This window comes from Xanthomonas sp. NCPPB 2632 (assembly GCF_041228075.2).
Lineage (GTDB): Bacteria > Pseudomonadota > Gammaproteobacteria > Xanthomonadales > Rhodanobacteraceae > Luteibacter.
The window spans coordinates 1,714,841-1,829,551 of the sequence record NZ_CM192979.1 but is presented as its reverse complement, the minus strand read 5'-3'; the positions used below and the strand labels follow the sequence as shown (position 1 = coordinate 1,829,551).

The window sequence follows — 114,711 nt, the reverse complement described above, 5'->3', positions numbered from 1 at the left end:
TCAGCGAGGCGGATGTGGAACCCACCGCGAGCGTTGCCCCATAGCTGTGTCGCCAACCGCCATCGAGGCCGTTGTAGTAACGATGGAACGCGAGCTCGCCATCCTGGTCCTCGAAGTCTGTTTCCAGTTCGAACTTGTTGCCGATGGCGGCATTGACCGGATTGCCCTGGCAATCGTTGGGGTCGTTGTTCGGGTTGTCGTTGGGGTCACCCATCTGCCGGCGGCGATTGAAGTCATCGATTGACTCGCACTGACCGGCAACAAGGTCGTAAACCAGTCCACTCGGGCATGCGTCACCCTGGCGCGTGATGAGGTGCGGAAGATAGTCGAGCGTCCAACTCGAACCATCGATGGTGTATTGCCAGTTCTGGTTGCAGTTGTACAGCGGCGCGTTCGCGCTGCCCTGCTCAAACGTTGGCGGCACATAGGCCAGCAACTCCTGGGACTGACGACCTTCGAAATAGGCCTTGTCTGCCGCGTAGGCGGCCTTACAAGCCGCTTCGACGGTCGTGTAGTGCACGGTGTCAGCAGGCGGCGGGTCCGAACTGGTATCGAGGGCAAACCAGAAATCAACCGCCTCGGCGGTGGGCGCAACCAGAAGGGCAAGCGCGGCTGTCCAAAGCTGTGTCTTCATACCTGTCCATGGCCTCAAATTGTGTGGGCACTGTGCCCGTTTGCCGCCGTTCAAATTGCGACGTGGCGCACACTACCACATGCGGGTGCCATGTCGTAAATAGGTAAAAGGGCCTGGCCCAGAAGGAGGCGGAGGCGTCTCCAAAGCTGTTGTGAAGCTGCGTACCTTACGGCCCGTTGTCACTCTTCTGTCATCCCGTTCGAGCCTGAATCAATTCGCGGATGGACGAGTGCGCGGACTTCTCCAGAACCGCTCGCACTTGACTGCGCACGGTGCTGATTTTCACGCCTCGTCGTTCCGCATGCTCGGCAGGACTCATTCCTGCCATCAAAGCCCGGACCAGTGCTTCTTCGGCCGGCGTGAGACCCCACGCCCTGGCCTGCATGCCAATGTCCGCTTTGCGGGTGGCGGCTTTGTCTTGGACCATAAGTACGACGCTGGCCCTGTGATGCATCCCCGACAACGCCCCGGTTGACCCCGCAATCCTGCCCAAGCCGCCCAACGCACCCGTGGGGGCACGCGGAAGCGGAGACAGGGTCAGCATGAGGTCTCGCCCCCGGTGCCGGACAGACAACGAGACCGGTAAGCGGGTGAGAGCCACGGCCTTCGCATGGGCATCAATGCTCGACCCCGCACGGGTCCCCGACAGGCCCAGATTGACCCGGCCCATCCGGTCGCCCAGAAGCCGAACAGCCGCCGGGTTGGCATGGAGGACCCGCCCCGCTTCATCAAGGAAGACGAGACCCTCCGATAGGTCAATGGCCGCCTGCGAACCCGCCGCTGCTTCCCGCAGCCAGTCGACGCGAACCATCATCTGCATCCACCTGGCGAAGTGAACCATCATCCCGCCAAGGGCCTCGCGTTTTGCTCCCTGAAACCGGTCTCGACCGACAAGATGGTTGAACGCGATATGCACGTTCCGACCTTGTTCCCGGAAGATGTTCCCGCCAGCAACGTATCGGGGGCCATGGGGAATCAAGAAATCCTGATAGAACTCCGACCCGGACACGTAGCGGTCATCGAGCTCATCGTGACAGGCGACCACAATGCCGGTCGGTGATTTCAACCCCATCTTTCGTCTCGGGTCGATGGCCTGGTAATGAGACAGGTAGGCGACTTCCGCACCCTGGATGTGGGAGCCGACAACAAGGCTCGCCAGCACTTCGTTCTTTGACTCATCCCATCCGATGAGATGGACGCCATCGCAGTCGAGAAAGCTGTTGAGGCGTCCGATGACGTGCGGAACGTCGCCTGGTGAGAGGGCCGATTCATAAAGGTCCGCAATCAAGCCATCCCGCACACCTGCTCTTTCCCGCCATCCCTGCCTCATACGACGTCCTCTGTCATCCACAAAAGTGAGGATGAGGAACCTAGTCCCGCGCCCTAGCCTTTGGCAAGCACTATTCCACGGCCACAGGGGGCTTTTCCATGCGCATCTCTTCCACCATCGCTACCGCAGTGCTTTGTCTGGCAGCGCTTCCGGTCGAGGCTACAAACCCGACTCCGACCCTGACGCTCTTCAACAACGCCGCCAGCCCGATGACGGATGTGGCCTATGCCCCGACGGGGACCAACCGGTGGTTTGCCATGGACGGGGGCGCGATTGCGGCGCACGACAAGGCAACGGTGGCCCTGTCCGGGGCCGCCTGTGTCTATGATTTGCGATTTCGCTTCGAGGACCGGGTAACCATGACCGTCAAAGCGTGGAACGCCTGCAACAACCCGGTCATGGAGATTGGCCGACATGTCGCACCCGCAGGCAGTCTCCCCGCAAAGGCGGGTTAGCCCGGGCGCTTCTTGTCCCGGCGCACGATGCGGGGTGCCGCCTTGGCCTTGCGCCCCAGCGCTTTCTTGAACGCAGCCACGAAGTCCTCAAGGGGCACGTCGTAGAGCCGGCAGGCGTCGAAGACGAACAAGAAATCGATGCCCCGCTCGCCAATTTCGACGTCCGACAAGCCCGTCTGGGAAATGCCGAGCCCTTCAGCTGCCTCAACCTGCGTCAGGCCTGCTTCCAGGCGCAGCTCCCTGAACATCGCAGCCAGAATCTTGTGTTCGGGACGGTGGACGGACGTGGCTTTCATGGATGGACCCGGTCAATCGAGTCCACCGAGTCTTAACCCGGATTTCGTTTACCCACATTTCACTTTAGAGCCCACTATTGGAGTAGGATCGCGCCGACCGCCGGAAGGTCATCCCGGGCGGTCAGGGACCGGACTAGTGGGGAACAGGCACACCATGCGGAGCGCAGCAATGGCAAACAAAAGCTTCTCCCACGCAACACTGCTGGCCATGCTGTTGGCCTTGCCGCCGCTGTCGAGTGCCCAGGAGACGCCCGCACCGACAGCACCCACGCCGTCGTTCTGGCACCGTCTCGGCAATGCGGCCAAAGACACCGGACACCGCATCGGACAGGAGATCCGGAACCCCGGTTCGAGTCGGGGCGAAGCCTTCCGACCACTTTCGCCGGGTGCCAACGAACTTGTCGGCCTGTTTACGCCGGAGACCTCCGGGGTTGACGGTGCGGGGAAGATCCTCTGGCCGCGTGTGGCCCTGACCGCCGAAGTCTGGGGCGAGCATCAGGAGTGCTGGACGTTCCGGGCGAAGATCTGGACGAACGAGACGACCAACCACACCGAGCGGTTCGAAATCTGCAAGTCATCCCCGGTCAAGGTCACCAACGACATCGGCCAGACCGGATATGCCGAACCCAACCGGATGATGTTTGCGACCATCAACGGCGCCATGGCTGTCTATACCCATCCGACGACGGGCTCACAGGGCACAGAAGGACCGAACCCGCCGGACATGTTGTTCGTGCGACGTGTGCCCGAATCCCTCCAGCAGGCCCAGGTGCCCTTCCTCGGCCGCCTGCTGATGGTCACGGGGTTTGAATCCCACATCTCCGGCGCAAACCATTCGGCGCGCATGTGGCTGGCGGGCTATGAGCCGTCGGGAAACAGGGGCTGAGCTTCCCTTCCACACGGTCCGCGTTGAGACCACTTCTTCCATCGTCAGAAGGATTCCGCGATGCATCCTTACCTTGTCTACACCGCATGGGGCGCCGCTGCACTGTTTTTGCTGTTTGCCATCCAACTCTGGCGCATGCTTGTCACGCTGCCGAACCGCCCCGCCTTCAACGGCAAGACGGTCCATGCATGGCTCGACCTCAATGCCCGCGCACTCCACCTCCAGCGCGAGAACGACCTGTCCGTGCTCGCCATTCCCTTCGGTCAACTGGCCATGACCTTCAACGGGCAGTCCATTGTCCAGTCTCGGAAAATCCATCACGGCGGTGGCGGTGGAAAATTCTCTGCAACAACCATCGGCGGGTTGACCAGTGGCGGCTACATTCCTCCGTCGGAGACCTGGACTGAGACGGTGTATGAAAACAGAGCGACCGGGAGGACGAACGTCAGGCTGTCGACCATTGAAGTGCCGGCCTCCCTCCATCGCCTCTGGTGCAAGGAAGATCTGAAGGGCACGACGGTCCCTGTCCTCGAAGTCACCATGGCGCAAGGTGAGGCGGAAGCGTTCGAGCGCTGGCTTTATCGTCACGCAAAAGTCCTCCGACCGGATGTCGATCGCCTGCGAAAGGCCTGGGCCACGACCTGCCAGGGGTGGCTTGCCGCCTGCCGGCGCCAGCGTCAGGCCTCGGCAAAGCCGGCAGTGGAAGTGCACTGGTTTTCCAGCGAAGGCATCCGGTACCTCGTTGTTGAAGACAACGGAACGGTCCTTGCCGCGCGGGGTGAGGCCCCTTTGCTGACCGATGTCCACGGGCTGGTGGGCTGGGAGAGTCACACCCTTGTTGCCTTCAAGGGCGGACAGGACGAAACGCGCTTTACGCTGTCCGACGTCGACATCCGACGCCTCCAGTCACTGGTCCGGACAGGCAAGCTCCGCCTCAGCTGAGACCACTCAGCCCACCCTTGCCCGTCTGGGGGACAAAGGTAGTGCCGGATGCGAAGGAGGCCCTGACTTGCCCTCGCTCTCCTCACTCTCCGCCTTGCCGGTTTGTCCCAAGGGTTTGGCAGGGACGTCCATGCAGGCTTTCAGCTGAGCCCGCTGGGCGTCATCAACGATGCCCGTCAGGTGCGTGAGCACCCTTGGGTCATTGCCAGCAAGAGACCGGATGGAAAACCTGAGTCTCGCCCGGGATTCTGTGAGTTGAGTCTCCCGCGCTGTGTTCTCGCCTTGCGCCCTTTGGATCTGTTGTTGCAATCGGTGGATGGCGGCCTTCAATTCCCTGACATGGGTCTTTGCACGGTCCACCTCTTTTGCTTTTCCGGCCCGGGCGAGGACGGCTGCATGGAACTGTCCACGGAAAAACAGCAACAAGCCCTTTTGCCTGCCGAGCTCCTGAAGTTCGGCGACAGATCTGCTCCGTCGCCGCCGTGCCTCGTCGAGCAAGTAGCGGTGATCGAGAACGTGCGTTTGCAGCCGCTCATCGCTCGCTGTCCGGATGATGTGCTCGCGCTCCTGGTCTGTGACGTCCCGCAAGGCGTCCTCGACTTCGACGGAGAGATCCATCGCGTGTTCAAAATCGCGAAGCTCCATCTCGCGGCGAAGGCGGGTCACCAGTGGATAGCGGGCCGGGTCGTTTGGAGGAGACGGCTGGGCGGATTCGAGTGGCACCAGCGCCACCCCCACCCGCTTGCGTGCACGAGCGACGGACAGCAGGTCGTCTCGGTCTGGACTCAACTCCCTTTTTTGGCCGGCTCCACCCACGGGCAAGAGGGGCGATGAGGGAACCGGTGGCAGTGGCGGCGAGGGCAGCCTGCCGAGCCGCATGACCTCGGTGGTCAGCGTTCGAACGAAGTTCCTGGCAAGAGGATGGTTCATCACCATCGGGAGGCGCCCACCAAACCCGGAGCCAACCCCCGAGCGATCGAGCACGCCGTCGGGGGAGTCCGGACCCGCCAGAGCCCGGGTCGGAAAGCACAACCGGACGTGCCGCCGTTCCTCCTCGCCCCGCATCAGCCATGGACCACTTCCGGGCAAAACCACCACGCTCACTGGCACCCGGAGGTGGTCTGCCACGAAGCCGGCAACGGCAGCTCCGAACCTCAACGCTTCCTCATTGGTCAGTGCCGATGGCACCGGCACCCGGGCCTCAAAGAGCACCGGCGCAGTGCCAGCCCGCTCGGTCCACTCAATGCGGTTCCACAATTGCTCAGTATTTGTCGCCCATTGGGGTGCACCATCAGGGGCGATGGTCTGGACCGGATGGCGACAACCCTCCCCCGGCCGGTGGTCATGAGTGATGGCGTTCCGGTCTGACTTCAGGCAGATCCTGAGACGGGTGGCTGCAAGCCCGACAGCAGAACCCGTGTCAGGCCGACGATGCAGTTCGAGTTCAATGTCGAAATCCATTTCCCGACTTCCCTCAGAGCCGCTTTGTGGTGCTTCGGAAGGGCGCTTCCGAGCGTGACAGGGTGACGGGATGCGTAAGAATGACCCCCAGCTTGCCCGCAACCGATTCCACTTCGAGTTTCTGCGCGTCGGTCAAGTGGGGACCAATCACGCGCACGACGTGCGGCATGTCGAGGCGGTAAGGCGACATGGCGTTAATAAGCCGGTCGATCTTCTGTGCTGATTGATGCCCGAGAGCGTCGAGGTGTCGCTCGAGTTTCGATACCTGCTGTCGGTGGCGAGCAACGGCGTCGTGGCCACGGCGGACCTGTCCACTCGCCACTGTCTGACTTACCACCAAGCCGTTGTGTTCGTCGTGCAAGGACTTGAACCGGGCACGGATGGCGCCGGCATGCAGCCATTGGTCGAGCGAGGCATTTGCGCGCTTGAGGTCCTGGTCAAGTGCGTGTTGCTTGTCTTTGGCATCTTCGAGCTTCATGCGCTCCCGCATGAGTTGCATCCTGAATTCGGCCTGTGCCTGCCGGGCATGTTCCATGAAAAACAGCAACGACTCGATGATATCGGCCAGCAGCATGGCGCGTTCCATTGCCGCATGGTCCGCGTCGGTCCTCGGTGCGCTGCCCGCGTGCTTGACCGCCTCGGACAATCGCAGGTGATGGTCGATACGGATGGTCCGGCCGGCAACAAACGCCAGACGGCTGAGTAACGGTGCGCGCCCTTCGGCTCCCTTCCGAGCGCGCGCGCTGGCGCGGCGCACCGCGCGCTGAACCCTCTGCCCTCCATTTTCCCGCCGCTCGGCCAGGCGGGACGACACCGCCCGGGCTCCAAGGTCAACCAAGAGCGAGTCCGACGGACCGGGGACGCCGGGCCTTGCGCCCGTCACCACCATTCGACCTTGCCCTTCTTGCAAGCAATGCGATGGACTCGAGTCGGTCCGGGACGGAGCAGGCGGGTGAGGTTGACGACGCATCCAATGGGCTGCCTTCCCAAACCGTCGCGCCCGCTCCGGACGCGGTGTCTTGTCGAGGCCAAGGCGAACGTAGCTTTTCGAGGCATAAATGGCAGGCACACCTGCCCGCTCGGCATACCGGTTGGCGAGCACGGCCCATTTTTCGTTCATGGCGTCGACCAGACCGCCGGACGTGGACTTGTTCGAGAGTTCAGCGAGCTTGGCACCCAGGCGCCAAGTGGCACCCTCCCCGCTTCCCTCCCGCTCCAGACGGCGAGTGGGGAAATACAGATGGGCATGGAATCCGACTTTCTCGGCAGGCTTGGCGTTACCGTCGAGGTCGACCGCATTGTCGCGGTGCACGCCGATGGAGACCGGCACGTTGAAGCGGGAGACGATGTAGCGGGCCATGGCAATACTCATGGCCACCGCGCCTTTCTCGTCGATGCCGAGGGGAACGGGGATGCGGTAATCCCGCGCCAGCTGCGAGTTGGTGCGGAGTTCGTGCTTTTCGACCGCGTTCCACAGTTGGGCGGGGTCGGTCAGCCAGGCGGGAGCACCGGGTGGCGCGATGGTCTGGGCGTGGACGACAGCGTTGCCAGCGCGCTTGCTGTAGTCATGCCACTTGCCGGAGTGCTCATCGAAGAGCTTGAGACCCAGGCGGTAGGCGACGCCGGCAACGGCGCTGTGATTCGACGATCGGTGATGCGTGTGGAGGTGGGGGCGTGCGTGTTCGGGCATGGACATCCTAGTCAGGTAATGGAGCCGTCATGGCCCCTGAAGAAAGCAGAGAGCGACACTTTGCCGCGCAGCTGCCCTATACACCTACCGCCGAATTTGCATACGTCAAGGGGGCGTCCAAACTATTTTTCGTAATGGGCAAGGCGCAACGCGACCGGCACAGTAACTGGTCAGATGATGACCAGAATATCTGTGGACCCAGACACGGCCGGCCAGGGCTTGTCGCATTTTCTTGCGACAGGACGGATGAACCGAGTTGCCTCAACCGATGCAGCCGCCCGGGTCTAGCATCACCCGTCGACATCTGCAGGCTGCATGCAACGTGTGGGAAGCCTGCAGGCCTCCCGCATAAGCCGTGCACGGGCCGTTGCTGACCGGATGTGCGGGCGTTGGCGGTAGGCCGTTGCCCGATGGGCAGCTGTACATCGGGGGCTCTTGCAGGAGCGCAGCGGAGGCGTTGCAAGCGGAGCTTGCTAAGACGTGCTCTCGGTTCTTCTGCATCGGGCTTTCTTCCCCGAGCATGACCGCACTGTGCCAATTGAGGTAGGCCAAAACCTGTCATCTCCAATGCCGATTTCGTGCACGACCAAGCGCGTCATGGCTCTCTAGCTGTAAGGGGAGTCAACAATCAGGGGAATCCGTCGTGTGCTACGCAATGTCTGCGTTGGTCGGCGCCTGCGTGCTATGCGGCCGCACGGTCGTATCCATACCGTGATGCACTCCATCACTGTCGAGTTTCGACAAAACTGCATCCCTCCGTCGCTTGAGGTTGCGATTTCCAATCCCAATGTTGGTTGCTTGCACGCCTAGGGGTGGACGACATCGTGTTGTCCCGCGCGTGCGTGGGGAGGGTGCATGTACAGGGGATTCAATCTGTCGCTTGGTGCGGACAATGCGGTCATCAGGGGCTATGCTGAACGTGGCGCAGCAGTGCTTGATGCCCGATGGCCCAGGGTTGAAAAGGACCTGTCAGCGCTCCTCGACGCTGACAGCATTGATGGAGAAGAGGTCATGAAGGCGTGGTTCAAGCAGGTCAGCGCGGATGTGTTCATCTCCCACTCGCACAGGGACCTTGCCCTTGCTCGCGGCCTCGCTGGCTATCTGCACGACGAGCTTGGCCTAGTCGCCTTCGTTGACTCGCAGGTTTGGCTGAGTGCCGACGGGCTGCTGGAAGCCATCGACAAACGCTATTGCCGCTCGGACGGTGAGGAAGCGGACAAACCGGTCAAGTCCTACAACTACAAAAAGCGAAACTACTCGACCAGCCATGTGCACATGATGCTGGCGGCTTCCATCTCCGAAGCCATCGACCGCAGCGAGTGCATCATCTTTCTCAATACGCCTCAGTCTATCAAGGCAAGCGACGCAGAAGCCGACGGGAAGGCGAAGACCGGGTCGCCCTGGATCTATCACGAGCTCAACACCTCCCGTCTCATCCGCCGCCAGGAGCCAACGCGCAAGCGCCTCGTGAGGAAGGGCTACGTCATGGAGCACTATGCTTTTGACGAAGCAAGCGCGCCCGTGCCGCTGGAGTTGCCAGCCCCGGTCGCCCACCTCGCACGGATTGATGGCGAAGATGTCTTCAATTGGCGACGGACAGTCAAGCAAAAGGACGCCACGGCCCTTGATGCGCTCTACTGGATGGTGCCCGACCCACAGCCGGAACTCATTAGATCACCACGCGCGCCGACCCGCAGCTCATAATTGCCGCCCTACCCGCCATCCTCGACCACACCACCGGCCGGAACGCAGGCCTGGTGCTGGTCGAGCTGCCCCCCTTCGATATCAGCGGGGACGGTGAGGACTCGCCCGTGCGCCAGCCCATGCCCGCTGTGTCTGCAATAGCGATCCTGGAAGGCCACTACTGCTGCGGCAGCTACTCGGATGAGGGGGCGACCCCTCGTGTGATGGAAACGCTGGCGCAAACGACCCGGCCCCGGATTGCGCAGAAGGTTGTCGTGGCCGGTGGCGAGGACATGAGGGTGCCTGAAACCTGCGCCACCTTGATGTCGGGTGCCGCACTCACCGCTCGCCAGTGAACCGCACTTGGGGACATAATCTTCCTCGACGGAGGACTTCGCCAGCGCATCGAGGCCAATCCACTCATCGAGCCGCTGAAGGTGACGCGCCGCATCAGGGAAGACCTAGCCTAACGATGGGGCCGCCAGTCGCGTCACGGCCGCGTGCCCTGCGCGCTCAATCCATTTGCCGATGTGCGCCCGGCCACCCTAGTCGAGAAAATGGTACGTCGCCAAGTAACGCGACAGCGGGACCACCTCGGCAGAGGCGGGCTGCGGGAACCAGAGCGCGTCTTTCAGCACAAGCAGGTTGTGGTCGCGGAGGCCGGTCCATCGCCCCCTTAGTTCGGCGAAGTACGCATTCCCGTTGATGGCATAAAGGTTGATGGCATAAAGGCCGATGTGACCAAAGGGGTCCTGACCCGCCTGGCCAGGCTCACCCTTGCTGTCGGCCATGCCCTCCACAGCAATGCCGGGAAGGCCGTTACCCTTTATGAGACTCCGCGCGATCTTGTAGCTCACCCAGCGCCTGGACGCCATCGCCTAACCGGTGATGACACAGGTCTCTGTGCGCAACAAGGCTTCGCGAGGGAAATATCTGAACCCGTCGTCGCCAAGCTTCGCCGCGTGCGAAGCTGCGCGATGGTCAAACAACCCTGAAGCCTCGCGGCTCCTGCCTGTGAGTTCCCACGCCGTCCGCCCCCCCCCTGGGCATCGGAAGGCGGTCAAGGATGAGGACGATGCCTTCAGGCAGCGGCGCATGGCCAGCCATCCACGCGCTGATGGCCTCCTACCCCTCATGCACGCCGTCAACCTGGTGCCCGGCAATCACCCTTGCCCGCGCACGGAGCAGCACGAGATGCCGGTAACACTGCTCCCGGAACATGGCCACCTGACCGAGGTAATCGAACGGGCAAGCGACGCCGGATGTCTCGGACGACACGCGCCACCGCGATCGCTCGGCGGGCCCGTCCTGGCCGCGCCTGACCAGCACCCATCCAGCACAGAAAACACTTCGGCCAGTCCCCTCTCGCTTGCCTCGCCCCTTGCATATTCCCGATCGAAAGTGGCCCGTTATCCCTTGAGAACATCGCCGCCAAGACGCATTCTGACACTGGGCGTGCGACAACCTGCCCTTCCACCCCCGCTCTGGCGTCGGAAGGGCCGGTGCCGTGCTTGAAGGGATGACGTGCCCGGGGGCCGTCATGGACAACAGTCATGCGTCATTGCCCGTGCACTGTGCGCGGCCAGACAGGGTGGGGATTGAATGGGATGGTTCACGGAGGCGGAAACATTCGTCCGCCGGATAGTCTGGAAGCCGGTGAGGACGTTGTTTGCCGCCTATGGCGTGCTCTTTACCCTGAGCAAGACCGTCACCTTCGCCCTTCCCGGGGCAAAGGTTTTTCTTGACGGGGACACCGGGACACGGTCCGTCCTGCTTGCAGGTCTTGCGATTTTCCTTTACGACTTCATCAAGCCGCGCCGCGTCAAGTGGAAAGTTCCTGGTTCGAACACCACGCTCGAAGTGCGCCTCGGCGACCTGTTTGAGCAAGACGGCCTTCGCATCATCCCGGCAAACGAATACTTCGACAGCAAACTTGGCAAGGCCGTGTCACCGAATACGCTGCACGGCATGCTTATCAAGGAGCATTTCGTCGGCGGGGAAGCCGCCTTCGCGCGCGAGGTAAAAAAAGCGCTCCTCGGCAAACCGTTCGTTGCTACGCAACGGCAGCAGGGACCCGGGAAAGCCTATCCCATCGGGACCACCGTGCAGATTTCCGACACGAACGGCGACTATCTCCTATTTGCGCTTTCGCGGTCGAACCTTGCGGCAAGCAAGGCCGAAACGGACCTGCCCCAGCTGTGGGAAGCGCTCGCCGGCGCCTGGGACGGCGCCCGCAATGAATGCGGGGGATCGGATGTCAACATGCCCCTTGCGGGCACCGGTCAGTCCGGCGCAGGCCTCAACACGCGAGATGCGCTCAAAATCGTCATCCACTCGGCAACGATCGCCACGACGAAGACACGCGTCACAGGAAAAATCCGCATTGTCCTCCACAAGGACTCATGGTCAGAGGTCGACCTTCGGGACGTCCGCGCTTACTGGAGCAGCTACTGATGACCTATCGCAACGGCACCTACATCGCCTTCCACGCCGACGGCAACAACATCCCCGGCGGCCGGTCCGACATCGACTTTTACCAGCTCATGCGCGCCTGGGCCGAGAAGGACAATGCGTTCCCCCTGGTCAACAGCCACGAGAAGACGGGCCAGGTCAGAGACACCAGCTCCAGGGAAACACTCCGCCGCACACTCCTCGAGCGGTTGCGAAACTCAAAAAACATGGTCCTCATCCTTGGTGACACGACGAAGTTCGATGCCGACTGGGTGCCTTTCGAGATTGCCAAGGCCGTTGACGAGTACAAGCTGCCCATCATCGCGGCCTACACCAAGGTGACGGTGCCCATCGTCGTGCCGTCCGCCTTCAGCAACTACTGGCCCCCTGCGCTGTCATCCCGCATCCAGGGCAAAACCGCGCACGTCATCCACATCCCCTTCAACAAGAAGGCGCTGCTCGATGCCATCGGGCAGTTCAGCCACGACCAGCTCCCCCTGGGAGGCGGCGAGGGGATCTACAGCGACGCGGCGTATCGCCAGTTCGGTCTCGGCTGAAACGGCACCATGCCTCTACCTCCAGGCGAAGGACGCATTATGGGCACTTCGGGTATTGCCATACCGACAGCGGTTTTCAACACCGATCCTCCCGACCCCGACTTCAAGGTCGAGGAAATCGGTTTTTTCGCCTTTGCCGGTGACCCACGGCAGCCCACTGGATGGCGGGAAACCCGCGCAAGGGAATACGTCATCCGGGCCCGTGGCGGCAGCCGGCACTATTTCCCGGTCCCGTCGAAAACAGCGCAAAGGGCACTGGCGCGCCTGCAAGCCCTCCGGCAACGCATCAGCGCGGGATTCGTCGGGTCGTCTTTGGTCAACGCGACGCTCGATACGGTCGTGTCGCGCTACAAGGCGCGTTTGGCGAGCCCAACGGAGGCTGGATTGATCGGGGCGATGCTGGCCGCGCCCCGGCCCCGGCCGGGAAGACGGCGGCACCCCTACCGCCTGCCGCCGCCGGCAGCCGGGCAAGGCACCCGCGCGCGGCCTCGTCGATGACCTCAAGGGCCACGTCCCGAGCCCTCAATGTGCCCCACCCCATGTCCTGCTCGGCGCGCCACCGCGCTGCTCTCCGGCGCCACTCCCCGGGCGTCCGGGGCAGCGGCGCCGACGCATCGTGAGGTGGTCTAATCTTTCTGGACAGTCCGATAGGATTCACAGGCAGAAGGAGGTGAGCTATGGGACGTAAAGAGATATCGCAATCGCAGCGAGACGACGCCGTACATCTGGTGGTGGCCGAGGGGCATACGGTACGACAGGTATGCCAGCTGATGGATGTAGGCCCGACAGCGTTGAGGCGCTGGCTGGCGATACATGAAGAGGCTAAGTCGACCGGGGTTCATGCCCCCACGGCGGCGGATGATCGGCGGCGTATCGTCGAGCTTGAGTCGCAGGTACTTCAGCTAAAGGAGGAGCGCGAACTTTTAAAAAAATCCATCGCCTTCTTCGTTCGGGAGAGCGATCGCCCACGGCGGTGATCGACGAGCTGAAGGAGGCCTACCCGGTATCGCGGCTGTGCGAGGCGATGGAATACCCCCGTAGCAGCTATTACGCCAAGCGGGCAGACGAGGTACAGCCGGCGGTTGCCGATCCGGCGCTAGTAGCAAGGGTCAAGCAGATTCATCGCCAGAGCCGAGGCAGTTACGGCACCCGTCGCATGGCGGCTGAGTTGGGTCGCCAAGGCATGCCGACAGGGCGATATCGGGCGCGCACGTTGATGAGGCAGGCCGGTCTATGGGCCGAGCGGGTGCGTCGTCACGTGTACCGGACGGCGAGCAAGGCGGCTGTGCCGGCCCCCAATCGCCTCGAACGGCAATTCAACGTCGCCCGGCCCGACCAGGTTTGGGTCGGTGACATTACCTTTGTGCCTACCCGACAGGGTTGGCTCTATCTGGCCGTTGTCGTGGATCTTTATGCACGCCGGATCGTGGGCTGGGCCTTTTCAACCCGGCCGAATGCACAGCTGGCCGTTGCCGCCCTGGACATGGCAATCAGAGAGAGGAAACCGTCGGGGAATCTCATGTTCCACTCCGATCAAGGTGCGCAGTACAACAGTTTTGACTTTCTCGGACGCCTCAAGGCCCTGGGGATTACCCAAAGTATGAGCAGGCGCGGCAACTGTTGGGATAACGCGGTTGCCGAGCGCGTCTTCGCCACGTTGAAAACCGAATGGGTGACATCGACTTACAGCAACCGCGATGAAGCCCAAAGCGACATCACTGTTTTCTTGACGTCGTACTACAACTACCGGCGCCTACATGCGGCCAACGGGCAGGTGCCGCCAGCCATTTACGAGATGATGGCGGCCCGAAAATAACGCCCTATCGGGTGTCCAGAAATACTTGACCACGACATCGCTCCAGCGGGCCCTCGGCGCCCCGGGGCCCTCGCGCTGGAGAACCGGGGGCACCATCGCCCGGTCGACCCCACGTGGGGCCGCTAGCCATGCGCGCGCCGCATCGAGCGCCCCGGCGTCGAGGCCCACGAATTCACGCCGCAGGACCGTCCGGAATGCTTCCCGCGCGAGCGCGTCAGCGATGGGGGGCCGAACATGGCCAGACACTCGGCGAGGTCGTCGACCAGCGTGAAGCAGCCAGGGCCCCAGACAAGCTCGAACGGACAGTCCGCCGGCCAGATCATCCATTCGGAACCCGGTTAATGCCCGCGCACCTCGTCGGTGCACGGGGCAAGACGGTAGCCCAGCGCCAGCAGCCAGTCGGCAACCTCCACGGGCGTCTGTCCGCTGCCGTAGGGCACGCCGTCGGTCATGGCGGTGGTTGGGGGCGGGTCGACGACGGCCGGCGTGTCCCTCTGGGAACCGTCGTGGGCATCGGTGTAAAAAAAGCGGTCAGTCATGGACGGAGGCCGGGAACCCCATCCTGGCAAGGGACCGGCCGTTGTCAAGGCCGCCGCTTCCTTGCATCTAGCTCTGCCCTGGCGGCGGGCAGGGGCGGCCCGAGGTGCAATTCAGGCGGACACATGCTCGGCGCGGACGTTGAGTCGCCAGCGTATCGCCCCTTGGGCGACCGTGTGCTGGTGGTGGTTCTGCGGCGGAAAAGGGTCGCCCTTGTTGCAGCAGTCTTCGCGCCCGCACCCGACGCAGCGGAAGATTCCGGAAACCGGCACGGTGTTCCCGGGGTGATAGGTTGTCCGCCACCACTCGTTCTTCGGCTCCACGTTTCTCAGCACCGACTGACCTTCCACATACCCACTCATTGGTCTTCTCCGTACAACATAAGGATGGATGCAAATCCCGGCATCGATTCGCAATGCTGGCCGCCGCCCGCGACGTGGTCTGCCTCAGGCCACGTCGAGGTGCGGCCGCAACTGCCGGGCAATGGCGTCGGTCTCGTCAACCGACAACTCCTCGACGTCCCCCCACGCGGTCCCTCCCCCCCTGACCGTCCCGGCCACGTGGAAGTGTGCGTGGGCAATGGTCTGGTGCGCAGGGGTGCCGTTGTTTTGCCAGACGGCGATGCCAGGCCGGTCAAACGCGGCATCGATGGCCCGCGCCATCCGCTTGACTAGTACGCCAAGGTCCGCCGCCTCGGCGTCGGTGACCTCGAGGATGGTCTCCCGGTGGGCCAGCGGCACGACAAGCACGTGGGCCACGCCGCGTTGCTCGCGGGTGACCAGCACTGCCGAAAGCGCCGTGGTCAGAAGCACTGTGTAGGGACGGATGCCCCCAAGGTAGTCACAAAACGCGCAGCGCTGGTTGTCGGGCATATCGATGGGCATTTCACGACCCCTTGAGCGAGGAGAGGAACGCCTGGAGCTCAAGCCGGTCGAGCTTGTCGTAGGCATCGGGCTGGACGACGATTCGCAACTCGTTGCAGACCGGTGTCTGCCTCGACGCGAACATGAACGACAGGATGGTCAGGCGGATGGCGTCCTGGGCCGGCAGCACATTGGTGATACGCGCCTTGCCGCCACCGATGACAGGCACTGACACACTCTTTTCGTTGGCATCGCGAGACACCGCCGTCCATAGCGCCAACAACGCCTTCCAGACGCCGTCGACCGTCGCCCGCGCGTTGCTGTGGACATCCATCGTGCAATAGGCAAGGAAAAAGAGGTACCGGCCATTGTGCTTGACGGGGGCGACAGTGCCGATATCGAACGTTGCCCGCTTGCCTTTCTTGCCTTCCGGCAGCTCTCCTGAGGCGACGTTTGCATGCAGCGCCTTCGCGAGCTCGGCATCGAGGTCACCCACCTCGTTGCCGTAGAACCGGTCGATAAGCTGTCCCAGCAGGCTCTCGGGCGCGATGATGTTGAATCGCGTCTCAGTGTCGAACGTGTCACACATACCGATGACGAGATGGTCTTCTTCCTTGAGCATGTCGCCATTGACGATGCGGATGGTCGTCTTGGGCGTGTCGTAGGTCTGCGCGATGGGCCGGGGCCACGACAACGCAACTCCGGCCACGAGCGGCACGATGACGAACAGCGCCATTACCCAGTCGCCGTGCAGCCACGCCATTTCCCCTTTCCACGTCACCAGGGCCTTGTACATGGCTTGGAGAACGCCGAACGCCGCAAACGCCTTGACTAGAAAATGCTTCCAGAACCGCCGGGTGCCCATGTCAGAAACGAGCGCGTACATTACAATCCCAGCTTGGTGTAGACGTCGACCGGATACTGGTGCGCACCCTCGCCTTTCTTTGACGAATAAGACGCCACGTAATTGTCGAGTGCGTACTGGATGATTTTCGGCTGAAACGATACCGAGACCGTGTAGTGATTGGCATCGAGCAGCGGCTGGGGGATGAAAGTGCGCTTTACCGTGCGGTCGCCATCGAGGTTTGCCACGACGACCGGCAGCCCGAACTCGAGAATGACGTCGATTTCGTGCGCAAGAAACGAGTAGTCGTCGCCACCCTTGCGCTTGGCATGCCCGCTGCAGAGCAAGACTACCTGCTTTGCGTTTTTCAGCCGCTCGCGCAGGTTGCGCTTGATGGTCTCTCGCGAACTCGAATCGCGGGACACGTACAAATCGTGCGCATCGAAGAAATCGAACTCTATCTTGGCGTTTTCCCGCCACGCTTCCATCAGGCGGTAGTTATGGATGTCTTCGCTGGCAAATGCCACGTAGGTCTTGTTGCGGTAGCTCATGAACTCTCCCCAGGTCGACCCGGCCCCTTGCCGGTCAGCGGGACCTGGAGCTTGACGGCAATTCCAACAGCCGGTCGCGGATGTCTAGGTCCCGGCGCAATTATCAATCCAGCCGGGCTCCATTGTCTGTAGGACAACGCTTACAAATTCGGCACGACCATGCCGGAAAAATCCCCCAGTTGGTGCACGAAATCCGGTGCCCCGCCTAGTCCGGACCCGTCCATGCAAAACAGGAATGGATGGTATTCCGGGCAAGGAGAGACCCCGCCCTCAAGTTCCTGCGCCATCCCGCCGATAACGCTGCTGACCGCGCAGGGCAGACAGGGATGCCATGACGACCATCACCGCACGCTTTGATCCTGGACTTTACACCCGCGCCCCCGACGCGTCCCTACCCGTGGGGAGGTCGAACACGTCGCCCACGTCGAATCCCGCGATAACTGGCAGGCAGTCGCCGACGATTGGGAATGTCCTGGTTGCGGCCGCGCGAAGGTGGATGTAATCCGCCCGACGTCAAAATCGAACGCCCGATGACTGCTGACTCCGAGAGGAAGTTTTCTTGCAGCATTTTCAAAGGCTATACGTCACCTTAGCCCCGTCCATAACCAGATGTCCTGCCTTCGCGAGGCCAACAAGGATGGCCTTGATATCGTCCTCCCCCAGCTGTTTCTGAAATAAGGAACTGATGGTGCTGGACAGGGTATTGACGGTTCGCGGGCGTGACGCCCCCCGCTGCCGCAGATTTGCCAGGACGACGTCAACCTTCTCGGACAAGGTTTTTGAGTTGGCTGCCTTCAGCAGCGGAATGTCCGTGACATCCTTGTGCCGCGCAGCCAGAATTTTCTTCGTTTTCAGATGGGCAACGAGCGGGTCGAACCCCGTGTCCTTGCTGATGATATGGAAGAACGCTGTCGGGTCCTCGCAGGAAACCCGGCCGATGTAGTAGGCCACGTGGAAATCCAGGGCATTGGATCCGTTCCCGCTGATTTTGATATAGCTCGCGTTACTGCCAAGTGCCTGCATGGACTCAGCCACCTCAAACGTCACTTTCGCCTGACTGGCCCCGACAAAGAGAAGCACCTTGAAAGGCTGGTCGCCGGCAAGCGCAACGAGGGATTTGGGCTGAACGTTTTCATAGTCTACGAGGACGTAGTTGGTGCGCATCATTGCTTAATCCCCCATGCGAGCCCGGACACCTGCGCAAGAAGCTCGGTCATCGTCGGCTTCCGGCTGTAGGCTCCGTGGTGTTCATCCCCCAGCTCATGCCCCACTTACGCGGCACGCAGTTCGGAGGGCACACCAACCGTCTGCAACCCTTGAACCACAGACTTTCGCAGACTGTGGAAACCGAACTTGCCCTTTTCCGGCAACCTGAGATGAGCCGTCACATGCCGGGTAAAGGCCTTGCTCAACCAGTTCCCCGCGCCGTTGACGCCGTCCATCTTCACCCTCGGGAAGAGCCGCAGCTCTCCAGCAGCCCGGAGCTCCTCGACCCGATCCAGCAGCCCCAGTGCCAAGAGCGCGGGATGGATAGGAATGGTCCGGAGACTTGCGTGATTCTTGACGCTCTGACCCAGGCCTTCGTTGGTGATGCGGATGGACGGAATGCCGTCCTGGGTCACGAAGTCGTTCAGGGCCAGTTGGCCCACCTCAGCCACGCGGGCACCGGTGTATAGCCCAATCCAGGCGCCCCACCGTGCGGCCTCGGACAGACCCTCCAGTGATTCGGGGGAGTACAGAATCCGGATGTGGTCAGGCGAGAATGCCTTGAAGCCATGCACACGCCGCGCCCGCTTCTCTTTTTTCCGGAAGAGAATCTGACCGGCGGCGGGGTTGTCGTCTTTTGAGAAATCCGGGTAGTAGCCCCGGGCCTTCGACCAGTCGAAAAAGCCTTTGAGGTAAACGACCTTGTTGACGATGGTCGGCGTGGCCAAGCCCTTGGCCCGAAGCACCTCAATCCAGCGTCCGACCTCCAGCCGCCCCGCTTCGGTCAGAGGCCTTTTCTCGCCATGGTGCCGGGCAAAGCCCTCGATCGCCGCCGCCTTGATTTTGAGGGTCTTGGGCAGAGTGCTTGAAGCAATGTCGGCCAGCCACCGGGTGACCACCTTGCCGATGGGCAGTACCGGAATCCCGGTCGCGGCATCGGGCTTGGCCGCCGGCTTTTCAACCAGCCGGGCGACTGCTTCCGTTACGAGCCGTTGGACGTAAGACTCGACCATCAAAGAACCGATGCGGTCGACGCCATTCTTGGAGCGTGTGCCCGCTCTCCCGCCCTCGACCTTCATCTCCACGGTCCCGTCGGGCCTCATGATGAGGGTGTAGCCCTCACCGCTCAGAGCTGTTGTGGGTACTGGCCCAGGCGAAGGGCTGCCGCCCATCGCCATGTCCAATCCTCTGGCCTGTCGAATCAGCTGGGCTTGCTGCTGGGCCATCCGGCGCGCAAGGCACTTCGCCTCATTGGGATCGCGCGTCCTCAACGACCGCTTGACGACCCTCCGACCCAAGGTCGCCTGGAGGTCAACCGGAACACGTTGGCGAAAATGCCAGACACCGGAAGGGGAGCGTTGGAGGTAGTGGGGTGTGCGCATAAGGGTCCTTGAGCGAGACGGCTGGGCCGGAAGGCTGAAGGAAACAAATGTGGTCGCAACGTCCGCCCCCCCACCCGAAGGACAGCGGTCGAGCAGAAAAGCTGGGGAACCGGGACAGCCGCCGGGGGCCTCAGGGGATGCCAGCGGTTGTCAGGCGGCCGGAAACGATCAAAACTGAGGTCACAGCCCAGGTACCACGGCTGGAACAGCTTCGAGGCAGTGGCCGTTGGCCAATGCAGGAAAATCAGGCACTTGCCTGAATCCGCCGGATTTGTCCCGCCACCTCCACCAACACCTGCGGCGAGACAACGTAAATCGTTGTTTCGCCGTTTCTTTATGCGGCAAGGCCACGCCCGAAACGCCTTTTTCCTGGTGTCGTTTTCGGTGTCTCCCATGCCCAAACCGCTGTTTGTTCAACGCCCTTCGGGACTCCACGTCCGGTTTCTCGTCCCGGTCCATGCCCGCGAGGTGTGGGGCGCCCGCGTGGTCATGAAGTCGCTGGGAGGCCGACGCGGGGATGCCGCCCGCCTGGCTGCGGCGCGCCTCGGCTATGCTCTGTCGGTCTTTTTTGACGACCTGAAACTCATGGGGAAGGCGCTGATGTCGGAACTGCTCGTCAAGGTGCAGCGGGACGCGCAAGGACGGCGCATTCGACGTCGGATCACCGAGCACCCAGGCAAGTTCATTCACGCGAACTACCAGGTCGAGGAACGTCTGGACGGGAGCTGGGTGATCATCGCCGAGGGCCCCGAGGACCACGAAAACGCGATGGACATGGTGCGGCTGCTACGAAGCATCCCGCCGGATCCTGCCTTCGTCCGAACCCGCTTGGCCCCTCCTCCGGTCACCGGGCCGATGTTGGAGCAACGCGTCGAACTGTTCCTCGAACAGTTCAACCAGAAACAGCGGGCCGAGGCCAATAAATTGGACACGGCGTTCACCATGCGCTTGTTCGTCGGGATCATTGGTGACAAGGCGCTGGCAAGCGTCGACGCGGAGGACATGGACCGCTGGCTGGATGCCCTCGCGCACTGGCCGCCGAATGCGACGAAGCGAGAACCTTACAAGGACCTTTCGCCCGTGAAGTGGTGATCGTGTCCAAACGCAAGTGGCGCACACTCGCACTCTCCGCTCGTCAGCCAACTCATGAGATCGGCGAGACCACCAGCCCACACTGGCGCCGAGCGTCAACCCCTTTCTTCACCACAGGTGGCAGCTAGTCAAGTAACCGGGTGTCTACGCTCGTTCTGTCCAGGTGATAGGCCTGTCATCGCAGATGACGTTTGGACCTTTTTAGCGCGTATGCGCACGGGCCGAGGATGCAAAGAGGGCACGGATCGCCATCCACACCCCAATCAGGATGATCGACACCAGCAGTGAGTTCAAAATGATTGCCGCGATGATGACGATTGCGGGGTTTGCGCTGACGCGCTCTAGCGGAAGCAACGTCAATGGGAAGCTGAACACGTCATTTAATCGATTTTTCCAAGTGCATCCGGCATAGCAACTCACCGAATTCAGACCCGTGATCACCGACCCAGCCAAATGCCCCAGAAAGATGGCAAACCACGTCAGTGTTAGCTTTCGTGTACTCACAGTTCTCCCAACATTCGAGTGTAGAACCTCGCACTCAGATAATAGTTCGGTCCCGCCGTAGACGTATACTCGGCAAATCAGCAACGCTTCTTCGACCGTGCGTAACCGGGCGAGTCATCTTGGCTTGGAGGGCGATGAGACGCTGCCCCTTTCAGCCTCTTAAGCAATTCGCCGATGCTGTCACCTGCGCGATCCACTCTGCTTGTCTGCCTCAGTCAGCCAGGCGCCCATGAGTTCGCTTTGATCGGCTAACAACCGCGTGGTTGCCAGCGATGCCAGAGGTTGAAGTTTGTTAGCCGCCTCGAGCGGCAACGAACGCATGGACTGGGTGGCGGCCTCTGAAACGCTGACATCCAACGGATGTCCATCTGAGACACAGGCTACAATGGATGCAGATGAATACGTCGCGTGTCCCTGGCCAACGTAAATGAATTCCCGCCCATAGCAGTTGATTACTCCTACTCAATCCCGCGTTTTGTCAGAGGGGACGGGTCTGCTCGATGTAGTCGCGATGGAGGTCACGTGAAAACGAAACGGTATATTCGCCAACAGACAGAAGGTTACGGCCACGCTCAGGCCAAGAAGACCACCCGCGAGGGCTTGTTGGAACATGTGTGTCGGCGCGGATAGGCTCACCAGCCAGAGCAGCATGACGAAAACGATGGCACCTAAGACAATGCCGCCGCCGCTCACCGTGAAAGCATTCAATGAGTTTTTGCGACGCAAGTAGAGCACAAGCGGTAGACCAAGCAGCCAGGTAGCCAGCAGGGAGATGGGCGCTCCGATCAGAAAGATAGGCCCAGCGCTCAGGCTAAGGACGCCGCCCGTCAACAAGGAACTGGCCGCCTGCCAAATGATGACCGCAAATGGCGCAGCGAATGAGCCCACGGTCGCCGCCCATGCCATGCTCAATCCGGGATTCTTAGACATAGGTTTAGACCTACTTGACCCAACAGGCGGGAGACGGGCACCAATCATAGTTGGTAAGAACGTCGCCGTGGAGCGCGTCCCACTTATCGCCACCGAATGCAGATCCTGACGCGCCGTTTTGCTGGAACACCTGATGGTGAAAGCCACTGAAGACGCTCCTGGGAAGCGACAGCGGGCGCGATGGCGTCGCTCCCTCTATACTGTTCATCCGGGCCAATGCTAGCCCCTTCCGAACGTTTTCCATTCTGTCATCAATGTAGGGCTGAATTTTTTCGCAGCCCATAGGTGGCAGATTCGAATAGATCGAACTCCGAAGGTTAGTGTTGGTGATACTTGTAATAGCTGGTTTGAGCAGTCCTTCGGGCGCGGAGTTGGCCGCAACCTCACCCGCTCGGCAGGCGTAAGGGTCTCCCCCTGAACATGCTGCTTGGTAGTAAAGGCTGTAATTACCCGCTTTCGCATACCCGCGCTCGGCGTCCGTGTTCCAGCAACCAATACCGTGACAAGCTGGCAGGGTCTTTCATGGCAGCAAGTTCGTCAGCCGCAAGCTCAGGAACTTTGGCGGCTTCGAAGATGGCGGGTGCGATGGCTTCAAACCGATTCATCAATCGTTCCTTCGCGTCATTCGCCATGAGGCGTGCCTTGAGATCACCGCCCTAGTCGCTGTTGAATAGCGTTTGATGGCCGTGGATATCCATGGGGTCTTTTCGGAAAGTGAATCGCTGATTTATCAGTCCGTCGAGTCGTAGACATCCAAGGCCAACTCGATTCCACGTTTGCCTAGAGCCTGTAAGCACCCCGGCGACAGGGATATTCCATCGTTGCCTGATCCCATAAAGAGTCCACAGAACAAATCCACGCAGAAGCTCCGACGAACCTCCGCCCAAACTTCCCAGTCATTTGTCAATTTGCCCAATATCTCATCGATCTGTCCACATAGATCTTCTGGTTCGCGAGTCTTCGCCTCCAGTCTCCATATACCTGTGCGGGCGATCCGGGGTTGGCCGGTAGACTTGCCAATAATCTCATCTCCCTTTTGCCAAGAATTAGTGGGCTCACTGCCCAGCATTAAGCTAATCTTGTCTGGCACGAGTAAGTCACCAGAAATACGCAACGTGGCGCGTGAACGTTCAAAGGACGGCATATTTATTTCCTTTCATTGTCAGAGTAAGTCTGGGTTTCCCGGCCAGCTATACAATTCGACTTATCACTTGGACTTTACATCATCCAAGTTGCCGACCACCTCTCCCGAAGGATCGATCACATCCCCTGTTTTCGGGTCGACGCCGAAGACGTCCGTCGCCTTGCTGCCTGGACAGTCCTGCTTAATTCCATGGAACCGTCCCTTCCCTTCCCTTCCCTAGCGCCAACGCCGTTGCGCCGCCCCCATTCCGCCGCGCCGGTATCAGCAGGCCAATACCCAGGAGGCAGCCCGCTTGACTGTTGGGTGTTACTTGTTGCCCAGTCCAGCGCGCTGCCAAGTACATAACCGATGCCGCCCCCGACTGCTGAGCCGACAGCAATCTCGGTAGGCGTGGCCAGGATGTTCACGCCGCTTGTTAAAGCGTCAACGACAACAGACCCACCAGCTGTAACGGTTCCCCCTACCACGGCTCCGCCGGCGGCCCATGACTCCGCGTATCGCAGGCCCAGCGGATCGACGTAGAGAAGAGGGTTACTCCGCCGGTATGCGAATGAGTTCATTCCGCCATTGATACCGACGGGATCGCTTTGAATGTAGCGCCCCGTGTCCGGGTGGTAGTAGCGGTGGACGTTGTAGAGAAGCCCGGTCTCTGCATCGAAAAATTGGCCGGGGAAACGAAGGTTGAACGCGTAGCTACCGGTAAAGGATCGCTCACCGAAGGGATTGCCGGTGGGCAGCCATTGCCAGTAGCGACTACTTCCGTCGCCTAGGTCGACACGGCGAGGGGTGCCCAGGCCGTCGGCGATGACATACGCCGCGCCCTGCTGCGGGTCGAGAGCCCCGACCGGCAATCCGTCCATCCAGATGTATTCACGCGGCAAGAATCCGTAGTTGCCCAGGAGCTGGCCCGCTTCGTCGTAGACGAAGCGCGAGACCTGTCCCGAGCTCGACCTGTTGAGGGAGACGCGCTGGCTCATCGCGTTGTAGGCGAACGTCGCCTCCGCATAGCCGTTATAGTCTTCCTCAGCCAACCGTCCGCGACCATCGTAGGCATAGCTTTTCGTCGTGCCCTGGACTTGTCGCTGGGTCATCGAGCCGTTGGCATCGAACGTCGACGGCCCCCCGTTGACGTCGACGAGCCGATGGGTGCCCGGCTGGTAGGTGTAGGGCCCCTGTCCTCCCGCCACCGGGTCGCTGGACGCCTTGCTGAGCCGGTCGCCGGTCTTGGAGTAGGTATACGACTCGTTGAACGACGCCGACTGCACGGCCGTCAGGCGATGCAACGGATCGTAAGCATACGTTTCGACATTGCCGCTGGTGGGCGAGGTGCCGAACCCGACCATCTGACCTGCCACGTCGCGCTGGTAGTGCGCGTTGAAGTGGGCACTGTTGACGTCCGTGACCGCGCCGTTGGCATCGTAGGTGCGGGTTACCGCCTGGCCACTGCCCAGGGTGTAACCGGTCACGGGACCGAACGGCCGGTAGCTCACCGCGCTGACGATAGAGAGGACCTTGCCCCCAGCGGGCGTAGCGGTGATGCCCGTGATCTGACCCAAGGCATTGCGCGTATACGCCACGACGGCCCCGCTGGGCATCGCCGTGCCGGCCAACCGCCCTGCGCGCGTATAGGCATAATCGGTGGTGTCCGTGGTCCCACCCTGCGTCTGCCGCTTCTCTGTGACCCGTCCTTCGTTGTCGTAACAGTAGGTGGTGGTAACCGCCGTTTCGACCATGCGGGTCAGCCGACCGATCGGGAACGAACTCGCGCATCCGGTGACACTGTTGGTCTCGTCGTAGCGATAGGCCGCGTTGAGCGTGGCATCGGTGTAGGTGTCGGCGGTCTTGCGACCCAGCGCATCGAATGTCTGGGTCACCACCGTGCCCTTCGCATCGGTGTGGATCACCGGGTTGCCCGCCGCATCGAAGGTCGACGACTGCGTGCCCGTGTCGGGACTGACCTGACCGCTGAGGTTACCCAGGCCGTCGAAGGTGTAGGTCGTCACGAGTCCGTCGGGATCGGTCACCGACGTGATCCGATCCAGGGCATCGAGGGCGAGCATGGTGGTCGTGGCCTTGGTCGCGTCGGTGCCGTTGACGTTGGCGATGTGGGTCACCCGCCGGTCGAGCGCATCGTAGGTATCTTGACCCGTCGCGCCCAACGCATCCTTGACCGCCACCCGATTGCCGTTGGCGTCGTAACTGCCCGTGGCCGTCGCATCGAAGACGACATGGCCCAGGCCGTCGGTCACGCTGACGAGCTGCCCCAGCGTGTTGAAGGTGCGGCTCAACACGCGGCGGGACACACCGCCTGCGTCGAAGGTTTCTTCCCTGGTGCGGTTGCCCGCGACATCGAGCGTGTAGTGGATGCGGTTACCGTTGGCGTCGGTCACTTCGGTCAGCCGATGCGCCGTGTCGTAGGTGTATTTAAGAAGCGTGCCGTCGGGGTCGGTGCTTTGATAGATCAGACCGCGCTGGTCGAAAACGACCGTGGTGGTGGCGTCCAAGGTCGAAGACGCGCTGCCATCGGCGTTGGCACGCACCGTTCGTGCGACAGGATGGCCCACCGAATCGTAGGCGAAGTCGGTGATCACGCCGTTCGCATCCACCATTCGGCTGACGCGCCCGGCCAGGTCGTAAGACGAGAACGTGGTGACGTGCCCCAGCGCATCGGTGATCGTTTGAAGATCGCCCGCCTTCCAGGCGGTCCCCGCGCTGGGGTAATACCGGTAGGTCGTCGTTTCCGGAAGGTCCCGGCGAGGCCCGGTCTGCGACAGCAGCAAGCCGACCCGCGGGCACTGCGTCGTGTCCACGGCCGTGCAATAGGTGTAGGTCCAGCGACGCACGCCGGCCGGTGCGTTGCCGGCGGCCGTGCAGGCGTAGGCGGTGGCGCCCGCTATGGCCGGATCCACTTCGCACCGGGCGACGACCTGGCCCATGGCGTTGTAGGCCCAGGTGGACGTCTTGATGGGATTGCCCGTCGCACTCAGGAGGGTTTGTTTCAGCGGTTGACGCAGCGATGTATCCCACGTGGTGGTGGTCGTGCGCTGACTGTCAGTGCCCTGCGCCTCGATCGTCTGTTCCAGCAGGCCATACGCGTTGTATCGCGTGCGCTGGACGGTGCCCTTGAAATCGACCGCCGTTTCCGGAAAGCCAAGCGCGTCGTAAGTGCGCGAACGCCAGGGCTGCCCGCAGTCCGGCGCGCACGGGGCACTCAGGGTGCTCACCCGGCCCAGTCCGGCGGGACTCGAGAAGCCCATGTGGACCGTGTTGCCCAAGGGGTAGGTGATGTCCGAGGAGCCGTCCGCGTTGTAAGCAATCTTCGTCGTTCCCACGCCGCCGATAAACGAGGACGAGGTGGCCCGGCCCAGGTCGTCATAGGTGATGCTTTCGTAGCGGTTGGTGGTCCCGTCGGTCAGACGGGTCAGCGCGCGCGGCAACGCCGTCGCACCGACATACCCGGTTTCACCATAACCGTAGTTGTGAATGGCGCCGTCGGCATACACCACGCCACTCAGGGTTCCGTCCTTGGCGAAATACGAAAAGGAGGCGTAGCCGTTATCCGGGAACTTCACCAAGCTCAACCGGTAGGTGTAGTTGTCGTAATAGAAGAGCAGTTTCCGGCCGGCCGAATCAGTAACGGCATTCAGAAGGGCAATCGGGTTGGGCGCGGTGTAAGTCAGGGTGACGCCTTGGCCATCCTGCCCCATGACGGAAAGGAGTTTGCCATCGAGGGCATAGGTCTCGGTATGCCGGCGCCCGCCGATGAAGACCTGGTAGCCGGTCACAGCGCCTTGCGCGTTGGTGATCTCCGAAAGCACGTCGACGGGGAGATCCGTGGACCAGCCGTTCGCGGTCTTGGTGAAGGTCTCCTGCTTCCCGTCGGGTCGCAGCATGACGATGCTGGACACCGGATTGCCGAAGAACTGAAGGGACCGGTCGTAGGTGTGGCGCCAGTTGAAGCCCAGGGAGGCCGGCGCCACCCCGTCGGCACTGTTGTAGAAGCGGCTGAAAGACAGCCATTCGCTGCCGGCGAAGTCGTCCTCCTGCAGGTAGAAATTACCCGTGGAGGCATCGATCGGATCGCCGACGCGGGGCGCGCCCATTTTCTCCGCGCAGGAAGAGCCATTCGCATTACCGCTGGCGGTGCCACCGCTGCCACCGCCGGCCAGGAGGGCCGACCCTTCGCCGCCATCGCACGGGGCTCCGCTACCCAGGCGCTTGGCGGACGCGCCTCCATATCGAGTGGCGCTGATCGTGCCGCCCTTGCAGCCCGATTGGGTCGGGGCCGCCCACGTGCCCGAGAAGCTTGACCCGTCAGCCGAGACCGTCAGGGTGAGCGTCGACTTGCAGGGGTCGGTCGAACCCATCTGACTGATGAGCGTGGTGTCGTTGAGCGTCAGCTGGGTGCCTGAGACGGTGCCGATTTGCGACCACACGAACTGATTGGACGCGCCGAGCGAGACGGTCTTGCGCGACCCCGTGATGGCGCCGGCGGCGTCCTGGTTGAGGACAAACTCCTGGGCCCATTGCGCCGCACTGGAATCCCCCGGAGCGGACAGGTTTCCATACCAGGTGCCGGTGACATTCACTGCGGGGACATTGGCCGCGTGGATCACCGCGCTTTGCGGGCGGACCGCTGCACGCCCTGCAACCGCCGGTGGCTCGGTGCCGACCTGAGCGTGGGCGCCGGCCACGAACAGAAGCCCCAGTAGTGTCAGTCGGTGCCACCACCGGTGGGCAGTCGACCGTTCGCTAGATATCTTGGCCGGGAGCGCGCGAGGCGCCCCTCCGAAGTTTCCACCCAACCTGTCCATGGTGCATCCCTGGTATTTCCGCCCAAGCGGAGTCGGCAGATCCTACGAATTTCCGCAGCGTTTCACTGTAGGCGTGCACCTACACGCTTTCGGCAAAGAGATTTTCATGGACTAGCGCCCATGCCGAGCATGGCCAGCCTTCGAGACATACTCCCGAAATCAAACGATGGACCGAGGCGATCCGTCAGGCACAGGGGGCACGACCATGCTGGAGAAGCTTATGCAGGAGTCCGACGACTTTCATGCGGCCATGGAAACGTTGCGGCAATCGGGACCGCCCATCGCTGAGGGAGAGCTTCGCTTCGTCGTCAGCGCGGTCAGCGCGACCCTGTCCATCGAGCACTCGGCCGCGGCCCGTCTCTGTTTTGCCGGCGAGCTGGCCTCATCGGCGACCGCCATGGTCCGCCTTCAATACGAGGCGACGGTTCGATCCGCGTGGCTGCTTCACGTGGCCACCGATGAGGAGATTCGTCTCATCGACGGCCCTCTGGATACCGAAAGCGACAGCCTGGCGCGCAAGATCCCGGGCGCCACGACGATGCTGAAAGCGGTGACGGGTCGAGCGCCCGATGGGCTGACGGTTCCCCTCCAACAGTTCCACGACGTGACGTGGCACCGACTCAACTCGTTCGTCCGCGCAGGGATCCATCCCATCCGTCGGCAGAGCGAAGGTTGCCCGGTTCTCCTGGCCTGCCAGATGCTTCGAAACGCCAACGCGATCCTTCACGTGACTTACCGGATGCTGGCCGCCCTGACGGGGTCAGCGGCCGCCATGAGCGCCGTGACGAATCTTTGGAAAACGCATGGGCACTGCCTGCCGATCGACCCTGACCTGGCGGTTTGAGGCCTCCCTGCCCCTCTGCCTCAGCACCTCATCGCGGACGCCAACGTTGATTGCCGATGGGGAACTCCTTCGCCGCCGACGATGCTATTCTCAGCCCGCTGTCGTTTCGAGTGTCCTTTTTGCCGCACCATCGCGAAAAAATCGCGTTGTGAAACAAGGTATTGACGTGGTGTCCGGACTTTGATTCCCGCCACCTCCACCAAGACCTGCGGCGAGACAACGATAAATCGTTGTTTCGCCGCTTCTTTTTGCGGAAAGACATAGCGCGAAGCAATAGCTTAGTTGTCCAGGCAGCACTCAGCAACTTGAACCCGGCCCGCTATTAAAGCATCCTTTAATAGCGGGCCGTCGTTTTAAAAATGCCTTTAACGGCCCTTTCAATCTCCGTTCGGAGCGCGCCTATGCCACGTACCACTGGCACCTGTATGAGCTTGCCCGGATTTGATGGACGCCCATCGTGAACCGTAAGGTTCGTCCAGAGGTGTCCCATGTCAAAAAGAATTCGTCGTCAGTTCACACCCGATTTCAAGGCCTGCGCGGTTGCCCTGGTCCTTGAGCGAGGTCAGCCGGTATCGCGGGTTTGCCGCGACCTGGATCTGGTCGAGAGCGTCTTCAGGCGCTGGATCGAGAAGGCTCAAGCCGTTTCTGGAGCGCCTTCGCGATCGCCCCCCGCCGTTCCGCTGACGGCCGAGCAGGCCGAGATACAGCAGCTTCGACGCGAGAACGAGATCCTGCGGATGGAGCGTGACATCCTAAAAAAAGCGACGGCGTTCTTCGCCAAGGAATCGAGCTGAAATGCCGGTTTATCGAAGCGGAGAGCGCGTCGTACTCCATCGTGGTCCTCTGCCGGCTGCTCGAGGTGGGTCGACGTCCCCCGCCTTCAGTAGCGGTCCGATTTGAGTCCGGGATTAATGTAACTGTTTCGCGTAAGCGGCGGGAGTCAGCCCGCCGAGTGCCTTCTTCGGTCGCTCTTCGTTGTATTCCCGTCGCCAGTTTTCGATCTCGGTTCGGGCATGCAGCAGGCTGGGAAACCAGTGTTCGTTGAGACACTCATCGCGAAGCCTTCCGTTGAATGATTCGATGTAGGCGTTCTGATTCGGCTTGCCAGGCTCGATCAGGCGCAGCTGCACGCCGCGCTCGTGTGCCCATGCGACCATGGCCTTGCCACAGAACTCCTTTCCGTTGTCGCTGCGAATGATTTTCGGCAGGCCCCGAGTGACGGCCAGGCGGTCCATGACGCGCGTTACGCCGATGCCTGAGATCGCCCGCTCGATCTCGATGGCGACTGCCTCATGCGTGGCGTCATCGACGATCGTCAGGCACTTCAATACGCGCCCTTCGGCGGTGCGATCGAAGACGAAATCGATGGACCAGACCTCGTTTGCGGCCGCGGGCCGGAGCAGTGGCTGCCTGTCGGTCGGAGGCACCTTTTTCCGTTTCCGTCGGCGCACCTGCAGGTTCGCCTCCTGGTACAGGCGCTCGACTCGTTTGTAATTGACCATCTGACCGGCCTGGCGGCGCTTCAGGTAGATCATGCCGACGCCGTAGCGTTTATGGCGATTGGCCAGCGCGCAGATGATCTCGCGCAGATCGACGTTGGGATCGGGCCGCGGTTCGTATCGGTAAGCGCTTGCGCTCATGCCGGCGATCGCCAGCGACCGGCGCTCACTCAGTTCCTGGCCGATCAGATAGCGCACCAGCTCGCGCCGGTCCGGTGCGCTCACCATTTTTTTCGCAGAGTTTCCTTGATGACCTCGTTCTCCAGAAGCTGCTCGGCAAGCAGCTTTTTAAGGCGTCCGTTCTCCGACTCCAGGTCCTTCAGCCGCTTGGCCTCGGGCACGCTCATGCCGCCGAACTTGCTTCGCCACAGGTAGTAAGAGGCTTCACTGAAGCCGTGCTTGCGACATAGGTCCTGGACCGGCATGCCTGCCTCGGCCTCGCGCAGGAAGCCGATGATCTGCTCTTCGGAAAAACGCTTCTTCACGTCCAATCTCCTTCTTGTGGGGGATTGAACTCGAAACCGGGGCGCTACTCAAATTTGGGGGGACGTCGTGGCGTCAGGCAGTTTGGTTGAGCACCAGGCGGTCCGGACGATAACCGGAGCCTCTTCGCTGCGCCAGACAACATCGTAACTTTTTACGATCTGGAAATCTTTCTGGCAGTGCCGCAATGAGCACGCTCTGGTTCCCTTTACGCAGTTCCATCGCGCTTTTGCTGGGTTTATCCTCCCTTTTTTCCCACCTGGAGTTGGCAATGGCAAGGATTTTCCGATTGGCAGCGGTGGTGGCACTGATGGTCACTTCCGCGCCGGCGTTTGCCACTTCACCGTCGAAAGCCCCGCCGCCAGCCCCGGCCGAGGTCACTGCCGCAGCACCGAAAGGCACCACCTTGCTGTCCTTCGCCGCGAGTGGTGACCAGCCCAACGCCGAGGCAGTGGCCGTCTTCGAGACCGCACCGGACAAAGACGATGTCCGACACCGGACACTGGTGATGTTCGGCAAGAAAGGCGGCAAGTTCGTCCCGGACTTTTCCAGTGAAAAAATCATCGCCTGCTCAAAATGCAGCCAGTTCCACGATGACCCGTTCTACCCCGCGCACGTCAAGGTGTCCCCCGGGCACGTCCTCATCGAGCAGTTCGATGCCGGTGAGAAGTCGTCCCAGACCCTGCTGGACCTTGTCCGCAAAAGCGACGGTTGGCACGTGGCGAGCGCAACACGGGAGACCTTCGTGGCCGGCGAGGGAGAGGGCCGGAACGAGAAGTTGGTGCTGCCCCCTTCAGGCCTGGCCAAGGACCTGGACGCAAAGTGGAGTGTGCCGGTGTTTCTCAACGCCATCCTTATCAACCACAGCAAGGGAAACAAGTTCTCCTTCGAGCATGGAAACGCCTCGACTGACGCCATGTGGAAGAGCGAGTCGGGTGACTGCAATCCCAAAGACTGCACCGTCCTGGTTCAAGCACAGGACGGCTGCATTGCCCTGGTACGGGATGCATCCTCGCGCCCGTTCGGTGCAGCTACGCCCGACCCGAAAGACGAGGACGCTGCAACGGCCAAGGCGATGAGCGCTTGCAATGCCGCTGGCGGAAAGGCTTGCGAGAAGGTACGGACGGATTGTTCGACCGGTATTCGCTGAACAATCCTTGATGGCCGACCGGCCTATGAAACGGAGAGAATATGGACGTTATTTCGGACAAGAAAGTAGACCGCCTGGTCGTCAGCCATGGCGCCACCCGGATTTACGAGCTCGAAGACAAGACCTGGTTATCAGCCGAGCAAGGAACGGTGTCCTGGCGCAATAACAACCCCGGAAACCTGAAGCTCGAATTTGCTGGCAGTGAGGAAAACTCACACGCCCACCGTACCAAGGAGGAAGCGCTCGAGACAGCCAAACATGCCTACAAGGGTGTCGTGGACCTCGACCAGCACGGGAACGTCGTCTTCGAGAACTACGATGCCGGTCGGGCGGCGCAGATGGCCCATATTCTGAAAGCCCACCCCGGACACACCGTTGAGGAAATGATTCGGGGCTACTCGACACCGGATTATAGCGGACCGGTTCGCTACGACGCACAGGCTAAGGACATCCACAAGGTCGCCGCCTCTGAAGGCCAGGACCTGCATGGCAAGAAAATTAAGGACATGACCGAGAAGGAGCTCGGGGCACTTGTCGATGGCATCTCCCATTTCGAAGGCTGGAAAGCCGGCTCCGTCACACCAACGCCCGTAATGACAGACGAACAGGTAGCTGCACTCAAGGCCTCCCATCCATCGGCCCACCTCGAATCACCCGCACACGCCCCCAGTCATGCCGCAGCATCCCATGCCCTCAGACAGGGCGGGCACGGCGCTGCCGTTGGCGCGCTCCAGACCGACCTTGCAGCCCTTGGCTTTACCGCAAACGACGGCAGCACGATTCACCCGGACAAGCACTTCGGTGCAAAGACCAAGGAAGCCGTCGAGGCCTTCCAGGCGGCGCACCATCTGAAACCGGATGGCGTGGTCGGTTCGACGACCATGGCGGCCATTGCCGAGGCCAAGGCCCACGCCCAGGCAGCACCTCCCGTTCCGAGCCTTCTCGATGCCCGCCATCCCGCCAACGGGATGTATGAGCAGGCGCATGCCTGCGTCGCCGGCATTGACGAGAGCCAGGGTCGCGCGCCTGGTCCGCACACGCAGAACTTCGCCGGCACATTGACTACGTCGGCCTTGGCGTTGGGCATGCATCGCATCGACCACGTAGTCCTGAGTGACGATGCAAGCAGGGCATGGGCTGTCCAGGGGCAGCTCAACTCTCCCTTCAAGCAACTGTCCGAGGTCAATGTGATGCAGGCCATCCAGACCCCGCTTTCGCAGAGTAGTCAGGAAGCGGCGATGCATGTGCAAAACAATGCGCAGCAACAGCTGCAGGCCCAGCAACAGCAACAAAGCCAGCAGCAGGACCACGCGCAGCAGGCTGGGCCGACGCTAGGCAGATAAGAGACAGAAGGGTCTGACATCACCGGCCGCGTTTCCCAGATGACAGTCACCGTGGCCTTGAAAGTCAGGGTGTATCCGAACTGAGCGAAGCGTGGGGTCGAGAGATTGACGATAACGAGCCCGGTGCGCATGTGTGCACGTCTTGGCGGAAAGCACTGCGCACAAATCTATGTCAGCCCAAGGCGAGAGGTTCGGAGAGAATGAGCAGAGCACTGTTGGGGTAGCGGAAACCTTCCTCCCGATGAGCTAGCCGCCCGACTCCTGAGTGACCTGGGCCATGAAGCTTGACAGCTCTCTGGGCGAGGTCCAGCCAGCAGCATAGGCAACGGCGAGAAGATCAGCTTCACGTTCGGTCGTCGTGCGAACAGGGAACGTTTAGAGGGCGTCGGGCACGAACTTCACGAGGCACTGGTGCTTGGCCCGCTTTGCCGGCGAGATCACCACAGCAGAGGTCACCCCATAAGGCTCACCCACCTTTAGATCCAGGGGATCGAGGAAGGCGCCTGCGTGGTAATCGATGTCGCAGTGCTCGTATTTGTCGCAAACTGCGAGCTTTGTGCAAATGAGGAACTGGCGAACCCCCACGTTCTTGTTCTTCCGCAACGGCCATTTGGTCCAGCAAGTCACCGGTTGGCCGCGCGAGGGCAACGCGAGCGCGCTCAAACAAGCATGGGCAAATATCTCTGGGGTTGATGCCGGCGCCGATAAATAAAGCACGAACCACGCTGTGGTCGGAATTATCAAGCGAGCGCACCGGCGGTACTGACATCCGCGTGCTTAGCGAAACGCAAGCTTATCGCCCCGGGGCCACATCCGTGGAAACGACGCGGGATACCTTTTCTCCGCCCTCCCTCTGTCGGCAGGCCCGGTATTAGATGGCCCTGCGAAGCCGATGGCTACCAGCGCCATTCCCCCTTCCCAACAGTCAAGCCATCGCATAAGGGGGGGCAATTAGGCCTCCCAGACAGCCGCGTGGCCTGACACCTGCAATATGCGATCATCCACACGCATAATCGGCAAACCTCTTCCATCGGCGAGCTGCCACGATCCAATGTTTACCTGAACTCGTGGCATCCTTGATCGAATAAGCGACGCGGACATGGACCACGGCAACAGACCTAGGGGATGGGTGTGAAGGGAAGCGCAGACGAACCACCCGATGAGCCTCGGACGTTTTGGTTGAAGGGCGGCCAACACCTCGCCATCGCCGCAGCCTACGCCGCCGTGTATGAGGTCGTCCGGCACGTCACGTTTCCGCACTGGTCACCCACCACCGGTCTGCGGCTGGCCTGCCTGTTCCTGCTCCCCCTTCGCTACTGGCCGGCGCTCGCACTGGGAGAGGCCCTGCCCACCATTGAGAACGCATGGCTCGCTGCCGACGACCTCGGCATTCCGTGGGCTGTGTCGGCTTCGGTGCCGATGATCGTGCCGTTCATGGCCGTTATGAAGCCGTTCCGCCTACGCTGGCGCCTTTACGACGATCGACGCCAGTTGCGGATGCCGCTGCTGTTGGGCGCGACTCTGGCATGTGCGCTCATCAGCGCCACCCTCTCCTGCACGACGTTGGCGACCACGATGCTCCGGACCCCGGATGCCTGGCCGCACCTGTCGCTCACGAACATGTTCTGGGCCTACACCCTCGGCCATTTTCTGGGCGGACTCACGCTGACCCCGATCATCCTTGCGCTGACGGAACGCGCACGACAACTCCCCCGTGTCACCTGGGCGACGATCTGGCAGAGCCCCTTGCTGCGGGATGTGCTGCTGTGGGTTCCGGTGCTGGCGGCCCTCGTGGTCCTGGCCATCACCACCGGTAACGACACGGTGCGGCAGGTCGCTCGGCTCGGGCTCATCTGGCCGGCCATCGCCCTGGCGTGGCGCCACGGCTGGCACGGGACGGCCTTTGGCGGCTTCGCAGCCAGCGTAGCCCTGGCCATGACAGGCACGGCCTTCGTGGATCCGGTCATGCTGCGAGCCCAGGTCATCCTGGCACTGGTGCTGTCCGGCTTGTTGACCATCGGTGCCAAGGTGTCGCGGCCACTACCGACCGCGAACCTCGTCAGGCACTGAAGGCAAGGCGCGGCAACGAACGCCCTACCACCTTCACTGTCCCTTATTGCTGCAGTTCTCCGGATGCGCCTGGCATTCGGACGGCGTCAGCATCAGCTGTATCGTGCCGTCCGGCTGCGGGGCCGCGTGGATCGTCATGCCATCGTCCTGGTAAACGGTTACGCCCGACGCAGCCGATGGTGGCGCTGCTGCGACCCTCCACCGGCTGGCGTCGGTGCCGATCGGCAACTCCAGTGTCTGGCCGGCGATGTAGGCCACCGCACCTCGCACCGTGCCGTTGCCGTCATTGATCTGGACGTAGCGCACCCCTTGCTTATCGAACCGATACGCATGAAAACCGGGGCTGACGCTGACGTCGGGCGCATTCGGCCAAGCTTGGCCTAGCCCCGTAACAGGAGGCGGCGTCGTTGCGGCGGCAGCACCGGCCATAAGGGTAGAAACGAAGGTCACCAGGGCATGTCGATGGAACAAGCGCATACAAACTCCTTTGCGGTGCGGTTGGGGAGAAGAAAACGCATCCAGGCGATACGGGAACTCAAAAGCGCGTTGGAAACGTTGTCTGTGGCGCTGGATCAAGCGCATGAGTGATGTGCGACTCTCGCGGCGGAGGCTTTGTATACAAACCCTTGGTCGAGGCACCGATCACCATGCTTGGGCGACAAACCGGTCGCGAGATTGCACCGATGGCTGAGGGCAGTGATCACCAAGGGAATGATGGGTTTCATAGGGGTTTGCGTCGACGAAGGCGGGGAACTCAGTAAACCGCTGGTCCGTCTCACTTCTCGCGACTGGTGCTCGATATTGACCAGACCGCATCGGGGTCAGATGGCCTGCCTATCTTTGTCCGCGTACAGACTACGGACGGACCGCGGACAGATGTCCGGCTTCTCGCATCAGGAAACGCCGCCTCTTTACCTGGCATGGAGCTTGCTAGACCGACGAAGCTCTCGGGGCGCAGCGCCCCGGGTATCGCCCAGGAATCAGCAGATGGAAATGACGTTTCAGCCTCAACGCACGCCATCGCGGCAACCTTTCAGAGACAAACCGCTGTTGAACATGGACTACAGCAAGATGGCGGATATCACCATGGCTAAGCACATCGCCACACCCCCTTCCATCATGCGTTTCCCAACACGTTCGCCAGTCGAGAAAGGGACATTTGTCTCGGGGCGCTATTCCAGCGCGAAACGCTTGATTCTGTCTTTATGCCTGTGCCTTTCACTCCCAGCGCATGCGCAATCTGTCGCACCCGGCAACGGCTTGGATACCTTTCTCAAGGACAAGATGCGCCAGGAAAACATCCCGGCCCTTCAAGTCGCTGTTGTCCGCCATGGCACGATCGTCAAGACGGCCGCCTACGGAATCGCGAATGTCGAGAACAGCGTAGCCGCCTCGGATGAAAGCATCTTCTCGATCAACTCGTGTACCAAGGCGTTTACAGGTGTCGCGATCATGCAACTGGTGGAGGCCGGAAAACTCAAGCTGGACGATCCGATATCGAAATACCTTGACGACTTGCCGCCTGCCTGGAGCGCAATCACCGTCAGGCAGGTCCTCGCGCACGTTTCGGGATTGCCGAACATCATCGACGACAAGGAAGATCTGATCGGCGACGGTAGCGAGGCTTCTGCATGGGCTACCGTGAAGACGCTTCCCATGGATTTCAAAACCGGCGAACGCTTCCGCTATAACCAGACCGGCTACGTCATCCTTGGCAAGATCATCGACAAGCTGAGTGGCGAACCCTTCACCAGGTTCATCGAGGACGGTCAGTTCAAACCCGCCGGCATGGTTCATACGCGCTTCGGAGATTCATCCGACGTTATTCCACATTCGGCCGGCGGTTATTCCTACCTTCAAAACGTCAACGGCTTATGGAAGAAGAGCGACCGTCTCTCGGCGATCTACGTCTCGTTCGCTCCCTACTTCAGGACAGCATCGGGAATCTTGTCCACATCGACTGATATTGCGAAGTGGTTGGTCGCACTTCAATCAGGCAAGCTACTTAAGGGCAAATCGAGCCTCGATGCGCTATGGACCTCCGTGGTTCTCAACGATGGCACCACCGGCGGAATGAGTGCATTGCTAAACGGATCGGGCCTCGGTTGGCCGGTGACGATGCGGGCTGAGCATCCCGCGGCAGGGCCCATTGGCGGCATGCGCTCGACCTTCTTCGTCTATCCCAAGGACGACCTCTCGGTGGTTATCCTGACCAATCTACAAGGCGCCAATCCCGAGAACTTCGCCGATGAAGTGGCCGCCTACTACATTCCAGACATGCATGCGTCCAACGGTTTCGGCCTGTCGCCGACACTCAAGACGTTGCGCGCCGCCTTGCTGGAACGGGGCTTCGAGCGTGCGCCACAAGTCGTCGCCGACCTCAAGACAAAAGATCCTTCGTTCGTGCCGAAAGAAGACGAGCTGAATGTCTGGGGTTACAAGCTCTTGGAGCAAAAGCAGCCCGAGCAGTCAATCGCGATCCTTCGGCTGAATACCGTGCTTTTCGCTGACAGCTGGAACGCTTACGACAGTCTGGCTGAGATTCTCGAGGAAACCGGAGATCGAGCCGGGGCTATTAAAAACTATAGCCGTTCGTTGCAGCTGAATCCCGGAAACCGCAATGCAGCCGAGCATCTTCGTAAACTGGGTAGCAACTGAAAGCCGCAAGGGTCTTCCCGGCGGCGAGTGCATGGACGGTATTCGGCCAGGAGGGCGTAGCAACACGTACGCGCAGCTTCCTGACTCGTGCAGGCTGGTTCGCCATGCTGTACGGGTGAGGCGTGCCGGCAGCAGCGTGTGGCGTGCATCACACTGGACCGCCGCTCGAGCCGGACCGAAACGATGAATTATCGGACGTTGAGCAGCACCAGCAAGCCGATGCCCGCCGCGGTACAAACGCCTGACGTCACCAAGATCCACGTGCCATCGGGATCTCCCTCGCTACGCAGTCGCTTCATCATGGCCCACGCAGACGTGTCGGGAAGTTGCTCACGGACTTGCCGATAGTAGATCCGCCAACTGGCAAGACCCGATATAGCGAGGACCAGGGTCAATACTAAGTGGATCACATGGTAAGTAGCCGGATTCATAACAGCGTGTTCGTCCGTGTCGCGAGGTGCCATGCATTAATGGTCATGCCGCTTTCACCGAACTTTCCAGCCCACTGGCGTTTTTGTGTCACCGCTGCCACTGGGACAATTTGCCTCAATATATGGAAAGTCTTTTTAAGTAGTATGGGTTTGTAGCGTGCCGCCTCTTTATTTGCATGGCGGCGCCCGAGGCGTTCTTCCAAAGGAGAATTCCTCACCTTAGGTAATGAAAGCAACAGCCTGGAAACACAAGAAAATCATGGACTGGGTTCCCATACTCTTCATTACGTTCAAGGTGCTGGTTTTTGGCACAGGCATGTTCCTGGCCGTCAAGTGGCATTACGAACAAGGAAAGAAGGGGCGGCACGCCGAGAGGCGCGCGGTGCTGCTCAAGGTCGGAGCGGTGGCCGTCATCTTCGTGGTGTTGCTGGCGGGCCTGTTGTTCGTCACCTTCGCCGTGGCCCGGAAACTCGGCTTGACCTGACCATGGCCTGGTGACGCACGTCCCGGCTCTCCATCGAATCTCCATGAAACGTCCAACGAATCCGGACAATCCCGGCTTAGCATGGACCTTTCGCGCCATGTAGTCCCTGGCGCAATCGACTTCTGGAGCGTTGCTATCCGTACCGTGACTTCCAGCGACCGTCGATGGTCCTTCAACCCCGCGTCGCTGCTGGCCTCGCCAGGGGAACCATGGCGGCTATTCCGCAAACCCTACAGAGCGATACAGGGCGCCATCGTCGGCGTCTGGGCCTTACGACGCCCCGTGGCCACCTTGCTGGTCAGCTGCGCCTCGTTGCTCGCCATCTCGGTCCTTACTGTCATGGTAAACCCCGCCCTAGATGGCCCCGGTTCCATCACACCCTTGCTCAGGCTGACCAGCCTGGCGGCAGCAGCCCTGCTGGGAGGACCCATCGCATGGTGCCTCGCCCCTGCCACGGTGCGACGCGAGCTGGTGCCGCTGGGGTACCTGATCGCAGGCTGTGCATGTTTCGGTCTCTACCTGTCCGAGCGACCTGCCTCCTGGCTGGTACTCCCGGGCATGGCCGGCGTGGCCTTAGGGGCGACTGTCGTCGGTGCCGCACGGCGTTTGATGGTCGCAACGCGTGCCATGCCAAGAACCGCCCGTCTTCGCATCGGCCTCTGCGCGGCAACGACCGGCGCGGCAGCCGGCATCCTGGGCACCGCTGCGATCATCGCGCTGCGCTATGCCAGTCTCATGGAAACCCTTGCCGTCGACTGCGTGCTTCTGGCACTGGCCGGGACCATCGCCTCGCTCTTCCCGCCCGCGACCCGGACCTGAGCGCCTACGCCACGGCAGCCAGGCGATACCCCACGCCACGCACGCTCGAGAGCATGCCCCGGATGCCGGCGTCCTCGAGTTTCTTCCGCAGCTTGCTCAGGTGACTGTCGACGGTTCGCTCCAGGGCGTCGCCTTCGGGCAGGCAAGCCACGCGCAGCTCCGAACGCGAGAAAACGCGGCTCGGTGAGCGGGCCATCCGCGCCAGGAGGCGGAACTCGGTCGCGGTGGTGACGATGGCATGCCTTGCTCCGGCAGGACAGGCATAAACCACATGCTGGTCTTCATCGATGTCGACATCGCCCACCCGAATGATCGCGCCCTGCCCCACGGCAGGAAGCGCGCGACGCAGGACCGCTCCCACGCGTGCGACCACCTCGGATGGGTTGAACGGTTTGGTGACGTAATCGTCCGCGCCAATGCGCAACGCCGATATCTTGTCGGTGTCCTCGTCACGCGCGGTCACCATGATCACCGGGGTATCGCCACGCCGACGCACCTCGGCGAGCACGGCCCATCCGTCCACATGCGGCATGGAAACATCCAGCAGCAGCAAGTCGGGCTTCAGCGTGGCGTGCAGCATGAGCGCTTCATGGCCATCCCGCGCAACGGTCGTACGAAATCCGTTTCGATTCAGATACGACATCAGGATATCGGCGATGTCGGCGTCGTCTTCCGCAACGAGCACCATGTAATCCCTACGACCACCCCCGACCATTGTCGACTCCTCCGGCTACGAGCGGCCTTTTTAGCACAAGCTCCGAAGCAGCGCCCAAGGCCGTATCTCCATCGAAACGCCATAAAAACCGTCCCTATGCCGGCGGGCCCATCCGCTAGACTTCCCCCACTAACGCGAACCAGGTCGCCGGCGGCGATTCAACGAGGGCAAAATCCATGCCGTACCATCTCAAAATCGGTCGCGGACTGATCCTGTGGGCATGCGCCCTGGTCGCCGCCGCGGTGGTGCTCGACTTTGCTTCGTCGTACGCGCTTTACGCCTTGCTCCCCGATCCCGCGGCCATTTGCGAAAACGACAGCTGGATTCCCACGCGACCGGAACTGCTCTGGCTGGTACTCACCGCGACCCTGGCCATTGCGTTCGCAGGCCCGGCCGCGCTGCGGCTCTCGCGACGATTCGTGCAGCCCATCGACTCACTCGCCGCGGCCATCCGCTGCGCCGCCCAGGGCGACCTATCCGCTCGCGCCATCAAGAAGGGACGACCCTTCGGCGAGATCGCGAGCCTTCTGGATGACTACAACGCACTGGCCGAGCGATGGGAGCAGGCCGACAAGGACATGACCGTCTGGAACGCCGTCATCGCCCACGAATTAAGAACGCCGGTCACCATCTTGCGCGGCCGCCTGCAAGGACTGGCAGACGGCGTCTTCGAGCCGACGTCCGACATGCTCCGCAACCTGGTGCGACATGTCGAGGCCTTGTCCCGCCTGGTCGAGGATTTACGGGTGGTGAGTCTGGCCGAGGGAGGTCACCTTCGCCTCGATGCTGCCGACGTGGATCTTCGCCAGGCCTTGCAGGACGTGGTGGCGTTCGTCGCACCCACCATGCCCGACCACGTCCTTTCCGTCGATGCCGACGACACACCGGTCATCGTCCGCTGCGATGCCATGCGCGTGCGGCAGGCCCTCATCGCGCTCGTCGACAATGCCAGGCGTCATTCGAATCCCGGAAAAATCACCCTCTCGCTGACATCGCGCGCGACGTCGGTCGATATCGGTGTGCACGACGCAGGTCCCGGAGTGCCCCCCGAACTCCTCGCCAGGATGTTCCAGACATTCAGCCGGGGCGAGACGTCACACCCGGGCCGCAGCGGTGGCAGTGGCCTGGGTCTGGCGGTCGTACGCAGCATCGCTATCGCGCACCATGGCAGCGTGACGTACCACGGAGGCGACGGTGCCGCGGCCACATTCACCCTCACGCTGCCGACAGGTACCGCTGCGCCCTCCATCTATCCTCCATCGACGCTCCACGGACCCTCGATGCCATGGGGTGATCCTTGACGGACCGTCGGTTGTCCCGTTGAGGAATGCACATGAACCGTGACGCAGCACACGCCCCCTGCACCACCCTGTCTCGGGGCAAGACGACATGGCATACGCGGCTACCCTGGCTTGCAGCAGTCCTGTGGATGCTGGCCCTCGGCACGCCGGGTATCGCCGGGGTGCACGCGGCGGAAGTGGTTCGTGTCGCCGTCTATCGTGGCCCCGCGGCATGTTCGGGATGCGCCCAAACCGTCACGGAATCGATCGAGCGACTGGGCGGCCGGTATCGTGTCGATTTCGTGGGAGCGCGCGAGCGTCAGGACATCTCTCCCGAAACGCTTAGCCACTACGACATCTACGTCCAGCCCGGCGGCGGGCAGGATATTCCGGGTGCGCTTGGCAGCCTGGGCACGCGTCGGGTGGACGCGATCCGGAACTTCGTGCGTCGTGGCGGACGCTACCTGGGCCTGTGCATGGGCGCTTACCTGGCCGATTCGTCGAATCTTGGGCTGATCGACGACGATCTGGACTCCGAAGTCGGCAGGCCGGGATTTGAAGCCGACACCATCGACGATTATGCCGTCGACACCTGGTGGCACGGTCGTCGTAACAGTGTTTTCTTCCAAGACGGCCCCTATTTTCCCGCTACGAGTGCATCGCCAGGGTTCCGGGCGATCGCGACGTACTCGAACGGCGACATCGCCGCTGCGCGCTACGACTTCGGCCACGGACGCGTGGTATTGACCGGTCCGCACCCGGAAGCCGACGAGACCTGGTTTGACGAGGCAGGCATCCCTCTCGAACGCATGCCGCAGGACGACCTTGTCAAGATCCTGGTGCAGGAGCTGGGTTACTGACACGCCGCAGCACGATCGGCGATACCATGCACGTCGGCATCGAGGAGACGGACGTGGAACGCATACTGGTGGTGGCCTACCGACCCAACCCTGGCAAGCGGGAACAACTTCTGGCATTTCTGGCGGCACAGCATCGCAGAGGCCGGGAGCTTGGCCTGCTGGACGAAAGTCGCCCACTGTTGGGTGAGGGCACGCATGGCGAAATCGTCTACATCGTGACCATGCGATCCGGTACCGATGTCGACCGACTGTGGGAAGACCCGGTCTTTCAGGATATCGACGCGAGCCTGTCCATGATTGCCCGCATGGTTCCGTTGCAGACGCTCGACGAAGCAGCCGCATCGTACGTGGATATGGCATCCCTGCCCGTTCACGGCGGCACGGATACACCCCGCTAGACGAACGGATGGATTGACTCGTCAACCCTGGAAGCCACGCAGTCCCCAGGAAACGATACGCAAATTCCGTCACTACGCGGGAATTTGACAACTACTTCGCAATCGCCATGTCAACTATGAGCCGCCGAAACCGGGGAAGACGAGACATGGACCAGATGGTAGGCGACTGGATACTTGAAACGACCGAAATGGCCGAAGGCGCCATCGCCATGAATCGTGCCCTGCTGGATGCCGACCTCCAGGAGGCGCGCTTCCGGGCCAAGCTCCTCCAGTTCCAGGCCGTGGCCAGTGGGGACGAGACGCTGCAGGATGCCGCGGGCCTGGTCGTCAGATTGCTCGGCCCGCCGGGTTCCGCACCGGGCTGGGGCTGCGGCGCCGCGATGCTGGCCGTGAGCACCCGCCTGGGCGACCGACTGGCAGAACATGTGGCCTGACGATGCCCGGTGCCATCGCGCACCGTGGTCATCGTTACGTCGTTATCCCCTGTGCCTGTCGAGCCATTCGACGATGCGTGACACGACGTCCTGCTCGATGCCGTAGTAGCCATGCGGCGTCAGCGAACCGCACGCCTTGCGGGACTCGGACGTCCCACCCGCCACATGAAGCACGTAAACATCGGGACTGGCGGACAGGGCCGCAGCAATCCTCGGTGCGGCATCGGGCGGTGCCACGTCGCATCGGTCGTCACGGTTGGCGACCACCAGAGCGGGAACCCGCACATCCTTCGGATCGGCGCTGAACACCGTTTCGCCGCTACCGCCCATGACGGACACCGACTCGGTCAGCACGACACCCGATACGCTGCCGCGCTTCGCATGGGCCGCCCCGTTCATGGCGGCGATCGAACCCTGGCTGGTGCCCAGGAGAAACACCGGCCCACCGAGGTTCTTCTGCGCAAAGGCTACAAGGTCGGCGACCAGCCCGGCGTATTCGAGCGAACTGCGCATGCCGCGCAAGTTGGCGCGATCCACGGTATCCGGAATGACCACCGAGTAGCCACGACTCGTCCACAACGCACGCGTGCGGACGACGAAGTTGTGGTCGTGACGTATGTCGCCGCCCCGTTCCAGGCCGACGTCACCCTCGCCACCGGGCAACATGACGATCGTTCCCTTGGAATGTTCGGCTGTGGCGGTCAACACGCGCTGTGTCTGACCGGTGGACAGCCGCAGGTCCACCACCTTGTCGTCGGCCCGCGCGGCGCCGGACAGGAAAGCGATGGCCATGCAAGCCATAGGCGTTAGCCATCCGTTGCTAGCCTTGAATTTCTTCATGCCTCGGCTACAGCGAAAGCGGCAGCCACGCGCGTCGGTGCGTGCTCGTCATCCGCCTGCCTGGACGGTGTCCGTTCGGTGGCGAAACGGAAGACGGCCACCTGCTTCATCAGTTCGTCGGCCAGTTCACTGGCCTGCTGGCTGGCCGCACTCGCCTCTTCGACCAGGGCCGCATTTTGTTGCGTGACCGAATCGAGGTCGGTGACGGCCTGGTTGACCTGGTCGATGCCGGCGGCCTGCTCCGCGCTGGCGGCGGCGATTTCGCCGATGAAGGTGGCAACCTTGGCGGTACCCGACTCCATCTCCGCCAGTGCCTGCGCCGTGCGCGTCACCAGGGCGACGCCTTCACTGACCCGATCGCTGCTCGTGGCGATCAGCGCCTTGATGTCCTTGGCCGCCACGGCGCTTTGCTGGGCAAGGCGACGTACCTCGGCCGCCACGACTGCGAAGCCTCGGCCCTGCTCGCCGGCGCGAGCTGCCTCGACGGCGGCGTTGAGCGCAAGCAGGTTGGTCTGGAACGCGATCTCGTCGATAACGGCAACGATCCCCTCGATCTTTCCGCTCGCGACGCTCGCACGATCCATCGCACCGCTCGTCTCGCCGGCCAGCACGCGCGTGGACACCGCCTGCTCCGTCAGCGCGTGCGCAAGGCTGCGCGCGGCGGCGGCGCTGCTGGCATTCTGCCGTACCGATGCGGTCATCTCTTCCATGGATGCGGCGGTTTCCTCCAGCGAAGACGCCTGCTCCTGGGTCCGGGACGACAGCTCGTCGTTACCCGCGGCGATGTCCCTCGCGGCGTGACTGACCTGCTGGGCATTGTCCCTGACCGTCCGGACGATGCCGGCAAGGGTGGTGTCCATGGTGGCCAGCGACCGCAGCGTGTCACTGACCTCGTCCCTGCCCTGTACGTCCAGGTTATGGCCGAGCTCGCCGTCGCTGATGCGGCCGGCCAATGCACGTGCACGCATCAGCGGGGCCATGATGGACCGGGCAAGCATCACGCCCGCAACGACCAGGACGATGAGCGAGAGGATGACCACGACGGTCACGGCCACCATGACCGAATGCTCTCTCCGGACGGCGATGGCATAGGCTGCCGCCGCCTCGTCGACATTGGTTTTGACGATGACGTCGATGGCTTTGGACTCTTCGCCGAACGCCGGTCCCACCGTGCCCAGCATGAAGTCGACGGCGGCACCGTGCTGACCGGCAGCCATGAGCGGTTCGAGTTTGTCCTTGAGAACACGGGCACGCGTCCTCGCCGCGATGAATGCCCTGGCGTCGGCGTCCTCGGCAGGCGAGCTCACCATGGCCGGGTAATAGCGCGACCAGATGGCATCCATCTTTCGCACCGCATCCGCATTGGCGGAACGCTCCTCCAACGCCGCCTCCACCGTGCCTTTGAGCAAGGCCCGATTCAACCCGGTGCGAGTGTCGTTGAAGAGGTCACGCACGGTCGTCACCTCGACGATGGGCAGCAGCGAGGACTGGTATACCGACGTGAGCTGCCGGTTGGTCTCGCGCAGTTCGTAAAGGCCACCCGCACCGAGCGCGAAGGCAACAAGAACAGAAACACTGACTAGCAGCACGATACGCTGGCGAATGGTCATGGACGGGGCCGACTCCGGAAGGGTTTTCCCCTTAGCGGCAAAGCTACGCATACCTGAAGACGAATTCGGCTTATTTGCTAAAAATGAGTTATTCGAGATTCAATCCAAGGAAAGCCTGACGAAAGGTTCATCGAGACGACGAATGCCTATGACGCGCATCGAGCGGATGCTCGCCACTACGGTTGGCACGGCAGCGCATACGCCCACAACCAGCGCGGTGGTTCCGACGCAAGTTTTCGCGCCACGTCCGCATAGCGCGCATCGAGCAAACTTGCCGACCAGTAGAGCGCACGCGCGTTGTCCGCATCCCATGCCCCGGAGAAACCCGGAAGCCCCGCCTTGGCGCGCGCGGCATCGAACTTCACCGACGAATGCACGAACTCTTCGTGGCTGCGCTTTCCTTCCGCATACGGCAGCAGCCAGTCGAGTCCGGCCGCAAGCGTCTGTCCGTCGTGGCCGGGCAAGCGCAACCAATCCTCACCGCGCGAGCGCGCGGCCACCGCTGCCAGGGTCAAGGGCTCCAGGTCATAGGTGACGTAATGCAGCGCATCGCGCTCGGCGAAATCGATGACTTCCCCACCCGGTTTCATGTTGATCGACAGCTGCCGGACAAAGGCCGCACGCGCGCGCGCGAAAAGCGCATCGTCGTTCACCGCCACGGCCGCCAGCACGGCCAGCTTCACGCGATGGCTCTGCCAGTTGTTGCTCCAGATGCCGTGCGGATCGCCCACGTGCGTATCCATCTGGTCCAGGTAACCGCTGCCGAGGCGACGAATGAAATCACGGGTTTGCCGCGACACGTCGGCCGGAAGATCGGCCGAGGTCAACTGGTAGGCAGCGATGACATGACCCAGACCGGTCTCGTCGATCGGATCGAACGATGGCCGGTACACGCGTGTCCATGCGTCGAGATACGTCGCCAGTCGATCCAGCGAGGAACGATCCCGCGTGTTACGCCACGCGAGGGCAAGATCGAGCATGTAGCCGAAGTCGCGCACGGCGGCGGCGGAGGCGTCGTGGATGCCGGTGTGCGGCAGCGTGCCCTCGGTATGGATCACCGGCATGGCCTGCGGCTTGTCCGCCGGCGCGGCGGCAACCGCGTGCGCCAGGGATGCCGCGGAAGGCGGTGGTGCGGCAAGGCACATGGCGGGGCTGGACATGGTAGCGGTAGCGAGCAACAAGGCAGCGATCATGGCCGGAAACCTTACATGTCATTGATACGGGGCGCGGAAGCTGCAAGGAGTACCGGCCGGCCCCTTTCATCCCCCTTACGTCAGCGCCATGCTCGGCACGCAAAAAGCCACAGGCGCGTCGAGTAGACGCGCCTGCGGCTTCATGCAAGAACGGAACGGACCCGTTGCCTCAGAACTCGCGCCACTGCCCCGAAGCAAGCGCGGGCTGGGCGACCGCCACCAGCGCGGCTTCCCGGACGGTGCTTGCCGCGGGTGCCTTGACAGGCCGGGCCGTCGGCGCCGCCGCGGGGGCGGTGCTCTTGACCGTAGCGGCATCCGCCAGCTTGAAGAAGGACACCTGGCGCGTCAGTTCCTGCGCCAGTTCCAGCGCCTGCCGGCTGGCGGCGCTGGCTTCCTCGACCAGGGCGGCATTCTGCTGGGTCACGTCGTCGAGGGACGCCACGGCGACATTGACCTGTTCCACGCCGGCCGACTGCTCCTGCGAGGCGGAGGAGATCTCGTTGATGATGTCGGCGACCTTGGTCGCGCTGCTGCCGATCTCCACCAGCGCCTTGCCGGTACGGTTCACCAGGTCGGAGCCCGTGCTCACGCGCTCCACCGTGGTGCCGATCAAGGTCTTGATGTCCTTGGCGGCCGACGCGCTGCGCTGGGCAAGGTTGCGCACTTCCGCGGCCACGACCGCGAAGCCGCGACCCTGTTCGCCGGCACGCGCCGCTTCCACGGCAGCGTTCAGCGCCAGGAGGTTGGTCTGGAAGGCGATTTCGTCGATCAGCACCGCGATCTCACCGATGTTCCGGCTGGCCTCGGTGATCTGCTTCATCGCTTCCACGGCTTCATCGGCCACCGCGCCGCCGCTCTTGGCTTCGTTGCGCAGGCCCTGGGAAATCTGCCGGGCGAGCGCGGCGCCCTCCGCGTTCTGCTTCACCGTGGAGGACATCTCCTCCATCGACGCGGCCGTTTCCTCGAGCGAGGACGCCTGCTCCTGGGTACGGTTGGACAGGTCGTCGTTGCCGGCCGAGATGTCACGCGCCGCGTGTTCGACCTGCAGGGCATTCTCACGCACGGAACCCACGATGCGCGCCAGGTTCTCGTCCATGGTGTGCAAGGCGTTGAGCATGCGGCCCAGGTCGTCGCTGCGGGTGACCGCGAAGGACTCGCCCAGGTGACCTTCCGCGATGCGCGTCGTGACCGAGGAAGCGCTTTCCAGCGGGGTGAGAATGCTACGCACCAGTACGGTGGCGACACCGATGATGGCCAGGATGGCGAGCAGGCCGCCGCCCAGCAGGATCACGTTGGTGCGCGCACGTGTCGCCGCGGCTTCCGCCGAACGCTGTTGCAGGAGCGCCGTCTCGGCACCCACGAACTTGCCCAGCAGGTCGCGCATCTCGTCCATGTGCGCCTTGCCCTTGCCCTGACGCTCGAGGGCAAGTGCTTCCGGGCTGGAACCGCCCGACGCGGCCTGCTGCTTCTGCAGGGCGAGGACCGGCTCGATGGCGCCCGAAATCCACGCGCGATAGCCCGTGTCGAGGTCGGAGAGACGGCGCTGCTGCGCCGCATTGTCGACGGTAAGGCTGCGAAGCTGGCCGAACGCGTCCGCGTAGGCCGCCTGGCCGTCTCGCAGCGGCGCCAGTGAAGCATCCTTGCCGGTGACGAGGAAGCCCCGTTCGCCGGTCTCGATATTGACCAGGGCGGTAAGCAAGGCGCCCTCAACGCGCAGCACCTGGTTGGTGTGCAGGTCCATGCGTGTGCTCTGGGCCATGGCCTGGAGCGCGCCGTAGACGATACCGACGAGCACGATCACCACGACGGCGATCGATGCAAAGCCGCCAAAGATCAGCTTGTTTCGTGATGCGAGTTTGATGAGTTGCATGGTGCCCCCCTGGGCAGACTGAGCGCGGGCCATGGAACTGGCCGAAATGCCGACAAGCGTGGACTTGCGTGAGCCGAATCGTGCCCGGCTCTTCCAGATGCCCACCGGCCGTATGAACCTTATCGGCAAAATTCACCCTGGCTTGACGAGAAATACGCATAACCGGCAAATACGCCATTTACGGTTGCCGTAGAAGGCCATTCAGCGAGGCGCGTTAAGCAGCCACTGACACACTTGCCAAGGCTGGGTTGCCATTGACATGGCCCTGCCGGGGCCTACCGGCAGCCCTGGCCGTGTCGGGCCGTCTTCTTGTCGACGATTTGGCCACCTGGGTACCATGCGGGATGCCTGCCTCCACCGACCTTGCCCCGACGACGCGCGCATCGGGCACACCGGCCGACACACGCCCGCGCAGCCTCGTGGCGGCCTGTCTCGCGCACGCGCTGCACGACGGCTACACCGATGGCCTCTATGCGTTTCTCCCCGTCTGGCAGGCCCAGTTCGGCCTGTCGTATGCCGCCCTGGCCCTCCTCCGTTCGCTTTACTACGCCACCATGGGGGGCCTGCAGATGCCGGCCGACCGTCTTCTGCGGACGGCCTCCCCACGGGCGGCGCTGGTGCTGTCCACGGTACTTGCCGCCATCGGGATGGCGGTGATGGCTTCGCCGACAGGCTTCGCCGGGCTTTGTCTCGGGCTGGTCATCGCCGGCATCGGCTCCAGCATCCAGCACCCCCGGGCGTCCACGCTGATCACCGACGCCTATGGCGCGGGATCGCGCAGGCCGCTGGGGATTTACAACTTCTCCGGCGACCTGGGCAAGGCCATCCTGCCGGCCATCGTCGCGCTGCTGATTCCCCTGCTGGCGTGGCGCCCCGTGCTCGTCCTCATGACGATCCTCGGCGCGGGCGTCTCGATGGCGTTGTTTGCGTTGGCCCCTTCCATGCGAGCGGGCGGAGACAGCACATCCGCCGAGCGGCACGGCGAACGTCGCGACGGCTTTGCCGTGCTGATGGCGATCGGCGTCCTGGATACCGCGACCCGCATGGGCTACCTGCTTTTCCTGCCGTTCCTCGTCCACGGGAAAGGCGGCGATTCCCCGATGGTCGGCCTGTGTCTCGCGCTGGTTTTCATCGGTGGTGCGCTCGGCAAGGCCACGTGCGGCTGGCTGGGCGACCGCCTCGGCGTGGTCGGCACGGTCATGCTGACTGAAGCGGCGACGGCCGGCTTCATCGTGGCGACGCTGGTCACGCCACTGTGGGCCACCCTCGTGCTGCTGCCGCTGCTCGGCGTCGTACTGAACGGCACCTCTTCCGTGCTCTACGGCACGGTGCCGGAGCTATCCGACGGCGATACCGGCCGGGCCTTCGCCCTCTTCTACACCGGCGTCATCGGCTCGGGCGGCATCGCGCCCATCCTCTACGGCCTCATCGCCGACCACAGCAGCCGCGTCGTCGGCATGATCGCCGCGGCAGGCACCGCCCTGGCCATCCTGCCGCTGGTACGGCGCTTGCGCCCCCACCTCGTGACGCCGATCGGCCGCGCCTGACGCTACAGGCCGATCATGTCCCAGAACCCGCAACCCACCCGCGGCACACGCTCGTCCACCGGGGTCCGCGACGGCCCGTAGAGCACGGTGGCCGGTGCCCCCTCCGGCGTGCCATCCAGGCGGCCGGTGCGCGCGAAGGTGGCCCAGTCCTTCTGCATGCGGTCGGACAACGCCTGCTGCGCCGGGCTGAAGCGGGCGGGGTCCGCCAGTGCCCAGCGGGTCTGGAACAGGTACACGATCTCGGACGCGTGGTAAGCGCCCAGGTCGGCCTTGCGCGAGAGCGCGAACGGCGCCTGCGGGTCCGTGAACGCGTAACGCCAGGTCGGCGTGGCGCGGGCCAGCATCGTCGACAGCGACAGCGTCGGGCAGGCGAAGACGCCATCGGTCACGGCCGCGGCATACGCGTCACGCAACGAGGGATACCGCGCGGCCGGATAGGCCCTGGCCACCGCGTCGGCATGAGCGCCGAACGTGCTGGCCATGCGTGCGTCGTAATCGCGGCGGTCGTCGAGCTGGCCCAGCTTGCCGAGCAGGAAACCGAAGAGCCGCCCCTCGTCGGCGTTGTTGCCGATGAGCACCGGCACGTGGGCGAAGTGGCCCCGGGCGAACGCCTCGCGCGGTGCTTCCGGAAGCACGCTGTCGCCGGCGATGAAGTTCCATGCATGCGGTCCCAGCACGCCGCGCGAGGGGGCCAGCGCGGCATTTACGCCGCGCGGTGACAGGCGACGCAGGCAGGCCACCGCATCCGCCCCCGTGCAGCCGACCTCAGCCGCGTAGCGCACGCCGCCCGCGTCGGCGTCGGCCACCGGCACGGTCGACTCGTTCAACGTGCAGGGGCCGCTTTGCACGATCGCGCGCTGGAACAGGCCCCGTGCGCCCGGTGCCACCAGCTGCGCGCAGACGCTCCACGCCCCGGCGGATTCGCCGAACAGGGTGACGTTGCCGGGATCGCCGCCGAACCGGGCGATGTTGTCGCGCACCCAGCGCAACGCGGCCTGCTGGTCGAGCAACCCGAGGTTGGCCGCGCCGCCGGCTTCGGCACGCAACGCAGGGTGGGCCAGGAAGCCGAGAGACGCCAGGCGGTAGTTCACCGCCACGGTGACGACATCCTGCCGGCGTGCCAGCACGCTGGGATCGTATTGACGGTTGGCACCCAGCACGAGCGCACCGCCATAGATCCACACCATCACCGGCTTGCGATCGCCGGGCTTCGCGGTCGGCGGCGTATAGACATTGAGGTTGAGGCAATCCTCGTCGCCGATCACCAGCCAGTGGCTCGCCTTGCCGGTCTGTGCGCCGGGGCTGAGGTTCTGCACGCACTGATGGCCGAGCGTCGCGGCATCGCGTGGCGCTTGCCAGGGCAAGGCCGGTAGCGGCTCACGCCAGCGCAGCGGGCCGACGGGTGCACGCGCGTAGGGGATACCGAGATACGCCTGCCCCTCCGCCGAGGTCACACCGGTCACGGGACCGCTCGCCGTCATCACCGTGGCTGCAGCCTGCCGGTCCGCACGGGTGATATGCGTTGCCGCCCCCGGTGGGGCGCGGCAGCCGGCAACGGCGCACATCACCAACAGCGGAAGAAGCCATGAACCGGAGCGTGGCATCGCGGTACGTTCCTGAAAAACGAAGGGCGCGAAGCTATACGCGACGGCCCGGCGACGCGATGTGAACGATCTTCACCCCATCCACGCCGAGCAAGCCGGCGAGCGGCACCTTCGCCGTGGTCTGCCGAGGGCTCACGCCCAGCCCGTTGTTGCGCAGCATGTCGAGCAACCGCTCCGCCAGCGGCATCACCATGTGCCGTCCCCAGCAGCGCTCCGAGGCATGCCCGAACGGCAGGTAGCCCGGATGGTTGTCGGGGTCGAGGTCGTTCCACCGCTCGGGACGGAAAACGTCCGGATCGTCCCAGAGGGCGGGATCGCGATGGCTCACCAGCGGCAACACCAGCACGTCGTCCTTCTCGCCGATGCGTGCATCCAGTGCTGCGTACTCCGGCGAAGCGTTGCGCAGGATGTTCCACGATGGCGGGAGCAATCGCATGGACTCGTGGATGATATTCACGTTCGAATCGCCATCGTCGAACGGCGCACCGAGCCACATCGCATTGGCGACCAGCGTCGAGATGGTGAAGCAGACCGGCGCGACGGTGCGCCGGTAAAGCCCCATGGCATAGCGCCGGTCGTCATACGTAGACGCCTGCGCGGTCAGCGAGGCGATCGCGGAGGCATCGGGGCCCAGCTTGAGCGACGACAGCGCACCCGTGACGATGACCGCCCACGTCAGCTTCGGCGTGAGCTCCAGCAGGCGGTCCATGAGGAAGCGCAAGCGAAGCGGATCGTGACCCAGCAGCATGTCGCGCAGGTAGACATGGCCGACGCCCGGCCACTCGCCGGTGAAGTCCACGCCGGTCGGTACGGGCTCTTTCAGGGCCAGGCGGACGTCGCGACCCACGGCCTGCATCAGCCTGGCCGCGTCGGTACGGGGGATGGAGCGGCCGTGCAACGGCTTGAAGGTGGGTCGCTCGAACTCGGTGGCATAGCGCGCGGCGAGCACGCGGTCCATGATCCCGGGGCCGGCGACGCCGACGGTGGTCGCGTCCAGCCGGAACACATCGCTGCCGCAATGCTCCCGCAACAAGGCTTGCAGCCTCGGTGCGAAGACGGTCGTCCTGGCATGCTTGCCGATAGCGTGCATACGTCTCCCTACGTCTGGCAAGGAGGGACCGCACCGTTTGCCGATGAAACCCCGGCGCCTGGTGCGGTCCCGATCGTCGGCTGCGTTCCGCTAGCGGAACGTGGAGGGGACGGTCAGTACCAGATGTACCAGGCGTACGATTTCAGGCTTTTGTTCGGCGTAAGCATGTTCTTGAGCGCGAAAAGAGCTTTCATGGGTATCACCTCCGGTCGTTCGGGACCCGTGTGGTGCCATCGAAGGCATGCGGGATCGACCGACCCCGCAACACCGTCCCGTTTCCATACTAGCCTTGCCATCCGCAGTGTGCGGGCGGCAAAGCGTATGGACGTCCGAAGTGTGACCCGGTTCGCAGAAGCGTCAGCCGTGCCGCAAACCGGATTCGTGTGTTCTTACGGAAGGATCTCGCCCTCGTCTTCCCCGTTCCACCACGTGATGCGGATGGCATGCACCTTCAACAGCACGATGCCCGGCGTGTCCACGCCCTGCTCGAACCAGCGTTCCAGCTTGTCCTGCCAGTGCTGCTGAAGCACCGACTTCTCACGGATCACCTGTGCCCTGCCCTCGACCGCGACGAACAGCGGCGGCTTGCCGAGCAGCGACTTGGATCCGGTGAACGACAGCGCGACATGGTCATTGGCTTCGATCTCGCGAACCACATGGGTGTCTTCATAGGCGAAGAACCAGCTGTCACCGTCGTACTCCACGTCACCGTTGTTGCTCATGGGACGGCCGGCGATCTCGCCGGATGAGGTGAAGGTCTGCAGCATCGCAAAGTCGATGTCGGCCATCTTCTTGGCAAGCTCGGGAAGCGTCATCGTCGTCATGGTCGGTCTCCTGGTGAGGCTGGCAGACTGCGTCACCCCACCGGAGGGGAACGTGAAGGATGTGCGGTTTACGGCTCGACCAACGCGGTCGATCCGTAGGCCCGGTTCATGGCCTCCTGAAACGCGTTCATCTGCTCGTTCACTTCCTTGGACAGCGATCCCTTCTGCATGATTTCGACGGATGCATGCGAGTACGCCATGCTCAGCTTGAAGTTCTCCTTCTGCAGGGCTTCCTGCTCGGAGACATCCTTGGCCTTCAGGTACTTGGCGTAATTTTCGCGCAGCGGCAGGCTGAGCTGCTGCACTTCCGCGTTATCGATCGGCGGCAACGTGGCCGGCAGGATCGTCACCTTGCGCACCACGGGCGAGGCATCCTTCTGACGGTTCGCCTCGAAGTCCTTTTTGGCATCGGGGTTCTTCCCCAGGAAGGCGACGATGAAATCCTTGGCGCGGAAAATCTTGTTGTGCACCGTGTTGTTCGAGCCATTCTCATGTTCCACGACGCTGTCCGGCAGTTCCTCGTCCACGCCGTAGGTCCAGTCCTTGTCGATGAACAGATCGCTGGACTGCCTCATCGTGCCTTCGAACGTCACGCCTTCCAGGACCACCTGGTCCAGCTTGCCCGTGTACCCAGGCGAGGTCGAACCCACCTTCTCGAAGCTCTGGCGATAGATCACGTAATCGCTGAGCGTGGGATTGATGATGCCGCCACGGCCGCGGTAGTACGAGATGAACTTGATGTCGCCCACGACATCGCCCTTCATCGTGTGCTCGCCAGCGTCCAGCGAGAGTTCCTTGTCCTCGTGCGGCGCCACCTCGTAGGTCTTGCCGTCGATGGTGAGCGACAGCGGCTTGTCGGTCGGGTTGTCGATGGCATAGTCGGCACTGCGGCCGCTGCAGCCGGCAAGCAGGGCCACGAGGGCCAGGGGCAGGTAGCGTTTTTTCATGAGACGGACTCGCTCGTTACAGGGGAATGGGAAGGAGAAGGAGAAGGCGTCGCACGGTTCGCGTGTCGCAAGGCTTCGTGCAGTTCGTCGGTCAGCGCCCGGGTCAATGCCTGCCAAGGCAGGATGCCGTGGCACGTCTGGCTGGCGACCGCGGACGGCGATCGCCCGGCCGACGCCTGCCGCACGGCAGCGTCGAGGGACACGCCGAGTGCATCGAGTCGCTCGGGAAGCGCCGGGTGCGCATCGAACGGATGGGCCATGCGCTCATCGCCCAGGTCGGTCAGCGGCGTGTCCTGAATGCTGAGGCGAAGCTGCTCGACGATGTCCTCGCCCGCCTGGCCGCAGGGCTCGATCGCGGCCAGCAACGCATGCAAGCGCGTTTCCAGCAGGATCGCGCGCGTGAGGCCGACGGCAAAGGCCGGTGCGCCCACCAGCGCCGCACCGGCCTTGTCTGCCTCGTGCTCTCTCACCCGGCTCCAGTGACGCTCGACGGCGCGGAACCGATACAGCGCATACATGGCCACCATACGTCCGGGCCTGAGGAACACCTTGCCGATCCAGTTATCGTGCTCGTACTCGGCCAACGACATTATTCGTCGCTCGAACCCGTGGTAGATCGGTGCGAAGCGCTCGCTGTAGGCCAGGTCCTGGCCGCTGAAGTGCGCCATCTCGTGGGCGACGATGCCGCGCAGTTCGTCGGCAGCCAGCCAAGGCAGATGAGCCGCGCACAGATAGAGCGTGTGCCCGTGCAACTCGCCCGCATGCGTGGCGCGGATGGTTCCCGAGGTCACGAAGAAGCCATCCAGCAATCCGACGGCGATGTGATCCAGGCGGGAAGCACCCAGCGTGGCGGCCACGTCGTCGGTCATGGCCCAGAGCGCGGGCGCATCCTCACGCGTGAGGCTGCGAGCGAGCAGGTGCATGGGCTGCGGCGCGAAGGGTAGCGCTTCCGCGCGGGCACTGGACACCGCGACCCAGATCATGAAGGCGGTGAACACGGAGAACATCGTCATGATGACGCCGAAGCGGATGTCGTGGCTGACGAATCCCCAGATCAGCATCGAACAGCTTCCCGCGGCGAACGCCGAGCCCACCGCCAGCAGTTGCCAGGTCAGCAACCGCGGAAGGCGCGCGTGCCATTGGGCGAACGCATGCACCAGGATGTCGCGGGACTGCATGCCCTTCGTCGCCAGACGGTGGGTCATGACGATACCCACCGTGCCCAGCACCGCACCGAGGAACGCCAGCGCCATGCACGCCAGCGAGGCCACGCCCGCCGGCGGGAAACGCAGCAGCAGTCCATATTGGACGAGCCCGGCAAGCCACAACAGGAGGGGAACGCCCACCACGGCATGCCAGGGCGCACGCAGCACCGGATGGGACATCGTCAGTGCGCCATGAGGCCCTGGTACGCAGGGGTACGTCGATCGATCAGCTCCGCCAGCACGGCCAGGAACAGGTCGGCGCTGAACAGGCACAGGTAATCGAAGGCGTGGACCAGCTTGCCCTGCTCGTCGAGGAGCCTGATCTTGCCGTCGGAACCGACACCCTCGATGCGATGGATACGCTCCAGGGGAATGGTGGTGCCTTGCACGTCGATACGGGTGGCGCCGAGATCCACCGCGTGGGCATCGACCTTCAGCATCCCGCCGATCAGGCGTTTGGTCAGCCGGGTGCTGCGATCGATCGCGTGGAATCGCACGGCCTTGCCCGCATCGATGGCGGCCAGCGCCACCGGTAAACGCGCGACGACCTGGCCTTCGACGATCGCCGCGCGCAAGGCGAACGAATTGCGGCGATTGTCCAGCACGTCGACCCAGGGGCCCTGCGGCGAGCGCCGGAAAGCAAGGGCGTTGATGATACCGCCGGCATAGCCGCCCTTGCGGAACAGGTAGACGTCGGCCATGTCGACGAACGGCACGGACTCGACCTGCGCCGTACCGCGTCGGTAGACGGCCACGCCGTGCTCGTGCAGGGCCAGTTCCGTCTTCAGCGCCGTCAGCTTCCAGCCCAGCACCATCAGCAAGCCGACGACCACCATGCCGACGGACACGCCGATCAGCAACGGCAGCTTCGTCGGATCGACACGCGCGCCGCTCATCAGCGCCAAGGGAATGACCGCGCTGCAAAGCAGGAAGACGATGGCGGCAATCAGGGGAACGATGGCGGTCCGCGATCGGCCATGATGGCTGACCAGCGGTCCGAGGGTCTGCGTGGCCTGTTCGTTTTGTGGCGTCATCTGGCGTCCTTTCCTCGTTACGGCAATCGATCGAGGCGGCACGCTAGCACGGATCGCAAGTTCTTATGCCGGGCCTGTTGCCAAAAACTCATGTAACTCGCGTTACATGACGCATCACGCCGCCTCGTTTTCCAGCACGAAATACGCGACTTCTCGGCGAAGGATGTCCGCACTCTCGCGCATGGCATGACTGGCGGACGTGGCGTGCTCGACCAGGACGGCATTATCGCGTGTGGCCTGTTCGATACCGCGTATGGCGCCGTCGATGCGTGCGATGCCCTCGCTCTGGCCACGCGTCACGTCCATGACGGAAGCGACCAGGCCACTGAGCAACGCCACGCGCTCCGCGATGCCGTGCAGCACCTCGCCCGCGCGATCCACGGAGGCCACGCCCGCCTGCACGACTTCGTCGCTCGCAGCGATCAGACCACGGATATCGCCGGCCGCCGATGCGCATCGCTGTGCCAGGGCACGCACCTCCGCGGCGACCACCCCGAAACCGCGCCCGTGCTCGCCGGCCCGCGCAGCCTCCACGGCGGCGTTGAGCGCCAGCATGCTGGTCTGGAACGCGATCTGGTCGACCAGGTCCAGCATCTCGCCCATGCGTTCCCCCGCGCGCTGGATGTCACGCATGTTGCCCACCGCGGCCAGCGCTACGCGATGGCCCTCGTCGGTCATGCTGCGCGCGTCCACCACGGCGCGGTTGGCCGCCGTGGCGTGCTCGATGCCCTGGGTCACCGCTTGCGCCATGTCGGACATGGACGCCGTGGTCAGGTCCACATGGGCCGACTGCGCACGCGTCTTCGCGTTGAGTGCCTCGTTGCCATCGGCGATACCGGAGGCGGCCTGCGCAACATGGCCGGCGCGATCGCGTACCTGGGTCACCACGTTGCCGAGCTGGGCATCCATGGCCGCGAGCGAGGTCAGCAAGGCGCCGATCTCGTCGTCCCGGCCCACGTCGATGGGTGTGCCGAGGGTGCCGCCGGCGATCGATGCGGCGACCTCGGCGGCCTGGCCGAGTCGGCGACCCAGCGCGCGGATGATCGCGACATCCATCACGCTGGCGATCAGCAGCGAGAGGCCCAGCAACATCGCCGAGAACACACCGCCGCGCGCTATATCCGAATGCTGTGCGGCCGCCGCCGTCTTGCCGTTTTCCAGGGCCAGCGCGAAGAGGTTCGAGAAGTCGCTTTTCAGGGGGCCGACGGCCGACTGCACATCGTTGGACAACTGCAACTGGGCCAGGTCGAACTGTTCCGCCTTCAGCAGCGCCACCACGTCGTCGATCGCCTTGTCGGCCGCCTTGCGATGTTCCGCCGCGAGGGCCACCAGCTTCGCCTGGCTCTTGCCCAGCCCGCTGGCGGTCAGCGACGCCCACTGCCGGTCGATGTCGTGGCGGTTGCTGCCGATGGCGGTCATGGCATCGTCGACCGCCGAAGGCAGCCGCATCAGCGTGGCATGCACCACGGCGTCGAGCAGGTCGTTGTAGTCGTTCTGGATATGGCCGACGTCCGCCACGGGAGCCAGCGTATCGCCGACGACGGACTGCAGGCGCGCATCGGCGGTGCGCAGCTGCACGCCGCCGACGATCCAGAGGGCAAGCAGCAAGAGGATGGTGCCGGCCAGGCGCAACGACAGCCGCGCGCGGAGGGTGAGTGTCGGCAAGCGAAAAGCGGGGAAGGACATGATGCGCTCGACGAATGGGGGGTGCCTGCCTATCGGCACCGAACCCCCGCCCTTGAGCGATTTATCGCATATTAAACTTATATTTCAATGACATATAAGTTTCATGACAGGCCATCGGACGGCGCGTTTCCGCCTTCCGCCAGGATGCGTCCCACGGTCTGGCTGAAGACGTCGACGTTGAACGGCTTGGCGATCATCGTCATGCCGGCCTCGAGGAACTCCGAGCGCACGGCCGCGCCTTCGGCGTAGCCGGTCATGAACAGGATCGGCAACGCGGGCCGCGTCTGCCTCACGATCTCCGCCAGCTGGCGGCCGTTGAGCCCGGGCAGGCCGACGTCGGTGACCAGCAGGTCCACCGGCTGCAGCGAGGCGAGGATGCCGAGCGCGCCATCCGCCGTCTCGGCCGCGTCCACGTGGTAGCCCAGCTCCGTCAGCAGTTCCGAGGTGAGTACGCGGACCTGGGCATCGTCCTCGACCAGCACGATGCGCTGGCCGTGACCACCCACCACCACGCCATCGGCCTCGGCAAGGGGCGCGCCTTCGCCTTCGGCTGCCAGCGGCAGGTAGAGCTCGACCGTGGTGCCCTGCCCCGGCGTCGAGTCGATGCGGATGTGACCCTCGGACTGCTGGATGAAGCCGTAGATCATCGACATGCCCAGCCCGGTGCCCTGCCCCAGCGGCTTGGTGGTGTAGAACGGTTCGAACACGCGTGACAACACATCGCCATCCATGCCGACGCCCGTATCGCCGACCGACAGGCGGACATACGGACCGCTCGATGCGGCCGCGCCGGACGGTTCCCCCGCCAGGTGCGCCAGCGCGGTGGTGATGCGAAGCTCGCCGCCGTCGGGCATGGCGTCCCGGGCGTTGATCGCGAGATTGAGCAGCGCGCTTTCCAGCTGGTTGGTATCGACCAGGGCCGATGGCAGGCCCTCGTGGAGGTCGGTACGCAGGCGAACACGCTCGCCCAGCGTCCGCGTCAGCAGGTCTTCCACCGAACGGACCATGGCGTTGACCTCCACGGCCCGCGGGTCGAGCGACTGGCGCCGCGAGAACGCGAGCAACCGTTGGGTCAGCCCCGCGGCACGCTGCGCCGAGGTGGTGGCCACGCTCATGAACCGGTCGAGGTTGTCGAAGCGCCCCTCGTCGATACGCATGCGCATGAGGTCCATCGCGGCAAGGATACCGGTGAGCATGTTGTTGAAGTCGTGGGCGATGCCCCCGGTCAACTGCCCCACCGCCTCCATCTTCTGCGCCTGGCGCAGTGCCGCCTCGCTGCTTTCGCGGGCGGCCATCTGTTGTTCCAGTTCGGCGGTGCGTTCGGCCACGCGTGCCTCGAGCACGGCGGCCTGCTGCTGGGTCGCCTCCAGAGCTACCTTGCGCACGGTCACATCGGTGGCGAAGACGTGGAAACCGTCGACCGTGCCGTCCGCCGCGAAACGCGGCAGGTAACGAATTTCAGCGTCACGCCGCCGGCCGTCCCGGTGGGGCCAGCTCAACTCCATGCGCACGGGTCGTCCGGACAGGGCCACGCCCATCGCTTCAACGCGTTCGTGCCAGGCCTGCGGCCCCATCACCTCACCGACCTTGCGCCCGATGATGTGGGCGATGGGCATGCCGAACCAGTCTTCGTAGGCCAGGTTGGCGAAGCGATACACCAGCGCGGTGTCGATGAAGGCGATCAGCACCGGCAGCGCGTCGGCGATCAGTCGCAACTCGGCTTCGCTGGCGGCAAGGGCCGCCTGGCTCACTTCCAGGCGGAGCACCTGGTCTCGGATGACGAACTGCTTCTGTCGCGAGCGCTGACCGGCGGTGACGGCACTGGCCAGCACGGACGCGCTGAGTGGCCGCTCCAGCTCGATGACGTTGAGCACCTCCTCCGGCAACGCGGTGCGCCCGCCCAGGCCGGGCGACCGGGGCGCGCGCAACAGCACGAACGGGATATCCGACCAGGGTTCCTGCCGACGCAGTGCATCGGCCAGCAGGCCACCCGTCGACCCGATGGCTTCCTCGGTCAGGACGACGACGCCCGTGGTGTCGTCCAGGCGGGCGGCCAGCGCCGCCATCGACCTGAATATCTCGGCGCGGTAACCCAGTTCCTGCACGATGGCGGCGAGGCTGTCCGCATCCCTACCGTAGGGGGCCAGCAGCAGGACGTTCTTACTGTCCTGCACCGGACTCTTCCAGCAACGGCCCGTTGTTGCCGACAAACTCCGGGGTGCCGGTCAGCACGCCCCTGAATTCATCCAGCGGTGCGCTGAGCCGCAGGCCCGAGCGATCGATGCGCAGCTCGCGAATGGTGTCTTCGTGCGCGCCGCTGCGATTCTTGATCACCGACAGCGCCTTGCGTATCCGGCCCTGCGCCTCGAAGAAACGGAACAGGATCACGGTGTCGGCCATGTAGCTGACGTTGAGGTTGCCGGTGGACATCGTGCCGACCAGGCCATGCTGCGGATTGACCAGGAAGGTGGTGACGCCGCTCTGGTTGAGGAACGACAGCAGCTCATGCATCTGTAACATCAGCTGTTTTTCCTGCGGCATGGACGACAGGTAGCCGTTGAGGCTGTCGATCACCAGCATGCGGCAGTTGTCTTCTTCCACGGCCCGGCGCACCGTCCACGCAAACTCGCCGGGCGAGATCTCCGCCGGGTCCATCTGGCGCAGGTCCAGCAGGCCGCTGGCGATGTGTGGGCGCAGGTCGAAGCCGAGCGCGTCGGCGCGCGTCAGCAACGTACCCGTGCGCTCGTCGAATTCGAAGACGCAACAGTGCTCGCCACGCTGGCACGCGGCGGAGACGTATTGCAGCGCCACGTTGGTCTTGCCGCTGCCGGCGGGGCCGGTCAGCAGCGTGCTGGTGCCACGCAGCGGGCCGCCGCCGAGCAGTTCGTCCAGGCCGGCGACACCGCTGGGCACGGGCTCACCGACGAACGGCGCGTTGTGCTCGGACGCGACCAGGCGCGGATAGATCTCCATGCCGCCGGTGCAGATGGCCAGATCGTGGTAGCCGGCGATGAAATTGACTCCGCGCAGCTTCTGCACCTGCATGCGCCGACGCGCGGCGCCGAAGTCGAGGGTCAGCCGTTCCAGCGATATCACGCCGTGGCAGAGGCTGTGCAGGTGCGCATCCCGTTCACCGCCCTCCCCCGTAAGGTCGTCGACCAGGAACACGGTGATGTTGCGTGGCGCGAAGAACTGCTTGAGGGCCAGCACCTGCCGCCGGTAACGAAGCGGATCCTGCGCCAGAAGGCGCAGTTCGGAAAGCGAATCGAAGACGATGCGGGTGGGCTTGACGCGTTCCACCTCGGCCTGGATCAACCGCACCGTGCCATCGAGCTCCATCTCCCAGGGGTGCAAAATGGATTGCTGACGTCCGTCACCCAGCACCGCCTCGGCGGAGGCAAGCTCGAACAGGTAAAGGGAGTCCAGCGACCAGCCGTGCGACTCGGCCACCTCGTGGAGTTCGTCCGCCGTTTCGGACAGCGTGACGTAAAGGCAGCTCTCGCCCTCGGACGCGCCCTCGAGCAGGTACTTCAGCGACAGGGTGGTCTTGCCGGAGCCGGGCTGCCCTTCGAGCAGATAGAGGCGATTGGCGGGCAGGCCACCCTTGAGGATGGTGTCCAGGCCGGTCGTACCCGTGGAAATGCGTGTCAGCGCCATGCACAAGAGCCGTATGAGAGTAAGGGCCCGAAAGCGCCCTCAATCCGGCACTCGAAGGTTGCGGCAACCGCGTACCAGGCGCCGGGCGAGTCGCCGGGAAAGACCGACACGGGAACAGGACCGGGACCTGGCTCAGCGCACACGGTAACCGAATTCCACCCCTTACCGTGTCAACGCGACCTGTGCGTATGCGGCATCGGCAAAGGCCCCCGGCGAGAGCGGCGTGGCGTAGAAGTAACCCTGGGCCCGTGTGCAGCCGAGGGCGAGCAGTCCGGCGTGTTCTTCGTTCGTCTCCACCCCTTCCGCCACGACATCCAGATCCAGCTGGCCGCACAACCGCACGATGCCGCGCAACATGGCCAGCTGCCGGGGGTTGTGCAGGAACCCGCGAATCAGCGACTGATCGAGCTTCAGCGTGTCGAACGGAAGGGTGAAGAGATAGGAGAAATTGCTGTACCCGACGCCGAAGTCATCGATGGCGATGCGGACACCGGAGGTGCGCAGCACGGCCAGTTGATTGCAGACGGCCTGACTTCCCTCGAGCCATTCGCCCTCGGTGATCTCGACTTCGAGACGGGACGGTGCCACGCCATGCCGCATACAGCAGGCGAGGATACGCTCCGGCAGGCCGCCATCCACGAAGTCGGCCGCCGTGACGTTCACCGACAGCGTCAGGTCCAGCCCCGACACCAGCCACGCGGCGAGTTGTCGGCAGGCATGCTCGATCACCCAGTCGGTCAGGCCACGCATGGTGGAGGTACGGGCCATGATCGGGATGAACTCGCCGGGCGATACGTCGCCCAACTCGGGGTGCTGCCAGCGTACGAGCGCCTCGCCCCCGTAGCATCGCCCGGTGTCCATCTGGACCCGGGGCTGGTAGACGAGGTGGAACTCGCCTCGCTCCAGGCCGGTGGAGGCATCCGCGGCCAGGCGATACTGTCGGCGCATGCGTGCGTCCTTCGCCAGGTCGTAGGTGCACCAGGTCGAGCGGCCGTCGATGGCATCCTGCGTGGCGGCCAGGGCACGGCGCAGGGCATCCGGGGCGCCGGCTTCGTCGAACGTCACCAGTCCACCGTGACAGATCGGCTGCAACGGCACGCCTTCCGCACTCACGGGGCGGGCCACGTCGGACGACACCGCATCCAGAAGCGCGGCCACGCCCGCGGCGTCGAGCGGGGGCACCAGGAAGGCGAAGCGTGACACGGCGACGTGATATAGCTCCGCATGGGGCCGGACGATGTCGCCCAGACGCAACGCTACCTGGCGGATGACGGCCTCGACCGGGCCCAGGCCGACGGCTTGCGCCAGTTGGTGCGCCAGCGGCAGGTCCATGACGTCCACCATCGCCAGCTGGCGATGGCCTTCAAAGCCACGCGCGGTAATGGCGGCCATGTCCACATAGAACTGCTGGCGATTCAGCAGCCCGGTGACGGGATCGCGCCGCCCCACCATCTGGCGCAGTGCGATCTGGTCGAGCACCAGGGCGGCGAACGAGGCCAGGCGCTGGCGTGCGGCCGCATCGAAACGACGCGGCACCACGTCGAGGGCGCACAAGGTGCCCACCGCATGGCCCGATGAGGTGACCAGGGGCACGCCCGCATAGAAACGGAACCCCGGATGGTCGCAGACCAGGCGGTTGTGCATGAACCGCGCATCCTGGCTCAGGTCTTCGACGACGAACACCTCGCGCTGTTCGATCGCCACCGAGCAGATGGAGGCCTCCCGCTCGGTGCCGCCGACATCGATGCCGACCGACGAAACGAAGCGCTGCGCCTCGCGGCCCACGAACGACACCAGCACCGTCGGCATGGCGAAGGCTTCCGCCACCAGGGCCGTGATGCGATCGAGTTCCGGGGTGCTCGGGGCGTCCCAGATATTGAGGCTGCGCAAGGCTTCCAGCCGGGCGACTTCATGCGCATCGCCATCGGGCAGGGCCAAGCCGCAGGTGCCGTACGCGGGCCTGCTGGCGAAGACGTCCGAGTGGGATGACATGCTCAGTTCCTTCTTTCCATCTTCATCGAGCATGGCTCATAACGCCATGACAGTGCCCGGTTCACGGGGCTCGCTGCCATGGTGTGCTCCAGGGAGGGGGTCTTTCGGTATCGGCCGATCCGGGCCGAACTGAAGCAGCCGGGGCACCCCCGGCCTCCCGCTGTTCAGGAACGGCCAGGGTCGTGGGCAAGCTGCTTGATCGGCGCCCGCAAGTTCGTGCGACCCCGTATGCATGACTCGAAACGACATGTGTCACACACCGCTTCCACACCCCCTCCCCCAAGGTCGAGCCTTCCTCCGGCGGACCTCATATCATGCGAAACGACCTATCGGACCGCACCACCTGCCTGCTCGTCGAAGACGACGACTCGGTAGCGGCGGCATACAAGATGGTGCTCGAAGACGCCGGGATGCTGGTCTGCCAGGCGGTCGGATCGGAACCGGAGGCGCTCGACGCCATTCTCGCCGCCCGCCCGGACGTCGCGCTGCTCGACATCGATATCCACGGCGGGGACTCCCTCGGTGTCGCCACCACGTTGATCGCCAAGGACGTCGCCGTGGCGTTCGTCTCGGGCCACGCCCACGCCGATGTGCCCCTGCCTTTTTCGTCGCTGCCGTTCCTGCAGAAGCCGGTATCGCGTCGGGCGCTGTTGGATCTGGTGGAAACGCTGCGGCAGACTCGGACGTAGGAGACGCCTCGTCGCCACACCGTGCGAGCGCCACGGCGCCTGCATCGGCTTCGAACAAAAAAGGCTCGCCCATAACGGCGAGCCTTTCCAGTCATCCCTGATCGGGCAGCCTACATGCCACCCTAAGCATCAGGCCAACATGCGCACCTTCGCTTCACGGGCGAAGAAGCGACCCTTGGCACCTTCGACGAAGCCCGCCGCATCGCTGGCAGCCACCACACCTTCATCCGGCTTCAAGCCGGCCGCCTTGAACAGGGTGCGTCCGCCCTCGTCCAGCGCGATGGCCTTGAGGTGTCCGAACGCATCGCGCACGAAGTCCACGGCGGCTGCCTCCTTCACCAGCTGGGCAGCGCCTTCTGCGCTGAGCACGATAGCCACCGCATCGAAGTTGATCGAGGGCGTACCCGCCAGCTGACCGTCGGCGGCGAGTTTCTTGCCATCGGACAGCTTCGCGCCACCGACTTTCGGTGCGACCACCTTGACCGTCGCGCCTGCCTTCTCGGCCGCCTTCGTCACGGCGGCCACGACCTTGGCGTCGGACCCGTCGTTGACCAGCACACCCACCACGCGGCCTTCCAGCGTCTTCTTCATCTTGCCGATGATCTGCAAGGCCGGCGAAGCGGGCATCTCGATGACGCCGACACGGGCCGGCGGTGCCGGCGGCAGTTTGTCCAGCGCAAGCCCGTCGGCCACGCGCTTGGCCAGCGATTCGTCGATGTGGCGAAGATGGCCCACCATCGCGTCGCGGATGTGCAGCGTTTCGACCTTGGACAGTTCGAACACGAGGGCCGAAGCGATATGCGCCTGCTCGTACGCCGTCTGGCTGATGTAGAACAGGCGGGCCTGGCTGTAGTGGTCGGCAAAGGTCTCGGCCCTGATCCGGCCGCGGACGCCCGATTCCTCGATGGCCGCCGAACGGAAACCGCGCGCCGGGTCTTCCTGCGGCGTGTCGCCCTGCAGCGAGCTGGGGCCATAGGCGACGCGGCCCTTGGGCACCTGGTGCTGCATGTGACCGTCGCGCTGGTGGTTGGCGAACGGGCACTTGGGTGCGTTGATCGGCAGCTGGTGGAAATTGGGCGAGCCCAGACGCGACAGCTGCGTATCCAGGTACGAGAACAGGCGACCCTGCAACAGCGGATCGTTGCTGAAATCGATGCCGGGCACCAGGTGCGACGGGCAGAAGGCCACCTGCTCGGTCTCGGCGAAGAAATTGTCGGGCCAGCGATCGAGCACCATCCGGCCGATGATCTTCAGCGGCACGGTTTCCTCGGGAATCAGCTTGGTCGCGTCGAGATGGTCGAACGGGAAGGCATCGGCCTCTTCCTCGGTGAAAAGCTGCACGCCCAGTTCCCACTCCGGGAAATTGCCGGCCTGGATCGCCTCGAACAGGTCACGCCGATGGAAATCGGGATCGGCACCGGCCAGCTTCACGGCTTCGTCCCACACCGTGGACTGCAAGCCCAGCTTCGGCCGCCAATGGAACTTCACGAAGGTGCTCTTGCCTTCGGCGTTGACCAGGCGGAACGAATGGATGCCGAAGCCCTCGATCATGCGCAGCGACCGCGGGATCGTCCGATCCGACATCGCCCACATGATCATGTGCAGCGACTCCGGCGTGAGCGAGATGAAGTCCCAGAACGTATCGTGGGCACTGGCCGCCTGGGGGAAACCGCGGTCCGGCTCCATCTTCACCGCATGGATCAGGTCGGGGAACTTGATCGCGTCCTGAATGAAGAACACCGGGATGTTGTTGCCCACCAGGTCCCAGTTGCCTTCCTTCGTGTACAGCTTCACGGCGAAACCGCGTACGTCACGCGGCGTATCGACCGAGCCGGCACCACCGGCCACGGTCGAGAACCGCGTGAACAGCGGCGTCTTTTCGCCCACTTCGGTGAGCACGCGCGCGGTGGTGTAATCCGCCAGCGACGCGGTGAGTTCGAAGAAGCCGTGGGCGCCCGATCCGCGCGCGTGCACGATGCGCTCGGGAATGCGCTCGTGGTCGAAATGGGTGATCTTCTCGCGGAGGATGAAATCCTCCAGCAGCACCGGACCGCGCTGCCCGACCTTCAACGAGTTCTGGTCGTCGCCGACCGTCAGACCCTGGTTGGTGGTCAGGGGCGGATGCGAACCGCCGGCATGTTGGTGGAGTTCGTCGCCGTTACCTCGTGCGTCTTGCGACGACGTGGACGAAGGATTCTTCTTGCTGACCATGGCTGACCTCTGCTTGGTTGACTTCCCAAACATGCCCCGCTGCGTGTGGACACCGGGTGGTCGGATCGCAACGACATCTTCGTCACCGCTATGCATCTACTGTGATGGGACGGACCTTGCTGCCTCGATCGTGGACCTGCTCTCGCAACGCTCGCCTGAGGCGTCGATCTGCCCCTCCGACGTGGCCCGCGCGATGGCCGACGAGGAATCGACCTGGCGAGCCCTGATGCCGTCGGTGCGCGATGTCGCCGCCGAACTCGCCCGCCACGGCGTCATCATCGTCACCCAAGGCAAAAGCACGCTCGATCCTGCCGATATCGGGCATGGCCCGATACGCCTGCGCCGAGGCGCACGGTTTCCCCACACCTAGCCATGGGCGCCCGGGCTCTCCCGGGCGCCCTCCCCTGGTGCGCGATCAGTCACGCAGCACGCGTGCCGTGCGGTCGCGCAGGGCGATCACGTTGGACGCCTTGTAGAACGCGCGATCCACGGCGGCATGCGCGAACGCCGTGCCTTGCGGCATGTCCTGGATCGCGGTCTGCGCCACGCCCTCCCATTTGTTAGGCCGCAGCCACACCTTCATGCCCGTACCGCCGATGGCGAAACCGCAGCGCGTGGCGAGCACGTCGACGACGGTCGCCAGGGCTCTCTTGACCTCGGCCGTGGGCGTCTGCCTGTACGTTTTCCAGGCAGCCAACGCCTCGCCCGCCGCCTTCTCCAAGGCAGCCAGCGCATCCGCCGACGGAACGGCAGCGGATGGCGCGGCCAGGAAGACATTGCCCGGTCGTGCCACCACCGTGCTGCATTCGTTGAGCAGGTCGGTCGCGATCTCGACGAAGAACGGATCGGGCACCACCACGTCCCGACCGCCATTGAGCCGCATGCCGTAGAGGTGGCGGCTGAATTTGCTGGCCCCGGCGGTGCCGTCGGCGAACACCGCGTCACCGGCAAACGACCAGCGCGCGACCGGCGGCATACCGTTGTCGCCATCGCCTTCCAGCGGCAGGCCGAGCAAACCCCACAGCAGCAGGCTGACGTAGCCCTCGCGCGTAAGCAGCTTGCGTTTTACGTCGCCCTGAAAAGCGAGATCGACCTCGGGCTCGATCTTCAACGGATCGGCATTCACCCGGGTCAGGAAGCCCTGCGCCAGCGTGGGATACAGCGACGACGACCGCGGGTCCCTGATAGCGCCTTTGAGCTTGCATTCGCGCATGGACTTCAGCACCCAGTAGTCTTCCATGTTGCAGCCGGTCACGCCGACCTTGGCGAACGCCTGTTTCTGCGCCAGCGAGATGAACCACGGCGAGGTGCCGCTGACTTCCGGCTTGACCGCGCTGCCGACGGCGTAGTTGGTCACAAGGGTCGCGATCAACGATTTAAGGGTCTGCCCCACGGCGACACCGGCTTCCTCCTTGCGGGTGTACGCGCGGTCCACCTCGATTGCGCTGACTTTGAGGTTTTCGCATTCCGCAATGAAGTAGTCGTTGAGGGACACGCCTTCGACCAGTCCCGGCAAGCCGAAGCGGTAGATCCCGCCCTGGCTGCACACGGCAATACAGGGAACCCGCGCGCCGGTGGCGTAGTCGTAGCCGACGTAGAGACTGGCACACAACGGCGACAGCGAACCGGGGTTGTTCGCGGCGGTGGCACCGCCCTGGGCGCCGAAGCAGCTGATCCGCACCGGCCAGTCGGTCTTCGCACCCGGATCGGCGATGCGCGCCAGCTGGCTGGAAAGGGTGCCGATCATCATGAAGATGAATTCGATGTACGGCGACATCAGGTTCGGCTGCAGGCCCATTTCCGGCGAGCGGACGACGACGATGGGCGGCTGGTTGTTCTTCTCCTCACCCGCGTCGAAGCGCACGACGGACAGGCAGGGCCCTCGCCCGGCGAGCGGAACCTTCAGCTTCGCCGGGCTGGTCATGGTCGCCAGCGCATGCACGTCGATCCGGCGCAACACGTCGATGTTGCTCGCCCTCAGCTGCGCATCTCCCACGTCGTCACGCTCCAGGAACACGGACATGGCGCGCGCCAGGATGCTTTCCACGCGGGCGTCCTCACCTGTCGGGCCTTCACCCTGCAGCGCCTCCGCGTGCGCGTACGCGATATGGCGCACGCGGGCGGCGTAACGGCTCAGCGGCCATTCGAGGATCGGACCGTCGGGACTGACCTCACCACGTTCGACCAGGACCACGGGGCGCCGTGTCGCGGCGTCGACCTTCTTCACCTCGCGATCGAGCAACCCGTTCAGTACCGTGTTGACCTCTTCGTCCATGAAACCAAGGTAGACGTCTATCAGCTTGTCGGACATGTCTTTCGCCTTGCTTGTCCCGGCACATGCCGGCAAGCCATGGTCGACAACCCCAGGTGTGGTCGGCCATCGGCGAAACGCTGATTTTCGGGCGTGCGTGGGCTGGCGCACTGGTGCCAAAAACTGTCACCAGGGGCCGCTAAGTTAGCCGCCACCTCACCCATGACACGCGTGCGATCCCATGCAAAGAATCCAATACGACAGCTACGGCGGCCCGGAAAACATGTACCTTTCCGCGTTCGACCTGCCTCCACCCGGCCCGGGCGAGGTCGCGGTGAAGGTGGCTTTCGCGGCGATCAATCCGATCGACTGGAAGCAGCGCAACGGTGAAGTGAAGATGGTCACTGGCCGGCGCTTCCCCCGCGCACTGGGCATGGACCTCTCGGGGACCGTGATCGCCGTTGGACATGGCGTCACCCGTTTCGCCCCGGGGGACCCCGTCTTCGGGCTGGCCCGGTTCAAGGAGAGCGGCGCCATTGCACAGGCCGTGGTGACCCGGAGCGACTTCCTGGCCAGGAAACCCCACAGCCTGTCGTTCCAGGAGGCCGCCTGCCTTGGAACGCCCGGCATCACCGCCTGGAGCGTGTTGCTGGGAAAGACGGCGTTGCGACCCGGGGCGCATATGTTCGTCACCGGCTGCGGGGGCGCGATCGGCGAAGCGGTGGCACAACTGGCGCGTGTGGCCGGCGTCGCCGTATCGGGTAGCTGCGGGGCCGGCGACATGGCGCGCATGACCGCGCTCGGCCTCCGCGAGGTCTACGACTACCGGACCGCGCGACTGGCCGATATCCCCGGTCGGTTCGACGGGGTGCTGGACGCGGCCGCGGTGCTATCCGCATCCGCGGGCATGGCGATGCTTCGGCCCGGCGGTGTGCTGATGGACCTGAACCCGAAAGTGCCGACGTTCCTTCGCGCGCTGGTGGATCGTCGACTGAAACCGGTCATCGCATCGCCTCGCCCTGATATCCTCGATGCCATCGCCGAATCCGCCAGTCAAGGCCGCTTCCGCATCCGGGTGGGGGAAACCGTTTCCCTCGACAACGCGATTCGCCTGATCACCGAGCTGGAAAAAGGTCGCAGGCTCGGCGGCAAGGGTGTCGTCGCGATGGAATGATCATGGCCAGAAGCCATCGCCTGTTCGACCTGATGCAGGTGCTGCGTCGCCATCGCATGGCGGTGTCCGGCGAAGTGCTGGCGAATGAAATGGGTGTTTCGTTGCGAACGATCCGCCGGGATATCGCCACGCTGCAGGGCATGGGCGCGGATATCACCGGCGAGCCCGGCATCGGCTATGTCATGAAGCCGGGTTTCCTGCTCCCGCCGTTATCGTTCACCGATGAGGAAATCCAGGCCCTGGTCATCGGCGGGCAATGGGTCAGCCGGCAGGCAGACGACGCGCTCACCGCCGCCATGCGAAACGCCCTGGCCAAGATCACCGCGGTGCTGCCCGCCCAGGCGCGTCTCCATGTCGACGACGACGCCTTCTATGTCGGTGTGCGCGAGAAGCCGACCGCCGCCATCGAACTGGGCGCCCTGCGCCGCGCGTTGCGCGACCAGTGCAAGCTACGCATCGTACTGTCCGTGGACAATGCACCGAAGACACCACAAGTGGTCTGGCCGATCATGCTGGCCTTCATCGACGGCAAGCGCTATATCGCCGCCTGGTGTGAACTCGACAGCGTATACCGCGTGATCTCACTGCATGACATGGCCGAAGCCAGCGTGCTCACCGAGCGTTATCCGCGCAACCGCCGACAACTCGTGCGCGAGTGGCGTTCTCTGCGCCTGCTTCCATGCAACGCCAACGGCGAGGCGTGCTGACCGCCCCTGAAAAAGCCCACATAGTTGCCGCGACCGCACGTCACTGAAGCCACGTGCGGTAGCGGCACCGGATGGCCGCAACGTCCGACGTTGAGTCGGTGTCAGTGACCCACCACCGGCAGCTCGATATACGTGCCGTCCGCACCGCCCAGCGACACGGTCTGCGTGGCCGTGCGGTAATCCGCTGGCTGCGCGAACAGGATGTTGGGCACGAAGGTCTGCGGATTGCGGTCGTACAGCGGGAACCAGCTGGACTGCACCTGCACCATGATGCGGTGGCCAGGCAGGAACGCGTGGTTGGCATTGGGCAGGCTGAAATCGTAGGCCAGCGGCACGTTCGGCGTGATCGCCTTGCCGACGGTGAAGCCTTCGCGGTAGCGGCCACGGAAGATGTCCATGGCGATGCCCAGCTGGTAACCACCCATCTCCGGCTGCGCCGCCACCTGGTCCGGATAGACGTCGATCAGCTTCACCACCCAGTCGCTGTCGGTGCCGGTGGTGCTGGCCACCAGGTGCACCTTAGGCTCGCCGCTGATGCGCACGGGCGCCGTGAGCACGGGTGTGGTGAAGGTCAGCACATCGGGGCGCGACGACGCATTGCGCTGGTCGCTGGTCAGCCAGTGCTGCCAGCCCGTGCCGGACATCGTGCCGACGGGCCGCGGGCGGTACGGCACCGGATGCGCAGGATCGGAGACGTACTGCGCCGTGCCCGCGGGTTCGCCCGCACTGCCGCCGAGCACCAGCGACCCGTTCACGCCGGGACGCAGGCGGGTGGGCGTCGCGGCGCCCTTGCCGTCCATCGGCCACGACGGCCCGGTTTCCCAGCGGTTGTCGCCGGTGACATAGGCGTTGACCGGCGCGGTGCTGGCCGGGCCGTCCTTCAGGTACTGCGCCAGGAACGGCCGCAGGATCTTCTGGCGGAAATACAGACCCGTGTCGGAGCCGAAGCGCACGGCACCCAGGCTCGAGCCGTCACCCACTTCCTGCCCGTGGAACCACGGCCCGGCGACGAGGAACAGCTTGTGCGCGTCGTCGTGCGGCTTCATCGCCTTGTACACGGCGAACGCGCCGTAGATGTCTTCCTGGTCCCACAGGCTGGCGACCAGCATGGTCGGCACGGCCACGGGCTCGCGGGCCAGCGCCTTGTCCACCGCCTGCCCGGACCAGAACGTATCGTACGCAGGATGGGCCGCCAGCTTGTTCCAGAAACCGAGCTGCTCCATGCCGTATTGCTTCGCGATCGCGCCGGCGGAGACGCCCTCGAGGAAGAACTGGTAATCATCGGCGTAGTTGGACCACCACTTGTGTGCGTTCTTGCGCGATGCGGTCTGCTCGTAGATGTATTCGAGGTTCTGCTGGCGGAAGGCGCCGTGGTGGAACCAGTCGTCGCCCATCCAGCCGTCCACCATCGGGTTCATCGGCACCGCGGCCTTGAGCGCGGGATGCGGATGCACGAGGGCCATCAACGGCTCGAATCCGTCGTAGGAGATACCCAGGATGGCGACGCGCCCATTGCTTTCCGGCACGTGCTTCACAAGCCAGTCGATGGTGTCGTAGGCATCGGTGGAGTCGTCCACCGGCGTGGGATTGAGCGGACCGCGCAGGGGGCGGTTCATCACGTAATCGCCTTCGGAGCCGTACTTGCCGCGGATATCCTGCACGACGCGGATATAGCCGTCCTGCACCAGCACATCGCTGGCGTCGTCGTCGTGGCTGACCGCCACGCCCAGGTGTCCGCTCTCCACCGCGCTGGTCATCTCGGTCGCGTCGTAGGGCGTGCGCGTGAACAGGATGCCCGCATGCGTGGCGCCCCGCGGCACCAGGATCACGGTGTGTAGCTTCACGCCGTCGCGCATGGGGATCATCACGTCGCGCGAGTCGTAATCGAAGGCGTCATGCACCGGCTTGAACGAGGCCGGTGTTTCGCTCGGCAGCGCCGCGTACGTGCCCTTGGCCGGCGGTGTATCGCCGGCGATGGCGGGAGCGGCAAGCGCGATCGACAAGGCCACGGCCAGCAGGGAGTAGCGGAGCGTCGGGAGGGCTTTCAAGAAGGTGGGTCCTGGTTGGGTGGGGAACTACTGGCACGTGGCGGGCATGCGGCCCACCGCATCGCGGATCTGTACGGCGGCGACCTCCGCCTCGCCGGCCTTCGCGCACAGCGAACGCACGCGCTCGCGGCCCTGGGCACGCAGGCCCGCGCATTGCCACGCGCGCGGCGCATCCAGCGGCAGGACGGCGTAGGCCACCTTGCCACATTCGTCGCGCGCGCGGTCGGCCAGCGGACGGTTCGTGAATTCCTGCGGTGTCACGTCCATCGACGGATCGAAATAGCTGTCGGGAAAGGCGGCGGCATAACGCTCCGTGTCCACCCGCTGCGTGAAGCCGCCGATGGTCAACACGAACGGCCCGGTGCACGGCGCGCGCGCGGCAAGGTCGCGCACCGCCGCCAGCAGGTCGGTGCGCCCTGTCGGTTGCGTGCCGATCGCTTCCGTCACGCCCGCCAGCATCGGCAGCCTTGCCTGCGCCGCCATGGCGGCCAACTCGTGCGCATGCGCCGGCTCGCATCGCGTGCGCACCGAGGCCACGACGAGGAAGACCACGTCGTCCGCGAACGCGGCGTTGCCTTGCAGGAGCGAACCCAGCCGTTCCGTCCCGCTGCCACGGGCGACGACCGCGGTAACCGGGACCGACGGCGCGGGGACCGACGGCGGCTCGGCTCGCACGCGCGGCGGCGCCCGGTCGCTCTCGGTCCGATCGCCCGCCGCCCGTTCGCCCGCCGCCCGTTCGTCCGCATGCCAGGACAGCAGCAGGGCCAGCGCCGTGGCCACAACGCCGGCCACCAGCATCCAGACACGGCCGCGGCGCAGTGATGTCATTCGAACGCGCGTCGCAGGCGCTCGTCGTCGTCGTTGCGGTACGGCTCCAGGGTGGCATCCTCCATGATGTACGCCGACGAGGCCATGGCGTTCTGCGTCACCTGCGTGCGCATGACACCCTTGAGCGTGACCGGGTCGTACAGGCTGGGCGTGTCGATGCCCTTGCTCAGGCGCACGTGCACCAGCATGTTCGGCGGCGGGGGCGGCACATGGATGCAAGCGCCATAGAACGGCACGAAGAAGAACTCGACCATCTTGCCGTCATCGTCCGATTCCAGCGGCACCACGTAGCCGGGCAGCCGGATCTTCTTGCCTTCCAGCGCCGCCACGGTATGCAGCGTACCCACCTGCTTCATCCGCTGGTTGCCGACGTGCAGCACCGGCGGCGCGTCTTCCAGCGCCTTGAAATCCTCCGGTGGCACCATCTTGCTCCAGTCGAGGTCGGCGAAGCCGTTTTCGTCGACGGGACCGAGCAGGCCCGCGCCGGGCGGTACGCTCGCCTTCGCCACACCATGGGCGGTGGCGTAGGCATTGGCGGCGGCGACACCTTCGGCGCCCGCTTTCGCGCGTTCCCGACGGCCCTGATCCGCGGCGGCCTGCGCCTGGGCCAGGGCCGAGGTGGCTGCACCCGCCGGCGTCGATGCGGCGTCATCGGCACCGCGCGAGCACGCCGCGGTCAGCAACAGCACGGCGATCGCCAGGCCGCACGCACGCGCGATCACAGGCGCACCTGCAGGCCATCGGCCAGCGAACGGCGGTAGGCGATCCACCCGGGTATACAGCCGGACAGCGAGCCGAGCACCAGCACGCCCAGCAGCAACCATCCCTCCTGCGGCGCGGGCGTGGCGTCCAGCACCAGGCCGGCGTTGGCCAGCACGTAGTCGTGCGCCAGGCCCGTGGCGACGAACAGCAGCAGGCAGCCGGCCAGCATGCCGGCCAGGGTCAGCAGCGTGCTCTCGGCCACCAGCAGAGCGAAGACGGTGCGGGTGGAGGCACCGACCGCACGCAGCACGGCCATCTCGCGGCGACGTTCGTTGAGCATGCCGAGCAAGGCCGTGAGCATGCCGCACATGCCGACCAGCACCACCATGGCGCTGACCAGGCGCAGGGCGTTTTCCGCCGTGCCCAGCAGGTGCCACAGTTCACCCAGCGCCACGCCGGGCAATACCGCCAGCAATGCTTCGTCGGGGTACTCGTTCAGGGCACGCTGCACGGCGAAAGCGGACAGCCGCGAGTGCAGCCCCACCAGGCAGGCGGTGATCGCGCGCGGGGTCAGGTCCATATGGCGGGCCTGCTCGGCGCTGGATGCCATGCCCGGCAGACGCACGCCGGAGCGCCAGTCCACGTGGATCGCCTCGATGGCTTCCAGGCTGACCGCGATGGTCGCGTCCACGGGCGTGCCGGTGGGTGCGAGCACGCCGGCGATACGGAACGGCTTATCGGAGTGCATCGCCGTCGCGGGACCGCCCAGGCCGTGTGCCAGCACGATCGAGTCGCCGACCGCGTAATGCAGCCGGCGGGCCACTTCCGCACCGATCACCGCGTCGTACAGGTCGTTGAACGGATGGCCGGAGGCGAACACCAGCGGCTTGCGCGCGCCGTAGCGGTAGTGCACGAAGAAATCGGTGGTGGTGCCGGTCACCCGGTAGCCACGGTGCGAATCGCCCAGCGACAGCGGCACTGTCCAGGCCACCTCGGGCATGGCGCGGATGTCCTGGTACGTTTTCCAGGTGATGTTGTTGGTGGCCTCGCCGACATGGAACACGGCGTACAGCAACAGGTTGACCGGACCCGACCGCGCGCCCACCAACAGGTCGGTACCGGATACGGTGCTGGCGAATCCCTGCCGTGCATCGGTGCGTACCCGCTCCACACCCAGCAGCAGGAACACACTCAGCGCGATGGTGAGCACCGTGAGCGCCACGCCGGCGCGACGCTGGCGCAGGCTTTTCAACGTAAGGCGAAGGATGTTCATCAGGCGACCATCTGGTGGGAAGGGGCATTGCCGAGGGCAAGCGCGCGATCGAAATGCGTGGCCAGCGCCATGTCGTGGCTGACGAACACCACGCCGGTGCCGTGCCGCGTGCACTCGCTCAGGAGCAGTTCCAGGAACGTGTCGCGGGCCTGGGTATCCAGCGCCGAGGTCGGCTCGTCCGCCACCACCAGCTCAGGGCCGCCGATCAACGCGCGCGCCGCCGCCACACGCTGCTGCTGCCCGACGCTCAGCTCGCCGGTCTTGCGTCGCGAGAGCGCGCGCTGGTCCAGGCCCAGCGCGCCCAGCAGGCGTGCCGCCTCGAAGCGCACATCGCCGGCTTTCGCCGTACGCGTGCGCGACCACGCGCAGCCGAGCAGCACGTTCTCGATCGGGTCCAGGAACGGCAGCAGGTTGAACTGCTGGAAGATGTAGCCGAGGTGGTCGGCCCGGAAGCGGTCGCGTGCCGACGAGCCCAGTGACGACAGCGGCGTGCCCAGCACCTCGACCTCACCCGCGTTGGGGGTGAGGACACCGGCGATCAGGCCAAGCAGCGTGCTCTTGCCGCTTCCGCTGGGCCCGCACAGGAACAACCGCTCCCCGCGCGCCACCTCGAAATCTTCCAGCATCAGCACCGTATCCGACGACGGCCACGCGAAACGGAGCCCGCGGCAACGCAATACACCATCCCACTGCCGCTCACTCATGACGCCATCTCAACCTGTTATGTTATAACATAAGTTACATGACCTGCCTTGCACCGCGCCAGCCCTCCCGTGCATTCGATCGCTTCGCATCCTTCTGGGCCATCGGCTGCGCCATCCACTGCCTGGCCCTGCCCCTGATCCTGTTCGCGGTGCCTTCGCTCTATCTGGCGCTGTATTCCTTCCATGCGCCGCATCGGGCGCTGGCCATGGCGCTGCTGCGACTGATCAGCCTCGAGCCCTGGTTCGTGGGCACGGGCGCGCTGATCAGCGCCCTCGCGATGGCGCGTGGCGCATGGCACCATCGACGCGTCGGCCCGGCCGTACTGGCGGCCGTCGGCATCCTGGCATTGTTCGGCTCGTGGTATTTCGCGGGCCTGGGTGCCGGGTGGATGCATCCCGTGGGCGTGGCCTGCGGCGCCAGCGCCCTCGTGGTGGCGCACGCCTGGAACCTCAGGCATTTGCGGCCGTTCGCTGCGCGGAAACGGCAAGCGTTGAAAAACTGACGGCGCACGATGTGTTCGTACAGCATTTCACACGCACAATCGCCCGCACAGGTCGCGGCAACGGCGACCCACGGGGGCGGGGCTCGCAGGCCGACGCCATGGGCGAACCATGTAAGGAGACGAACATGCAGGATGCGGAACCGAAACGGATCTCGACGGGCGCACTGATCGCCATCGCAGCGGCGTATGCCGCCTGTTACGAACTGACGCAGCATGTCTCGTTCTCCCACTGGAACCTCTCGTCCGGCCTTCGGCTGTCCGCGCTGCTGCTGGTGCCGCGCCGCTACTGGCCCGCGCTGCTGCTGGGCGAGACGCTGCCGGTCATCGAGCATGCCGTGCTGTTCGCCCCGCGCTTCGGCATGAACTGGGCCATGATCACGGGCATCCCCGTCATCGCGCTATGCATGCCGGTGGTCGCACTGGTGCGCCGGAAGCTGGCCCTGCATCGACCGGACGGATCGCTCAACATCGGCCTGATCCTGGCCACCACGCTCGTGTGCGCCGGACTCAATGCCGGCCTGAACGACCTGGCCCTGCGCGCTGCGCTGGCGGCCGCTCCCGGCGCCTGGCCGGATCTGGATGCAAGCACGTACTTCTTCGCTTACCTCTTGGGCTCGTACCTGGGCGCCCTGACGCTCACGCCGTCGTTGCTGGCACTGAAGATGGCCGTCGATGCGCCGGCGTCCCAGAAATGGCTGCAAGGTAGCCTGCGCCCGCCGACGGTCGCCCTGGTGGTCGCGGCGGCTTCGCTCATGCTGGCGGTCGGCCTCCTGGCCGGCCATGCGCAGGGCGGCATGCTGATGGCGCTGCGCCTGGGCGTGGCACTGCCCGTGCTGGCCCTCACGCTGCGCTTCGGCTGGCAAGGCGGTGCTCTGGCGGGGCTGGTGGCCAGCGTGGTCCTGGCCACCACCTCGACGACCCTGCTCGACCCGCCAATGATCAATGCGCAGATCGTGCTCGCCTTCGTCCTCTCCGGCGCCTTGCTGATCGGTATCCCCATTGCCCGGGTCAAGATGGCCCGGCTCGGGCAGGCGCGGGCTTTCGGCAACCCGGGTCGTGGGACGGCGGTCTCGGACTGACGCCCGCCGCCCCGCTTCCGGTTCCGGTTTACTGGAAGGTGCTCGAGCACTCCGCGGGATTCTTGCAGTCGGAAGGCACGGCTTGCAGGTAGACGATGCCGCCCGGCGTGGTCACGACGGTGATCGTGATCGTGTCGTCGCGATACACCACGGTACGCGTACCGGCGGGACGCATCGCCGACCGCTCGCTGGGGGTGGCCACGCGGGTGGCGTCCAGGCCGATCGGCAGGCCCATGATCTCCTTCCCGCCATAGGCGAAGGCGCCACGCACGTTGCCTTGTAGATCGTTGACCTGGACGTAGCGCGTGCCGAGTCGCTCGAAGACGAAGACGTGGAAGGCGGAACTGGCACTGACGTCCGACGCATTGGGCCACGCCTGGCCCAGGCCGGTGGAAGCGGGCCCCTGGGCGAACACCGGGGCGGCAATGACCGACAATGCGGCGGCAAAACACAGCGGAAGCAAACGAAAAGCTGAGCGCATGGCAGTCTCTGGGCGGTGGAGGTGGGATTAGCCTAGCCCAGCGGAAAATCCCGATTGCGCGAATACGGCAGATCGTCGTGGGCGCCGCCTTACACCGAACTAACAATCGAAGGCGCATGGTGCAGTTACCGTCCGGCGCGCCGGGCGGCGCCCCTCGCGCGTGATTTCGCCTGGGCGACCCACCGCCGCTTCTGGACCGTCATGCCTCCTGTGAAACCCGACAACCGCTTCCCCAAGGGAGCACCGGCCGACCGCTCGTCCGCCGCCTTCGTCTCCTACGTGTATTCGCACTCCCGCCGCGCGCCACTGCCCGAGGTTCCACGCGAGCCGGCCAAGCCGCGCAAGGGCAAGACGGCCGGCCAGGCCTAGTTTCCCCACGCTAGAATCCCACCTCATATGCTGATGCTTGAGGTGGGATACGTGACCGAACCGACGCTCCTGGAACTGGCCGCCGAAGAAGCGCGGCTGCAGTTCGACACACTCACCCTCGCGCAGGCCTGGGATATCGGTTGCGCACTGCGCGAAGAGGCGCTGCGACGCTCCGGCAAGGTGGCCATCGAGATCGCCCTGCGCGATCGCACGCTGTTCCACGCCGCCCTGCCCGGCACCGACGTCGCCAACGGGCAATGGGTGCGCCGCAAGCGAAACACCGTGCTCGCCCTGGGCACCAGCACGCTTGCCGTGGGCATGAAGCTGGCAAACGCCAACCAGTCCCTGGAAGCACGCTACGGCCTGTCCGCCGCCGACCACGCCCACGACGGCGGCGGTTTCCCGCTGCGCCTGCGCGGCCTCGGCGTCATCGGCGCGATTACCGCCTCCGGCCTGCCTTCCCTGGAGGATCACCGCCTGGTCACCGAGGTCCTGGCGCGGTTTATCTGACCCGCGAGGTATCCAACGCTCGCCATATCTATCCCTCGGGTATCTACCCCTCACGGTATGGGTCCCTCGGGTGTAGGAGCGCACGCACGTGCGCGAACGTGTTGCGTGCGGTTATCGGTGGCATTGTCGCGGGGTGCGCGTTTTGTCAGACTCGATGAACCGTCCCTGAAAAAAGATGTCGCCTGATGCGAACCACGCGCCCTGCCCTTCGTCCCCTCATGACCGGCTCATCGGTCGTCCTGGCGGCCTGTTGCCTTGCGCTGGTGGCCGGCCCCGTCGCCGCGCAGCAGACGCTGACGCCGGAACAGAAGGCGACGATCGCCAAGCGCGAGGATATCGAGCGGCAGCTCGAGGCCGTGGCGGTGGTGGATCGCAAGGTGATGGTGAAGATGCGCGACGGCAAGCGCATGGCGGCCGACGTCTATCGACCGAAGAACGCCACGGGCAAGGTGCCGACGATCTTCGTGCGCACGCCCTATAACTTCAATTTCTGGGACGTGAAGCTCGGCGCGCCCAGCGACATGAGCCGGCAGCTGACGGCGGTGAAGCACGGTTACGCCTACGTCGACATGAACGAGCGCGGCCATTACTTCTCCGAAGGCAACTACGAGATCCTCGGCGCCCCCGTGAGCGACGGGGTGGACGCCGTGCGCTGGATGACCTCGCAGCCGTGGTCCAACGGCAAGGTGGGCACCACCGGGTGCTCGTCCACGGCGGAATGGCAGATGGCCGTCGTCGCGCAAAACGAGCCCGGCCTGGCCGCCTTCAACGTGCAGGGCTTCGGTGCCGGCGTCGGCCGGGTCGGCCCGTTCTACGAGCAGGGCAACTGGTTCCGCGGCGGCGCGGTGCAGATGCTGTTCCAGGCATGGATCTACGGCGAACAGAACCAGGTGCGGCCGATGTTTCCCGCCAACACCTCGCAGGCGGACCTGATCCGCGCGTCCAGGGCGTTCGATCTGGACCCGCAGATGCCGCCGGTGGACTGGGACAAGGCGTTCTGGCACCTGCCCGAGAAAGACATCCTCAAGGCGGTCGACGGGCCCAAGGGCATCTTCGCCGACGCCATGGACGTGCCGACCGGCGGCAACATGATCGCGCGCACGCCCAACAGCCCCGCCTGGTACAAGGGCGGCCTGTGGCACGAGAACATGAAGATCGACCGGCCCGGCCTGTGGTTCATGAGCTGGTTCGACGTGTCCGTGTCGCCCAACCTGGCCGCGTACAACCGCGTGCGTGCCACGGCCTCGAAGGAGGTCGCCGACCAGCAGTACGCGATCATCGCGCCGGCGCTGCACTGCGGTTTCACCCGCGCCACCGAGCACACGATGATCGGCGACCTCGACGTGGGCGATGCGCGCTTCGACTACGAGTCGCTGGTGTTCGGCTGGTTCGACAAGTTCCTCAAAGGCGTGGACAGCCCCGTCGTCGATAAGCAGCCCAAGGTGATGTACTACGTGATGGGCGAGAACAAGTGGCACGACTCGGCCACGTGGCCACCGGCCAACGCGACCCCGCGCGACCTCTTCCTCACCAGCGGTGGCAAGGCCAACACGCTTTATGGCGATGGCAAGCTGGTGGCCGCGGCCGGCGGCACCGACCAGCCGGACCGCTTCGTCTACGACCCGATGAACCCGGTGACCACGCTCGGCGGGGGCGGTTGCTGCCAGGGCACAGCGGTGAAGTTCGGCTCGTTCGACCAGAACCCGCAGCTGACCCGCAACGACATCCTGGTGTACGACTCCGAGCCGTTCAAGGAGGCCACGGAAGTCAGCGGCCCGATCACGGTCACGCTGTATGTCTCCTCCGACGCGAAGGACACCGACTTCACCTTCAAGGTGATGGACGTGGGCACCGACGGCAAGGCCTTCAACCTCACCGAGAACATCCAGCGCATGCGTTACCGCGAGGGCTACGACAAGCCGCCGGTATGGATGAAGGACGGCGAGGTTTACAAGGTGACCTTCCAGCCGATCGACACCAGCAACCTGTTCTATCCGGGACACAAGCTGCGCGTGGCGATTTCCAGCAGCAACTTCCCGCGTTTCGACCGCAACCTCAACACGGGCGGCAACAACTACGACGAGGCCAGCGGCGTCATTGCGCACAACGCCGTGCACCACGACGCCACGCATCCGTCGAAGATCACCTTCACCGTGGTGCCGCGTGGCACGCCCTAGTCGATAGTCGGCCGATCAGGCCGGCTTGCAGCCGGGCGTCACGACGCCCGGCTGTAGCGTGACGCACACGGCGAAGCCGCCCGGCAGGCGATCCACCAGCCGCTCCTCGCGCACGGCGAGGGCAAAGGTGCGCACCGCATTCGCGCCGTCGAAGACCGTGTAATGGCACTGCCCGGAGTCGCTGGCCGCGCAGGCGAAACGCGCCCGGCCCATGCGCACGTCCGTGCGGCTGTCGAGCGTGACGTGGCCATTGTCGCTGGCGGTCATGACCAGGCTGCGATTCTGCGCGTCCGTGCAGCCGGCCAGGTTCATGAAGCAATAGACGATGGCGAGTAAAAGTCGCATGGCGATACTCCTTGGGTCACATGGCCCGGAAGATGGCCATGAACGGCTGGCTGACGGTCAGGGTTTCCGGTCGTCCACGCAGGCGGAGACAGCCCTTGCCGCTGTCGTCGCGTTCCACGGAAGCCACCTGGCGCAGGTTGACGATGGTGGACCGATGGATCTGCCGGAACGTGCGCGAGTCCAGCTGGCGCAGCAGGTCGCGGATGGGGCGCGACACCAGTGCATCGCCCTCGGCCGTGGCCAGCAGCGTGTACTTGTTGTCCGCGCGGAAATAGATCACGTCGTCCACCAGGATCAGGCGCGTGGCCTTGCCCGCGCCGGCGGTAATCCAGGTCAACGGTTCGGCCGCGGGCTCGTCGAAGCGCGCGATCAGGTCGCGGGCCACGTCGCCGGTGCGGCGAGCGTGTTTTTCCGCATCGTCCGCCAGCCGGCTGCGCAGCCGGGCCACGGTCTGGGCCAGTCGCTGGCCGACCACCGGCTTGAGCAGGTAGTCCACGGCGCCGCGCTCGAACGCATCCACGGCGTACTGGTCGTAGGCCGTGACGAACACCACCAGCGTCGCGGGGCTGGCATCGGCGGCCGCCGCGGCCACCTCCATGCCGGTCAGGCCCGGCATGCGGATATCGAGGAAGGCCACGTCCGGACGATGCGTGGCGATCGCGTCCAGGGCCTCGCCGCCGTCCTCGCACACCGCCACCACCTCCAGCTCCGGCCAGGCCGCGGCCAGCTCGCGCTGCAACGCCGTGGCAAGCAGTTTCTCGTCCTCGGCCACGATGCACTTAGGCATGATCGAACGCTCCTTTCGCCGGCAGCATGAGGGTCGCCGCCACACCGTTGGGAAAATTGTTGCCGATGGCGAAACTGGCGGCGGCGCCATAGGTCAGCCGCAGGCGTTCTCGCAGGTTACGCAGACCGATGCCGGTGCCCGCGCCTTCGCTGCGGAAACCCAGGCCGTCGTCGGCCACCGTGAGCGCCAGCGATGCGCCATCGATGCCGGCACGAATCCAGATGCCACCACCACCGGGCTTCGGTTCCAGGCCATGCTTGATCGCGTTCTCGACCAGGGTCTGCAACATCATCGACGGCATCGGCGTATCGCGCAGGTCGTCCGGCACGTCCACGTGCACGAGAAGACGCTCGCCCATGCGCAGTTTCATGATCTCAAGCCACGCGGTGGACCGTTCCAGCTCCTGGCCCACGGTGGACAGCGAGCCGTCGGTGCGTGGCAGCGAGCGACGCAGGTAATCGATGAGATGACCGAGCATGCGATCGGCACCGGCCGGATCGGTGCGCACCAGTTCCTGTGCGCTGGCCAGCGTGTTGTAGAGGAAATGCGGCTCCACCTGTGCCTGCAGCAGCCCGAGTTGCGCCGCGGTCAGCTCCTTCTCCATGGTCGTCTGGCGCACGTCGGCCCGCTCGCGGTTGCGTCGTTCCGCCAGCCGCTGCGTGGTGGAACGCACCAGGGTTTCCGCATATTCCAGCGACGCGCCACCGTCGGGATTGAACCAGTCCGTCCAGGCACCCGCATCCGGCTCGCACACGAACATGACGCTGCACGATCCATCGACCGGTGTCACGGTGGCGGTGATGCGCGTACTCAGGTCGAACGGCAGCCGGGGAAGCCGGCGGCCACGGAAGCGCGGCCGCTCGTGATCGGGCTCGCGAATGATCGCCCGTACCCTCAGCCCGGCACGTGTGGCCGACACATCGTGGACATGCAGCAGGTCGCGCACCACGCTTTCGACGATCTCGTAAGCCTCATCGGCGGCGTAAGGCACCTCGACACGGCGGCGCTGGCGATTGGACAGGGTCTCGGCATCCAGCCGTCCGGCGATGGTGCGCACGCGATACAGATGCGTGACGCCGCGACCGAGGGCGACCAGCAGGCCGGCAAACCATGCGAGGGAGAACAGCAACGGCAGGTCGTCATGCCAGCCCAGGTTGCTCCACACCACCTCCAGCACGCAGAGCGCGGCGATCCACGCCACCACGATGCGGCCGAGAAACCGGATGCTCATGCGCTTTCCCATCGTGTGTGCCCCGTCCTGAAAGTGGGGCGAGCATACGACGCACACGGCACATGCCGAAGGCGAATCCGACGAAACCGGCGCTGGGCCGACGAAACGCCCCTCCTGCGCCGCAGCATGACCTGCGCGTGCGAATGGGCCATGCTCGGGGAACGGCCTGGCGATGGGGATCGCTGGCCACGACAAAGACAAAGGGGTTACTGCATGGCCTTGTTGCTCGTCGTTTTCGCTGTCGCCGTTCTGGCGATCTTCCTCGGCATCAACATGCTGCCGAAAAACCATCCGGCCAACTGGCTGCTCGGCATCGTCGGCGGCGCCTGCCTGGTGCTGGCCTGGTATGCCATCTTCCGTCCGATGCTGATCGCCTCCGGCGGCGGCGATCCGTCGCTGGTCGCGGTGGGTCTCACGGCGGCGGGCATCGTGTCGTGCGTGCTGGGGCTGGTCTGCCTGGGCGTATGCGTGTGGCGCGACCCCACGCGGTTCTGGATGCTGTCCGTCGTCTTCATCGGCGTGATCGGCGCGACCCAGGTCACCGCGTTGTCCTAGGCCCTAGCCTTCCCGCGTGTCTTCGCCCGCGTGGCGGTAATCGCGGGCGGAGAGCGTGGCCTCGCCATCGACCACACGCAGCTCGGCGCTCGCGCCAAAGGGCAAGGTGACCTTGTCGGGCCCATGGCCGAACCGTAGCCCGCGCACCAGTGGTGCCTCGGACACGGCGGCAAAGCGATCCAGTGCGTGCTCCATGTCGTAGCCGTTGTCGTATTCGCTTACCCGATGGCCGCCGAGACTGCCGATCAGGATGGCCGACTGGCGATCGATGACGCCGGCCAGCTTCAGCTCGTAGAGCATCCTCTCGATGCGATAGGCCTGCTCGCCGCTTTCCTCGATGTAGAGGATGCCGCCGTCGATATCGGGTAGGTATCCGGTGCCCGTGAGGCTGCACAGCGACGACAGGTTGCCGCCCCACAGCATTCCGCTGGCCCGCAGGTCGGTCTGGCTGTCGGGGCAGCTCCAGCTGACATCGACCCGGGCATTGAGCACGGTGTCCCAGAACTGGCGCCAGGTGCTTTCGCGCAGGTAGGGCGCACCGAAATCATGCAGCAGCATCGGTCCCTGGAACGAGCCGATGCCACTGCGCGCCAGCAGGGCGCACTGCACGACGGTGAAATCGCCGTGGCCCACCAGCGCGCAGGAGGCATCGGCAAAGCGCGCGGCCAGCCCGACGTAATCGAGCCGGTCCAGCAATGCGATGGCCCCGTAGCCCCCGCAGGTGGCCATGACGATGTCCGGCAGCGGACGGCCGGGCTCGGCAAGGCGGTTGATTTCATCGGCGCGCGCAGTGTCGCTGCCGGCGAAGCGCAGGCAAACGCGATCGAGCACGTCGATGCCCAGAATGGTGTGGCCGGCGGCCTGGAGACGTTCGATTCCGCGCTGGCCGGCAGCGCGGTCTTCCGCATATCCCGAGGGAGCGATGAGCCGTATATCGAGTCGTTTCGGCATGGGAGGCAAGGTAAGGACGCCCTTACCAATACCTCTACGCCGTCAGGAAGGCAACCCGAAATGGGCAGGAAGCCTTCCGGCACCCGCGGCGAGCCTTACCAGCCGTCGTATTCCTCGGCCGCGGTGAGCTCTTCGGCGGGTGCGCTGCGGGTGAGCGTTTCGCGCGGTTGCTCGCCAAAGACGCTGCGGTACTTCTCCGCAAACCGCGAGAGATCCCACATGCCGCAGCTGAGCGCCACCGACTTGACCGAACGACGTCCGGCTTCGGCCGTGACCAGGCTGCGATGCGCGGTGCACAGGCGCAGCATGGCCAGGTAACGGTTAGGCGGGATGCCCAGCAGGTCGTCGAAGGCGTAGCGCAGGCCACGCTCGCTCGCGCCGGCGGCCTGGCACAGCTCCTGCGAGTAGATATCGCGGCGCAGGTTGGCCCGCATGAAGCGTTCCGCGCGGCGCATCACCTGGTAGTGCGCACGACGACCGCGCGAGGCCACCGGACGGTCTTCCGAGGAAGAACCCAGGGCCACCCGGATGTGCTCGTCGAGCAGGTCTTCCACGGGGCCGAAGGCGGTATCGACCGGCTCGCGTACCCGCTCGGCGATCTGCCGGTAGGCCCGTTTCAGGTGATCCGAGGTAACTGAGAAAAGCCTCAAGCGCTGGGCGGCCATGTCCACGTCGGCATGGTCCGACGCCAGGAACCGCGAACGGAAGCGGGCATACGGCGCCACCACCAGGGTGAACCGCGTACCCCGCTCGAACATGAAATCGGTGGGGGTACCGCGCAGCAGCGTCACCGCCATCTCCGACTCCACGCTGATGCCCTGGCACCAGCTGCGCTCGCCGGCCTCGTGCAGGTAGACCAGCATGCAGGCGTCTTCGGGCACGGTCAGTGCCCCGCGCACGTCGAAATCGATGTGCGCGGTGACATAGGTGACCCCGTCGTGGGTTTTCGTCGACAGCGCGGCGCGAGGGCGCGCCGGGCTCAACGTCAGCAGATCGACATCGCACACCCCCAGCGCGGCGCCGAGCGTGACGAGGTCGTAATCTTCAAGCCCCTGTACATCCGTGAGACGACTCATGTCGGCTCTCCCGGGTGAGTTTTCTTAGTCATTTGTTCAACCCCCGCGTTCCAGGGGCAGGCACTTTGCCCACCCGCCGAATCCCCCTCGACCCGTGCTCACCCGTACCGGGGATAACGATGTCAGGACATATAACTACTCATGTAAGGCAAAAAAGGCCAGTGAAGTGTGAATTTGCCGAATCGGCATAACGACCGCTCAAGCTTTTGATGAAATTGGCAAAAGTGCCGCTTGAGCCAGGCCCGCGACCACGCCGAGCGACGGATCGCCATGCACGACGGGCACCCCCGGAAAGCTGGCGCCGACCCGCGCGCGCACCTGCGGCGAGCGCGACGTGCCGCCGGTGAGAAAGACGCTTGCGGGCGCCTCGTCCAGATCCGCGTCGGCGTCGCGCAGCAGTCGCCCCACGCGGTCGAGGAAGTCTTCCGACGCGGCGTCGAAATCCGCCGAAACGGCATGGATCTCCAGACCTGCCTCGATAAAATCCAGCGCGGCGGTGGTTGCGTCCTGCATCGACAGACCGATCTTGACCCGCTCCGCGGACTGGTTCAACCGGGTGGTCGAACCGGTTCCCTGCAGCGCCTGCAGGCGCGACCGGAAGGGCTCGTCCACGAAGCGGTAGTCCTGCTTGCGGAACTCGCGCTGCTTGGGCAGGTTGTGGACGCTGGCGGCTTCCACGAAATGGTGCACGGGCACGCCCGTGATGTCCTTGCCGAACAGGGGCATGAAGCTGTGCAGGCTCACGCCCACGTCCAGATCCGTGCCGCCCCGGGGCAGGCCCCAGCTGCGGTGCATGATCGGTGTGCGCCCTGCCCCGAGCTCCGCGTAGGCAACGTCCGTGGTGCCACCGCCGATATCGACGATGATCGCGCGCTGCCGCTCGCCCAGGGAGAGGTGGTAATGCATGGCCGCCGCAGCCGGCTCCTCCAGGAAATCCACCGCGTCGAAACCGGCGATGCCGGCCGCCTCGCGCAGGATCGACAGGGCCTGCTCGCCACCGGCCGGGCCCATTGAGCTGCGGAACTCCACCGGCCGGCCGATCACCGCCTCGCGCACCGGCGTGCCGAACTGGCGGGTCGCCACCAGCCGCACGTGCTCCAGGATGTGCGCCGCGATGCTGACGATGGTCTTGCGCACGCGCGGGTCCAGCTTGTAACCGAACATCGACTTGGGCGACTCGATCAGGTTGCCCGAGCCTTCTTCCAGGTAGGCCTCTACCGCTTCCTCGCCGAACAGGGCGTCCTGGAAGCTGGCCACGGACGCGGACGCCTCGCGCGTACGCTCTTCCATCCACTGCCGGCGCACCACGCGGATCGCATCGCGGCGCAGGTCGCGGTCCGAGCGTGGCGTGCGGCCGGCCTGACGTTCGTCCCCGCGGGTGGCGCGCACGAACGCATCCACCTGCGCTTCCAGCAGCGGGGTCAGCACGAAGTCGTCGACGTTCGGCACCACCTCGGGAAAGAACACCGCCGTGCGGAACTGCTGGGCGTCGCCGAAGCGGACCAGCTCGAGCTGGCCGTCGACCACCGCGGCGGCGGCGGAATAACTGGTACCGAAATCGATGCCGATGCGCATGAGGAGGTTTCCGTGACGGCAAACGTTCCATTATGACCACGTAGGCGCCGGGACGACAGGCCCGGGGATGCGGCTACACTCGAGGGCCACTTCCGCTACCGGGAATGCCCGACGATGCGTCGACTCGCTCTCGCCTGCCTGACCGCCCTCACCCTGGCCGCCTGCCACTCCCACGACGAGGACAAGGCCGCCGCGACGCCCCCGGCGGCGCCCGCCCGCGCCACCACGTCGCCGCCGCCCCCGCTGCCGGCGGTGGCCAACGAGCACCATGAGTTCAGCCCCGAGATCACGGCGGGCGATTTCGCCTCCCACCTGCGTACGCTGTCCTCGGACGAGTACGACGGGCGCAAGCCGGGCACGCTGGGCGAGCGGCTGACCACCAACTACATCGTCAGCCAGTTCAAGCGGATGGGCCTGGAGCCGGGCAACAAGGGCGACTGGCTGCAAACCGTGCCGGCCGTCTCCACCACCCTGAACCACCAGGAGACCCTGACCCTCGACGTCGCCGAGGGCGGCGGCAAGGAAGCCTTCGCCTTCGGCAAGGACATGGTGGCCGGCACCCTGCAGGCCAAATCCGACGTGGATCTGAAGGACTCGGACATCGTCTTCGTCGGCTACGGCGTGGATGCCCCCGAGGCACAGTGGAACGACTTCGACGGCGTGGACGTCAAGGGCAAGACCGTCATCATCCTGGTCAACGACCCGGGCTGGAACGCGAACGACCCGAAGCTGTTCAAGGGTCGCGAGATGACCTACTACGGCCGCTGGACCTACAAGTTCGAGGAAGCCGCCCGCCAGGGGGCGGCCGCGGCGTTCATCGTCCACCAGACCGAGCCGGCCGCCTACGGCTGGAACGTGGTGCAGAGCAGCTGGACCATGCCGCGCCTGGACCTGCCCGAGGACGAATCGCCCGCCCCGCGCCTGCCGGTGGCGGGCTGGCTGACCCACGAGGCGGCGCAGCGCCTGTTCGCCAGGGCCGGAAAGAACTTCGACGACCTGGCCCACCAGGCCGATGTACGAGGCTTCAAGGCCGTGCCGCTGGAGGCCAAGGCGTCGATCCACCTGGACAGCACCATCGCGCACTCGCTGAGCAACAACGTGATCGGCATGGTCAAGGGCACCGACACCCCCGACGAGGCGATCGTCTACACCGCGCACTGGGACCACCTGGGCCACGACCCGGCACTGCCCGGGCACGCCATCTACAATGGCGCGATCGACAACGGCACGGGAGTGGCCGCGTTACTGGAGATCGCGGGCAAGTTCGCCCAGGACAAACCGAAACGCAGCGTGGTGTTCGCCGCGGTGACCATGGAGGAATCCGGCCTGCTCGGCTCGCAGTACTACGTCGCGCACCCACCGTTCCCGCTGGCGAAGACGGTGGCCGACATCAACATGGATGCGCTGCCGATCACCGGACCCACGAAGGACATGGAAGTGACGGGCCTGGGCCAGGGCACGCTGGAAGACCTGTTCGCCGACGTACTCAAGGCCGACGGTCGCGTGATCAGCGGCGACGACACGCCGGAGAAGGGTCATTACTTCCGGTCCGACCACTTCAACTTCGCCAAGGCCGGCGTGCCGGCACTGGCCGCCGGCGGCGGCATCGACATGGTCGAGGGCGGCAAGGCCGCCGGCAAGGCGGCTGCCGAGGACTACAACGCCCACCGCTACCACCAGCCCACCGATGTCTACGACATGCGCTGGAACTTCGACGGCGTGATCCAGAACGTCAAGGCGTTCTATGCGCTGGGCGAGAAGCTGGCGGACAGCGACCTGTGGCCCGAATGGAAGGACGGGAGCGAATTCAAGGCGGCGCGCGAGCGTTCGCGGGGGAAGAAATGAGGAATTGCCGGCGGTAGAAATCGCCCACATCGTGGGCTCCTACATCCGCACGCCACCGCAGATCATTTGTAGGAGCCCACGATGTGGGCGATCACCCCAGGTCCGGCGATCATGTAGGAGCCCACGATGTGGGCGAATCCAAGTCCATAGCGCTCAGTAATTCACCTGCAACTGCACCCGCAACAACTGCCCGTCGATGCGCGGATACGGGGCCGCCGTAACATCGGTGCGGCGCATGTTGGCCCAGGCCACGGCCAGTTCCACGGCGCTGGATGGTTGCCACTCGATGCCGGCTTCCGTCTCGTCCACCGACATCCTCGGCGCATTGGTGTCGAACTTGGCCGCGCCGCGGTAGGTCTGCCACTTCACGTAGGGCATCAGCGAGCCATACGCGTCCCCGTCGAACTTGTACATCACCTGCGCATAACCGCCACGCAGCGACTTCGTGCGCACGGTGCGCCGCGCGACATCCAGTTCCGGTCCCTTGCCCACCGTCCATTCCGCCTGGAAACCGAACGGCTGCGGGTAGTACACGACGTGCGCGGCGACACGACGATCGGTGGACCCCGCCACCGGTGCATCCACCGACGGCGTGAACGTGCGACCGTCGATCGTCGCCGCGGCGGTGCTCACCTTGTAGCGGCCGCTGTAGGCATCCGCGCCTACTTCGAGGAACTGGCCGTTGGCGAACTTGAACGGATAGGACACATGGACGACCGAGTGCAGCTGGTCGTTGCGGTCGGGTCGGTTGGCGCCCTGCCCGTTGTACACGCCGACGCCGAACACGCCGTAGTCACCCGAGCCCTTGAGGCCGGATTTCACGAGGTAGGCGTAGCGTTCCTTGATCTCTTTCGGTGTCCAGTAGAAGAACACGCCCAGGTCGCGCTCGTCGCGGACGCCGGAGTTGAGCGCATCGGCGCGGTCCAGAGCGAGGCGGTTCTGGCTGGACTGGAGGTCTTCCCAGCCGTAGGGGATCTTCGACTGGCCCGCACGGATGCGGAAGGTCTTGTCCTTGTCGAGCCACAGGTCCGCGTAGGCATCACGCAGCTGGGCGAAGTTGCCGGTGCTCGAACCCGAAGGCGTGCTGGCCAGGTCGGGCTGGATGTAGATCGACATCCGGTCGGTGACATCGCCGCTGATGACCACGCGGGCACGACGGATGCCGAAGCCCTGCTCACGCCCGATGTATCGGTCGCCGGGTGACTTCAGGTCCTTCGCGTCGTCGCCGAGCTCCTGGTTGTAGCGCATCTGCACGTAGCCGCGGATGCCGATGCGGTCGTACCAGGCCTTTGCGGACGAGGGGGCCTTGGCATGCCCTGTAGCCGGTGCCACACCGGCGGAGCTGCCTGCCGATGCCACCTGCGATGCAGACGTCGACGACCCGCCGGCGCCGGTAGCCGCGACGGCGCCGGCCGTCGTCCCGCCCGCGGTAGTGGTCGTGGCCGTTGACGCCCCCTCCTGCACCTGGGCGAACTTGCCCAGTCGCGTCCGCCCGGGACCCGGTTCGGCAAAAATCTGCCGCGTCGCAGTGTCCACGTACAACTCGATGGCCGACTCTGGCACGCCGTCGGCAGCTGCGGTACCGCACAGGGTCCAGAAGGCCGCTGCCAGGGGAAGTCTCTTCATGCCACCGCTCCAAAAGTCTTAAGAAAATACTCAAACGTCGTCGATATAGACGCTTATTGCTGCCAACGTCGTTTTCACGCCGGACGGTCGGCAAGGTATCGGCGTCGGGTTTCACTTCCATGACAACGCGCGATTTCTTGCGACATGACGCATTTCCGCACTGCAACACTTTCGTCATGCGGACGTAACAAGGGATAATTCGCCACGACGCGCCCTCGCCAGGGGATCGGCTCGACGGATTCGGCGAGGCACTTCCATCCCAGCTCCACCCAGGCGGAACCCAAACCATGTCCTTCGCAAGCACGCGCCCGTCGCGACGTCTCGTCATTGCCCTGTCCATCGCCGCCGCCCTCGGCGCCGGCCCGGCCTTCGCCCAGGACGCCACGCCCGCGGCACCGCCTGCCGGTACGCCGGGCAAGACCGCCACGCTGCAGACGATCAGCGTCACCGCGGAGAAGCGCACGGAAGACCTGCAGAAGGTGCCCATCTCGATGACGGTGGTGACCGCCGAGAAGCTGGAGGCCTTCGGCCAGGCCGGCGACGGCGTGCTGCAACTCGCCTCGCGCGCGCCCAGCGTGTATGCCGAGACGTCCTACGGCCGCGAGTTCCCGCGCTTCTACATCCGTGGCCTGGGCAACAGCGATTTCGACCTCAACGCCTCGCAGCCCGTGTCGATGGTCTACGACGACATCGTGCAGGAGAACCCCATCCTGAAGGGCTTCCCGCTGTTCGACCTGGAGCAGGTGGAAGTGCTGCGCGGTCCGCAGGGCACGTTGTTCGGCCGTAACTCGCCGGCCGGCGTCATCAAGTTCGAATCGCGCAAGCCGACGCAGGAAACCGAGGGCTATGCGCGCGTCTCGTACGGCTCCTACGGCACCGCCAACGCCGAGGCCGCCCTGGGCGGCAAGCTGAGTTCCAGCTGGTCCGGGCGCGTGTCCGCCGTGGCCCAGCACCGCGACGGCTGGATCGACAACGACTACACCGGCAAGAAGGACGACCTGGGCGGCTACAACGACCGTGCCATCCGCCTGCAGGCGCTGTACAAGGCCACGGAGGACTTCGACGCCCTCATCAACGTCCACGGCCGCTGGCTGGACGGCAGCGCGATGGTCAACCGCGCCAATGCCATCACCCTGGGCGGCAACCAGTTCGTGCCGGGCTTCGATCGCGATTCGGTGTCGCAGGACGGCGACAACAAGCAGCACCTGTTCACCTGGGGCAGCAACCTGCACCTGAACTGGCACTTCGGCGACCTCAACTTCGCCTCGATCACGGGCCTTGAGCGCGCCACGACCTACAGCCTGGGCGATGTCGACGGCGGTTACGACGCGTCCGGCACCCCGGCGCGCGCCAGCGCCACCAACCGCGTCACGCCGTTCCCCTCCGAGACCGCCGACGCGCTGCCGAAGGATCGCCAGATCACCCAGGAATTCCGCCTGTCCAACGACACGTCGGATCGGCTGAAGTGGCAGGTCGGCACGTATTACTTCGACGAAGACATCGCGATCAGCAATTTCTCCTACGACACGCTGAACAACCACGTGCTCAACGGCTGGGTGGACCAGAGCCAGCGCACGAAGGCATGGGCGGTGTTCGGCTCGGCCGATTACAACGTGACCGACAGCTTCGACGTGCGTGCCGGCGCGCGCTGGTCGCACGACAAGCGCGAGTTCAGTGCCGAGCGTTTCCTGGGCTTCACCGGCCCGGTCGGTCCGCTCACCTCCGACCCCACCGACTCGCGCTGGAGCGGCGACCTGACCGGCACCTGGCAGCTGACCAGGAACGCCAACATCTATGCGCGTGTGGCCAACGGTTTCCGCGCGCCCAGCGTGCAGGGCCGGATCAACTTCGCCAACAGCATCTCCACGGCGAAGCCGGAGACGATCACCTCGTACGAAGTGGGCTTCAAGTCGACCACGGACGACCAGAAGCTGCGTTTCAACGCGGACATCTACAAGTACAACATGCACAACCAGCAGCTGACCGCCGTGGGGGGTGCCACCAACGTCACGCAGCTGATCAACGCGAAGAAGACCGAAGGCTACGGCGCCGAGTTCGATCTGGAAGCCTACCTCACCCCGCAGTTCTACATGACCGCCGGCGGCAGCTATAACCACACCGAGCTGAAGGACCGCAACCTGGCCATCGCCCCGTGCGGCGGCGGCTGCACCGTGCTCGATCCGCTCAACCTCGCCGGCAATGCGCTGATCGACGGCAACACGCTGCCCAACGCGCCGAAGTGGATCGGCACCTGGACCGCGCGCTACGGCATCCCTTATGGCGAGAGCGGCGAGTTCTTCGTCTACACCGACTGGAACTACCGCAGCGAGGTGAACTTCTTCCTGTACGACTCGGCGGAGTTCAAGAGCAAGCCCTTCCTCGAAGGCGGCATCCGCGTCGGCTACAACTGGGACTTCGGCAAGCGCGAGGTCGCGCTCTACGGCCGCAACATCACCAACAAGAAGGTGATCACCGGCGGCATCGACTTCAACAACCGCACCGCCTTCGTCAACGATCCGCGCGTCGTCGGCATCGAGTTCCGCGCCGAACTCTAAGCCGTCCCCGCGCCCCGCAAGGCGCCCCGCACACCGACCACCCCGCGGCCGGCCCACCCAGGGCCGGCCGCTTCCATTTCCGGCCCCGTCCGCCCTCGCGCCGTCCGCCGTCCGCCGTCGCGTCGTCGCGTCGTCGCGTCGTCGCCGCGTAGGAGCGCACGCACGTGCGCGAAATCCCCACGACACCCTCCCCATTCGCCCAAACACCACGCCCGCCTTAAACCCTCTCCCCCCAACCCGCATCAGACCGTGTGCCCGCCGCCCAGATCACCAGCACAGCGCGGCACGGCCTAGGCCACAAGTCACAGAAGAATCCCGACGATTCCGCTTGACGACTAAAAATCTGGTGTTATAGTTCACTACAACACCGGTCACCCACAGCACCGCAGGAGCAACACCATGAAAACCCCGAACCTCGTCGCCGTCGCCGCTTCCGTCGCCCTCGCCGTCGCCAGCCTGGCCGTCTTCAGCAGCACCTCCACCTCGGCCGCCCCGATCGCCGTCATCAACGGCAGCAAGGTCACCAACCTGGCCCCGATCGTCGTCTACGCCGACGCCGCCCCCGTCGTCGCTTCCCTCTAACCACCCAACACCTGCACGGCGCCCCGCCGGCAGCACGTCCTCGGAGTCGTCCCATGAAAGCGCCGAACCTCATCGCACTGACCGCCTCTGTACTCATCGCCGGAACCAGCGTGTTCGCCCTGCGCTCCTTCGATGACCGTGTTGCCGCCCTGGCCAGCGTGCCCGCCTTCGTCAACGGCGTACGCGTCGTCGACCTGCCTGCCCTGGAAGTCCGCCCCACCGCCGCCGATGTGCGCGAGGCGGCCCTGGGCAGCGAAGCCAGCCTCGACTCGGCAGCTGCCACCCTTCGTCGCAGCGCGGAGGATCGTGCCGCCGCATTGATCGGCGCACAGATGGCCATGCCCTACTATTCGTTTGGAAATGCATTGCGCCGCACGGCGAAGGAATGAATTACATGTCCATCACCTGGAACGACAGCATCCCGATCTACCGCCAGCTCCGCGAACGCGTGGTGGCGATGATCCTGGATGGCGCCTTGAACGAAGGCGATCCGCTGCCGTCGGTACGCCAGGTCGCGGGGGATTTTCAGATCAACCCGCTGACCGTGTCCAAGGCGTACCAGGAGCTGGTCGACGAACAACTGGTTGAGAAACGGAGGGGTCTTGGCATGTTCGTGATCGATGGGGCGCGCGACGCGCTGCTGAAAAGTGAAAGGGAGCGCTTCCTGCGCGAGGAATGGCCGGCCTTGTTCGCCCGCCTCCAGCGCATGGGCCTCGACATTAAAACCCTGATGCGTGAAGCCCATGGCTCCACGGAGGATCCATCATGACCGCGGTCGTTACCGCCACCGGCCTCACCAAGCGCTTCAAGTCGTCGCTGGCCCTGGACGGCGCCTCGTTCCAGATCGGTCCGGGCCGCATCGTCGGCCTCATCGGTCCCAACGGCGCCGGCAAGACCACCGCGCTGAAAGCCATCCTCGGCCTCACCACCTTCGAAGGGCAGTTGGACGTCCTGGGCATGGATCCCCGCCGCGAGCGCGGCAAGCTGATGGAACAGGTGTGCTTCATCGCGGATGTGGCGGTGCTGCCACGCTGGCTGAAGGTGCGCGACGCCGTCGACTTCGTGGCCAACACGCACCCCCGCTTCGATCGCGCCAAGTGCGACGCTTTCCTCGCCCGCACCAAGCTGCAGCCGGGACAGAAGGTCAAGCAGATGTCCAAGGGCATGATCGTGCAGTTGCACCTGGCCCTGGTCATGTCGATCGACGCGAAGCTGCTGATCCTGGACGAGCCCACGCTGGGCCTGGACATCCTCTACCGCAAGCAGTTCTACCAGACCCTGCTGGAAGACTATTTCGACGAGCAGAAAACCATCGTGGTGACCACCCACCAGGTGGAGGAGATCGAACACATCCTCACCGACCTGATGTTCATCCGCGACGGCAAGATCGTGCTGGACACCGACATGGACAGCCTGGGCGAGCGCTTCGCCGAGGTGCTGGTCGGCACGGAGCACGCGCAAGCCGCCCGGGAACTGGGGCCGCTGGACGAGCGCCAGGTGTTCGGCAAGAGCATCTTCCTCTTCGACAACGTGGATCGAGCGCGGCTGGAACAGCTGGGTGAGGTACGACGTCCGTCGATCGGCGACCTTTTCGTCGCCACCATGAAGGGTACCTACGTATGAAAACCTTCTACTGGCTGGTCAAGCGCGAGTTCTGGGAACACAAGGGCGGGTTCTTCTGGGCCCCGGTGATCTCCGGCATCGTCTTCCTCGCGATCAACCTCATGGGCATCGCGGTCGGCGAGATGTTCGGCAACAACGGCCGCATGGGCGGCTTCCACTTCGACGACATGCACCTGCAGGGCGGCATGAGCCTCGAGGATCTGCGCAACGCCGGCGCCGCCATCGACATCATGCTCTACGCCGTGGCCGGCATCATCCTGGCGGTGGCCGCCATCGTCATCTTCTTCTACTGCCTGGGTGCGCTGTACGACGACCGTCGCGATCGCAGCATCCTGTTCTGGAAGTCGCTGCCGGTGTCGGACACTTCCACCGTGCTGTCCAAGGTGGCCAGTGCCGCGGTGCTCGCCCCGGTGATCGCGATCGTGGTCGGTGTCATCGTCGGCTTGTGCCTCGCCCTGGTGGTGGCCATCGTCGGCCAGGTCCACGGCCTGAGCGTCTGGCGGCTGCTGATGGAAGCGCATCCGGTGGGCGTGGTGCTGAAGATGGTGCTGCTGATCCCGCTCTACGCCATCTGGGCCCTGCCGACCATCGGCTGGCTGCTGCTCTGCTCCGCCTGGGCCCGCAGCAAACCGTTCCTCTGGGCGATCGCCCTGCCCCTCGGCGCCGGCGTCATCGTGTCCTGGTTCAACCTGATGGGTGCCGCCGGCATGGAAAGCGGCTGGTTCTGGAAGAACATCGTGGGACGCCTGCTGGGCAGCCTGGCCCCGGGTGGCTGGGTCACCAAGTCCTCCACGCTGGTGGTCACCGGCCACGACAACCCGGCGGCCCTGCTCAACAGCATGGACCTGGCCTACCACTACAGCGCCCTGGCCAACCCGTCCGCCTGGATCGGTGCGATCGCCGGTGTAATGATGATCGCCGGCGCCATCTGGTTCCGCCGTTGGCGCGACGACAGCTGAGCACGAACGACAACGGCCCGAAAGGGCCGTTTTTTTGTACGGTGTAGGAGCCCACGATGTGGGCGAACCGTCGACGTAGCTACGGCGAAAGACGCCGCCCGCCTGTACAGGCGAGCGTTTCTAGACTCGCCTAATGCGGCTTTAAGGCGCTTTAAGGCGCTTTAAAAGCCGCTTCGTTCAACACACGGAAACGCTGGCACGGATGCGGCGCGTGGCTTCATTCGCTGGGCGTTAGCCTGAGGGTTCGCCCACATCGTGGGCTCCTACACGAAGGGCATGTTGGTCGCACAGAGGCGAGGCGGTTACACGAAGAGCATCGTCGGTGGGGGGTGCATCAGGAAATGCTGGTGCGAGATGTTCCAGGCGTATGCGCCGGCCAGCGTGAACACCAGCCAGTCGCCGGGGGCCAGCGACGCGAGACGCTGGTCGCGGGCCAGCACGTCCTTGGGCGTGCACAGCTGGCCAACGAGGGTGACCTCCTCGTCGGCGACCACGGGCGCACCGCCGCGTCGCACCGTCACGAACGGATGGTCGTGTCCCTGCGCCGCGGGCGTGCGGAAGTGGTGGGTGCCGCCGCGTGCGATGGCGAACCAGCGGCCGTGGTTGCGCTTGATATCCAGCACTTCCATCGCATAGAAACCGCACGCCACGCTGACATAGCGCCCCGGTTCGAACCGCAGTGTCATCGCCGGATACCGCGCAAGACGCTCGTCCAGGCCGGCGCAGAAGCGGGCCCAATCGAACGAGCGCGACGGCTCCGCATAGTCCACGCCGAAGCCACCGCCGACGTTGACCACCGTCGTTTCCACGCCGTAGGCCTGCCTCCATCGCGCCACCGCGGCCAGGCAGGCATCCACCAGGGCCAGATGCGTATCGACATCGGGCTGGTGGGACATCAGGTGGAAGTGGAAGCCCTGCAACGCCAGCCACGGCGATGCCCGCAGGCACGCCAACGCATCGGGCAATGCGTCCTCGTCCAGCCCGAACGGCGAAGGCCGGCCGCCCATCATCAAACGCGTGCTGCCCAGCGCGGGCAGTGCGATATTCATCCGCAGGAAGACCGGCACGCGGCGCCCCGCCCGCTCGGCGATCGCCGCGAGACGGGTCAGCTCACCCACGCTCTCCACGTGGATGGCGCAGTCGGGCAGCGAAACGGCCAGCGCCAGTTCGTCGTCCAGCTTGCCCGGGCCGCCGAAAAGCAAACGACTGCCGGGCTCGTGCTCGTGCAGCCAGCGCAGTTCGCCGCCGGAGGCCGCCTCGAAACCGTGGACGACGGGACGCAGCGTCCGCAACACCGGCGGCTCGGCGTTGGCCTTTGCCGCGTAGAACACTTCGCAACGCGCCGGCAACAGCGACATCATCCATTCGGCATGACGACGCAACGCCTCCAGGTCGTACACGTAGGCACACACCGGCTGGTCCGTGTCCGCGCGCAGCCGATGCAGGGCTTCGATGGCCCGGGTCGGATCGGGCGCCAGGCTCATGCCGCGGCCCGCGGGATCGCGCGGTCGACGAGCGGGCTGGGCAGCGCGGTGTAGTCCGACTCGCGATCCGCGCGGCGGAACAGGCGGGTACGCAGGTTGTTCTTGCTCGGCAGGTCGGCGCCGTCGACCAGCGCGTCCAGCAACGACTCCGCGCCGAAACGCTGCCCCCAGCGGCGGGCGATACCGCCAACGACCTGCCACAGGCGTTGCTCCAGCTGCTCGAACGCGGCACCGGCACCCGCGCCGGACGCGATATGGAAGATGGCCTCGCCGAGGTTGTTGATGAGCGCGCAATAGGCCACGCGTTTCCAGCCCAGGTCACGCGGGTAGAGCAGCGAATCGCGGGCACGCGGCGACATGTCCGCCAGCCGCGGACCGGCCCAGGCATCGTCGCTGAGCTTGGTGCCTTCCAGGTCACGTACCCAGACGCGCGTGGGCAAGCCGTTCTCGAAACCGAGCACCGTGTTCTGCAGGTGGGGTTCGAGCACCACGCCCTGCTCGAAGAACGCCAGCCACACGCCATCGAGCAGCAGCGCGGCATAGCTGTCGAACCAGCGCACGGCGGCCGCGGCGTAGTGCAGGCCGGCGCGTTCGGCATGCTCGCGCACCATGGCTTCGCACGGTCGCTCGCCGTGACGGTCCGTGGCGAACAGCGCACCCGCCACGGCCGGGCGATACCGCGTGCGCGTGGCGCCGTCCAGCGTGTCGCGGTAGAGCATGCCGAAGCTCTCGGTCAGTTCACGCACGGCGTCGGCATTATCGCTGGCCGCGCTGAAATCCAGCGTCGTGGCGGCGGGTTCGGTGAGCACGTCGAAACCGCGCACTCGCCGCCGCACGTCGGCCCACACCGGCGCCAGCAGCCGCGTCAGCGCCACCGCGCTCTCCAGCTCGTACCACGCGTTCTTGCGCACGCAGTTGGTCAGGCGGACATGGATGGACAGCTTGAGGAAGTAGTCGAGATCCGCGTGGTACATCGTGCGCACCGACGAGGTCGGGCCCAACGCCAGGCCACGCTCGCCCACCGGCTCGATCAGCCCCTGCGCACGTGCTGCCTGGAACGCCGGGTTGGCGAGCACCCGCTCCACCTCCCAGGGATGGCAGGGATACAGCACCTCGCCGCCCGCGGCGCGCAGCAGCGTCGCGTCCACGTCGATCCCGTAACGCTTGCGCAGGTCCGCGTGGACACGGAACCAGTACAACGGAAACCGCGTGCCCGCCTCGGGCGAACAGGCCAGCACGTCCTCGACCGGCACGCCTTCGCGGCTTTTCGGCGTGGGGTGCATGGCATGGCCCCAGATCATGGCCTGCTCGGCATCCAGCAGGCTGTCGCCGCTGACCACCTTGTCCAGCCCACGGGCCAGCAGGCGCCGCGTGATGTCCACGCTGTTGACGCTCTGCGCCAGCAGCTCCGCGTTGAAGCCGACCGCGGGTGCCACGCGCTCGAGCAGGAAGTGCACCAGGCCGGTGGCATCCGCACAGCGCCAGGGCTCACCGGGACGCTTGAGGTACGGCGCCGACACATAGTCGCAGCGACCAAGCCGGCTCATGCGCCCCGTGCGCACGGCGATGGCGTAACCCGCTTCGGGAAAGCGGATGCGCAGGCATTGGCCGCCTGCGTGGCCGAGCGCCACGGGATCGTCCGCATGGAACGTATCGATATCCACCTCGCCCGCGGGCAAGGCGAACTCGCGCAGGTAGCAGTTGAGCCAGCAGGCGATGGCCTGGGACTGGGCCAGCGCGTCGTACCACTGGTCACGCATGACGTGGGGGGACATGGACGTTTCTCCGTGTGGCGGGAAGATAGACGGCGACGGCGAGCAAGCAGGCCACGCCGGCGGTGATCGCGGCGGCCACGAAGGGCATCGCCAGGCCGTAGCGCGCCACCAGCGAGCCGGCGACCACGCCACCCAGCGCACCAGCCCATTTGCCAGTGGCGTCGAAGCGGCCGAACAACGTGCCCGCGCCGCGCTCGTGCGACTGCGCCGCCATGGCACGGTTGAGTCCGACGAAGGAAAGCAGCATGCCGGCGCCGTAGGCCAGGCGCATGACCGGCAGCCAGGTGTCCACGGTGAGCACGGCATGCCCGACGCACGCCAGCGCGAGCACGGCCAGCCCCGCCAGCAGGGTCAACGGCGAGGTGCCCATCCGCCGCAGCCAGGGCATGGCGACCAGGTAGACCAGGTGCGGCAGGCTGTAGAACCAGCCCGCCACGCCATCGTCGCGCACGCCCAGGTGCTCGCTGTACGGCAGGAAATACGGGAACGTGACCACCATCGCGAAGCAGAACAGGAACTGGATGGCCAGCAGGCCCGCGAGGATCGATGTGGGCGAGACGTCCCCAGCATGATGCATGGGAGTGGTGGCTGGCACGGGCGACGTAGACGAAGCGGCCTTCGTGGATGCCACCACGCGTGGCACATCGCGCGGCAGGCGCGACGTGACCAGCAGCGCGAGGCACGGCAGCACGGCCAGATAGCCGTACAGCTCGTGGGTCAGCCCCGTGCGCGTGGCCAGGCCGAGCAGGATCGGCGCGGTCACCATGGCCAGCCGTGCGGAATACTGCGTCCAGTCCAGCGCGCGCGATAGCGCGCCGGTCTTCGACTGCGTGGCCAGATAGGCGTTGGCCGCGGCCAGCGAGCCACCGAAGGTGCCCTGGATGACCAGCGCCGCGACGAATACCGGAAGGTTGGGCGCAAAGCCGGCGATGAGGAAACCGACGGCCAGCCCCGCCTGCGCGCGCAGCAAGGACAGCCGGCGGCCGTGCCGATCCGCCCAGCGCCCCCATGCCGTGGCGGTCAGCGCGGTGCAGACCGTGGGCAGGACGTACAGTGTGCCCACCAGCCAGGTCGGCGCGCCGGGAGCCAGCACACCCAGTACCCGCGGCATGAACAACGGCATGCCCAGCGCCGTGAATGCCGCGAGATAGTGCGCGAACAGCACCGGCCCGAGGATGCGCATCAACCCGCAACCTGCGCGACGAACGCACCGGCAGGCCTGTCGTCACGCGCATCCCGCATGAAGTTGGGCCCGCTCTCGCCGTAGAACTTGTTGATGTCCGCCGCGCCGCTGGCCGCCTTGCTGAGCAGACTGCCCGCGCTGAGCAGGTACTTCACCGGCAGGTGTGGCGCATCGAGCAGGCGGCGGGCCGGCGCGATATCGAGGCCCTCGGCCGAGAGCACGCCCAGCGTGTTTTCCAGCGCGTCGCGCAGCACCGCATACATCGCATCGCGAAGATCGGCGCGCTGTTCCGCTAGCCCTTCGATCACCGCGACCAGGCACAGTTGCAGCGTAATCGTGCAGAACATCCGTGCGAGCGCCGCATCGTCGTCCACGGCGATGCGCGCATCGCGCAGCGGCCCGTACGCCTCCAGATCGTCCAGCGTGCCGCGCAGGCGCGGCAACAGGACGCGCGCGGCATCGTTGTCCTTCATCAGCAGGCGGAGCGGATGTCCCGCTTCGTGGATCAGCACGGCGTTCTGCTGGTTGGATTCCAGCGCGATGCCGTGCACCAGCCACAGGCGCAGGTGCACGTCGCAGAGCAAGCCGGCATACGCCGTCCACCAGGCCAGGACATCACCGCCATACCAGCGATCCGCCAGGTGCATCGCCATGGCGCGCCCGTCGGGCAGCGTGGCGCACAGCGCCGCGACGGGGACGAGGGTCGCATCATCCAGGGCGGGGTAGCGGCGCACCAGCCAGGACAGATGGCGCGCTTCGTCCACATGGCCGCCGTGCGATTCGTCCACGTGAACGTAACGGTCGCGCAGCGCGTCGTCCACCTCGGCCACGCGGCGCAGCACCCGCTCGAACCAGTGCCCGTCGTACAACGTGGACGGCTTGATGAGGCGCAGGTTGAGCGCCCCCAGCGTCCGCATCAGCAGGGGCAGCTTGAGGTGCTCGCGCGGATGATCGACCGGCACCACGGTGCGGACGGACAGTGTCGGCCGCACGGTCAACCACGCGTGCGGTGCGCGATGCGACCCTTGCGGCAAGGCCAGTCCCTCGCCCTCGCCGCCCTCGCCCATACGCGACCAGGTGAGCGGATGGACCGGCAGCAGTGCGTGTGTGGCGTCCAGCGAGGAAGGCAGGCCCACGTCCGCCATGGACGGCCAGTAGGCCGGTGGGGGCGTGGTCATCGTCACGCATGGGGCCGGCACGGCCAGCCAGCGCAGGGCGAACGACGGATCGTATTCCGGCGCGTAACGGCGCAGGTCGTCACCGTCGAAGCCGGACTTGGCCCGCGCGGTGGGATAGAACGGATGATCGCGGAAGCTGGCCAGGCGATCGCAGGCCAGCAGGCGTTCGTCCCACGTCGGGTGGTCCAGCGCGTGGGACAGCACCGCGGCATCGCGCTCGAACGACTCGCGTGCCAGGCCGCGATGGGCAATGGCACAGGCCGCCTCGTCGGCATACGCACGGTGCAGGGCCACGGTTTCCTCGTCGAGCCCGTCCGACAGGTGCGCCAGCCAGCAGGCCGCCCCACCCTCTTCCACCACGCCCGTGCCGTCGTCGCGCAACCAGCGCGACGCCTCGGCGCGCACATCCTGCATCGCGTCGCACGGGGCCGCCGGCAACCAGATCACGCCGGCCGGCAGGTGATCGATCCGCCACCACCCCTGGGGCGGCGTGCCGCTCCAGTGCGAGCGGATGGCTGCGGACGGTTGCGCGAACGCGCCCCGACTGGCGATACCGCGCACGTCCTCGCGCAGGCAGGTATCGATGATCCGGCGCACGATGTACGCCTCGTCCGTCATGTGCACAAGGCCGCTCATCCGTGCGACTCCATCGGAGCGATGTGCCAGCGGAGGCCGGACTCGATACGCGACAAGGCGCGTGCCAGGTCGTCGTCGTTGTCGGCCACCAGGCTCAGCGCACCCAGGTAGTCCTTGTTGGAACGGGTGAGGCGGATCTCGTCGCCGGTCTTGCGCAGGGCGCGGAACACCCCGTGCGCACCGTCGCCCGCTTCCTCGCGATCGGTCGGCGAGGCGGACAGCGTGCCCTCTTCCGTTGCCACGTAATAGCGCACCATCGCGCGGCGCTCGCTGGGCACGGCATCTTCCAGCGGACGACCCAGGTGCAGCCGCAGTATCCGCTCGAACCAGCCGCCCGGCTGCAACGCATCGAGCATGAATTCCCGGCCGTCACCGATGCTGCGGTAGTTGATCTCGATCAGCACGGGACCGTCCGGCGTGGCGACGAACTCGCTGTGGCACACCCCGAAGCCGACGCCGAAGGCGATCACCTGCGCCAGTGCCTGCTCGCGGCAGGCCACGCCATGCGGCCCGTTCCAGTGCGCCTCGCGCTCGATGAAATCAGGCGGCGGCGACAACGTGACGTCGAAGCCACCGATGGCCTGCACGCGATGCCCGTCGCCCAGGGTCTCCAGCGTGAACAGCGGGCCCTCGATGAAGGCTTCCAGCAACACCGCACGCTCCGGCCCCTGGCGGCGGAAAGCCTCCAGGTACGCCAGCAAATCCTCGGCAGAGGCACACAGGCGGACGTCCAGGCTGGCCACCCCTTCGCGTGGCTTCGCGATCACCGGATACGGCGTGTCCGCCGGTGGCTGTTCGCCCGGCGCCAGCATATGGAACCAGGGACACGGCAAGCCGCGCTCGCGCAACCGCTCGCGCATGGCGGCCTTGTTCTTCGCCGCGTAGCACACGCGCCAGTCCTTGCACGGCACGCCGAACTCCGCCGCCACCAGCGCGGTGGCGGTCTGCAGGTGATCGCTGTTGGAGAACACCGCCGCTGGCCGGATACCTTCGTTACGCAAGGCGTCGATCACCGCCAGCGGATTGAAGACGTCGCAGGCGACGACCTCCACGGGTGTATCGGTCGCGCTCAGGCGCTCGAGATGGTCGAGCCGCCGGTCCGTGGCGATGACCACGCGCAGGCCGAGGCGATGCGCGGCGGGGAGGAAGCCGTCGAGGACGGCGGGATGCGCAATGTGCGCGAGGATGACGAGCGGGGAGGACACCATGGGGGAGTTCCTTGCAACGTGGAGCGTTAGAAAGCCAGCTCCAGTCCGAGGGTCACACTGCGACCCGGGGCCGGCTGGCGACCCCACGGACTGGTATCGATTCCCCTGTACCAGTACTGCCTGTCGAAAAGATTGTTCAGCGCCAGCGACCCGGTGAGCACCGACGTGCCCTGCGTAAGGAGGGTCTGCGTCCACTGCGCGTTCCACACCGCGTAGGCCGGCAAACGACCCACCGAGGCGATGGCGTTCTCGGTCCGCGTGTTGGCGGTATCCGTGAAGGCGCTGCTGAAGTAGTAACCCGACAACGCGACGGTGGTATGACCGCGCGTGTACGACGCGCCCACGTTCACCTGGTTGCGCGAGGTGTACGGCACGCGCAGGCCCTCGAAGGCGCCCGAGCGTTGCTCGGCGTCCAGGTAGGCGTAGCCGGCGGTCAGCTTCAGCCCATCCAGGGCTTCAGGCGACCACGCGACATCGGCCTCCAGGCCCTGGTGGATGGTCTTGCCGATGTTGCCGTAGGTGCGCGTGGTGTTGTCGAGCTGGATCTGCTTGTCGAAGTCGATGCGATACAGATCGGCGTGGATGGCCGTCCGCGCGGTGGGCTGGAAACGCGCGCCCAGCTCGTAGTTCCAGGCCAGCTCCGAATCCAGGTTGTCGCCGAACACGATCTGCGTGACCTGCGGCGCGCGCAGCGAGCGCTGCGCATCCGCGTACACGTACCACGCGTCCGAGGCCTTGAAGCCCACGGTCAGGCCCGGCAACGCATTGCGCACGTTGTTTTCGAAGCTCACGCCGTTGGCGAGGTTGCGATAGGTGGCGTCCAGGTGCTCGTAGCGCACGCCAGGGGTCACGGTCAGTCGGTCGTCGGCAAAGCCGATCGCATCGCTGACGTACGCCGCCCAGGCACGGTCGCGGAACTGCCAGTCACGCACCAGCGTGTACACGCCGTTGTCGAGGCCGGTGTTGCCGACCAGGAAATCGATGTCCTCGTGCACCGCACGCGCGCCCACCGTCCATTGCTGGGTCACCGGCCCGTCGACATGCAGGCTGAACTGCGGTTGCGTGCCGTACACCTTGAAGCCGCGCGGCGCGCTCTGCAGCAACTGCGGCGGCAGGTCGGAACGCCAGGTCTGCGCGGAGGAACGGCGCATGCCCACGATGAAGTTGCGCTCGCTGTCGGAACTGAAGTTGCTCCAGCTGAACTTGGAGGTGTCGAACAGCCACCACGCGCCCAGGTCCTGCTCGTAGGTCAGCGACGCGCGCGTGGTGCTGCCCTGGAAACGATCCAGCGGCCGCGTGGCCTGGCGGGGATCGTCCTGGTAATCGGCGACCGACAAGGCCCCCGCCATGTCCATGCGCGCGATGTAACGCTGCACATCGGCCTTGAGCAGCTTGTCGTCACTGATCCACCACTCGGTACGCAGGCGGACGTTCTTGACGTTCGTACCGCTGTGCCCGCGGAAGTATTCGCCCTTGAGGTAATCGGCATCCAGCTGCATGCCGAAGTTCGGCGTGAGGTAACCGCCGGTGGACACCGAGGTGTCGCGCAGCATCTGGCCGCGGCCATACGCGGTGATGCGCTCGCCGACCGTGGTGCGCCACGTATCGGGAATGGGCTTGCTGACGAAGTTGATGACGCCGCCCACGTTGTTCGGGCCGTACTGCACGGCCGCGCCGCCGCGCACGATGTCGATGCGGTCGATCTGGTTCAGCGTGACCGGAAACAGCGACAGGCTGGTCTGCCCATAGGGCGCCAGCGACAGCGGAATGCCGTCCAGCAGCGCCTGCACGCGTCCGCTGCGGCTTTCATACAGCCCGCGCAACGCGATCTGCGGCAGCACGCCGGTGCCCGTCTCGTCGAAGATCTTCACGCCCGGCACGCGCTGCAAGGCATCGTCCAGCGAGCGGTTGGCACCCGTGGCCAGCGCCTCGCGATCGATCACCTGACGGCTGCCCGCATACGTCTTCACGTCCTCCGCCCGCGATGCGCCCAGCACGCTGCCGGTGACCGTCACGGCATCGAGCTTGCGCGCCTTGTCCTGCGGCGTGGCCGTGGTGGAGGCGATCGTGGCGTCCTGTGCCGACACGGCTTGCGCGAGCACGGCAAGACCCAGCGCGATAACGATGTGCCGCTGGCGGAGGCGGTGCTTCATGGAACGTTTCCTTGACATGGATAAGGGGGATTACGGTTCGCGCAGTTCGCCGGCCCGTGCGCGCAACGCGGCCTGCAACAGGCCACGGTCTTCACCGGCAAGCAGCCACGCCCCGCCGTGCGCGAGCCAGTAGGCACGCTGCTCGGTGGTGCGTGGGTTGGCGCAGAAAGGGATGTCGTGCGCGGTGCAACGCGCCGCCAGGTGCAACAGGGCGTCCCATACGTCAGCGTGCAACGGCTGGGGACCCAGGCCCATATCCAGCGACAGGTCGAGCGCACCTTCCATGACCAGCGACACGCCGGGCACGTCCAGGATCTCGTCGATGGCTTCCACCCCCGCCGTGCTCTCGATCATGGGCACGATGCGGATATCGCGGTTGGCGCGCTCGATATAGGCATCGAGCGATTCCCGACCGAAGCCGGTGACGCGGCCGCCGGTGATGCCACGACGGCCCAGTGGCGGAAAACGTGCGGCAGCCACGGCATCGCGTGCCTGTGCGGCGGTTTCCAGGCGGGGGATCACCACGGCCCGCGCACCGGCATCGAGCACGCGGCCGATCAGCTTCGCATCGACCTCGGGTACGCGGACCCACGGCTCACAGCCCGCCACCTCGCAGGCGCGGATGGCGTGCATCAGCTGATCGGGGGAGACCAGCTGATGCTCGAGGTCCAGCACGACGAAGTCGTAACCGGCCCTGCCGATCATCTCGCAGAGCAACGGTGACGGAAGCGAATTGAGAATGCCGATCTGGCGTTGCATAACGTCCTGTCGAGCCGGGGAAAGGATCGACGCGAACGATAATGCGAATAGTTCTCAATAACAAGCCTAACCGATCACACTCCGCCTACAAAAAATTGCGAATCAACCGCTACCGCCTGCCCCGCCACCGTGGATACCGCCCTTGGTGAGCGCAGCGGGATCGAGCAGTTTGGCAAGCTCCGCCTTCGACAGGCCAGTGGTTTCCAGAGCCACGTCCATGATCGGGCGCTTTTCCTTGTACGCCTGCTTGGCGGTCGCGGCGCCCTTCTCGTAACCGATGACGGGATTGAGCGCGGTGACCAGGATCGGGTTCTTGTCCAGCGCTTCGCGGATGTGGTCCTCATTCACCTTGAAGCCCGCGATGGCCTTGTCCGCCAGCAGCACGGTGACATTTGCCAGGATCTCGATCGACTGCAGCAGGTTGTATGCGATCACCGGCAGCATGACGTTGAGCTGGAAATTGCCCGACTGACCCGCGATGGCGATGGTGGCGTCGTTACCGATCACCTGGGCCGCCACCATGGCTGCGGCCTCGGGAATCACCGGATTGACCTTGCCCGGCATGATCGACGACCCCGGCTGCAAGGCGGGCAGTTCGATCTCGCCCAGGCCGGCCAGCGGCCCGGAGTTCATCCAGCGCAGGTCGTTGGCGATCTTCATCACCGCCACGGCCAGCGTGCGCAACTGGCCGGACAATTCCACCGGCGCATCCTGCGCCGCCATGCCGGCGAAGTAGTTGGCCGCGGACTCGAACTTCACGCCGGTCAGCTTCGACAGCTCCGCCGCCACCGCTGGACCGAACTTCGGGTCGGCATTGATGCCGGTGCCCACCGCACTGCCACCCTGCGGCAGGCGCCGGGTGCGTTTCAGGGTGTCGCCGATCCGCTCGATCGCGTCGTCGATCTGCGCCGACCAGCCGGACAACTCCTGGCCGAAGGTGATCGGCATGGCATCCATGAGGTGGGTGCGCCCCGTCTTCACCACCTTCTTCAGCTCCTTTGCCCGGCCGTCGATGGTCTTGCGCAGGTGCTTCAGGGCCGGAAGCAGCGTTTCGCTGGTGGCGAGCGTGGCGCTGACCAGGATCGCGGTGGGAATGACGTCATTGGAGCTCTGGCCCGCGTTGACGTGGTCGTTGGGATGCACCGTGCTGCCCGCCGCCTCGGCCAGATGCGCGATCACCTCGTTGGCATTCATGTTGGAACTGGTGCCCGAGCCGGTCTGGAAAACATCGATGGGGAAATGCTCGTCCACCTCGCCCGCCGCCACCCGCTCCGCCGCCGCGCGGATGGCCTTGGCCGACGCCTTGTCCAGGTGGCCCAGCTTGACGTTGGCCTCCGCCGCCGCCGACTTGATGAGGCCCAACGCACGGATGAACTGGCGCGGCAGGGTCAGCCCCGAAATGGGGAAGTTGTCCACGGCGCGCTGGGTCTGCGCCCCATAAAGGGCCTTGGCGGGCACCTTCAGCTCACCCATGCTGTCACGTTCAATACGAAACCGGGTCATAAGAAAACCTCCAATCAAGCCATGTAGGAGCGCACGCTGTGCGCGAATGCTTTACCCGAACGGTATACTAAAGAACTAACCGAAACGCCCCAGGAACACCTCCATGTCCCACGCCACGCTCACCGCCCTTTCGCCGCTGGACGGCCGTTACGCCGCCAAGGTGGAGCCGCTGCGCCCCATTTTCAGCGAATTCGGCCTGATGCATCGTCGCGTGCACGTGGAGATCCACTGGCTGCTGGCCCTGGCCGCCCACCCGGGCATCGTCGAGCTGCCGGCCTTCCCCGCCGAGGCGGTCACCCGCCTGCTGGCCATCACCGACGGCTTCTCCATCGAAGACGGCGAGCGGATCAAGGCGATCGAGGCCACCACCAACCACGACGTCAAGGCGGTGGAATACCTCATCAAGGAAAAGATCGGCAACGATCCCGCCCTGGCCCAGGCCAAGGAATTCGTGCATTTCGCCTGCACCAGCGAAGACATCAACAACCTCGCCTACTCGTTGATGCTGCGCGACGCCCGCGAGTCGGTGCTGCTACCCGCCCTGGACCAGGTGATCGCCCGCCTGCGCGCCCTCGCCCACGAGCACGCCGGCCTGTCGCTGCTGTCGCGCACGCACGGCCAGACCGCCTCGCCCAGCACCATGGGCAAGGAGATCGCCAACGTCGTGGCGCGCCTGGAGCGCCAGCGCAAGCAGCTGGTGGCCATCGAGATCCCCGGCAAGATCAACGGCGCCGTGGGCAACTACAACGCCCACGTCATCGCCTATCCCGACGTGGACTGGCCGGCGCTCGCCGCGCAGTTCGTCGACGGCCTGGGCCTCACCTTCAACCCGTACACCACGCAGATCGAACCGCACGACGGCATCGCCGAGTTCGCCGATGTGCTGCGCCGGATCAACATCATCCTGATCGACCTGTCGCGCGACGTGTGGGGCTACATCTCGCTGGGCTACTTCCGCCAGGCGCTGAAGGCCGGCGAAGTGGGTTCCTCCACTATGCCGCACAAGGTCAACCCGATCGACTTCGAAAACGCGGAAGGCAACTTCGGCCTGGCCAACGCCCTGCTCGGCCACTTCGCCGAGAAGCTGCCGATCAGCCGCTGGCAGCGCGACCTCACCGACTCCACCGTGCTGCGCGCCCTCGGTACCGCGTACGGCCATTCGCTGGTCGCGATCGAGTCGCTGCTCAAGGGCCTGGGCAAGCTCAACGTCAACGCCGAGCGCGTCGCCGCCGACCTCGACGCCAGCTGGGAAGTGCTGGCCGAAGCCGTGCAGACGGTGATGCGTCGCTTCGGCCTGCCGGAGCCGTACGAACAGCTCAAGGCGCTGACCCGCGGCCAGGGCATCACGAAGGATTCCATGCGCGCCTTCATCGATGGGCTGGATCTTCCCGCTGATGCGAAGCGGGCGCTGGCTGAGTTGACGCCTGCGACATATATCGGCCTGGCGGACAAGCTGGCTCGCGAGATCTGAGTTTTCCCGCGATTTGCGTGATCGTGAAAACCCGGCTCGCCTGAGCCGGGTTTTTTTATAGCTTGTCCCATTCCATCTTCTTCTGCGCGTGCGCCACGCATTGCACGCCCATCGAAACCAATGTCCCTACCGCACCCAGCGCCAGCATCATGCGTTGACGGTGCAACACGTCATCGTCTTCCAGCGACTCGACCAGCAAGCCGGTGACGCCGCCCGCGTAACGCAGCCATGCATGCGCGTCATTGAGCAGCGTATTGACGCTGGTATCGACAGCGATCGCCATGCTGCCCTCACCGATGTGTCCGTATTCGTCCATGGTGTTCTCCTTGATGCCGCCGTATTGCCGAGTCGTGGCACGCCATAGGTAAGCACGTGCCACCATCGCTCGCACGATGAGTCTCATCGGCCTGCCCGTGACCGGGCGCCGGGCGGCGTGATTGCAGAAGTGGATGCGGCGTCAGCCGTCGACCGTCGGACACGCGGCAGCGCGCCGTGCGTGCTCGGCACGAAACGTCTCAGGACAACGGCAGGCGCCGCGGTTCTTCAACCGTGTCTGCGGATGCGGCAGACAGCCCGGTAACCGTTGAGGGAAGCGCCACCGGGAAGCGGCGCGCGTGAGAATGCCTTAAGCTTTGGCGTAGCCATGGTCAACCTCTTTCGTTGATTAGGGTCAGCGGACCTTGTGGTGCTGTCACACCCCTGGTCCGCGCTTCTCACCGCATTCGAGCGATGGTTGCCTGCGAGGGTGGATAGTGGTCCGCAGGCAACGGGGACAACCTAGCAAAAAGGTTGGGGGGTTGTCTTGAGAACGATTCCGCCATGTCTTCCTCCAGCCTGCCGCGTACAGCATGCAGGCAGAATCGTCCGTGTCATGCGCTGATGCATCACAGGCGTTGTTTCACTGCGGCGAAAGATTCTCGACGCGTCTATGCCTGTAGGGGTTCCCTTACAGACAAGCTCTAACATCGCGCCTATTCTTGCGACCCGTCGCCCTCGTGAGTGATTTCTCGATGAGTAACGAGCCCCACATTCACTGCCCACTTTGCAGCTGGGAACCCAAGCCCGATAGTCGATGGGTTTGCGCACCCGGTGAGCCCGGTTCGGGCTGCCGCACATCGTGGAACACTTTTTGGACGGCCGGCTGCTGTCCTGGGTGCGGTCACTTCTGGTCCATGACCACTTGCCTGTCATGCAAGCGCGCATCGCCGCATGAAGCCTGGTACCACTTCCCGCCGCCAGGAACGGATGAAGAAGCGACCAAGCAGCGGGAAGAAGAGTTCACAACCTGACACCCACTTATCGCAACCTGTCGAATCCTTGCGTCGATATGGCCCACATCGACCGTTCATCGACCACGCCGAACAATACTCGCACCCCACCAATGCGAGCCCGTCGATGACCGCCAAACGCCACACCGCCCTCGCGCTTGCTTCCCTGCTGGCCGTGGCCGCTCCCATCGCCGTCCTGGCGCAAACCTCGCCCGCGCCGTCGGGCGCAATGACTCAGGCGCCCGCAGCCGCGAGCGAACCATCCAAAGACGCCCTACTCCAACGCCTCACCGCAAGAGCCGAATCACTCTCCGCGCAAATCACCACCGCGGAAAAATCCGGCCACCTCTCCCATCCCGAGAGCACTGCCCTGTCGACCAAAGTCACCCTCGTCGTCAAGAAAGCCCGCGCCGACCACGCCAGCCAAGGCTTCCTGAGCGCCGGCGAAAGCGCCTCCTACATGCGCGAATTCGACCAGGTCCAGTCCACGCTGGGCAAGCCAACAAGCACCCAACCCAAAACGTCTTAAACGCAGCGACAAACCAAGCGCTTCCCCCAAGCCCCGACACCGTACGCAGGCGCGGCCGGGTCGGATCTTGGGGCCGCCTGAGCTGAGGGCCGCGCACCCTGCTTCGAGCGAAATCACGGCTACGGCCCGCCCCGAAGGGCAGCGCCGAAGGCCCCAAGGTCCGACCCGGCCGCGCCCTCGCCACGCGCCCGGCCAAGCGCCGCGCCGCACGCCCCCGCCGCACGCCCCCGCCGCACGCCACGCTACAATCCCGCCCCATGGCCATCCAAACCCCCACCCGCAAAGCCCTCCCCATCGAAGTCCGCGGCACGTCCACCCATCCCCTGGGCATGACCCCCGCGCACTTCCTCCGCGACTACTGGCAGAAGCGCCCGTTGCTCATCCGCAACGCCTTCGAGAACTTCCAGCCGCCCATCGAGCCCAACGACCTCGCCGGCCTCGCCTGCGAAGAGGGCGTGCTCGCCCGCCTCATCGTCCACGACGAGAAGCGCGACCGCTGGACGGTGAAAACCGGCCCCTTCGAAGAAGCCGAATTCAGCAAGACGCCCAAGCGCGACTGGACGCTCCTCGTCCAGGACGTCGACAAGTGGGACGCCGATGTCGCCGCCCTGCTCGACCATTTCGCCTTCCTGCCCAGCTGGCGCGTGGACGACGTGATGGTCTCCTACGCCGAGGACGGGGGCGGCGTCGGTGCGCACGTGGACCAGTACGACGTGTTCCTGATCCAGGGCATCGGCCAGCGCCACTGGGCCATCAGCGACGACCCGGACGCCCCGCTCGACTTCCGCACCGACGTGGAGCTGAAGCAGCTGAAGGACTTCCTGCCCACCCACGAGTGGCTGCTCGAGCCCGGCGACATGCTTTACCTGCCGCCCGGCGTGCCGCACGACGGCGTGGCCCTCGGCGACTGCATGACCCTCTCGGTCGGCATGCGCGCGCCCTCGCAGGCGGAGCTCACCGGCGACCTGGCCGACTTCCTCGCCGAGCGCATGCCCGACGAACTGCGCTACACCGATGCCGACCTCGCCCCGGTCAAGCGCATCGGCGAGATCGACACAGCCGCGCTCAACCGGCTGCGCCAGGCGCTGCCCTTCGCCGGGGCGCTGGACCGTGACCTGCTGGCCGACTGGTTCGGGCGCTTCATCACCCGCTACCGCAACGCCCAGTCGCCTGCCGCCCCGCCCAAGGTGACCACCGCCGCGGCGTTGGACAAGGCGCTGGCCGCAGGCGCCGGTCTGGTTCGCCATCCGTACGCCCGGCTGGCCTGGGTCGGCGGCAAGAAGACCGCCACGCTGTTCGTCAGTGGTAACGCCTATGCCTGCCCGGCCGAACTGGCCGAGCGGCTGGCCGCCGAGCGCGACGTCCGGCTCGACCGCGCGCCCTCGCCGGCCGAACGCGAAGTGCTGCTGGCCCTGGTCAACGAGGGCGCCCTCGCCGTCCGCAAGGGTCGCCGCCGGTGAACGGACCGGCGAACACGGTGCTGGCCGCGGACGATCGCGCCAGCCTCGAGCTC

The 114,711-nt window shown here is 64.8% G+C and carries 104 protein-coding genes and 1 pseudogene (2 of these 105 only partly in view); 44 read left to right on the top strand and 61 right to left on the bottom strand.

Going from position 1 to position 114,711, the window contains the following annotated elements; genetic code table 11:
- Positions 1-634 carry the 5' end (the start) of a DUF6531 domain-containing protein gene (locus AB8808_RS08370; RefSeq protein ID WP_369928413.1) on the bottom strand. Its footprint begins 944 nt before the window's first position, so 634 of the gene's 1,578 nt are visible here — the first part of the coding sequence; it begins with the start codon at positions 632-634; its stop codon lies beyond the left edge, outside the window.
- 190 nt (positions 635-824) lie between these two features.
- The gene (locus tag AB8808_RS08365; protein ID WP_369928412.1) at positions 825-1,922 is read right to left on the bottom strand and encodes a helix-turn-helix transcriptional regulator; all 1,098 of its coding nucleotides are present in this window, start codon (positions 1,920-1,922) and stop codon (positions 825-827) included.
- A gap of 140 nt (positions 1,923-2,062) precedes the next feature.
- Between AB8808_RS08365 and AB8808_RS08360 the strand changes: the two genes are divergently transcribed.
- Complete coding sequence (locus AB8808_RS08360; protein WP_369928410.1) at positions 2,063-2,419, top strand: hypothetical protein; 357 nt, start codon at positions 2,063-2,065, stop codon at positions 2,417-2,419.
- On the opposite strand, the gene AB8808_RS08355 is transcribed toward AB8808_RS08360, so the two are convergent.
- Positions 2,416-2,715, bottom strand: a complete 300-nt coding sequence (locus AB8808_RS08355; RefSeq protein WP_369928408.1) for a helix-turn-helix domain-containing protein — start codon at positions 2,713-2,715, stop codon at positions 2,416-2,418. The genes AB8808_RS08360 and AB8808_RS08355 overlap by 4 nt on opposite strands.
- A gap of 169 nt (positions 2,716-2,884) precedes the next feature.
- Between AB8808_RS08355 and AB8808_RS08350 the strand changes: the two genes are divergently transcribed.
- Both AB8808_RS08350 and AB8808_RS08345 read left to right on the top strand, forming a co-directional pair.
- Positions 2,885-3,601, top strand: coding sequence for a hypothetical protein (locus AB8808_RS08350; RefSeq protein ID WP_369928407.1), 717 nt, complete (start codon positions 2,885-2,887; stop codon positions 3,599-3,601).
- Positions 3,602-3,661: 60 nt separating this feature from the next.
- The gene (locus AB8808_RS08345; protein WP_369928405.1) at positions 3,662-4,543 is read left to right on the top strand and encodes a hypothetical protein; all 882 of its coding nucleotides are present in this window, start codon (positions 3,662-3,664) and stop codon (positions 4,541-4,543) included.
- A 6-nt stretch (positions 4,544-4,549) separates the two neighbouring features.
- Here the strand turns inward: AB8808_RS08345 and AB8808_RS08340 are convergent, their stop codons facing one another.
- On the bottom strand, positions 4,550-6,004 hold the full coding sequence (locus tag AB8808_RS08340; RefSeq protein ID WP_369928403.1) for a MobA/MobL family protein: 1,455 nt from the start codon (positions 6,002-6,004) through the stop codon (positions 4,550-4,552).
- Between the two features lie 13 nt (positions 6,005-6,017).
- Positions 6,018-7,694 carry a MobA/MobL family protein gene (locus tag AB8808_RS08335; protein WP_369928401.1) on the bottom strand — a complete coding sequence of 559 codons (1,677 nt, stop codon included), beginning with the start codon at positions 7,692-7,694 and terminating at the stop codon, positions 6,018-6,020.
- Between the two features lie 855 nt (positions 7,695-8,549).
- Here AB8808_RS08335 and AB8808_RS08330 point away from each other — a divergent pair.
- Complete coding sequence (locus AB8808_RS08330) at positions 8,550-9,398, top strand: hypothetical protein (protein ID WP_369928399.1); 849 nt, start codon at positions 8,550-8,552, stop codon at positions 9,396-9,398.
- A 53-nt stretch (positions 9,399-9,451) separates the two neighbouring features.
- Positions 9,452-9,733, top strand: a complete 282-nt coding sequence (locus AB8808_RS08325) for a hypothetical protein (protein WP_369928397.1) — start codon at positions 9,452-9,454, stop codon at positions 9,731-9,733.
- A gap of 189 nt (positions 9,734-9,922) precedes the next feature.
- Here the strand turns inward: AB8808_RS08325 and AB8808_RS08320 are convergent, their stop codons facing one another.
- Entirely contained in the window at positions 9,923-10,234 is a 312-nt protein-coding gene (locus AB8808_RS08320) for a hypothetical protein (protein ID WP_369928395.1), read from the bottom strand.
- Positions 10,235-10,979: 745 nt separating this feature from the next.
- Between AB8808_RS08320 and AB8808_RS08315 the strand changes: the two genes are divergently transcribed.
- The 4 genes from AB8808_RS08315 (at position 10,980) to AB8808_RS08300 (ending at position 14,201) form a co-directional block, all read left to right on the top strand.
- Complete coding sequence (locus AB8808_RS08315) at positions 10,980-11,831, top strand: macro domain-containing protein (protein ID WP_369928393.1); 852 nt, start codon at positions 10,980-10,982, stop codon at positions 11,829-11,831.
- Positions 11,831-12,385, top strand: a complete 555-nt coding sequence (locus AB8808_RS08310; protein ID WP_369928391.1) for a TIR domain-containing protein — start codon at positions 11,831-11,833, stop codon at positions 12,383-12,385. Before AB8808_RS08315 ends, AB8808_RS08310 begins: the two co-directional genes overlap by 1 nt.
- Positions 12,386-12,424: 39 nt before the next feature.
- Complete coding sequence (locus tag AB8808_RS08305; RefSeq protein ID WP_369928389.1) at positions 12,425-12,883, top strand: hypothetical protein; 459 nt, start codon at positions 12,425-12,427, stop codon at positions 12,881-12,883.
- A gap of 179 nt (positions 12,884-13,062) precedes the next feature.
- Positions 13,063-14,201 (top strand): IS3 family transposase gene (locus AB8808_RS08300; RefSeq protein ID WP_369927958.1). Its coding sequence is split into 2 segments (ribosomal slippage): positions 13,063-13,309 and positions 13,309-14,201, totalling 1,140 coding nucleotides; the frame shifts between segments, so codons are not numbered across the junction.
- 338 nt (positions 14,202-14,539) lie between these two features.
- Here AB8808_RS08300 and AB8808_RS08295 read toward each other — a convergent pair.
- The 7 genes and pseudogenes from AB8808_RS08295 to AB8808_RS08265 all read right to left on the bottom strand — a co-directional run.
- Entirely contained in the window at positions 14,540-14,740 is a 201-nt protein-coding gene (locus tag AB8808_RS08295) for a hypothetical protein (RefSeq protein WP_369928387.1), read from the bottom strand.
- A 444-nt stretch (positions 14,741-15,184) separates the two neighbouring features.
- Positions 15,185-15,622: an HIT family protein gene (locus AB8808_RS08290; protein ID WP_369928385.1), complete on the bottom strand. Its 438-nt coding sequence runs from the start codon at positions 15,620-15,622 to the stop codon at positions 15,185-15,187.
- 1 nt (position 15,623) lies between these two features.
- A complete protein-coding gene (locus tag AB8808_RS08285) occupies positions 15,624-16,487 on the bottom strand; it encodes a macro domain-containing protein (protein ID WP_369928383.1) in 864 nt (287 codons plus the stop codon).
- Positions 16,487-16,996: a TIR domain-containing protein gene (locus AB8808_RS08280; RefSeq protein ID WP_369928381.1), complete on the bottom strand. Its 510-nt coding sequence runs from the start codon at positions 16,994-16,996 to the stop codon at positions 16,487-16,489. Before AB8808_RS08280 ends, AB8808_RS08285 begins: the two co-directional genes overlap by 1 nt.
- A 570-nt stretch (positions 16,997-17,566) precedes the next feature.
- The gene (locus tag AB8808_RS08275; RefSeq protein ID WP_369928378.1) at positions 17,567-18,163 is read right to left on the bottom strand and encodes a PIN domain-containing protein; all 597 of its coding nucleotides are present in this window, start codon (positions 18,161-18,163) and stop codon (positions 17,567-17,569) included.
- 104 nt (positions 18,164-18,267) lie between these two features.
- Positions 18,268-19,380 carry a site-specific integrase gene (locus AB8808_RS08270; protein ID WP_369931362.1) on the bottom strand — a complete coding sequence of 371 codons (1,113 nt, stop codon included), beginning with the start codon at positions 19,378-19,380 and terminating at the stop codon, positions 18,268-18,270.
- Between the two features lie 69 nt (positions 19,381-19,449).
- Positions 19,450-19,584, bottom strand: a pseudogene (locus tag AB8808_RS08265) (DUF6538 domain-containing protein); the annotation flags it as partial.
- A gap of 393 nt (positions 19,585-19,977) precedes the next feature.
- On the opposite strand from AB8808_RS08265, the gene AB8808_RS08260 reads away from it, so the two are divergent.
- The gene (locus AB8808_RS08260) at positions 19,978-20,676 is read left to right on the top strand and encodes a hypothetical protein (protein ID WP_369928376.1); all 699 of its coding nucleotides are present in this window, start codon (positions 19,978-19,980) and stop codon (positions 20,674-20,676) included.
- A gap of 201 nt (positions 20,677-20,877) precedes the next feature.
- Here the strand turns inward: AB8808_RS08260 and AB8808_RS08255 are convergent, their stop codons facing one another.
- The 4 genes from AB8808_RS08255 to AB8808_RS08240 all read right to left on the bottom strand — a co-directional run bounded on the left by AB8808_RS08255 (position 20,878) and on the right by AB8808_RS08240 (position 27,948).
- Complete coding sequence (locus AB8808_RS08255; protein WP_369928375.1) at positions 20,878-21,180, bottom strand: hypothetical protein; 303 nt, start codon at positions 21,178-21,180, stop codon at positions 20,878-20,880.
- 462 nt (positions 21,181-21,642) lie between these two features.
- Positions 21,643-22,110, bottom strand: a complete 468-nt coding sequence (locus tag AB8808_RS08250; protein WP_369928372.1) for a hypothetical protein — start codon at positions 22,108-22,110, stop codon at positions 21,643-21,645.
- A gap of 730 nt (positions 22,111-22,840) precedes the next feature.
- Positions 22,841-23,254, bottom strand: coding sequence for a DUF4279 domain-containing protein (locus AB8808_RS08245; RefSeq protein WP_369928370.1), 414 nt, complete (start codon positions 23,252-23,254; stop codon positions 22,841-22,843).
- Between the two features lie 116 nt (positions 23,255-23,370).
- Complete coding sequence (locus AB8808_RS08240; protein ID WP_369928368.1) at positions 23,371-27,948, bottom strand: RHS repeat-associated core domain-containing protein; 4,578 nt, start codon at positions 27,946-27,948, stop codon at positions 23,371-23,373.
- 325 nt (positions 27,949-28,273) lie between these two features.
- Here AB8808_RS08240 and AB8808_RS08235 point away from each other — a divergent pair, with 325 nt between their 5' ends.
- Together AB8808_RS08235 and AB8808_RS08230 are read left to right on the top strand one after the other, a co-directional pair.
- Entirely contained in the window at positions 28,274-28,912 is a 639-nt protein-coding gene (locus tag AB8808_RS08235) for a DUF6988 family protein (RefSeq protein ID WP_369928366.1), read from the top strand.
- Between the two features lie 488 nt (positions 28,913-29,400).
- Entirely contained in the window at positions 29,401-29,706 is a 306-nt protein-coding gene (locus AB8808_RS08230) for a transposase (protein ID WP_369928364.1), read from the top strand.
- Positions 29,707-29,820: 114 nt separating this feature from the next.
- On the opposite strand, the gene AB8808_RS08225 is transcribed toward AB8808_RS08230, so the two are convergent.
- A protein-coding gene (locus AB8808_RS08225) for an IS3 family transposase (RefSeq protein WP_506193250.1) occupies positions 29,821-30,896 on the bottom strand; the annotation gives its coding sequence in 2 pieces (ribosomal slippage) (positions 29,821-30,638 and positions 30,638-30,896; 1,077 coding nt in all).
- A 185-nt stretch (positions 30,897-31,081) separates the two neighbouring features.
- On the opposite strand from AB8808_RS08225, the gene AB8808_RS08220 reads away from it, so the two are divergent.
- Together AB8808_RS08220 and AB8808_RS08215 are read left to right on the top strand one after the other, a co-directional pair.
- Entirely contained in the window at positions 31,082-32,044 is a 963-nt protein-coding gene (locus AB8808_RS08220; RefSeq protein WP_369928362.1) for a DUF4189 domain-containing protein, read from the top strand.
- A gap of 41 nt (positions 32,045-32,085) precedes the next feature.
- Entirely contained in the window at positions 32,086-33,387 is a 1,302-nt protein-coding gene (locus AB8808_RS08215) for an XVIPCD domain-containing protein (RefSeq protein WP_369928360.1), read from the top strand.
- Positions 33,388-33,762: 375 nt separating this feature from the next.
- Here the strand turns inward: AB8808_RS08215 and AB8808_RS08210 are convergent, their stop codons facing one another.
- Positions 33,763-34,131, bottom strand: a complete 369-nt coding sequence (locus AB8808_RS08210; RefSeq protein WP_369928358.1) for a hypothetical protein — start codon at positions 34,129-34,131, stop codon at positions 33,763-33,765.
- A 435-nt stretch (positions 34,132-34,566) separates the two neighbouring features.
- On the opposite strand from AB8808_RS08210, the gene AB8808_RS08205 reads away from it, so the two are divergent.
- Positions 34,567-35,457 carry an MASE1 domain-containing protein gene (locus AB8808_RS08205; RefSeq protein WP_369928356.1) on the top strand — a complete coding sequence of 297 codons (891 nt, stop codon included), beginning with the start codon at positions 34,567-34,569 and terminating at the stop codon, positions 35,455-35,457.
- A gap of 33 nt (positions 35,458-35,490) precedes the next feature.
- Here AB8808_RS08205 and AB8808_RS08200 read toward each other — a convergent pair whose 3' ends face one another.
- The gene (locus AB8808_RS08200) at positions 35,491-36,039 is read right to left on the bottom strand and encodes a hypothetical protein (protein ID WP_369928353.1); all 549 of its coding nucleotides are present in this window, start codon (positions 36,037-36,039) and stop codon (positions 35,491-35,493) included.
- A 405-nt stretch (positions 36,040-36,444) separates the two neighbouring features.
- Between AB8808_RS08200 and AB8808_RS08195 the strand changes: the two genes are divergently transcribed.
- Complete coding sequence (locus AB8808_RS08195; RefSeq protein WP_369928351.1) at positions 36,445-38,115, top strand: serine hydrolase; 1,671 nt, start codon at positions 36,445-36,447, stop codon at positions 38,113-38,115.
- Positions 38,116-38,542: 427 nt separating this feature from the next.
- Here the strand turns inward: AB8808_RS08195 and AB8808_RS08190 are convergent, their stop codons facing one another.
- Positions 38,543-38,749, bottom strand: coding sequence for a hypothetical protein (locus AB8808_RS08190; protein WP_369928349.1), 207 nt, complete (start codon positions 38,747-38,749; stop codon positions 38,543-38,545).
- A gap of 56 nt (positions 38,750-38,805) precedes the next feature.
- On the opposite strand from AB8808_RS08190, the gene AB8808_RS08185 reads away from it, so the two are divergent.
- Positions 38,806-39,030 carry a hypothetical protein gene (locus AB8808_RS08185; RefSeq protein ID WP_369928347.1) on the top strand — a complete coding sequence of 75 codons (225 nt, stop codon included), beginning with the start codon at positions 38,806-38,808 and terminating at the stop codon, positions 39,028-39,030.
- Between the two features lie 282 nt (positions 39,031-39,312).
- Positions 39,313-39,849, top strand: a complete 537-nt coding sequence (locus tag AB8808_RS08180) for a hypothetical protein (protein ID WP_369928345.1) — start codon at positions 39,313-39,315, stop codon at positions 39,847-39,849.
- Between the two features lie 4 nt (positions 39,850-39,853).
- Here the strand turns inward: AB8808_RS08180 and AB8808_RS08175 are convergent, their stop codons facing one another.
- Complete coding sequence (locus AB8808_RS08175; RefSeq protein WP_369928343.1) at positions 39,854-40,537, bottom strand: response regulator; 684 nt, start codon at positions 40,535-40,537, stop codon at positions 39,854-39,856.
- A 203-nt stretch (positions 40,538-40,740) separates the two neighbouring features.
- Between AB8808_RS08175 and AB8808_RS08170 the strand changes: the two genes are divergently transcribed.
- From AB8808_RS08170 to AB8808_RS08155, 4 genes are all read left to right on the top strand, one after another.
- Complete coding sequence (locus tag AB8808_RS08170; RefSeq protein ID WP_369928341.1) at positions 40,741-41,865, top strand: ATP-binding protein; 1,125 nt, start codon at positions 40,741-40,743, stop codon at positions 41,863-41,865.
- Between the two features lie 128 nt (positions 41,866-41,993).
- The gene (locus tag AB8808_RS08165; protein ID WP_369928339.1) at positions 41,994-42,704 is read left to right on the top strand and encodes a BPL-N domain-containing protein; all 711 of its coding nucleotides are present in this window, start codon (positions 41,994-41,996) and stop codon (positions 42,702-42,704) included.
- Positions 42,705-42,730: 26 nt separating this feature from the next.
- Positions 42,731-43,102 (top strand): hypothetical protein, encoded by a 372-nt coding sequence (locus AB8808_RS08160; RefSeq protein ID WP_369928336.1) that lies wholly within the window; start codon positions 42,731-42,733, stop codon positions 43,100-43,102.
- 146 nt (positions 43,103-43,248) lie between these two features.
- Positions 43,249-43,536: a hypothetical protein gene (locus AB8808_RS08155; protein WP_369928335.1), complete on the top strand. Its 288-nt coding sequence runs from the start codon at positions 43,249-43,251 to the stop codon at positions 43,534-43,536.
- 42 nt (positions 43,537-43,578) lie between these two features.
- Here the strand turns inward: AB8808_RS08155 and AB8808_RS08150 are convergent, their stop codons facing one another.
- The 4 genes from AB8808_RS08150 to AB8808_RS08135 form a co-directional block, all read right to left on the bottom strand.
- A complete protein-coding gene (locus tag AB8808_RS08150; RefSeq protein WP_369928332.1) occupies positions 43,579-44,328 on the bottom strand; it encodes an alpha/beta hydrolase in 750 nt (249 codons plus the stop codon).
- A 44-nt stretch (positions 44,329-44,372) separates the two neighbouring features.
- Positions 44,373-45,986: a methyl-accepting chemotaxis protein gene (locus AB8808_RS08145; protein ID WP_369928330.1), complete on the bottom strand. Its 1,614-nt coding sequence runs from the start codon at positions 45,984-45,986 to the stop codon at positions 44,373-44,375.
- Between the two features lie 176 nt (positions 45,987-46,162).
- Entirely contained in the window at positions 46,163-47,179 is a 1,017-nt protein-coding gene (locus AB8808_RS08140; protein ID WP_369928328.1) for an alginate lyase family protein, read from the bottom strand.
- A gap of 169 nt (positions 47,180-47,348) precedes the next feature.
- Positions 47,349-49,049 (bottom strand): methyl-accepting chemotaxis protein, encoded by a 1,701-nt coding sequence (locus AB8808_RS08135; protein WP_369928326.1) that lies wholly within the window; start codon positions 49,047-49,049, stop codon positions 47,349-47,351.
- A 344-nt stretch (positions 49,050-49,393) separates the two neighbouring features.
- Here AB8808_RS08135 and AB8808_RS08130 point away from each other — a divergent pair, with 344 nt between their 5' ends.
- The gene (locus AB8808_RS08130) at positions 49,394-50,596 is read left to right on the top strand and encodes an MFS transporter (RefSeq protein ID WP_369928323.1); all 1,203 of its coding nucleotides are present in this window, start codon (positions 49,394-49,396) and stop codon (positions 50,594-50,596) included.
- Between the two features lie 2 nt (positions 50,597-50,598).
- Here AB8808_RS08130 and AB8808_RS08125 read toward each other — a convergent pair whose 3' ends face one another.
- The 11 genes from AB8808_RS08125 to AB8808_RS08075 all read right to left on the bottom strand — a co-directional run bounded on the left by AB8808_RS08125 (position 50,599) and on the right by AB8808_RS08075 (position 64,635).
- On the bottom strand, positions 50,599-52,200 hold the full coding sequence (locus AB8808_RS08125; RefSeq protein ID WP_369928322.1) for a carboxylesterase/lipase family protein: 1,602 nt from the start codon (positions 52,198-52,200) through the stop codon (positions 50,599-50,601).
- 34 nt (positions 52,201-52,234) lie between these two features.
- Positions 52,235-53,290, bottom strand: coding sequence for a cytochrome P450 (locus AB8808_RS08120; protein WP_369928319.1), 1,056 nt, complete (start codon positions 53,288-53,290; stop codon positions 52,235-52,237).
- Positions 53,291-53,403: 113 nt separating this feature from the next.
- A complete protein-coding gene (locus AB8808_RS08115) occupies positions 53,404-53,457 on the bottom strand; it encodes a tryptorubin family RiPP precursor (protein WP_506193269.1) in 54 nt (17 codons plus the stop codon).
- 222 nt (positions 53,458-53,679) lie between these two features.
- On the bottom strand, positions 53,680-54,114 hold the full coding sequence (locus AB8808_RS08110; protein WP_036142283.1) for a pyridoxamine 5'-phosphate oxidase family protein: 435 nt from the start codon (positions 54,112-54,114) through the stop codon (positions 53,680-53,682).
- 68 nt (positions 54,115-54,182) lie between these two features.
- Complete coding sequence (locus AB8808_RS08105; RefSeq protein ID WP_369928317.1) at positions 54,183-55,061, bottom strand: hypothetical protein; 879 nt, start codon at positions 55,059-55,061, stop codon at positions 54,183-54,185.
- Positions 55,058-56,446: a M48 family metallopeptidase gene (locus AB8808_RS08100; RefSeq protein WP_369928315.1), complete on the bottom strand. Its 1,389-nt coding sequence runs from the start codon at positions 56,444-56,446 to the stop codon at positions 55,058-55,060. The genes AB8808_RS08105 and AB8808_RS08100 overlap by 4 nt, the downstream gene beginning before the upstream one ends.
- 2 nt (positions 56,447-56,448) lie before the next feature.
- The gene (locus AB8808_RS08095) at positions 56,449-57,300 is read right to left on the bottom strand and encodes a hypothetical protein (protein WP_369928312.1); all 852 of its coding nucleotides are present in this window, start codon (positions 57,298-57,300) and stop codon (positions 56,449-56,451) included.
- Between the two features lie 114 nt (positions 57,301-57,414).
- Positions 57,415-58,986: a methyl-accepting chemotaxis protein gene (locus tag AB8808_RS08090; RefSeq protein ID WP_369928310.1), complete on the bottom strand. Its 1,572-nt coding sequence runs from the start codon at positions 58,984-58,986 to the stop codon at positions 57,415-57,417.
- 101 nt (positions 58,987-59,087) lie between these two features.
- Positions 59,088-61,160 carry a hybrid sensor histidine kinase/response regulator gene (locus AB8808_RS08085; protein WP_369928308.1) on the bottom strand — a complete coding sequence of 691 codons (2,073 nt, stop codon included), beginning with the start codon at positions 61,158-61,160 and terminating at the stop codon, positions 59,088-59,090.
- Positions 61,147-62,643: an ATPase domain-containing protein gene (locus AB8808_RS08080; RefSeq protein ID WP_369928306.1), complete on the bottom strand. Its 1,497-nt coding sequence runs from the start codon at positions 62,641-62,643 to the stop codon at positions 61,147-61,149. Before AB8808_RS08080 ends, AB8808_RS08085 begins: the two co-directional genes overlap by 14 nt.
- A gap of 162 nt (positions 62,644-62,805) precedes the next feature.
- The gene (locus tag AB8808_RS08075) at positions 62,806-64,635 is read right to left on the bottom strand and encodes a putative bifunctional diguanylate cyclase/phosphodiesterase (RefSeq protein ID WP_369928304.1); all 1,830 of its coding nucleotides are present in this window, start codon (positions 64,633-64,635) and stop codon (positions 62,806-62,808) included.
- A 314-nt stretch (positions 64,636-64,949) separates the two neighbouring features.
- Here AB8808_RS08075 and AB8808_RS08070 point away from each other — a divergent pair, with 314 nt between their 5' ends.
- Positions 64,950-65,324: a response regulator gene (locus tag AB8808_RS08070; protein ID WP_369928302.1), complete on the top strand. Its 375-nt coding sequence runs from the start codon at positions 64,950-64,952 to the stop codon at positions 65,322-65,324.
- 129 nt (positions 65,325-65,453) lie between these two features.
- On the opposite strand, the gene AB8808_RS08065 is transcribed toward AB8808_RS08070, so the two are convergent.
- Complete coding sequence (locus tag AB8808_RS08065) at positions 65,454-67,535, bottom strand: catalase (protein WP_369928300.1); 2,082 nt, start codon at positions 67,533-67,535, stop codon at positions 65,454-65,456.
- A gap of 130 nt (positions 67,536-67,665) precedes the next feature.
- Between AB8808_RS08065 and AB8808_RS08060 the strand changes: the two genes are divergently transcribed.
- Entirely contained in the window at positions 67,666-67,905 is a 240-nt protein-coding gene (locus tag AB8808_RS08060; protein WP_506193249.1) for a DUF3253 domain-containing protein, read from the top strand.
- Between the two features lie 45 nt (positions 67,906-67,950).
- Here AB8808_RS08060 and AB8808_RS08055 read toward each other — a convergent pair whose 3' ends face one another.
- Positions 67,951-69,846, bottom strand: coding sequence for a hypothetical protein (locus tag AB8808_RS08055; RefSeq protein ID WP_369928298.1), 1,896 nt, complete (start codon positions 69,844-69,846; stop codon positions 67,951-67,953).
- A gap of 181 nt (positions 69,847-70,027) precedes the next feature.
- On the opposite strand from AB8808_RS08055, the gene AB8808_RS08050 reads away from it, so the two are divergent.
- Positions 70,028-70,960: an NAD(P)-dependent alcohol dehydrogenase gene (locus tag AB8808_RS08050; RefSeq protein ID WP_369928296.1), complete on the top strand. Its 933-nt coding sequence runs from the start codon at positions 70,028-70,030 to the stop codon at positions 70,958-70,960.
- Between the two features lie 2 nt (positions 70,961-70,962).
- Positions 70,963-71,667: a helix-turn-helix transcriptional regulator gene (locus tag AB8808_RS08045; protein WP_369928294.1), complete on the top strand. Its 705-nt coding sequence runs from the start codon at positions 70,963-70,965 to the stop codon at positions 71,665-71,667.
- Positions 71,668-71,768: 101 nt separating this feature from the next.
- Here AB8808_RS08045 and AB8808_RS08040 read toward each other — a convergent pair whose 3' ends face one another.
- The 5 genes from AB8808_RS08040 to AB8808_RS08020 are packed head-to-tail and all read right to left on the bottom strand — an operon-like array spanning position 71,769 to position 77,144.
- Positions 71,769-73,715, bottom strand: a complete 1,947-nt coding sequence (locus tag AB8808_RS08040) for a CocE/NonD family hydrolase (protein WP_240003920.1) — start codon at positions 73,713-73,715, stop codon at positions 71,769-71,771.
- A gap of 27 nt (positions 73,716-73,742) precedes the next feature.
- Positions 73,743-74,543 (bottom strand): hypothetical protein, encoded by an 801-nt coding sequence (locus AB8808_RS08035; RefSeq protein ID WP_369928291.1) that lies wholly within the window; start codon positions 74,541-74,543, stop codon positions 73,743-73,745.
- Positions 74,540-75,265 carry a DUF3299 domain-containing protein gene (locus tag AB8808_RS08030; RefSeq protein WP_369928289.1) on the bottom strand — a complete coding sequence of 242 codons (726 nt, stop codon included), beginning with the start codon at positions 75,263-75,265 and terminating at the stop codon, positions 74,540-74,542. Before AB8808_RS08030 ends, AB8808_RS08035 begins: the two co-directional genes overlap by 4 nt.
- On the bottom strand, positions 75,262-76,512 hold the full coding sequence (locus AB8808_RS08025) for an ABC transporter permease (RefSeq protein ID WP_369931348.1): 1,251 nt from the start codon (positions 76,510-76,512) through the stop codon (positions 75,262-75,264). Before AB8808_RS08025 ends, AB8808_RS08030 begins: the two co-directional genes overlap by 4 nt.
- Before the next feature lie 5 nt (positions 76,513-76,517).
- A complete protein-coding gene (locus AB8808_RS08020; RefSeq protein ID WP_369931347.1) occupies positions 76,518-77,144 on the bottom strand; it encodes an ABC transporter ATP-binding protein in 627 nt (208 codons plus the stop codon).
- A gap of 116 nt (positions 77,145-77,260) precedes the next feature.
- Between AB8808_RS08020 and AB8808_RS08015 the strand changes: the two genes are divergently transcribed.
- Positions 77,261-77,725 carry a MerC domain-containing protein gene (locus AB8808_RS08015; RefSeq protein ID WP_369928287.1) on the top strand — a complete coding sequence of 155 codons (465 nt, stop codon included), beginning with the start codon at positions 77,261-77,263 and terminating at the stop codon, positions 77,723-77,725.
- Between the two features lie 125 nt (positions 77,726-77,850).
- Positions 77,851-78,804: an MASE1 domain-containing protein gene (locus AB8808_RS08010; protein ID WP_369928286.1), complete on the top strand. Its 954-nt coding sequence runs from the start codon at positions 77,851-77,853 to the stop codon at positions 78,802-78,804.
- Between the two features lie 28 nt (positions 78,805-78,832).
- Here the strand turns inward: AB8808_RS08010 and AB8808_RS08005 are convergent, their stop codons facing one another.
- The gene (locus tag AB8808_RS08005) at positions 78,833-79,285 is read right to left on the bottom strand and encodes a hypothetical protein (protein ID WP_369928285.1); all 453 of its coding nucleotides are present in this window, start codon (positions 79,283-79,285) and stop codon (positions 78,833-78,835) included.
- 201 nt (positions 79,286-79,486) lie between these two features.
- Here AB8808_RS08005 and AB8808_RS08000 point away from each other — a divergent pair, with 201 nt between their 5' ends.
- The 3 genes from AB8808_RS08000 (at position 79,487) to AB8808_RS07990 (ending at position 82,341) form a co-directional block, all read left to right on the top strand.
- The gene (locus tag AB8808_RS08000) at positions 79,487-79,654 is read left to right on the top strand and encodes a hypothetical protein (protein ID WP_185754437.1); all 168 of its coding nucleotides are present in this window, start codon (positions 79,487-79,489) and stop codon (positions 79,652-79,654) included.
- Between the two features lie 51 nt (positions 79,655-79,705).
- Complete coding sequence (locus AB8808_RS07995) at positions 79,706-80,164, top strand: heme-degrading domain-containing protein (protein WP_369928284.1); 459 nt, start codon at positions 79,706-79,708, stop codon at positions 80,162-80,164.
- 218 nt (positions 80,165-80,382) lie between these two features.
- Complete coding sequence (locus tag AB8808_RS07990; protein ID WP_506193248.1) at positions 80,383-82,341, top strand: CocE/NonD family hydrolase; 1,959 nt, start codon at positions 80,383-80,385, stop codon at positions 82,339-82,341.
- 15 nt (positions 82,342-82,356) lie between these two features.
- Here AB8808_RS07990 and AB8808_RS07985 read toward each other — a convergent pair whose 3' ends face one another.
- Genes AB8808_RS07985 through AB8808_RS07975 form a run of 3 tightly spaced genes read right to left on the bottom strand, consistent with a single transcriptional unit; the run spans position 82,357 to position 84,704 of the window.
- Positions 82,357-82,686 carry a hypothetical protein gene (locus AB8808_RS07985; RefSeq protein WP_369928280.1) on the bottom strand — a complete coding sequence of 110 codons (330 nt, stop codon included), beginning with the start codon at positions 82,684-82,686 and terminating at the stop codon, positions 82,357-82,359.
- A 16-nt stretch (positions 82,687-82,702) separates the two neighbouring features.
- On the bottom strand, positions 82,703-83,473 hold the full coding sequence (locus AB8808_RS07980; RefSeq protein WP_369928278.1) for a LytR/AlgR family response regulator transcription factor: 771 nt from the start codon (positions 83,471-83,473) through the stop codon (positions 82,703-82,705).
- A complete protein-coding gene (locus AB8808_RS07975) occupies positions 83,466-84,704 on the bottom strand; it encodes a histidine kinase (protein ID WP_369928275.1) in 1,239 nt (412 codons plus the stop codon). The genes AB8808_RS07980 and AB8808_RS07975 overlap by 8 nt, the downstream gene beginning before the upstream one ends.
- Positions 84,705-84,917: 213 nt before the next feature.
- Here AB8808_RS07975 and AB8808_RS07970 point away from each other — a divergent pair, with 213 nt between their 5' ends.
- On the top strand, positions 84,918-85,259 hold the full coding sequence (locus AB8808_RS07970; RefSeq protein ID WP_369928273.1) for a hypothetical protein: 342 nt from the start codon (positions 84,918-84,920) through the stop codon (positions 85,257-85,259).
- Positions 85,260-85,262: 3 nt separating this feature from the next.
- Here AB8808_RS07970 and AB8808_RS07965 read toward each other — a convergent pair whose 3' ends face one another.
- From AB8808_RS07965 to AB8808_RS07955, 3 genes are all read right to left on the bottom strand, one after another.
- Complete coding sequence (locus AB8808_RS07965; RefSeq protein ID WP_369928270.1) at positions 85,263-86,210, bottom strand: LD-carboxypeptidase; 948 nt, start codon at positions 86,208-86,210, stop codon at positions 85,263-85,265.
- Between the two features lie 95 nt (positions 86,211-86,305).
- Complete coding sequence (locus AB8808_RS07960; protein ID WP_369928268.1) at positions 86,306-87,286, bottom strand: helix-turn-helix domain-containing protein; 981 nt, start codon at positions 87,284-87,286, stop codon at positions 86,306-86,308.
- Positions 87,287-87,484: 198 nt separating this feature from the next.
- Positions 87,485-88,861, bottom strand: coding sequence for an Hsp70 family protein (locus tag AB8808_RS07955; RefSeq protein ID WP_369928266.1), 1,377 nt, complete (start codon positions 88,859-88,861; stop codon positions 87,485-87,487).
- 114 nt (positions 88,862-88,975) lie between these two features.
- Here AB8808_RS07955 and AB8808_RS07950 point away from each other — a divergent pair, with 114 nt between their 5' ends.
- Positions 88,976-90,706, top strand: a complete 1,731-nt coding sequence (locus AB8808_RS07950; protein WP_369928264.1) for a M28 family metallopeptidase — start codon at positions 88,976-88,978, stop codon at positions 90,704-90,706.
- Between the two features lie 153 nt (positions 90,707-90,859).
- On the opposite strand, the gene AB8808_RS07945 is transcribed toward AB8808_RS07950, so the two are convergent.
- Positions 90,860-92,332, bottom strand: a complete 1,473-nt coding sequence (locus tag AB8808_RS07945) for a porin (protein ID WP_369928262.1) — start codon at positions 92,330-92,332, stop codon at positions 90,860-90,862.
- 287 nt (positions 92,333-92,619) lie between these two features.
- Between AB8808_RS07945 and AB8808_RS07940 the strand changes: the two genes are divergently transcribed.
- The 6 genes from AB8808_RS07940 (at position 92,620) to AB8808_RS07915 (ending at position 98,051) form a co-directional block, all read left to right on the top strand.
- Positions 92,620-94,887: a TonB-dependent receptor gene (locus tag AB8808_RS07940; RefSeq protein ID WP_369928260.1), complete on the top strand. Its 2,268-nt coding sequence runs from the start codon at positions 92,620-92,622 to the stop codon at positions 94,885-94,887.
- 399 nt (positions 94,888-95,286) lie between these two features.
- Positions 95,287-95,469 (top strand): hypothetical protein, encoded by a 183-nt coding sequence (locus AB8808_RS07935; RefSeq protein ID WP_036142345.1) that lies wholly within the window; start codon positions 95,287-95,289, stop codon positions 95,467-95,469.
- 53 nt (positions 95,470-95,522) lie between these two features.
- Positions 95,523-95,858, top strand: a complete 336-nt coding sequence (locus AB8808_RS07930) for a hypothetical protein (protein WP_036142346.1) — start codon at positions 95,523-95,525, stop codon at positions 95,856-95,858.
- Positions 95,859-95,863: 5 nt separating this feature from the next.
- Positions 95,864-96,238, top strand: coding sequence for a GntR family transcriptional regulator (locus AB8808_RS07925; RefSeq protein WP_036142347.1), 375 nt, complete (start codon positions 95,864-95,866; stop codon positions 96,236-96,238).
- Positions 96,235-97,092, top strand: coding sequence for an ABC transporter ATP-binding protein (locus tag AB8808_RS07920; RefSeq protein ID WP_369928257.1), 858 nt, complete (start codon positions 96,235-96,237; stop codon positions 97,090-97,092). The genes AB8808_RS07925 and AB8808_RS07920 overlap by 4 nt, the downstream gene beginning before the upstream one ends.
- Positions 97,089-98,051 carry an ABC-2 transporter permease gene (locus AB8808_RS07915; RefSeq protein WP_369928255.1) on the top strand — a complete coding sequence of 321 codons (963 nt, stop codon included), beginning with the start codon at positions 97,089-97,091 and terminating at the stop codon, positions 98,049-98,051. Before AB8808_RS07920 ends, AB8808_RS07915 begins: the two co-directional genes overlap by 4 nt.
- Positions 98,052-98,353: 302 nt before the next feature.
- On the opposite strand, the gene AB8808_RS07910 is transcribed toward AB8808_RS07915, so the two are convergent.
- The 8 genes from AB8808_RS07910 to AB8808_RS07875 all read right to left on the bottom strand — a co-directional run bounded on the left by AB8808_RS07910 (position 98,354) and on the right by AB8808_RS07875 (position 109,930).
- Entirely contained in the window at positions 98,354-99,535 is a 1,182-nt protein-coding gene (locus AB8808_RS07910) for a type III PLP-dependent enzyme (RefSeq protein ID WP_369928253.1), read from the bottom strand.
- Positions 99,532-101,310, bottom strand: coding sequence for an IucA/IucC family protein (locus AB8808_RS07905; protein WP_369928251.1), 1,779 nt, complete (start codon positions 101,308-101,310; stop codon positions 99,532-99,534). Before AB8808_RS07905 ends, AB8808_RS07910 begins: the two co-directional genes overlap by 4 nt.
- The gene (locus AB8808_RS07900; RefSeq protein WP_369928248.1) at positions 101,288-102,496 is read right to left on the bottom strand and encodes an MFS transporter; all 1,209 of its coding nucleotides are present in this window, start codon (positions 102,494-102,496) and stop codon (positions 101,288-101,290) included. The genes AB8808_RS07905 and AB8808_RS07900 overlap by 23 nt, the downstream gene beginning before the upstream one ends.
- Positions 102,493-104,307, bottom strand: a complete 1,815-nt coding sequence (locus tag AB8808_RS07895; protein ID WP_369928246.1) for an IucA/IucC family protein — start codon at positions 104,305-104,307, stop codon at positions 102,493-102,495. The genes AB8808_RS07900 and AB8808_RS07895 overlap by 4 nt, the downstream gene beginning before the upstream one ends.
- Positions 104,304-105,515, bottom strand: a complete 1,212-nt coding sequence (locus AB8808_RS07890; RefSeq protein ID WP_369928244.1) for an ATP-grasp domain-containing protein — start codon at positions 105,513-105,515, stop codon at positions 104,304-104,306. Before AB8808_RS07890 ends, AB8808_RS07895 begins: the two co-directional genes overlap by 4 nt.
- Before the next feature lie 26 nt (positions 105,516-105,541).
- Entirely contained in the window at positions 105,542-107,668 is a 2,127-nt protein-coding gene (locus AB8808_RS07885; protein WP_369928242.1) for a TonB-dependent receptor family protein, read from the bottom strand.
- A 30-nt stretch (positions 107,669-107,698) separates the two neighbouring features.
- The gene (locus AB8808_RS07880) at positions 107,699-108,427 is read right to left on the bottom strand and encodes an HpcH/HpaI aldolase family protein (protein WP_369928240.1); all 729 of its coding nucleotides are present in this window, start codon (positions 108,425-108,427) and stop codon (positions 107,699-107,701) included.
- Between the two features lie 102 nt (positions 108,428-108,529).
- On the bottom strand, positions 108,530-109,930 hold the full coding sequence (locus tag AB8808_RS07875) for a class II fumarate hydratase (protein ID WP_369928238.1): 1,401 nt from the start codon (positions 109,928-109,930) through the stop codon (positions 108,530-108,532).
- Positions 109,931-110,033: 103 nt separating this feature from the next.
- Here AB8808_RS07875 and purB point away from each other — a divergent pair, with 103 nt between their 5' ends.
- A complete protein-coding gene (gene purB / locus AB8808_RS07870; protein ID WP_369928236.1) occupies positions 110,034-111,401 on the top strand; it encodes an adenylosuccinate lyase in 1,368 nt (455 codons plus the stop codon).
- A gap of 55 nt (positions 111,402-111,456) precedes the next feature.
- Here the strand turns inward: purB and AB8808_RS07865 are convergent, their stop codons facing one another.
- Complete coding sequence (locus AB8808_RS07865; protein ID WP_369928235.1) at positions 111,457-111,804, bottom strand: hypothetical protein; 348 nt, start codon at positions 111,802-111,804, stop codon at positions 111,457-111,459.
- Positions 111,805-112,796: 992 nt separating this feature from the next.
- Here AB8808_RS07865 and AB8808_RS07860 point away from each other — a divergent pair.
- The 3 genes from AB8808_RS07860 to AB8808_RS07850 form a co-directional block, all read left to right on the top strand.
- Positions 112,797-113,198: a hypothetical protein gene (locus tag AB8808_RS07860; protein WP_369928233.1), complete on the top strand. Its 402-nt coding sequence runs from the start codon at positions 112,797-112,799 to the stop codon at positions 113,196-113,198.
- Positions 113,199-113,455: 257 nt separating this feature from the next.
- Complete coding sequence (locus AB8808_RS07855; protein ID WP_369928231.1) at positions 113,456-114,658, top strand: JmjC domain-containing protein; 1,203 nt, start codon at positions 113,456-113,458, stop codon at positions 114,656-114,658.
- Positions 114,655-114,711 carry the start of a DUF7931 domain-containing protein gene (locus AB8808_RS07850; RefSeq protein ID WP_369928229.1) on the top strand. It continues 438 nt past the right edge of the window, so 57 of the gene's 495 nt are visible here — the first part of the coding sequence; it begins with the start codon at positions 114,655-114,657; its stop codon lies beyond the right edge, outside the window. Before AB8808_RS07855 ends, AB8808_RS07850 begins: the two co-directional genes overlap by 4 nt.

Bases quoted from the DNA above. Each gene is read 5' to 3' on its own strand.
- AB8808_RS08360 (WP_369928410.1), top strand. From the start codon at position 2,063: ATGCGCATCTCTTCCACCATCGCTACCGCAGTGCTTTGTCTGGCAGCG.
- AB8808_RS08355 (WP_369928408.1), bottom strand. From the start codon at position 2,715: ATGAAAGCCACGTCCGTCCACCGTCCCGAACACAAGATTCTGGCTGCG.
- AB8808_RS08350 (WP_369928407.1), top strand. From the start codon at position 2,885: ATGGCAAACAAAAGCTTCTCCCACGCAACACTGCTGGCCATGCTGTTG.
- AB8808_RS08345 (WP_369928405.1), top strand. From the start codon at position 3,662: ATGCATCCTTACCTTGTCTACACCGCATGGGGCGCCGCTGCACTGTTT.
- AB8808_RS08340 (WP_369928403.1), bottom strand. From the start codon at position 6,004: ATGGATTTCGACATTGAACTCGAACTGCATCGTCGGCCTGACACGGGT.
- AB8808_RS08335 (WP_369928401.1), bottom strand. From the start codon at position 7,694: ATGCCCGAACACGCACGCCCCCACCTCCACACGCATCACCGATCGTCG.
- AB8808_RS08330 (WP_369928399.1), top strand. From the start codon at position 8,550: ATGTACAGGGGATTCAATCTGTCGCTTGGTGCGGACAATGCGGTCATC.
- AB8808_RS08315 (WP_369928393.1), top strand. From the start codon at position 10,980: ATGGGATGGTTCACGGAGGCGGAAACATTCGTCCGCCGGATAGTCTGG.
- AB8808_RS08310 (WP_369928391.1), top strand. From the start codon at position 11,831: ATGACCTATCGCAACGGCACCTACATCGCCTTCCACGCCGACGGCAAC.
- AB8808_RS08305 (WP_369928389.1), top strand. From the start codon at position 12,425: ATGGGCACTTCGGGTATTGCCATACCGACAGCGGTTTTCAACACCGAT.
- AB8808_RS08295 (WP_369928387.1), bottom strand. From the start codon at position 14,740: ATGACTGACCGCTTTTTTTACACCGATGCCCACGACGGTTCCCAGAGG.
- AB8808_RS08290 (WP_369928385.1), bottom strand. From the start codon at position 15,622: ATGCCCATCGATATGCCCGACAACCAGCGCTGCGCGTTTTGTGACTAC.
- AB8808_RS08285 (WP_369928383.1), bottom strand. From the start codon at position 16,487: ATGTACGCGCTCGTTTCTGACATGGGCACCCGGCGGTTCTGGAAGCAT.
- AB8808_RS08280 (WP_369928381.1), bottom strand. From the start codon at position 16,996: ATGAGCTACCGCAACAAGACCTACGTGGCATTTGCCAGCGAAGACATC.
- AB8808_RS08275 (WP_369928378.1), bottom strand. From the start codon at position 18,163: ATGATGCGCACCAACTACGTCCTCGTAGACTATGAAAACGTTCAGCCC.
- AB8808_RS08270 (WP_369931362.1), bottom strand. From the start codon at position 19,380: ATGGCGATGGGCGGCAGCCCTTCGCCTGGGCCAGTACCCACAACAGCT.
- AB8808_RS08260 (WP_369928376.1), top strand. From the start codon at position 19,978: ATGCCCAAACCGCTGTTTGTTCAACGCCCTTCGGGACTCCACGTCCGG.
- AB8808_RS08250 (WP_369928372.1), bottom strand. From the start codon at position 22,110: ATGTCTAAGAATCCCGGATTGAGCATGGCATGGGCGGCGACCGTGGGC.
- AB8808_RS08245 (WP_369928370.1), bottom strand. From the start codon at position 23,254: ATGCCGTCCTTTGAACGTTCACGCGCCACGTTGCGTATTTCTGGTGAC.
- AB8808_RS08235 (WP_369928366.1), top strand. From the start codon at position 28,274: ATGCTGGAGAAGCTTATGCAGGAGTCCGACGACTTTCATGCGGCCATG.
- AB8808_RS08230 (WP_369928364.1), top strand. From the start codon at position 29,401: ATGTCAAAAAGAATTCGTCGTCAGTTCACACCCGATTTCAAGGCCTGC.
- AB8808_RS08220 (WP_369928362.1), top strand. From the start codon at position 31,082: ATGAGCACGCTCTGGTTCCCTTTACGCAGTTCCATCGCGCTTTTGCTG.
- AB8808_RS08215 (WP_369928360.1), top strand. From the start codon at position 32,086: ATGGACGTTATTTCGGACAAGAAAGTAGACCGCCTGGTCGTCAGCCAT.
- AB8808_RS08200 (WP_369928353.1), bottom strand. From the start codon at position 36,039: ATGCGCTTGATCCAGCGCCACAGACAACGTTTCCAACGCGCTTTTGAG.
- AB8808_RS08195 (WP_369928351.1), top strand. From the start codon at position 36,445: ATGGAAATGACGTTTCAGCCTCAACGCACGCCATCGCGGCAACCTTTC.
- AB8808_RS08185 (WP_369928347.1), top strand. From the start codon at position 38,806: ATGGACTGGGTTCCCATACTCTTCATTACGTTCAAGGTGCTGGTTTTT.
- AB8808_RS08175 (WP_369928343.1), bottom strand. From the start codon at position 40,537: ATGGTGCTCGTTGCGGAAGACGACGCCGACATCGCCGATATCCTGATG.
- AB8808_RS08170 (WP_369928341.1), top strand. From the start codon at position 40,741: ATGCCGTACCATCTCAAAATCGGTCGCGGACTGATCCTGTGGGCATGC.
- AB8808_RS08165 (WP_369928339.1), top strand. From the start codon at position 41,994: ATGCTGGCCCTCGGCACGCCGGGTATCGCCGGGGTGCACGCGGCGGAA.
- AB8808_RS08160 (WP_369928336.1), top strand. From the start codon at position 42,731: ATGCACGTCGGCATCGAGGAGACGGACGTGGAACGCATACTGGTGGTG.
- AB8808_RS08155 (WP_369928335.1), top strand. From the start codon at position 43,249: ATGGACCAGATGGTAGGCGACTGGATACTTGAAACGACCGAAATGGCC.
- AB8808_RS08150 (WP_369928332.1), bottom strand. From the start codon at position 44,328: ATGGCCATCGCTTTCCTGTCCGGCGCCGCGCGGGCCGACGACAAGGTG.
- AB8808_RS08145 (WP_369928330.1), bottom strand. From the start codon at position 45,986: ATGACCATTCGCCAGCGTATCGTGCTGCTAGTCAGTGTTTCTGTTCTT.
- AB8808_RS08140 (WP_369928328.1), bottom strand. From the start codon at position 47,179: ATGATCGCTGCCTTGTTGCTCGCTACCGCTACCATGTCCAGCCCCGCC.
- AB8808_RS08135 (WP_369928326.1), bottom strand. From the start codon at position 49,049: ATGCAACTCATCAAACTCGCATCACGAAACAAGCTGATCTTTGGCGGC.
- AB8808_RS08130 (WP_369928323.1), top strand. From the start codon at position 49,394: ATGCCTGCCTCCACCGACCTTGCCCCGACGACGCGCGCATCGGGCACA.
- AB8808_RS08125 (WP_369928322.1), bottom strand. From the start codon at position 52,200: ATGCCACGCTCCGGTTCATGGCTTCTTCCGCTGTTGGTGATGTGCGCC.
- AB8808_RS08120 (WP_369928319.1), bottom strand. From the start codon at position 53,290: ATGCACGCTATCGGCAAGCATGCCAGGACGACCGTCTTCGCACCGAGG.
- AB8808_RS08110 (WP_036142283.1), bottom strand. From the start codon at position 54,114: ATGACGACGATGACGCTTCCCGAGCTTGCCAAGAAGATGGCCGACATC.
- AB8808_RS08105 (WP_369928317.1), bottom strand. From the start codon at position 55,061: ATGAAAAAACGCTACCTGCCCCTGGCCCTCGTGGCCCTGCTTGCCGGC.
- AB8808_RS08100 (WP_369928315.1), bottom strand. From the start codon at position 56,446: ATGTCCCATCCGGTGCTGCGTGCGCCCTGGCATGCCGTGGTGGGCGTT.
- AB8808_RS08095 (WP_369928312.1), bottom strand. From the start codon at position 57,300: ATGACGCCACAAAACGAACAGGCCACGCAGACCCTCGGACCGCTGGTC.
- AB8808_RS08090 (WP_369928310.1), bottom strand. From the start codon at position 58,986: ATGTCCTTCCCCGCTTTTCGCTTGCCGACACTCACCCTCCGCGCGCGG.
- AB8808_RS08080 (WP_369928306.1), bottom strand. From the start codon at position 62,643: ATGGCGCTGACACGCATTTCCACGGGTACGACCGGCCTGGACACCATC.
- AB8808_RS08075 (WP_369928304.1), bottom strand. From the start codon at position 64,635: ATGTCATCCCACTCGGACGTCTTCGCCAGCAGGCCCGCGTACGGCACC.
- AB8808_RS08070 (WP_369928302.1), top strand. From the start codon at position 64,950: ATGCGAAACGACCTATCGGACCGCACCACCTGCCTGCTCGTCGAAGAC.
- AB8808_RS08065 (WP_369928300.1), bottom strand. From the start codon at position 67,535: ATGGTCAGCAAGAAGAATCCTTCGTCCACGTCGTCGCAAGACGCACGA.
- AB8808_RS08055 (WP_369928298.1), bottom strand. From the start codon at position 69,846: ATGTCCGACAAGCTGATAGACGTCTACCTTGGTTTCATGGACGAAGAG.
- AB8808_RS08050 (WP_369928296.1), top strand. From the start codon at position 70,028: ATGCAAAGAATCCAATACGACAGCTACGGCGGCCCGGAAAACATGTAC.
- AB8808_RS08045 (WP_369928294.1), top strand. From the start codon at position 70,963: ATGGCCAGAAGCCATCGCCTGTTCGACCTGATGCAGGTGCTGCGTCGC.
- AB8808_RS08035 (WP_369928291.1), bottom strand. From the start codon at position 74,543: ATGACATCACTGCGCCGCGGCCGTGTCTGGATGCTGGTGGCCGGCGTT.
- AB8808_RS08020 (WP_369931347.1), bottom strand. From the start codon at position 77,144: ATGCTGGAAGATTTCGAGGTGGCGCGCGGGGAGCGGTTGTTCCTGTGC.
- AB8808_RS08015 (WP_369928287.1), top strand. From the start codon at position 77,261: ATGACCTGCCTTGCACCGCGCCAGCCCTCCCGTGCATTCGATCGCTTC.
- AB8808_RS08010 (WP_369928286.1), top strand. From the start codon at position 77,851: ATGCAGGATGCGGAACCGAAACGGATCTCGACGGGCGCACTGATCGCC.
- AB8808_RS08005 (WP_369928285.1), bottom strand. From the start codon at position 79,285: ATGCGCTCAGCTTTTCGTTTGCTTCCGCTGTGTTTTGCCGCCGCATTG.
- AB8808_RS08000 (WP_185754437.1), top strand. From the start codon at position 79,487: ATGCCTCCTGTGAAACCCGACAACCGCTTCCCCAAGGGAGCACCGGCC.
- AB8808_RS07990 (WP_506193248.1), top strand. From the start codon at position 80,383: ATGACCGGCTCATCGGTCGTCCTGGCGGCCTGTTGCCTTGCGCTGGTG.
- AB8808_RS07985 (WP_369928280.1), bottom strand. From the start codon at position 82,686: ATGCGACTTTTACTCGCCATCGTCTATTGCTTCATGAACCTGGCCGGC.
- AB8808_RS07980 (WP_369928278.1), bottom strand. From the start codon at position 83,473: ATGCCTAAGTGCATCGTGGCCGAGGACGAGAAACTGCTTGCCACGGCG.
- AB8808_RS07975 (WP_369928275.1), bottom strand. From the start codon at position 84,704: ATGAGCATCCGGTTTCTCGGCCGCATCGTGGTGGCGTGGATCGCCGCG.
- AB8808_RS07970 (WP_369928273.1), top strand. From the start codon at position 84,918: ATGGCCTTGTTGCTCGTCGTTTTCGCTGTCGCCGTTCTGGCGATCTTC.
- AB8808_RS07965 (WP_369928270.1), bottom strand. From the start codon at position 86,210: ATGCCGAAACGACTCGATATACGGCTCATCGCTCCCTCGGGATATGCG.
- AB8808_RS07960 (WP_369928268.1), bottom strand. From the start codon at position 87,286: ATGAGTCGTCTCACGGATGTACAGGGGCTTGAAGATTACGACCTCGTC.
- AB8808_RS07955 (WP_369928266.1), bottom strand. From the start codon at position 88,861: ATGCGCATCGGCATCGATTTCGGTACCAGTTATTCCGCCGCCGCCGCG.
- AB8808_RS07950 (WP_369928264.1), top strand. From the start codon at position 88,976: ATGCGTCGACTCGCTCTCGCCTGCCTGACCGCCCTCACCCTGGCCGCC.
- AB8808_RS07945 (WP_369928262.1), bottom strand. From the start codon at position 92,332: ATGAAGAGACTTCCCCTGGCAGCGGCCTTCTGGACCCTGTGCGGTACC.
- AB8808_RS07940 (WP_369928260.1), top strand. From the start codon at position 92,620: ATGTCCTTCGCAAGCACGCGCCCGTCGCGACGTCTCGTCATTGCCCTG.
- AB8808_RS07935 (WP_036142345.1), top strand. From the start codon at position 95,287: ATGAAAACCCCGAACCTCGTCGCCGTCGCCGCTTCCGTCGCCCTCGCC.
- AB8808_RS07930 (WP_036142346.1), top strand. From the start codon at position 95,523: ATGAAAGCGCCGAACCTCATCGCACTGACCGCCTCTGTACTCATCGCC.
- AB8808_RS07925 (WP_036142347.1), top strand. From the start codon at position 95,864: ATGTCCATCACCTGGAACGACAGCATCCCGATCTACCGCCAGCTCCGC.
- AB8808_RS07920 (WP_369928257.1), top strand. From the start codon at position 96,235: ATGACCGCGGTCGTTACCGCCACCGGCCTCACCAAGCGCTTCAAGTCG.
- AB8808_RS07915 (WP_369928255.1), top strand. From the start codon at position 97,089: ATGAAAACCTTCTACTGGCTGGTCAAGCGCGAGTTCTGGGAACACAAG.
- AB8808_RS07910 (WP_369928253.1), bottom strand. From the start codon at position 99,535: ATGAGCCTGGCGCCCGATCCGACCCGGGCCATCGAAGCCCTGCATCGG.
- AB8808_RS07905 (WP_369928251.1), bottom strand. From the start codon at position 101,310: ATGTCCCCCCACGTCATGCGTGACCAGTGGTACGACGCGCTGGCCCAG.
- AB8808_RS07895 (WP_369928246.1), bottom strand. From the start codon at position 104,307: ATGAGCGGCCTTGTGCACATGACGGACGAGGCGTACATCGTGCGCCGG.
- AB8808_RS07890 (WP_369928244.1), bottom strand. From the start codon at position 105,515: ATGGTGTCCTCCCCGCTCGTCATCCTCGCGCACATTGCGCATCCCGCC.
- AB8808_RS07885 (WP_369928242.1), bottom strand. From the start codon at position 107,668: ATGAAGCACCGCCTCCGCCAGCGGCACATCGTTATCGCGCTGGGTCTT.
- AB8808_RS07880 (WP_369928240.1), bottom strand. From the start codon at position 108,427: ATGCAACGCCAGATCGGCATTCTCAATTCGCTTCCGTCACCGTTGCTC.
- AB8808_RS07875 (WP_369928238.1), bottom strand. From the start codon at position 109,930: ATGACCCGGTTTCGTATTGAACGTGACAGCATGGGTGAGCTGAAGGTG.
- purB (WP_369928236.1), top strand. From the start codon at position 110,034: ATGTCCCACGCCACGCTCACCGCCCTTTCGCCGCTGGACGGCCGTTAC.
- AB8808_RS07865 (WP_369928235.1), bottom strand. From the start codon at position 111,804: ATGAGACTCATCGTGCGAGCGATGGTGGCACGTGCTTACCTATGGCGT.
- AB8808_RS07860 (WP_369928233.1), top strand. From the start codon at position 112,797: ATGACCGCCAAACGCCACACCGCCCTCGCGCTTGCTTCCCTGCTGGCC.
- AB8808_RS07855 (WP_369928231.1), top strand. From the start codon at position 113,456: ATGGCCATCCAAACCCCCACCCGCAAAGCCCTCCCCATCGAAGTCCGC.